At 69.6% G+C, this 107,127-nt stretch carries 87 protein-coding genes and 3 pseudogenes; 40 read left to right on the top strand and 50 right to left on the bottom strand.

What is annotated here, in order from left to right:
• Positions 1 to 101 precede the first annotated feature (101 nt).
• From ABID77_RS21030 to ABID77_RS20985, 10 genes are all read right to left on the bottom strand, one after another.
• Complete coding sequence (locus tag ABID77_RS21030) at positions 102 to 1,106, bottom strand: Bug family tripartite tricarboxylate transporter substrate binding protein (protein WP_429600149.1); 1,005 nt, start codon at positions 1,104 to 1,106, stop codon at positions 102 to 104.
• A gap of 32 nt (positions 1,107 to 1,138) precedes the next feature.
• Entirely contained in the window at positions 1,139 to 2,086 is a 948-nt protein-coding gene (locus ABID77_RS21025; RefSeq protein WP_429600146.1) for a dihydrodipicolinate synthase family protein, read from the bottom strand.
• Between the two features lie 69 nt (positions 2,087 to 2,155).
• A complete protein-coding gene (locus ABID77_RS21020) occupies positions 2,156 to 3,895 on the bottom strand; it encodes an IlvD/Edd family dehydratase (protein WP_429600144.1) in 1,740 nt (579 codons plus the stop codon).
• A 139-nt stretch (positions 3,896 to 4,034) separates the two neighbouring features.
• The gene (yjfF, locus tag ABID77_RS21015; RefSeq protein WP_429600163.1) at positions 4,035 to 5,036 is read right to left on the bottom strand and encodes a galactofuranose ABC transporter, permease protein YjfF; all 1,002 of its coding nucleotides are present in this window, start codon (positions 5,034 to 5,036) and stop codon (positions 4,035 to 4,037) included.
• A gap of 80 nt (positions 5,037 to 5,116) precedes the next feature.
• Positions 5,117 to 6,160, bottom strand: a complete 1,044-nt coding sequence (locus ABID77_RS21010; protein ID WP_429600142.1) for an ABC transporter permease — start codon at positions 6,158 to 6,160, stop codon at positions 5,117 to 5,119.
• A 33-nt stretch (positions 6,161 to 6,193) separates the two neighbouring features.
• Complete coding sequence (locus ABID77_RS21005) at positions 6,194 to 7,801, bottom strand: sugar ABC transporter ATP-binding protein (RefSeq protein WP_429600139.1); 1,608 nt, start codon at positions 7,799 to 7,801, stop codon at positions 6,194 to 6,196.
• A gap of 4 nt (positions 7,802 to 7,805) precedes the next feature.
• On the bottom strand, positions 7,806 to 9,014 hold the full coding sequence (gene mmsB, locus ABID77_RS21000) for a multiple monosaccharide ABC transporter permease (RefSeq protein WP_429600136.1): 1,209 nt from the start codon (positions 9,012 to 9,014) through the stop codon (positions 7,806 to 7,808).
• Positions 9,011 to 10,573: a multiple monosaccharide ABC transporter ATP-binding protein gene (gene mmsA, locus ABID77_RS20995; protein WP_429600134.1), complete on the bottom strand. Its 1,563-nt coding sequence runs from the start codon at positions 10,571 to 10,573 to the stop codon at positions 9,011 to 9,013. The genes mmsB and mmsA overlap by 4 nt, the downstream gene beginning before the upstream one ends.
• 40 nt (positions 10,574 to 10,613) lie before the next feature.
• Positions 10,614 to 11,687 carry a multiple monosaccharide ABC transporter substrate-binding protein gene (gene chvE / locus ABID77_RS20990; RefSeq protein WP_429600131.1) on the bottom strand — a complete coding sequence of 358 codons (1,074 nt, stop codon included), beginning with the start codon at positions 11,685 to 11,687 and terminating at the stop codon, positions 10,614 to 10,616.
• Positions 11,688 to 11,869: 182 nt separating this feature from the next.
• Positions 11,870 to 12,838 carry an ABC transporter substrate-binding protein gene (locus ABID77_RS20985; RefSeq protein WP_429600128.1) on the bottom strand — a complete coding sequence of 323 codons (969 nt, stop codon included), beginning with the start codon at positions 12,836 to 12,838 and terminating at the stop codon, positions 11,870 to 11,872.
• A 136-nt stretch (positions 12,839 to 12,974) separates the two neighbouring features.
• Here ABID77_RS20985 and ABID77_RS20980 point away from each other — a divergent pair, with 136 nt between their 5' ends.
• Positions 12,975 to 13,943: a LysR family transcriptional regulator gene (locus ABID77_RS20980; RefSeq protein ID WP_429600126.1), complete on the top strand. Its 969-nt coding sequence runs from the start codon at positions 12,975 to 12,977 to the stop codon at positions 13,941 to 13,943.
• A 54-nt stretch (positions 13,944 to 13,997) separates the two neighbouring features.
• Here ABID77_RS20980 and ABID77_RS20975 read toward each other — a convergent pair whose 3' ends face one another.
• Positions 13,998 to 14,780 (bottom strand): SDR family NAD(P)-dependent oxidoreductase, encoded by a 783-nt coding sequence (locus ABID77_RS20975; RefSeq protein ID WP_429600123.1) that lies wholly within the window; start codon positions 14,778 to 14,780, stop codon positions 13,998 to 14,000.
• 149 nt (positions 14,781 to 14,929) lie between these two features.
• Between ABID77_RS20975 and ABID77_RS20970 the strand changes: the two genes are divergently transcribed.
• Positions 14,930 to 15,886, top strand: a complete 957-nt coding sequence (locus ABID77_RS20970) for an SMP-30/gluconolactonase/LRE family protein (protein ID WP_429600120.1) — start codon at positions 14,930 to 14,932, stop codon at positions 15,884 to 15,886.
• On the top strand, positions 15,883 to 16,794 hold the full coding sequence (locus ABID77_RS20965) for an aldose 1-epimerase (RefSeq protein WP_429600118.1): 912 nt from the start codon (positions 15,883 to 15,885) through the stop codon (positions 16,792 to 16,794). The genes ABID77_RS20970 and ABID77_RS20965 overlap by 4 nt, the downstream gene beginning before the upstream one ends.
• A gap of 150 nt (positions 16,795 to 16,944) precedes the next feature.
• Here the strand turns inward: ABID77_RS20965 and ABID77_RS20960 are convergent, their stop codons facing one another.
• The 9 genes and pseudogenes from ABID77_RS20960 to ABID77_RS20920 all read right to left on the bottom strand — a co-directional run bounded on the left by ABID77_RS20960 (position 16,945) and on the right by ABID77_RS20920 (position 25,749).
• Positions 16,945 to 18,321 carry a carbohydrate porin gene (locus ABID77_RS20960; protein ID WP_429600115.1) on the bottom strand — a complete coding sequence of 459 codons (1,377 nt, stop codon included), beginning with the start codon at positions 18,319 to 18,321 and terminating at the stop codon, positions 16,945 to 16,947.
• Positions 18,322 to 18,981: 660 nt separating this feature from the next.
• Positions 18,982 to 19,131 (bottom strand): annotated as a pseudogene (locus tag ABID77_RS20955) (sugar ABC transporter ATP-binding protein); the annotation flags it as partial.
• A gap of 82 nt (positions 19,132 to 19,213) precedes the next feature.
• Positions 19,214 to 19,453 (bottom strand): hypothetical protein, encoded by a 240-nt coding sequence (locus tag ABID77_RS20950; RefSeq protein WP_429600112.1) that lies wholly within the window; start codon positions 19,451 to 19,453, stop codon positions 19,214 to 19,216.
• Between the two features lie 529 nt (positions 19,454 to 19,982).
• A complete protein-coding gene (locus ABID77_RS20945) occupies positions 19,983 to 20,867 on the bottom strand; it encodes an alpha/beta hydrolase (protein WP_429600109.1) in 885 nt (294 codons plus the stop codon).
• 158 nt (positions 20,868 to 21,025) lie between these two features.
• The gene (locus tag ABID77_RS20940) at positions 21,026 to 21,811 is read right to left on the bottom strand and encodes an ABC transporter ATP-binding protein (RefSeq protein WP_429600106.1); all 786 of its coding nucleotides are present in this window, start codon (positions 21,809 to 21,811) and stop codon (positions 21,026 to 21,028) included.
• Entirely contained in the window at positions 21,808 to 22,611 is an 804-nt protein-coding gene (locus ABID77_RS20935) for an ABC transporter ATP-binding protein (protein ID WP_429600161.1), read from the bottom strand. Before ABID77_RS20935 ends, ABID77_RS20940 begins: the two co-directional genes overlap by 4 nt.
• Positions 22,612 to 22,622: 11 nt before the next feature.
• Positions 22,623 to 23,612, bottom strand: coding sequence for a branched-chain amino acid ABC transporter permease (locus ABID77_RS20930; protein ID WP_429600103.1), 990 nt, complete (start codon positions 23,610 to 23,612; stop codon positions 22,623 to 22,625).
• A 5-nt stretch (positions 23,613 to 23,617) separates the two neighbouring features.
• The gene (locus ABID77_RS20925) at positions 23,618 to 24,544 is read right to left on the bottom strand and encodes a branched-chain amino acid ABC transporter permease (protein ID WP_429600100.1); all 927 of its coding nucleotides are present in this window, start codon (positions 24,542 to 24,544) and stop codon (positions 23,618 to 23,620) included.
• Positions 24,541 to 25,749 (bottom strand): ABC transporter substrate-binding protein, encoded by a 1,209-nt coding sequence (locus ABID77_RS20920; RefSeq protein ID WP_429600090.1) that lies wholly within the window; start codon positions 25,747 to 25,749, stop codon positions 24,541 to 24,543. Before ABID77_RS20920 ends, ABID77_RS20925 begins: the two co-directional genes overlap by 4 nt.
• Positions 25,750 to 26,033: 284 nt before the next feature.
• Between ABID77_RS20920 and ABID77_RS20915 the strand changes: the two genes are divergently transcribed.
• The 7 genes from ABID77_RS20915 to ABID77_RS20885 all read left to right on the top strand — a co-directional run bounded on the left by ABID77_RS20915 (position 26,034) and on the right by ABID77_RS20885 (position 36,091).
• Positions 26,034 to 28,139 carry a TonB-dependent siderophore receptor gene (locus ABID77_RS20915; RefSeq protein WP_429600085.1) on the top strand — a complete coding sequence of 702 codons (2,106 nt, stop codon included), beginning with the start codon at positions 26,034 to 26,036 and terminating at the stop codon, positions 28,137 to 28,139.
• A gap of 266 nt (positions 28,140 to 28,405) precedes the next feature.
• Complete coding sequence (bamA, locus tag ABID77_RS20910) at positions 28,406 to 30,772, top strand: outer membrane protein assembly factor BamA (RefSeq protein ID WP_429600158.1); 2,367 nt, start codon at positions 28,406 to 28,408, stop codon at positions 30,770 to 30,772.
• Positions 30,773 to 30,835: 63 nt separating this feature from the next.
• On the top strand, positions 30,836 to 31,936 hold the full coding sequence (gene bamC, locus ABID77_RS20905) for an outer membrane protein assembly factor BamC (RefSeq protein ID WP_429600082.1): 1,101 nt from the start codon (positions 30,836 to 30,838) through the stop codon (positions 31,934 to 31,936).
• Positions 31,933 to 32,358, top strand: coding sequence for an outer membrane protein assembly factor BamE (locus ABID77_RS20900; RefSeq protein ID WP_429600079.1), 426 nt, complete (start codon positions 31,933 to 31,935; stop codon positions 32,356 to 32,358). Before bamC ends, ABID77_RS20900 begins: the two co-directional genes overlap by 4 nt.
• Before the next feature lie 95 nt (positions 32,359 to 32,453).
• Complete coding sequence (locus ABID77_RS20895; RefSeq protein ID WP_429600077.1) at positions 32,454 to 33,578, top strand: PQQ-binding-like beta-propeller repeat protein; 1,125 nt, start codon at positions 32,454 to 32,456, stop codon at positions 33,576 to 33,578.
• The gene (locus tag ABID77_RS20890) at positions 33,579 to 34,373 is read left to right on the top strand and encodes an outer membrane protein assembly factor BamD (protein ID WP_429600074.1); all 795 of its coding nucleotides are present in this window, start codon (positions 33,579 to 33,581) and stop codon (positions 34,371 to 34,373) included.
• A complete protein-coding gene (locus ABID77_RS20885; protein WP_429600072.1) occupies positions 34,355 to 36,091 on the top strand; it encodes a Na+/H+ antiporter in 1,737 nt (578 codons plus the stop codon). Before ABID77_RS20890 ends, ABID77_RS20885 begins: the two co-directional genes overlap by 19 nt.
• Positions 36,092 to 36,151: 60 nt before the next feature.
• On the opposite strand, the gene ABID77_RS20880 is transcribed toward ABID77_RS20885, so the two are convergent.
• The 5 genes from ABID77_RS20880 to ABID77_RS20860 all read right to left on the bottom strand — a co-directional run bounded on the left by ABID77_RS20880 (position 36,152) and on the right by ABID77_RS20860 (position 41,127).
• Complete coding sequence (locus ABID77_RS20880) at positions 36,152 to 38,146, bottom strand: family 2A encapsulin nanocompartment cargo protein cysteine desulfurase (RefSeq protein ID WP_429600156.1); 1,995 nt, start codon at positions 38,144 to 38,146, stop codon at positions 36,152 to 36,154.
• Between the two features lie 97 nt (positions 38,147 to 38,243).
• Positions 38,244 to 39,176 carry a family 2A encapsulin nanocompartment shell protein gene (locus tag ABID77_RS20875; protein ID WP_429600069.1) on the bottom strand — a complete coding sequence of 311 codons (933 nt, stop codon included), beginning with the start codon at positions 39,174 to 39,176 and terminating at the stop codon, positions 38,244 to 38,246.
• A gap of 73 nt (positions 39,177 to 39,249) precedes the next feature.
• The gene (locus ABID77_RS20870) at positions 39,250 to 39,519 is read right to left on the bottom strand and encodes a helix-turn-helix domain-containing protein (protein WP_429600066.1); all 270 of its coding nucleotides are present in this window, start codon (positions 39,517 to 39,519) and stop codon (positions 39,250 to 39,252) included.
• Positions 39,516 to 40,460 (bottom strand): serine O-acetyltransferase EpsC, encoded by a 945-nt coding sequence (epsC, locus tag ABID77_RS20865; RefSeq protein WP_429600063.1) that lies wholly within the window; start codon positions 40,458 to 40,460, stop codon positions 39,516 to 39,518. Before epsC ends, ABID77_RS20870 begins: the two co-directional genes overlap by 4 nt.
• A 187-nt stretch (positions 40,461 to 40,647) precedes the next feature.
• Positions 40,648 to 41,127, bottom strand: a complete 480-nt coding sequence (locus ABID77_RS20860) for a rhodanese-like domain-containing protein (RefSeq protein ID WP_429600061.1) — start codon at positions 41,125 to 41,127, stop codon at positions 40,648 to 40,650.
• A gap of 169 nt (positions 41,128 to 41,296) precedes the next feature.
• Here ABID77_RS20860 and ABID77_RS20855 point away from each other — a divergent pair, with 169 nt between their 5' ends.
• Positions 41,297 to 43,774 (top strand): PQQ-binding-like beta-propeller repeat protein, encoded by a 2,478-nt coding sequence (locus ABID77_RS20855; RefSeq protein ID WP_429600059.1) that lies wholly within the window; start codon positions 41,297 to 41,299, stop codon positions 43,772 to 43,774.
• Between the two features lie 188 nt (positions 43,775 to 43,962).
• Positions 43,963 to 44,514: a phosphatase PAP2 family protein gene (locus tag ABID77_RS20850; RefSeq protein ID WP_429600057.1), complete on the top strand. Its 552-nt coding sequence runs from the start codon at positions 43,963 to 43,965 to the stop codon at positions 44,512 to 44,514.
• A gap of 607 nt (positions 44,515 to 45,121) precedes the next feature.
• On the opposite strand, the gene ABID77_RS20845 is transcribed toward ABID77_RS20850, so the two are convergent.
• Together ABID77_RS20845 and ABID77_RS20840 are read right to left on the bottom strand one after the other, a co-directional pair.
• A complete protein-coding gene (locus ABID77_RS20845) occupies positions 45,122 to 46,183 on the bottom strand; it encodes a ParB/RepB/Spo0J family partition protein (RefSeq protein ID WP_429600055.1) in 1,062 nt (353 codons plus the stop codon).
• Complete coding sequence (locus ABID77_RS20840; protein WP_429600052.1) at positions 46,183 to 47,361, bottom strand: AAA family ATPase; 1,179 nt, start codon at positions 47,359 to 47,361, stop codon at positions 46,183 to 46,185. Before ABID77_RS20840 ends, ABID77_RS20845 begins: the two co-directional genes overlap by 1 nt.
• Positions 47,362 to 47,996: 635 nt before the next feature.
• Here ABID77_RS20840 and ABID77_RS20835 point away from each other — a divergent pair.
• The 4 genes from ABID77_RS20835 (at position 47,997) to ABID77_RS20820 (ending at position 52,138) form a co-directional block, all read left to right on the top strand.
• Positions 47,997 to 49,388, top strand: a complete 1,392-nt coding sequence (locus ABID77_RS20835) for a RepB family plasmid replication initiator protein (protein ID WP_429600050.1) — start codon at positions 47,997 to 47,999, stop codon at positions 49,386 to 49,388.
• Between the two features lie 345 nt (positions 49,389 to 49,733).
• Positions 49,734 to 50,024, top strand: a complete 291-nt coding sequence (locus ABID77_RS20830) for a hypothetical protein (protein ID WP_429600047.1) — start codon at positions 49,734 to 49,736, stop codon at positions 50,022 to 50,024.
• Between the two features lie 48 nt (positions 50,025 to 50,072).
• Positions 50,073 to 50,732 carry a response regulator gene (locus ABID77_RS20825; protein ID WP_429600044.1) on the top strand — a complete coding sequence of 220 codons (660 nt, stop codon included), beginning with the start codon at positions 50,073 to 50,075 and terminating at the stop codon, positions 50,730 to 50,732.
• A complete protein-coding gene (locus tag ABID77_RS20820; protein ID WP_429600041.1) occupies positions 50,729 to 52,138 on the top strand; it encodes an ATP-binding protein in 1,410 nt (469 codons plus the stop codon). The genes ABID77_RS20825 and ABID77_RS20820 overlap by 4 nt, the downstream gene beginning before the upstream one ends.
• Before the next feature lie 105 nt (positions 52,139 to 52,243).
• Here ABID77_RS20820 and pyk read toward each other — a convergent pair whose 3' ends face one another.
• The 4 genes from pyk to ABID77_RS20800 all read right to left on the bottom strand — a co-directional run bounded on the left by pyk (position 52,244) and on the right by ABID77_RS20800 (position 56,690).
• Complete coding sequence (gene pyk / locus ABID77_RS20815) at positions 52,244 to 53,662, bottom strand: pyruvate kinase (RefSeq protein ID WP_429600038.1); 1,419 nt, start codon at positions 53,660 to 53,662, stop codon at positions 52,244 to 52,246.
• Between the two features lie 71 nt (positions 53,663 to 53,733).
• Complete coding sequence (locus ABID77_RS20810) at positions 53,734 to 54,648, bottom strand: amidohydrolase family protein (protein WP_429600035.1); 915 nt, start codon at positions 54,646 to 54,648, stop codon at positions 53,734 to 53,736.
• Positions 54,645 to 55,625, bottom strand: a complete 981-nt coding sequence (locus tag ABID77_RS20805; RefSeq protein ID WP_429600033.1) for a Bug family tripartite tricarboxylate transporter substrate binding protein — start codon at positions 55,623 to 55,625, stop codon at positions 54,645 to 54,647. The genes ABID77_RS20810 and ABID77_RS20805 overlap by 4 nt, the downstream gene beginning before the upstream one ends.
• Positions 55,626 to 55,688: 63 nt before the next feature.
• The gene (locus ABID77_RS20800; protein WP_429600031.1) at positions 55,689 to 56,690 is read right to left on the bottom strand and encodes a Bug family tripartite tricarboxylate transporter substrate binding protein; all 1,002 of its coding nucleotides are present in this window, start codon (positions 56,688 to 56,690) and stop codon (positions 55,689 to 55,691) included.
• A gap of 211 nt (positions 56,691 to 56,901) precedes the next feature.
• Here ABID77_RS20800 and ABID77_RS20795 point away from each other — a divergent pair, with 211 nt between their 5' ends.
• The 8 genes from ABID77_RS20795 (at position 56,902) to rraA (ending at position 63,989) form a co-directional block, all read left to right on the top strand.
• Positions 56,902 to 57,483: an aspartate/glutamate racemase family protein gene (locus tag ABID77_RS20795; protein ID WP_429600028.1), complete on the top strand. Its 582-nt coding sequence runs from the start codon at positions 56,902 to 56,904 to the stop codon at positions 57,481 to 57,483.
• 65 nt (positions 57,484 to 57,548) lie between these two features.
• A complete protein-coding gene (locus ABID77_RS20790; protein WP_429600025.1) occupies positions 57,549 to 58,622 on the top strand; it encodes an isocitrate/isopropylmalate dehydrogenase family protein in 1,074 nt (357 codons plus the stop codon).
• 20 nt (positions 58,623 to 58,642) lie between these two features.
• Positions 58,643 to 59,914: a 3-oxo-tetronate kinase gene (gene otnK / locus ABID77_RS20785; RefSeq protein WP_429600022.1), complete on the top strand. Its 1,272-nt coding sequence runs from the start codon at positions 58,643 to 58,645 to the stop codon at positions 59,912 to 59,914.
• Positions 59,915 to 59,959: 45 nt separating this feature from the next.
• Complete coding sequence (locus tag ABID77_RS20780; RefSeq protein WP_429600019.1) at positions 59,960 to 60,886, top strand: GntR family transcriptional regulator; 927 nt, start codon at positions 59,960 to 59,962, stop codon at positions 60,884 to 60,886.
• On the top strand, positions 60,864 to 61,541 hold the full coding sequence (locus ABID77_RS20775; RefSeq protein WP_429600017.1) for an aldolase: 678 nt from the start codon (positions 60,864 to 60,866) through the stop codon (positions 61,539 to 61,541). Before ABID77_RS20780 ends, ABID77_RS20775 begins: the two co-directional genes overlap by 23 nt.
• Positions 61,541 to 62,407 carry a methylglyoxal synthase gene (locus ABID77_RS20770; RefSeq protein WP_429600154.1) on the top strand — a complete coding sequence of 289 codons (867 nt, stop codon included), beginning with the start codon at positions 61,541 to 61,543 and terminating at the stop codon, positions 62,405 to 62,407. The genes ABID77_RS20775 and ABID77_RS20770 overlap by 1 nt, the downstream gene beginning before the upstream one ends.
• A gap of 17 nt (positions 62,408 to 62,424) precedes the next feature.
• On the top strand, positions 62,425 to 63,480 hold the full coding sequence (locus tag ABID77_RS20765; RefSeq protein WP_429600015.1) for a lactonase family protein: 1,056 nt from the start codon (positions 62,425 to 62,427) through the stop codon (positions 63,478 to 63,480).
• 41 nt (positions 63,481 to 63,521) lie between these two features.
• Positions 63,522 to 63,989, top strand: coding sequence for a ribonuclease E activity regulator RraA (gene rraA / locus ABID77_RS20760; protein ID WP_429600012.1), 468 nt, complete (start codon positions 63,522 to 63,524; stop codon positions 63,987 to 63,989).
• Between the two features lie 129 nt (positions 63,990 to 64,118).
• Here rraA and ABID77_RS20755 read toward each other — a convergent pair.
• The 7 genes and pseudogenes from ABID77_RS20755 to ABID77_RS20725 form a co-directional block, all read right to left on the bottom strand.
• Positions 64,119 to 64,526 (bottom strand): annotated as a pseudogene (locus tag ABID77_RS20755) (pyruvate kinase); the annotation flags it as partial.
• A 55-nt stretch (positions 64,527 to 64,581) separates the two neighbouring features.
• The gene (locus tag ABID77_RS20750) at positions 64,582 to 65,862 is read right to left on the bottom strand and encodes a TRAP transporter large permease subunit (protein ID WP_429600010.1); all 1,281 of its coding nucleotides are present in this window, start codon (positions 65,860 to 65,862) and stop codon (positions 64,582 to 64,584) included.
• Entirely contained in the window at positions 65,859 to 66,458 is a 600-nt protein-coding gene (locus ABID77_RS20745) for a TRAP transporter small permease (protein WP_429600007.1), read from the bottom strand. The genes ABID77_RS20750 and ABID77_RS20745 overlap by 4 nt, the downstream gene beginning before the upstream one ends.
• 45 nt (positions 66,459 to 66,503) lie before the next feature.
• Entirely contained in the window at positions 66,504 to 67,514 is a 1,011-nt protein-coding gene (locus ABID77_RS20740) for a TRAP transporter substrate-binding protein (RefSeq protein WP_429600005.1), read from the bottom strand.
• Between the two features lie 25 nt (positions 67,515 to 67,539).
• On the bottom strand, positions 67,540 to 68,313 hold the full coding sequence (locus ABID77_RS20735; protein ID WP_429600002.1) for an SDR family NAD(P)-dependent oxidoreductase: 774 nt from the start codon (positions 68,311 to 68,313) through the stop codon (positions 67,540 to 67,542).
• 39 nt (positions 68,314 to 68,352) lie between these two features.
• Complete coding sequence (locus ABID77_RS20730) at positions 68,353 to 69,774, bottom strand: four-carbon acid sugar kinase family protein (protein ID WP_429600000.1); 1,422 nt, start codon at positions 69,772 to 69,774, stop codon at positions 68,353 to 68,355.
• Positions 69,771 to 71,045, bottom strand: coding sequence for a ribulose-bisphosphate carboxylase large subunit family protein (locus ABID77_RS20725; protein WP_429599998.1), 1,275 nt, complete (start codon positions 71,043 to 71,045; stop codon positions 69,771 to 69,773). The genes ABID77_RS20730 and ABID77_RS20725 overlap by 4 nt, the downstream gene beginning before the upstream one ends.
• A 160-nt stretch (positions 71,046 to 71,205) precedes the next feature.
• Here ABID77_RS20725 and ABID77_RS20720 point away from each other — a divergent pair, with 160 nt between their 5' ends.
• Positions 71,206 to 72,123: a LysR substrate-binding domain-containing protein gene (locus tag ABID77_RS20720; protein ID WP_429599995.1), complete on the top strand. Its 918-nt coding sequence runs from the start codon at positions 71,206 to 71,208 to the stop codon at positions 72,121 to 72,123.
• 561 nt (positions 72,124 to 72,684) lie between these two features.
• Here ABID77_RS20720 and ABID77_RS20715 read toward each other — a convergent pair.
• A pseudogene (locus ABID77_RS20715) lies at positions 72,685 to 73,010 on the bottom strand (SAM-dependent methyltransferase); the annotation flags it as partial.
• An 18-nt stretch (positions 73,011 to 73,028) separates the two neighbouring features.
• Between ABID77_RS20715 and ABID77_RS20710 the strand changes: the two are divergent.
• A complete protein-coding gene (locus ABID77_RS20710) occupies positions 73,029 to 73,421 on the top strand; it encodes an FCD domain-containing protein (RefSeq protein WP_429599993.1) in 393 nt (130 codons plus the stop codon).
• Here the strand turns inward: ABID77_RS20710 and ABID77_RS20705 are convergent.
• A complete protein-coding gene (locus tag ABID77_RS20705; RefSeq protein WP_429599991.1) occupies positions 73,399 to 74,382 on the bottom strand; it encodes a Bug family tripartite tricarboxylate transporter substrate binding protein in 984 nt (327 codons plus the stop codon). The genes ABID77_RS20710 and ABID77_RS20705 overlap by 23 nt on opposite strands.
• Entirely contained in the window at positions 74,379 to 75,605 is a 1,227-nt protein-coding gene (locus ABID77_RS20700) for a helix-turn-helix domain-containing protein (RefSeq protein WP_429599989.1), read from the bottom strand. Before ABID77_RS20700 ends, ABID77_RS20705 begins: the two co-directional genes overlap by 4 nt.
• A 168-nt stretch (positions 75,606 to 75,773) precedes the next feature.
• Here ABID77_RS20700 and ABID77_RS20695 point away from each other — a divergent pair, with 168 nt between their 5' ends.
• The 12 genes from ABID77_RS20695 to ABID77_RS20640 all read left to right on the top strand — a co-directional run bounded on the left by ABID77_RS20695 (position 75,774) and on the right by ABID77_RS20640 (position 93,949).
• Positions 75,774 to 77,477: a hypothetical protein gene (locus ABID77_RS20695; protein WP_429599987.1), complete on the top strand. Its 1,704-nt coding sequence runs from the start codon at positions 75,774 to 75,776 to the stop codon at positions 77,475 to 77,477.
• Positions 77,474 to 78,895 carry a pentapeptide repeat-containing protein gene (locus ABID77_RS20690; RefSeq protein WP_429599983.1) on the top strand — a complete coding sequence of 474 codons (1,422 nt, stop codon included), beginning with the start codon at positions 77,474 to 77,476 and terminating at the stop codon, positions 78,893 to 78,895. Before ABID77_RS20695 ends, ABID77_RS20690 begins: the two co-directional genes overlap by 4 nt.
• Positions 78,896 to 79,230: 335 nt before the next feature.
• Complete coding sequence (locus ABID77_RS20685) at positions 79,231 to 82,182, top strand: hypothetical protein (protein WP_429599980.1); 2,952 nt, start codon at positions 79,231 to 79,233, stop codon at positions 82,180 to 82,182.
• Between the two features lie 83 nt (positions 82,183 to 82,265).
• Positions 82,266 to 83,300, top strand: coding sequence for a serine hydrolase (locus ABID77_RS20680; protein WP_429599978.1), 1,035 nt, complete (start codon positions 82,266 to 82,268; stop codon positions 83,298 to 83,300).
• Between the two features lie 38 nt (positions 83,301 to 83,338).
• On the top strand, positions 83,339 to 85,030 hold the full coding sequence (locus ABID77_RS20675) for a serine hydrolase (protein WP_429599976.1): 1,692 nt from the start codon (positions 83,339 to 83,341) through the stop codon (positions 85,028 to 85,030).
• A gap of 35 nt (positions 85,031 to 85,065) precedes the next feature.
• Entirely contained in the window at positions 85,066 to 85,356 is a 291-nt protein-coding gene (locus ABID77_RS20670) for a DUF6691 family protein (RefSeq protein ID WP_429599973.1), read from the top strand.
• A gap of 271 nt (positions 85,357 to 85,627) precedes the next feature.
• Complete coding sequence (locus ABID77_RS20665) at positions 85,628 to 86,032, top strand: transcriptional repressor (RefSeq protein WP_429599971.1); 405 nt, start codon at positions 85,628 to 85,630, stop codon at positions 86,030 to 86,032.
• Positions 86,033 to 86,344: 312 nt separating this feature from the next.
• Positions 86,345 to 87,403, top strand: a complete 1,059-nt coding sequence (locus ABID77_RS20660) for a patatin-like phospholipase family protein (RefSeq protein ID WP_429599968.1) — start codon at positions 86,345 to 86,347, stop codon at positions 87,401 to 87,403.
• Between the two features lie 163 nt (positions 87,404 to 87,566).
• Positions 87,567 to 88,889, top strand: a complete 1,323-nt coding sequence (locus ABID77_RS20655; protein ID WP_429599966.1) for an MFS transporter — start codon at positions 87,567 to 87,569, stop codon at positions 88,887 to 88,889.
• A 226-nt stretch (positions 88,890 to 89,115) separates the two neighbouring features.
• A complete protein-coding gene (locus tag ABID77_RS20650; RefSeq protein ID WP_429599964.1) occupies positions 89,116 to 90,420 on the top strand; it encodes a cation:proton antiporter in 1,305 nt (434 codons plus the stop codon).
• Positions 90,421 to 90,563: 143 nt separating this feature from the next.
• Positions 90,564 to 92,465 carry a DUF1800 domain-containing protein gene (locus tag ABID77_RS20645; protein WP_429599961.1) on the top strand — a complete coding sequence of 634 codons (1,902 nt, stop codon included), beginning with the start codon at positions 90,564 to 90,566 and terminating at the stop codon, positions 92,463 to 92,465.
• Positions 92,466 to 92,527: 62 nt separating this feature from the next.
• Positions 92,528 to 93,949, top strand: coding sequence for a DUF1501 domain-containing protein (locus ABID77_RS20640; protein ID WP_429600151.1), 1,422 nt, complete (start codon positions 92,528 to 92,530; stop codon positions 93,947 to 93,949).
• 16 nt (positions 93,950 to 93,965) lie between these two features.
• Here the strand turns inward: ABID77_RS20640 and ABID77_RS20635 are convergent, their stop codons facing one another.
• From ABID77_RS20635 to ABID77_RS20605, 7 genes are all read right to left on the bottom strand, one after another.
• Positions 93,966 to 95,777: a glycoside hydrolase family 15 protein gene (locus tag ABID77_RS20635; RefSeq protein ID WP_429599959.1), complete on the bottom strand. Its 1,812-nt coding sequence runs from the start codon at positions 95,775 to 95,777 to the stop codon at positions 93,966 to 93,968.
• Between the two features lie 186 nt (positions 95,778 to 95,963).
• Positions 95,964 to 97,118 carry an epoxide hydrolase family protein gene (locus tag ABID77_RS20630; RefSeq protein WP_429599957.1) on the bottom strand — a complete coding sequence of 385 codons (1,155 nt, stop codon included), beginning with the start codon at positions 97,116 to 97,118 and terminating at the stop codon, positions 95,964 to 95,966.
• Positions 97,119 to 97,234: 116 nt separating this feature from the next.
• Positions 97,235 to 97,585, bottom strand: coding sequence for a hypothetical protein (locus ABID77_RS20625; RefSeq protein ID WP_429599954.1), 351 nt, complete (start codon positions 97,583 to 97,585; stop codon positions 97,235 to 97,237).
• 82 nt (positions 97,586 to 97,667) lie between these two features.
• A complete protein-coding gene (locus tag ABID77_RS20620) occupies positions 97,668 to 99,164 on the bottom strand; it encodes a PAS domain S-box protein (protein ID WP_429599951.1) in 1,497 nt (498 codons plus the stop codon).
• 170 nt (positions 99,165 to 99,334) lie between these two features.
• Positions 99,335 to 99,583, bottom strand: coding sequence for a CsbD family protein (locus tag ABID77_RS20615; RefSeq protein WP_429599949.1), 249 nt, complete (start codon positions 99,581 to 99,583; stop codon positions 99,335 to 99,337).
• 84 nt (positions 99,584 to 99,667) lie between these two features.
• A complete protein-coding gene (locus ABID77_RS20610; RefSeq protein WP_429599947.1) occupies positions 99,668 to 99,859 on the bottom strand; it encodes a CsbD family protein in 192 nt (63 codons plus the stop codon).
• A 279-nt stretch (positions 99,860 to 100,138) separates the two neighbouring features.
• Entirely contained in the window at positions 100,139 to 101,842 is a 1,704-nt protein-coding gene (locus ABID77_RS20605) for a rhodanese-like domain-containing protein (protein ID WP_429599945.1), read from the bottom strand.
• Between the two features lie 161 nt (positions 101,843 to 102,003).
• Between ABID77_RS20605 and ABID77_RS20600 the strand changes: the two genes are divergently transcribed.
• On the top strand, positions 102,004 to 102,939 hold the full coding sequence (locus ABID77_RS20600; protein WP_429599942.1) for a fatty acid desaturase: 936 nt from the start codon (positions 102,004 to 102,006) through the stop codon (positions 102,937 to 102,939).
• Between the two features lie 16 nt (positions 102,940 to 102,955).
• On the opposite strand, the gene ABID77_RS20595 is transcribed toward ABID77_RS20600, so the two are convergent.
• Both ABID77_RS20595 and ABID77_RS20590 read right to left on the bottom strand, forming a co-directional pair.
• A complete protein-coding gene (locus ABID77_RS20595; protein WP_429599939.1) occupies positions 102,956 to 104,716 on the bottom strand; it encodes an ATP-binding cassette domain-containing protein in 1,761 nt (586 codons plus the stop codon).
• A 124-nt stretch (positions 104,717 to 104,840) separates the two neighbouring features.
• Positions 104,841 to 105,821: an AraC family transcriptional regulator gene (locus ABID77_RS20590; RefSeq protein WP_429599936.1), complete on the bottom strand. Its 981-nt coding sequence runs from the start codon at positions 105,819 to 105,821 to the stop codon at positions 104,841 to 104,843.
• 551 nt (positions 105,822 to 106,372) lie between these two features.
• Between ABID77_RS20590 and ABID77_RS20585 the strand changes: the two genes are divergently transcribed.
• On the top strand, positions 106,373 to 107,127 hold a 755-nt coding region (locus ABID77_RS20585; protein WP_429599934.1), incomplete at its 3' end, for an MCP four helix bundle domain-containing protein.

Here is a 107,127-nt window from a genome sequence, read left to right as displayed (position 1 = left end):
GATCGTGTCGCCCAGGTTCGACGGGTTCAGGTTCGGGCTGTAGCTCGCCCCGGGGGTCCACTCGCCGCCGATGAGGTTGTCGTGTCTTTGCATGGTGTGCTTCAGGTCGCCTTGATGTGGTTCTTGCGGACGATCTCGCCCCACAAGGTGTGGTTGTCGGAAGTGATCTTGGCGAGCCGCTCCGGCGTTCCGCCGCCCACGAGGTCGCCGTTCTTGGTGATCGAGCCGCTCACGCCGGGCGCGGCGAGCGTGGTGTTCAGCGCCGCGTTCAGCTTCCCGACGATGGCCGGGTCGAGCTTCGGCGGGCCGTAGAGGCCGACGAAGACGGTGACGTCGAAATCCTTCACGCCCAGTTCGGCGGCGGTCGGCACGTCGGGCAGGGCCGGCAGGCGTCGCGCGCCGGTGACGACGATCGGCCGGACCTTGCCGCTCTGGATGAAGGGGATCAGCAGCGAGGCCGCGTCCATGATGCAGGGCACCTGGTTGCCCACCACGTCCTGGATCGCCGGCGCGCTGCCCCGGTAGGGCACCTGGTTCATGGCCGGCAGGCCGGTGCGCTCGCGGAAGTGCTCCATCGCCAGGTGCGTGTTGCCGCCGCTGCCGCCGGTGGCGTAGCTGAAGCCGCCGGCCTTGTCCTCGGCCTTCACCCAGGCGACGAATTCCTTGAGGTTCTTCGCCGGCGAGGACGGATTGACGCACAGCACCAGCTGCGACTCCAGGATCATGCCGATGGGCGTGAAGTCGTTCGGGTTGGGCGGCGACGGCGAGGTGAAGGTGTGCGGGTTGATCGTGAAGCTGGTGTTGGCGACCAGCAGCTTGTAGGGATCGTGGGCCCGCATCACCTCGGCGGCCGCCAGGTTGCCCGAGGCGCCCGGGCGGTTGTCGACCAGGAAGGTCTGCCCCAGCGCGCTCGCCAGGCCCTGGGTGACGAAGCGCGCGCCCATGTCGGTCAGTCCGCCCGGCGGGTAGCCGACGATCAGCGAGACCGGCTTGACCGTCGGCCAGGCGGGGTCGGCCCAGGCGGTGGTGGCGGGAGCGAGCGCCGCGAGGCCGGCGCCGGCGGCGGCCGCGCGGAGGAATTCGCGGCGTGGGATCGGTGGGTTCATGTCGTGCATCCGTGTCGGTCGACGGGCGGCGCTCAACGGCCCCAGCGCAGGACCAGGGGGTCGAGCCGCCGGGCCGCGTCCAGCAGGCCGGCGCGGACCTCGGGGCGCAGGGCGGGCCACGGCGCACGCGGCAGGTCGCAGGCGATCACGCCGCCCTCCTTCATCAGCGCCTTGGCGGTCAGGAAGCCGGCCTGCCGGTTCTCGTAGTTGATCAGGGGCAGCCAGCGCCCGTACTGCGCGACGGCCGCCTCGCGGTCGCCGGCGGCGTAGGCGTCCATGATCTTGCGGATGCCGTCCGGAAAGCCGCCGCCGGTCATGGCGCCGGTCGCGCCGGCGTCCAGGTCGGCCAGCAGCGTGATGGCCTCCTCGCCGTCCCACGGGCCCTCGATGGCCTCGCCGCCCTGCTCGATCAGGTCGCGCAGCTTGGAGGCCGCGCCCGCCGTCTCGATCTTGAAATAGCTCACCTGCTCGATCTCGCGCGCCATGCGGGCGAGGAAGGGCGCCGACAGCGGCGTGCCGGCGGCCGGCGCGTCCTGCACCATCACCGGGATGTCGATGGCGTCGGAGACGCCGGCGTAGAACTCGAAGACCTTGGATTCCGGCACCCGGAAGGTGGCGCCGTGGTAGGGCGGCATCACCATGACCATGGCCGCGCCCATGTCCTGCGCCCGGCGGCTGCGCTCGGCGCACACCCGGGTGCTGAAGTGGGTGGTGGTGACGATCACCGGCACGCGCCCGGCCACGTGCTCCAGGGACACGCGGGTCAGCACCTCGCGGTCCTCGTCCGACAGCAGGAACTGCTCGGAGAAGTTCGCCAGGATGCACAGGCCGGTCGAGCCGGCGTCGATCATGAAGTCGAGGCACCGCTTCTGGCTCTCCAGGTCGAGCGCGCCGGACTCGTCGAAGGTGGTCGGTACGACCGGGAACACGCCCCGAAAGCGGGGCTGGCTGCGCGAGGGCGACGGGCGGGGGGACGGCATGGGCAGGTTCTTTCTCTCGTTCGATGGTCGGTGTTCGATGGGTCGGGATCGGCGGCGCGATCGTCCCGGTCAGTGCGAATGGCGCGGCACGTCGTTGCCGCGGCAGCCGACCAGGAAGTCGAGGTCGCAGCCCTCGTCGGCCTGCAGCACGTGGTCGACGTAGAGGCGGCGGTAGCCGCCGTCGGCCGGCGCGGGTTCGAGCGCGATGGCCGCCAGGCGCTCGGCCAGTTCGGCATCGGGGATGTCCAGGTGCAGGCGGCCGCCGGCGCAGTCGAGCTCGATCCAGTCGCCGTCGCGCACCGCCGCCAGCGGGCCGCCGGCGGCCGCCTCGGGCGCGACGTGCAGCACCACCGTGCCGTAGGCAGTGCCGCTCATGCGGGCGTCGGAGATGCGCACCATGTCCTTGATGCCGGCACGCAGCAGCTTGGGCGGCAGGCCCATGTTGCCGACCTCGGCCATGCCGGGATAGCCGCGCGGGCCGCAGTTCTTCAGCACCATCACGGAGTCGGCGTCGATGTCGAGCGACTCGTCGACGATGCGCTCCTTGTAGTGCTCCAGGTTCTCGAACACCACCGCGCGGCCGCGATGCTGCAGCAGCGCCGGCGTGGCGGCCGAGGGCTTGAGCACCGCGCCGCGCGGGGCCAGGTTGCCGCGCAGCACGCAGATGCCGCCATCGGCGAGCAGCGGCTTGTCCAGCGGCCGGATCACCTCGTCGTTGGTCAGCGGCGCTTCCCTGACGTTCTCCCACAGGCTGCGGCCGTTGACCGTGAGCGCGTCGGGGTGCGGCAGCAGGCCGGCCTCGCCCATGCGCCGCAGCACCGCCGGCAGGCCGCCGGCGTAGTAGAACTCCTCCATCAGGAAGCGGCCCGAGGGCATCAGGTCGACCAGCGTCGGCGTGCCGCGGCCGATGCGCGTCCAGTCCTCCAGCTCCAGCGGCACGCCCATGCGCCCGGCGATGGCCTTGAGGTGGATCACGGCGTTGGTCGAGCCGCCGATGGCGGCGTTGGTGCGGATGGCGTTCTCGAAGGCCTCGCGCGTGAGGATCTTCGACAGCGTCAGGCCCTCGCGCGCCATCTCGACGATGCGGATGCCCGACATGTGCGCCAGCACGTAGCGCCGCGCGTCGACCGCCGGGATCGCCGCGTTGTGCGGCAGCGAGGTGCCCAGCGCCTCGGCCATGCAGGCCATGGTCGAGGCGGTGCCCATCGTGTTGCAGGTGCCGGCCGAGCGCGACATGCCGCCCTCGGCCGAGAGGAACTGGTGCAGGTTGATCTCGCCGGCCTTGAGCGACTCGTGCAGCTGCCACACCGCCGTGCCCGAGCCGATGTCGCGCCCGTTCAACTTGCCGTTGAGCATCGGCCCGCCCGTGACGACGATGGCCGGCACGTCGCAGCTCGCCGCGCCCATCAGCAAGGCGGGCGTGGTCTTGTCGCAGCCGGTGAGCAGTACCACGGCGTCGATCGGGTTGCCGCGGATGGCCTCCTCGACGTCCATGCTCGCCAGGTTGCGCGTGAGCATGGCGGTGGGCCGCAGGTTCGACTCGCCACTGGAGAACACCGGGAACTCGACCGGGAAGCCGCCGGCCTCGTAGACGCCGCGCTTGACGTGCTCGGCGATCTTGCGGAAGTGGGCGTTGCAGGGCGTCAGCTCCGACCAGGTGTTGCAGATGCCGATCACGGGCCGGCCGTCGAACTCGTGGTCGGGGAAGCCCTGGTTCTTCATCCAGCTGCGGTACATGAAGCCGTTCTTGTCGGCGCTCCCGAACCATTCGGTGGAACGCAGTTTCTTGGGGGTGGGACGATCGGACATGGTGCGGACGAGGCCTCTGGAGATGGATGGGGGAGCGTCGGAGCACGCGGCAGCGACGGCAGCGGGCGCCGGAAGAAAACGGGGAGCGGCGAAGGACGAACTCGAAGGCGGATGCGGATGCAGATGCGGACCGGCGCCGTCAGCGCCGTCGTCGCCCGGCGGTGAAGAAGCGCTGCAGCAGGCAGAACACGAACAGCAGCGCGCCGACCACGATGCGCGTCCACCAGGAACTGAGCGTGCCGTCGAAGGCGATGAGCGTCTGGATGATCCCCAGCATCAGCACGCCGAACAGCGTGCCCGCCACGTAGCCGACGCCGCCGCTGAGCAGCGTGCCGCCGATGACCACCGCCGCGATGGCGTCGAGTTCCAGCCCGACCGCGTGCAGCCCGTAGCCCGAGAGCATGTAGAACGTGAACAGCACGCCCGCGAGCGCCGAGCACAGGCCCGAGAGCGCGTAGACGCCGATCAGCGTGCGGCGCACCGGCAGGCCCATCAGCCGCGCCGAGGCCTCGCTGCCGCCGATGGCGTAGACCGCGCGGCCGAAGGGCGTGCCGTGGGCGACGAACACCGCCACCGCCAGCACGGCGACGGCGATTACCGCGCCCAGCGAGAGCGAGGCGCCGCCGCCCAGCGGGATGCGCAGCTGCGCCAGCCCGGCATAGGCCTCGCTGGTGATGCTGATCGAGTCGATGCTGATGAGGTAGCACAGGCCGCGCGCCAGGAACATGCCCGCGAGCGTGACGATGAAGGGCTGCAGCCGGAAGCGCTCGATCAGGAAGCCCATGGCGCCGCCGAAGACGGTGCCCATCGCCAGCACCAGCGGGATGGTCGCCGCCGGACTCCAGCCGTGGTGCTCCACCAGCGAGGCCGACACCATCGTCGTCAGCGCCACCACCGAGCCGACCGACAGGTCGATGCCGCCGGTGAGGATGACGAAGGTCATGCCCACCGCCACGACCACCAGGAAGGCGTTGTCGATCAGCAGGTTGAGGAACACCTGGGCCGAGAAGAAGCCGTCGTAGCGCAGCGAGCCGAGCAGCGCCATCAGGGCGAACAGCGACACGGTCGCCGTCAGCGGCAGGTACTTGGGGTCGAGGCGGCGCGACGCGGCCGGCGCTGGCGCGGCCCGCGCCGGCGACATGACGGCCGGCGCGGCGGCGGCGTCGAGCCCGCGCAGGTCCGGGTGGGGGTCGATGGAAACCGGGAGGTTGGCGATCGTGTTCATTGCGCGGCTCCTTGCTGGGGACGCACCGCCAGCACGCGCAGCGCGTCGCGGAATTCCGCCGACTGCAGCAGCATCACGGCGAACACCACCACCGCCTTGACCACCAGGTTGATCTCCGGCGGCACGCCCAGCGAGTAGATGGCGTAGGTCAGCGTCTGGATGATGAGCGCCCCGATCACGCTGCCCACCAAGCTGAAGCGCCCGCCGGTCAGCAGCGTGCCGCCCAGGGTCACGGCCAGGATGGCATCGAGCTCGAGCAGTGCGCCGGCGTTGTTGCCGTCGGCGCTCTTGACGTTGGAACTGATCAGCAGTCCGGCCAGCCCCGCGCACAGGCCGCACACCGCGTAGGCGCCGACGATCAGGCGCCGGGCGTTGACCCCGGCCACGCGCGCGGCCGTCGGGTTGATGCCCACGGCCTGCAGGAACAGGCCCAGCGCGCTGCGCGTGGCGGCCAGGTAGAGCGCCGCGAAGACCCCGGCCACGACGAAGATCGAGAACGGCAGGCCCAGCAGGTAGCCCCCGCCGATGAAGAAGAACGGCGGGTGGTAGATGGTCAGGATCTGGCCGTCGGTGATGAGCTGCGCGATGCCGCGGCCGGCCACCATCAGGATCAGCGTGGCGATGATGGGCTGCATGCCCGCGCCGGCCACCAGCGCGCCGTTCCACAGCCCGCACGCCAGCGCCACGGCCAGCGCCGCGCCTATGGCCAGCGGCAGGCCGAAGCGGGCGCTGCCGTCGGCCGCGCCGCCGATCGTCCAGGCCGCCACCGCCGCCGAGATCGCCACCACCGCGCCGACCGAGATGTCGATGCCGCGCGTGGCGATGACCAGCGTCATGCCCAGCGACACCAGCACCAGCGGCGCGGCCCGGTTCAGGATGTCGATCAGGCTGCCGTAGAAATGGCCGTCGCGCCACTCGACGTGCAGGAAGCTCGGGTTGAAGGCCGCGTTGACGGCCAGCAGCAGCGCCAGCGTGACCAGCGGCCAGGCCAGGCGGTGGCGCATCGCGCGCGCGGGGAGGGAGGAGGACGGATCGGACATGGGAATGGGGAATGGCGGGAGTTGGCGTGTAAGTCAGGCCGGCTGGGCCGCGATGAGTTCGTAGACCTCGTCCTCGGTGCAGCCGCCGGGCAGCTCGCCGACCTTCACGCGGTCGCGCAGCACCACGATGCGGTGCGCCACGCGCACCACCTCGGCGATCTCCGACGAGATGAAGAGCACCGCCATGCCGGCCTCGGCCAGCTTCAGGATCCGATCCATGATGTCCTGCTTGGCGGCGACGTCGATGCCGCGCGTGGGCTCGTCGAGGATCAGCAGGCGCGGACCCGTGGCCAGCCAGCGCCCGATCACGGCCTTCTGCTGGTTGCCGCCCGACAGCAGGCCGATCGGCGTCTCGATGCTGGCGGTCTTGATGCCCAGCAGGGCGACGAAGCGCTCGGCCAGCTTCGTCTGCTCGGCGTGCGAGAGGAACTTGCCGACGCCCATGCGTGCCTGCAGGGCCAGTGCGATGTTCTCGCGCACCGACAGCTCGGCGACGATGCCATCGGTCTTGCGCTCCTCCGGGCACAGCGCCAGGCCGGCGGCGATGGCGTCGGCCGGGCTGGCGAAGCGCACCTCGCGCCCGTCGATGCGCAGCACGCCGGCGTCGGGCGTCTCCAGGCCGAAGAGCAGGCGCGCGAGTTCGGTGCGCCCGGCGCCCAGCAGGCCGGCCAGGCCGACCACCTCGCCGGCGCGCAGCTTCAGGTCGATCGGCTGGAGCTGCCCGGCCTGGGCCAGGGCACGCGTCTCCAGCAGCGCGGCGCCGTCGTCGCCGACCACCTCGGGCGGCGCCTGCCGCGCCTGCTGGGCCGCGAGTTCGCGTCCGAGCATCGCGGCGATCAGCGCCGGCGCGGGCAGTTCGGCCACCGGCCACTCGCCGACCCAGGCGCCGTTGCGCAGCACGGTGATGCGGTCGGACACCGCGTAGACCTGGTTCATGAAGTGCGTGACGAAGACGATCGCCAGGCCCTCGCCGCGCAGCCGGCGCAGCACGGCGAAGAGCTTCTGCACCTCGTCGTCGTCGAGGCTGGAGGTCGGCTCGTCGAGGATCAGCACCTTCGAGCGCAGGCCCAGCGCGCGCGCGATCGCCACCATCTGCTGCACCGCCACCGGGTAGCTCGACAGCAGCCGCGTGACGTCGATGTCCAGCCCGATGCGCGCGAGCAGCTGTCGCGCGCGCTCCTCGACCACGGCCCAGTCGATGCGGCGGCCCTGCGCCCAACCGTGGCGCGGGTAGCGTCCGGCGAAGACGTTCTCGGCCACCGAGAGGTTCGGGCACAGGTTCACTTCCTGGTAGACGGTGCTGATGCCCAGGCGCTGCGCGTCGACCGGCGTGGCCGGACGGATCGCCCGGCCGTCGAGCCGGACCTCGCCGGCGCTGGCCGGGAACACGCCCGTGAGCACCTTGATGAGGGTCGACTTGCCCGCGCCGTTCTGCCCCATCAAGGCGTGGATCTCGCCGGGATAGAGGCGCAGCCGCACGTCGCGCAGCACCTCGACGGGACCGAAACGCTTGCCGATGCCGGCGAGTTCGAGCACGGGCGCGGGCCGGCCGGCGGCGTCGGCCGACGTGTCGATCGTGACGAAGGTGTCGTCGCGCCGACCGGTCACGGCGTCGGCCTCGGATGGAATGACGGCGTTCATCGGTTCAGCGGTTCTTGTGGTAGACGTCGATGAACACGGCCGCGAGCAGCACGAGGCCCTTGATCACCTGCTGGTAGTCGATACCGATGCCCATGATCGACATGCCGTTGTTCATCACCCCCATGACGAAGGCGCCGATCACCGCGCCCATCACCTTGCCCACGCCGCCCGAGGCCGACGCGCCGCCGATGAAGCAGGCCGCGATCACGTCCAGCTCGAAGCCCAGGCCGGCCTTGGGCGTGGCGGTGTTCAGGCGCGCGGCGAACACCAGCCCGGCCAGCGCCGCCAGCACGCCCATGTTGACGAAGGCGTAGAAGCTCAGGCGCCGGGTGTCGATGCCCGACAGGCGCGCCGCCTTCTCGTTGCCGCCCAGGGCGTACACGCGCCGGCCGATGGTGGTGCGGCGGGTGACGAAGTCGAACAGCCCGATCAGCAGGGCCATCACCACCAGCACGTTGGGCAGGCCGCGGTAGGAGGCCAGCATCCAGGCGAAGCCGATCAGCAACGCCGAGAAGACCACCGTCTTGCCGACGAAGAAGCCCGCCGGCTCGCCCGCGATGCCGTGGGCGCGCTGGCGCTGGCGGGTGCGCCAGCCGGCGGCCGCGAACGCCGCCGCCAACGCCACGCCCAGCAGCAGCGAAGTCATCCTCGTGCCCTGGACGTCGAACGCATCGGGGATGAAGCCCGAACTCAGGCGCTGGAACACCTCCGGAAAGGGGCCGATCGACTGACCCGCCAGCAGGGCCAGCGCCAGTCCCTTGAAGACCAGCATGCCCGCGAGCGTGACGATGAACGACGGGATGCGGAAGTACGCGACGAACCAGCCCTGCGCCGCGCCGACCAGCGCGCCGCAGGCCAGGCAGGCGAGCGTCGCGGGCAGCACCGGCCAGTCGTGATTGACCATCAGCACCGCCGCCAGCGCGCCGACGAAACCGCTGACCGAGCCCACCGACAGGTCGATGTGTCCAGCCACGATGACCAGCAGCATGCCCAGCGCCATGATGACGATGTAGCTGTTCTGCAGCACCAGGTTGGTCAGGTTGAGCGGCTGCATCAGCGTGCCGTCGGTCATGACCTGGAAGAAGATCATGATCGCGATCAGGCACAGCAGCATTCCGTACTCGCGGAAGTTGCGGCGCAGGAAGGCGGCCGTCGACGCGGTGTCGGCGGGGGCGGCGACCGGTCGGGCCAGGGCGGAGGTTTCTTGGGTCATGCAATCGTTCTCGTGGTGGCGTCCGCCGCCCGGGGCGCATGCCCCCGGAGGATGGCGCCCATGATCTTTTCCTGCGAGGCCTCGGCCGTCGGCATCTCGGCGACGAAGCGGCCCTCGTTCATCACGTAGATGCGGTCGGAGATGCCCAGCAGCTCGGGCATCTCGGAGGAGATGACGATCACGCAGCGCCCCTGCGCCGCCAGTTCGGCAATGAGCGCGTAGATCTCGTACTTGGCGCCGACGTCGATGCCGCGCGTGGGCTCGTCGAGGATCAGCACCTTGGGGCTGGTGAACAGCCACTTGCCCAGCACCACCTTCTGCTGGTTGCCGCCGGAGAGGTTGACGGTCTTCTGCTCCACGTCCGGCGTGCGGATGCGCATGGCGCGGCGATAGCCCTCGGCGATCTCGTTGTCGCGCAGGTCGTCGATGACGCCCGCGCGCGCCACGCCGGCCAGGTTGGCCAGCGAGGTGTTGAAGCGGATGCTCTCCTCCAGCACCAGGCCGGCGCCCTTGCGGTCCTCGGTGACGTAGGCGAGCCCCTGCGCGATGGCCTTGCCCACCGTGCCGACGTCGACCTCGCGGCCGTCGACCAGCACCCGGCCCTCGATCTGCCGGCCCCAGCTGCGGCCGAACACGCTCATGGCGAACTCGGTGCGGCCCGACCCCATCAGCCCGGCGATGCCCACGACCTCGCCGTGGCGCACGTTCAGGTCCAGGTCCCGCAGGAAGGCGCGGTCGTGGCGCTGCGGATGCCGCGCCGACCAGCCGCGCACCTCGAAGCCGACCTCGCCGATGACCGGCGCGCGCGGCGGGTAGCGGTCGGCCATCGCGCGCCCGACCATGCCGCGGATCACGCGGTCCTCGCTCACCGGACCGGCGGCGCAGTCGATGGTCTCGACCGTGCTGCCGTCGCGCAGGATCGTGACCGCGTCGGCCACGCGCGCGATCTCGTTGAGCTTGTGCGAGATCAGGATGCAGGTGATGCCCTCGGCACGCAGCCCGATCAGCAGGTCGAGCAGGGCCTGGCTGTCGTTCTCGTTCAGGCTGGCGGTGGGCTCGTCGAGGATCAGCAGGCGCACGCGCTTGGACAGCGCCTTGGCGATCTCCACCATCTGCTGCTGGCCCACGCCCAGGTCGCCCACCGGCGTCTCGGGCGACAGCCGCAGGCCGACCTTCTCGAGCAGCCCGCGCGTGCGACGGTGCGTCTCCAGCCCATCGATCACGCCGCGCCGGGCGATCTCGTTGCCCAGGAACAGGTTCTCGGCGATGGAGAGCATCGGCACCAGGGCGAGTTCCTGGTGGATGATGATGACGCCGGCGCGCTCGCTGTCGTGGATGCCGCCGAACCGGCGCACCTCGCCGTCGTAGACGATGTCGCCGGCGTACTCGCCGTGCGGATAGACGCCGCTCAGCACCTTCATCAGCGTCGACTTGCCCGCGCCGTTCTCGCCCACCAGCGCGTGGATCTCGCCCGCGCGGATGCGCAGGTCGACGCGGTCGAGCGCGACCACGCCGGGAAAGGTCTTGCGGATGTTCCGCATCTCCAGCAGTACCGTCATCGAGATTGCCTTCCGTGCGCCACGCCGTGGCGCACCGGGTTCACTTGACCTGCGAGGCCTTGTAGTAGCCGCTGCCCACCAGGACCGACTCCCAGTTGGACTTGTCCACGCTCACCGGCTTGAGCAGGTAGGCGGGCACCACCTTCACGCCGTTGTTGTAGGTCTTGGTGTCGTTGACCTCGGGCGTCTTGCCCGAGACCACCGCGTCCACCATGTTGGCCGTCACCTTGGCGAGTTCGCGCGTGTCCTTGAACACCGTCGAGGACTGCTCGCCGCGGAGGATCGACTTGACCGAGGGCACTTCGGCGTCCTGGCCGCTGACCACCGGGCACGGCTGCTGCGCGCTGCAGTAGCCCACGCCCTTGAGCGAGGACAGGATGCCGATCGACAGGCCGTCGTAGGGCGAGAGCACGGCGTCGACGCGGGCGTTGCCGTAGTAGGCCGACAGCAGGTTGTCCATGCGCGCCTGCGCCACCGCGCCGTCCCAGCGCAGCGTGCCGACCTTGTCCATGCCCGTCTGCTTGCTGCGCACCACCAGCTTGCCGCCGTCGATGTAGGGCTTGAGCACGCTCATCGCGCCGTCGTAGAAGAAGAACGCGTTGTTGTCGTCGGGCGAGCCGCCGAAGAGTTCGATGTTGAACGGGCCCTTGCCCTGCTTCAGGCCGAGCTTGTCGACGATCGAGGTCGCCTGCAGCACGCCGACCTGGAAGTTGTCGAAGGTGGCGTAGTAGTCGACGTTCTTCGAGCCCTTGATCAGGCGGTCGTAGGCGATGACCTTGATGCCGCGATCGGCCGCGTTCTGCAGCACCTTCGACAGCGTGGTGCCGTCGATGGAGGCCACCACCAGCACCTTGGCGCCGCGCGTGACCATGTTCTCGATCTGCGCGAGCTGGTTGGGGATGTCGTCGTCGGCGTACTGCAGGTCGGTCTTGTAGCCGCGCTCCTTGAGCACCTTGACCATGTTGTCGCCGTCGCCGATCCAGCGCGCCGACGACTTCGTCGGCATGGAGATCCCGACCAGCCCCTTGTCCTGGGCCTGCGCCAGCGGCGCGAGCGCCGCGACGGCGGCGAGGGTCGCCGTGGCGACGAGCGTCTTGAGGAATGTGCGTTTCATGGAAGCGATCTTTCGAGGGGAGTCTCAGTTGTTATGGGTGCTTGTGGATGCCGCATGCATCCGTCGAAACCGGCACGTCCCAAGCCCGGGGATACCGCGGAACCGGCTCCGCCGGGCCGCCGGTATCGCCCCCTTCCAGGGGGTTGGCGAAGCGACAAGAAGTGCGCGAAGACTGGGGGTGGTCAATATTTGCGCTTCGGGAATTCGGCGGCGGCCGTCTCCATCGGGAAGATGCCCTCCTCCGTCACGATGCGCTTGGGCACCGGCTTGCCCGCCAGGACGTCCTTGACCGCCGTCATCAGCTGCGGGCCGAGCAGCGGGCTGCACTCCACCGACACGTTGAGCTTGCCGGCCATCATGGCCTGGAAGGCGCCCTTGACGCCGTCGATCGAGATGATCGTGATGTCCTGGGCCGGCTTGAGCCCGGCCTCCTCGATGGCCTGGATGGCGCCGATGGCCATGTCGTCGTTGTGCGCGTAGAGCACGTTGATGTTCTTGCCCTCGGCCTTCAGGAAGGCCTCCATCACTTCCTTGCCCTTGGCGCGCGTGAAATCCCCGGTCTGCGATCGCACGATCTTGAACTTGGGATCGGCCTTGACGATTTCCTCGAAGCCCTTCTTGCGGTCGATGGCCGGGGCCGAGCCGACCGTGCCCTGCAGTTCGACGATGCGCACCTCGCCGGTCTTGCCCTTCATGCGCTCGACCAGCCAGCGCCCGGCCTTGCGGCCTTCCTCGACGAAGTCCGAGCCCATGAACGTCACGTAGAGCGAGGTGTCCTTGGCGTTGACGGCGCGGTCGGTCAGGATCACCGGGATCTTGGCGGCCTGCGCCTCGCGCAGCACGTTGTCCCAGCCCGACTCCACCACCGGCGAGAAGGCGATCACGTCGACCTTCTGCGCGATGAAGGCGCGCAGGGCCTTGATCTGGTTCTCCTGCTTCTGCTGCGCGTCGGAGAACTTGAGTTCGATGCCGGCATCCTTGGCGGCGGACTTGATCGATTCCGTATTGGCGGTGCGCCATTCGCTTTCGGCACCGACTTGGCTGAAGCCCAGCACGATCTTCTTCTGCGCGAAGGCGAAGCCCGGCATCAGGGCGGCAGCGCCCAGCGTCGTGGCTGCGGCTGCGATGAGTTGTCTGCGATTGGTCGTCATGGTCCGTCTCCTGTTGGCCGCCTCGGCGGCGATGTTGTTGTCGAAACTCGATGCGAAGTGTAAGAATGGAATTTGTATTGATCAAATACTTTTTTGATCAAAATTGATATCGATAAACACATTCAGGCAAACCCCCATGTCCGTATCGACCGACAGCATTCATTGGTTCCTTCGCGCCCGTCTGAAGACGCGCCAGCTGCTGCTGCTCTCGGCGCTGGCCGACGAGGGCAACATCCACGGCGCGGCCCGCGTGCTCCACATGACGCAGCCGGCCGCCTCCAAGCTGCTCAAGGACCTGGAGGACGCGCTGGAGGTGCCGCTGTTCGAGCGCCTGCCGCGCGGCATGCGGCCGACCTGGTACGGCGAGACCATGATCCGCCACGCGCGCGAGGCGCTCGCCAGCCTCAACATGGCCCACGAGGAGCTGACGGCGCTCAAGGCCGGCCGCTTCGGGCAGGTCGGGGTGGGCGCCATCACCTCGCCGGCGCTGGCCCTGCTGCCGCCGGCCATCGCGATGGTCAAGCGCGAGCAGCCGAGCCTGCGCGTGGTGCTGGAGATCGAGACCAGCCCGGTGCTGATCGAGCGGCTGCGCCAGGGACGGCTCGACATCCTGGTCGCGCGCTTCCTGGGCGAGGAGGACAAGGCGAACCTGCGCTACGAACCCCTGACGGGCGAGCCCGTGTGCGCCGTGGCGCGCCCCGGCCATCCGCTCGCGGGCCACGGCAGCCTCGCGCTGCGCGACGTCGTCGGCGCGAGCTGGATCGTGCCGCCGGCGGGCAGCGTGCTGCGCCACCGCTTCGACCTGATGTTCCAGGAAGCCGGCCTCACGCCCCCCTTCAACGTGATCGAGACCGCCGCGATCCTGTTCATCACGCGCATGCTCCAGCAGAGCGACACGCTGTGCGTGATGGCCGCCGAGGTGGCGCGCTACTACGCCTCGCACGGCATCCTGGAGATCCTGCCGCTGGACATGCCCTGCCACATGGACGACTTCGGCTTCATCACGCGCACCGACCGGCTGCTCTCGCCCGGCGCGACGCTGCTGCTGCAGTCGCTCAAGACCGCCAGCCTGCCGGTCTACGGCCGACGACCCGAGCCGGCCTGAGCGCGGACCGCGGACGACGGCGAGGCCGGGTCTCCCCCGCCCTCGCCGGGGTCGTCACACCCAGCCGGCGTCGACCGTGAACTCCTGCGCCGTGCACATCGCCGCGTCGTCGGAGGCCAGGAACAGCACCATGCGCGCGATGTCGTGCGGCTGCAGCTTGTCGGGCAGGCACTGGTTGCGCTGGAGTTCGCGCTCCCCTTCCTCGTCGAGCCACAGCGCGATCTGACGTTCGGTCATGACCCAGCCGGGCGAGACCGTGTTGATGCGGATGCGGTCCTGCCCCAGCGTGCGCGCCAGCCCGCGCGTGAGGCCGTTGACCGACGACTTGGCGATGGCGTAGCACGGGTAGCCCGCGCCCTTGCCCTGCCAGCCGGTCGATCCCAGGTTGATCACCGAGCCCGCGCCCAGCCGGCGCATGCCCGGCACCACCGCCTGGATGGCGAAGAAGGCCGGCCGCTCGTTGATCGCCATGCGGTCGTCGTAGTAGTCGGGCGTGACCGACTCGAGCGTGTGGCGGTCGTCGCTCGCCACGTTGTTGACCAGCACGGAGAAGTCGCCGAGCGCCAGGGCCGCCTCGGCGATGGCCGACTGCAGCGCCGCGACGTCGCGCACGTCGCAGGTCCGCCACCAGGGCGCGGGATCGCCGGCCGCCTCGATCGACTGCGCGAGCGCGCGGCTCGGCCCCTGGGCGATGTCGACGAAGGCCACCCGCGCGCCCTGCGCCGCCAGCGCCCGCACGATGGCCGCGCCGATGCCGCTGCCGCCTCCCGTGACGAAGACGTTGCGGCCGTGCAGGCTGGGATAGATGGAAAAGGCGTCGGCGGGGATGGCGCTCATGTCGGAGTCTCCGGATGGTGTTTTTTCTATCATTGCAAAAATCGTATTGATAAATATTCTAATAACTTCTTTTCATTATCAATATGCCTTGATACGATCCGGCGCGTCAAGAGCCTTTTCGGGACGCCGTCGCCGCGCCCCTTCCGACCATGCCGCACGCGCCGCTTTCCCCTCCCCGTCCATCCGGCCCGCCTCGCTGCGTCTGGGACGCCGGCGCCCTGCTCGGCGAGGGCGCCCTGTGGTCGCCCCGGCTGCAGGCGCTGTGGTGGGTCGACATCCTCGGGCGGCGACTGCATCGCCTGCGCCCGTCGGACGGCGAGCGACGCAGCTGGGCCTTCGACGAGGAGATCTCGGCCGTGGCCGAGATCGCGGAAGGCGCGGACATCTCCGATTCGGCCGACATCACGGCCTCGCCCGACCTGCTGCTGATCACGCTGCGGCGCGGCTTCGCCACCTTCGACCCGGCGACCGGCGAGGTGCATTACCGCCACCGCCCGGACGAGCCCGCGACCAACCGCTTCAACGACGGCAAGTGCGACGCGCGCGGGCGCTTCTGGGGCGGCACCATGGACTTCGCCTGCGAGGCGCCCACGGGCGCGCTCTACCGCCACGACCCCGACGGCGGCACCGCCCGCCACGACGCCGGCTTCGCCGTCACCAACGGCCCGACGTGGTCGGCCGACGGCGCCACGATGTACTTCAACGACACGGTGCGCGGCACCGTGCTGGCCTACGACGTCGACGCCGCCACCGGCACCCTGTCGAACCGTCGCGTCTGGCTGCAGCTCGAGCGCGGCGACGGCGTGCCCGACGGCATGACCACCGATGCCGCCGGCCGCGTCTGGATCGCGCACTGGGGCGCCGGCTGCGTGAGCTGCCACGACCCGGTCACGGCCGCCGAGCTGGGCCGCATCGAGCTGCCGGCCCGCCAGATCACCAGCTGCGCCTTCGGCGGCCCCGACCTGCGCACCCTCTACGTCACCAGCGCCGCCACCGGCCTGGACGACGCCCGGCGCGCGGCCCAGCCGCTCGCAGGCGCCCTCTTCGCCGTCGAGCTCGACAGCCCCGGCGTGCCCTCCCACCGTTTCGGACAAGGTCCTCGATGACGCATCCCATCGTCTGGCTCCGGCACGCCGGCCAGCAGCTCGGCCTCGTGCCCTCCCTCGGCGGCAGCGTCGCCGCCTGGCGCCGCGACGCCACCGACGGCGGCACGCCGCTCGACCTCTGGCGGCCCTGGGACGGCGTCACGCCCGACCTCTACAAGCTCGCCTCGTTCGCGATGGTGCCGTGGTCCAACCGCATCAGCGGCGGCGGCTTCGAGCACGAAGGCCGCTTCCATCCGATGCGCCCGAACCGCGCCGGCGAGCCCTACCCGATCCACGGCGACGGCTGGCTGCAGCCCTGGACGCTGTCCCGGCCGGCCGACGACACGGTGGTCATGACGCTGGCCTCGCGCCATTTCGACGGCAACCCCTACGACTACGAGGCCGTGCAGACCTTCCGGCTGGTCGACGGCGGACTCGACCAGCGCGTCGAGGTCACGCACCGGGGCGCCGATCCCCTGCCCTACGGCCTGGGCCTGCACCCGTGGTTCCCGCGCCCGGCGGGCACCCGCGTGCAGGCGCCGGTCGACGGCGTCTGGCTGTGCGGCGCCGACCCGATCCCGACCGGCCACACGGCCGAACTGCCCGAGGGCTGGGACCTGGACGGCGGCATGTCCGCATGGGGGGCGCTGATCGACAACGGCTTCAGCGGCTGGGGCGGCCACGGCCGGATCGACTGGCCCGAGCACGGCCTGCGCCTCACGGTGGCGCAGCGCGAGCCGCACCTCGACGGCGACGACGCGAAGGGCTTCTGCCTGGTCTACCGGCCGCCGGAGGGACCGGGCTTCTGCTTCGAGCCGATCACGCACCCGATCGACGCCTTCCACATGCCGGGCCGGCCGGGCCTGCGCGTGCTGGCGCATGGCGAGTCGATGCGGCTGGACGTGGCCTGGCGCTTCGAGGACCTGTAGGGCGCACCGGGGGCGGCATCGCCGCCGCCCGCCGGCCCCCTGCGCCGGAGATCGGCCGGGCGCCGGGCGATGGCCGCGGTCCGACCGTCCTGCCTCGGGCAACGGAGCCGGTCGCTGCCCGGCCCCGCTCGCTTCACGCGGGCCTTCCGCTCACTTCCACCAGACTTCCATCTGCGCGCCGAAGACGGTGGCGCTGCGACGGCCGTCGGCGCCGAAGCCCGACGCGTTGGCCACGGCGGCGGCCTGGTTCCAGTTGGCGCGGGTGGCGTAGAGCCGGAACTCGGGCCGGGTCCAGAAATCGGTGTCCGGCGAGAAGGCGACCGCGAGCGTGCCCTTGTTCAGGGTCTGGCGCGCCTGGCCGTCGACGGCGCGGCGCGTGACGCCGACCTCCGCCAGCAGCTTGGTGTACTTCGCGATGCCGTAGGACACGCGACCGCCCACCGAGAGGTCCTTGGTCTCCGGTCCGCTGTCCGGGCTGGTGGTCTGGTAGCCGATCAGGGTCTGGCCACCGAAGCGGCCGATCTGGAAGTCCAGCGAGTCCAGGATGCGCCGCTGCTGCGCACCGGGCTGCGGCGTGGTCACCGTGCGGGTCACGAGCGGCGCGAAGGTGGTGTTGGGGTCGAAGCCGACGCCCGTCAGCAGGCCGGTGGTGGTGGTGCTGTTGTCCAGGTTGTAGAACTTGCCGTTGATCGCCGCGTGGCCGCTCGACGCCTGCACGATCGCCGTGTTGTTCAGGCCGGCGACCAGGAAGTTCTTCTGCACGTGCATCAGGCCCGCGGCACCGCCGTCCTTGCCCTGGGCAAAGGCGCCGGACACGAGACCGCCGGTGATCGTCAGCGCGCCGCCCGGATTGGTCGGGATGTCGCGCCACTGCGCATTGACGCGGCGGGCGTTGTTGGGCGTGCCGCCGCGGTTGTCGAAGGAGTCGGAGGTGTGCGCCGAGACGTTCAGCCGGCCCAGTCCGCCCAGCGGGATGTCGTCGATGCCGGCGCCGTAGTTGTCGCCGTCCTCCAGGATGAACTTGTCGACGATGTGCACGTCCACGATGCGGTGGTAGCGCTGGCCGGCCCACAGCGTCGAGGGATTGCCGAAGATGCCGCCGAGGGTGAAATACGCCTGCGCCGTGCCGGTGGTGCCGTTGTAGACCTTGGGCATGTAGTACACGCCGAAGTTCGCGCCGTTGCCGAGGTCGAAGCGCTTGCCCAGGCCGAACTCGAGGTAGTTGTCGCCTTCGTTGCCCAGGCGGTACTTCTGCAGGTCGCCGCCGAGGGCGTAGCCGCCCTTGGGCGCGCCGTTGCCGCCGCCGTAGAAGCCGCCTCGGCCGTAGCCCCAGAACTCCAGGCCGGTCGCCTGGTTGACCTTGGCGACGAAATCCCTCGTCGGGTCGGCCTTGACCTGCGCGTCCGGCGGCACCGAGTCCATGGGCACCGCCTCGACGGTCTGCGCCTGCGCCTGCCCGTGGAGGACCGTCAGGAGCACGGTGATCGCGGCAGCGATGGCATTGAATGAATGGGATTTGAATTGCATGGAAAGTCTCCTCGTGTTGTCGCGGTTTTTGGAGTGACGGAATTGCCTGGCTTTTTGCGGGCGCAGGTCTGCCCGGCGCCAGCGACGCAGGTCGCTGGACGGTTCTGTGATTCGGAGAAAAGGAGACGGCCCGCGCGATGGGGCCGGAATCTAGATCGGTGGCGCGGCCGGCTGCTGCATCAGGCGATGCCGGACGGGGAATGGCTCGGCGCGCGGCACGACGTACGGGTCGTGCGGCACCGGTCCTTTCGTCACCCGAGGTGACGGGACAGAAGAGTCAATGAAATCCATCGAATTTCTTGTAGTTATGTTTTTCGACCTGTTCGAGCAACGCTGACTCGAGTGAGACGGAGAACTCTAATTGACTGCCTTTTGAGTCGATTTCGGTGCAAACCCTGAAATAACTCGTATTAATTCGGCACTATCGATACTCATCCAAATATCAATTGGGCTGAGCCACCGGCATGTGCGATCGCATCGTTTCGCGCAGTGCGGCGAGTCGGCGATCGCACCGCCGAATCCGTCAATGCCAATGCCACGCCATCGACGCGGAACAGGTGAGAGCCCTCGGCGTCGACCCGCGGGGCGATGGCGATGTGCGCCGGACGCACGCCCAGGACCAGGGCGCCGGTCTGCGCGGCCGGGAGCGCGCGCGAGATGCATCGTCGTGCCGAGTTCGCGGTGCAGCCTGGCGGGCGCGATGCGCATCGTCGCGCGCAGCGACGCGTCCAGATTTGACAGTGGCTCGTCGAACGGGAACACCTTCGGCCTGCGTGCGACGGAGCGGCCGATGGCGCAAAGGCGCCGCTGTCGCCGACCTCTGCCGATCCCCGACCGCACCTCGATCGACATCGCGGCGTCGCGATGCGGCGTTCCGCGCTCCGCGCTCCGCTCAGTCCTCCAGGTCGTAGCGCATCTGCAGTTCGCGGATGATGCGACCGATGTCGTTGCGATGCCGCTCGCGGTCGCTCGCGACGCGCACGGTCCAGTTCGGTCCGCCCTCCTCCGCCTCGATGCCGACGACGCCGCCGGTGTGAACGTCGGTGCGTCGACCGTGCAATTCGGGAATGGCCTCGATGCGCTCGATCAGCAGGGCATGGAGTTCGGCGGCGGTGCGGGTGGGTCGGGTCATGTGGACGAGGCCTCGGAAAACCAGGGCACCAGGCGATGGCCCACGCGGTCTCCGAGAGCAACGCACGAGCAGCACACCGGAAGCAGGCCGAACGCCGCTGCCCTTCGGATGCGAATCCTCCACTGTATAGAGGCAATGCCTTCGATGCGGTGGATGAGTCGGCACCAGCGTCGACACCCACTCATCGAGCATGCTGAGATGGTACCGACTCGTCCGGCAACGACTCAGCGCGAGCCATCGGACTTCCCTCCGATCGACTCTGACGTGGCCTGCTCGACGAGGTCGGTCGTGCGTCGCGCTCACCCCGTGCGACGGACGGCCTGCGTCGTCGGCCTTTCGACTCGCGAAAAAGGGAAGGATGGAATTTCTTGGATCACTGCCGACGGACGGGCCGCCTTCCGTCACCGGTTTTGCGAGTGGTTCGATCGCTGTCGAGACCCTCGCGTCCGCCGACCAGGCCGCTGCGTCTTGCGCATCGGCGAGCGAGGTGCGGAGGACGGGATCGGTCGACGCCGGGGCGGCCGTCGATTCATCGAGTGTCGACGTCCGGTGCCGACAGCACCCGCGCCAGCCAGTCGCACAACGCACTGTCCGGGTCCTCGAAGCCGTGGATGGCGGTGAAGTGCTGCGCCTCGGGCTGGTCCAGCAACTCGACCCGGTTGCCGGCGGCCCGCCACGCGTCGCGCCAGGCGAGCGACTGGCGGGCGAACTCGGCCTGCTCGACGCCGCCCCAGGTCAGCAGCACGGGCGTGGCGCAGGGCCGCATCGGCAGCAAGGCCGGCGAGCAGCGCCGCACCAGTTCCTCGGTCAGCTGGATCTTCGGCTGCAGATAGCTGAAGCGCAGCGGCGCCAGGTCGTACAGGCCGCTGGCGAGCACCGCGCCGGCGAACGGATCGGCCGGCAGGCCGTAGTCGCGCGCCCACTCGGTCTGCAGGCACATCGCCGCCAGGTGGCCGCCGGCCGAGCTGCCGCCCACCGCCACCCGCGTCGGGTCGCCGCCGTGCGCGTCGATGTGACGCAGCACCCAGGCGCAGGCGGCGCGCGCCTGCCGGACGATCTCGTCGAGCGTCACCGCCGGACACAGCGCGTAGTCGGGCACCACCACCGTGACGCCGCGCCGCTGCAGGCCCAGCGCGACGCAGCTGAAATCGCCCGCCGACAGCGCCCGCCAGTAGCCGCCGTGGATGAAGACGAACACCGGCGCGCCGGGCCGTCCGGCCGGGAAGATGTCGAGCGTCTCGGCGCGCGTCGGACCGTAGGGCACGCCGAGCCGGCAATCCATCGTCGCGCGGGCGTGCGCGCTGCGCTCGGCGTAGTGGCGCATCTCCGCCGCCCGGTCGACCACAGGCAATGCGGGGTCGTAATGGGCGTCGATCTGTTCCTGGGTCTCGAAGTCGCGGTAGAGGCGGGGCATGAACGAACTCCTGATTCCGAATGTTTTTCAAACGCAGCAGCGTGACGATCGTGGAGCCTATTCCAAGACACCGCGGAACCGGCTTTGCCGGGCCGCCGGTGTTGCCCCCGAAGGGGGTTGGCGAAGCGACACGAAGTGCGCGAAGACTGGGGGCGAGCTCAAACTCCGATGTACGTCTGCCACAACGCCGGCTGCGCCGCCAGCGCGGCCGAATCGCCCTGCCAGACGACGCGCCCGCGCTGCACGATGGTGTGCGTGTCGGCCAGCGCGACGAGCCGCTGCACGTACTTGTCGATCACCAGGATGCTCTGGCCGCCGGCGCGCAGCCGGGCCAGGCAGCGCCAGATCTCCTCGCGCACCAGGGGCGCCAGGCCTTCGGTGGCCTCGTCGAGCACCAGCAGGTGCGGGTTGGTCATCAGCGCCCGGCCGATGGCCAGCATCTGCTGCTCGCCGCCGGAGAGCTGGTCGCCCCGGTTGCGCGAGCGCTCGGCCAGTCGCGGGAACAGGTCGCAGACGCGCTCCAGCGTCCACGGGTCGGCCGAGCGGTTGCGGTTGGCGGCGAAGGCGCGCAGGTTCTCGGACACCGACAGGTTGGGGAAGATCTGCCGCCCCTCGGGCACCACCGCCAGCCCCATGCGGGCGATGCGGTCGGGCTCCAGGCCCTCGATGCGCTCGCCGAGGAAGCGCACCGTGCCGCCGGACGGGCGCAGCAGGCCGAGCACCGCGCGCACCGTCGTCGTCTTGCCCATGCCGTTGCGGCCCAGCAGCGTGGCGACGTCGCCCGCGCCGATGCGCAGGCCGACGCCGAACAGCACCTGGCTGCTGCCGTAGGCGGCGCGCAGGTCGTCGACCTCGAGCAGCGCCGGCCGCGCGGCAGCGTCGGCCGCGACGCCGGCACCGGTGCCGCCCCGGCCGCCGACATTCGATCCCTGCATCGTGCTCACGCCCCGGCCTCCGTCGGCAGTTCGTCGCCCAGGTAGGCGCGCCGCACCTCCGGGTGGTTGCGGATGTGCCCGGGCGCGCCGCACGCGATCACGCGGCCGGCCACCAGCACCGAGATGCGGTCGGCCATCCGGAACACCGCGTCCATGTCGTGCTCGACCAGCAGCATCGTGGTCGCCCCGCGCAGCGACTGCAGCAGGGCCAGCATGCGCTCGGACTCGTCCGGTCCCATGCCGGCCATCGGCTCGTCGAGCAGCAGCAGGCGCGGCGACGTCGCCAGCGCCAGGCCGACCTCCAGCTGCCGCTGCTCGCCGTGCGCCAGCGCGCCGGCCAGCGCGTGCAGGCGCGCCGCCAGGCCGACGCGCTCGGCGACCGCGTCGGCCTCGGCGTAGCGGGCGGTTTCCGCGCGCGCCGGGCGCCAGAAGCGCAGGCTCGATCCCTGGCGCGCCTGCACCGCCAGCGCCAGGTTGTCGCGCACCGACAGGCGAGCGAAGACGCTGGTGATCTGGTAGGACCGGACCAGCCCGCGCAGCACGCGGCGCGGCATCGGCACGCGCGTGACGTCCTCGCCGCCGAAGACGATGCGGCCGGCGTCGGGCGCCAGCGCGCCGGAGATCTGGTGGATCAGCGTCGTCTTGCCCGCGCCGTTGGGGCCGATGAGCGCGTGCAACTCGCCCGGCAGCACGTGCAGCGCGGCACGGTCGGTGGCGACCAGGCCACCGAAACGCTTGACCAGGCCGTCGACGTGCAGCAGCGGCGCCGCAGCGTCGGCAACCGGGTGCGCGTTCGTCGTCGTGCGCATGCCGGTGCCGCTCACGACCGCGCTCCACGGCGCGACAGACCGGCCAGCCCGCGCGGCGCCGCCAGCACCACCGCCAGCAGCACGGCGCCGAGCGCGAACTGCCAGTGGATCGTGTAGGCCGACAGGACCTCCTCCAGCAGCAGGAACACCGCCGCGCCGACGAAGCCGCCCCACAGGTGGCCGACGCCGCCCAGGATCACCATCACCAGCAGCAGGCCCGACTGGTTCCACTGCAGCAAGGCCGGACTGACGAAGCCCGACTGGTTGGCCAATAGCGCGCCGGCCAGCCCGGCGAGCCCGCCCGCCAGCGTGAAGGCGACGAGCTGGTAGCGGTAGACCGGAAAGCCGATGGCGCCCATGCGCGTCTCGTTCTCGCGAAGCGCCTGCAGCACGTGGCCGAAGCGCGCGTCGAGCAGGCGCTGGACGCCGACGAACACCAGCGCGAACAGCCCCAGCACCACGTAGTAGAAGCGGGTGTCGCTGGCCAGATCGACGCCCGCGCCCAGCACGGAGCGGCCGGGCAGGGTCAGCCCGTCGTCGCCGCCCCAGGTCTTCCAGGACACCATCAGGTAGTACAGCATCTGCGCGAAGGCCAGCGTGATCATGATGAAGTAGACGCCCCGCGTGCGCAGGCTGACGGCGCCCACGGCCAGGGCGAACAGCGCGCCGGCCGCGACCGCCGCCGGCCAGGCGATCCAGGCCGACGTCACGCCCTCCTGCATCAGGATGCCCACCACGTAGGCCCCCAGGCCGACGAAGGCCGCGTGGCCGAAGCTGACCATGCCGCCGAAGCCGAGGATCAGGTTGAGGCTGGTGGCGGCCAGCGCGAAGATCAGGATGCGGGTCGCCAGGCCGACGTAGAAGTCCTCGCCGAGCGCCGAGGCGACGGGCGGCAGCGCGGCCAGGAGCAGCAGCACGGCGAGGCTGCGCCATGGGTGCAGCGGGTGGTCGAGCAGGCCGGAGGGCGCGGTCGTCGTCGAAGCGGAAGGAACGGGTTGCATCGGATTCAGCCGTGCGCCGGGAACAGCCCGCGCGGCTTCCAGAAGAGCACGGCCGCCATCAGCAGGTAGATGAGGATCGAGGCCAGGGCCGGTCCGGCGCCGGCCGCCGCGTCGGCGCCCAGCCACCGGTCGAAGGCCAGCGGGATCAGGGCGCGCCCGGCGGTGTCGACCACGCCGACCAGCAGCGCGCCGAAGAGGGCGCCGCGGATCGAGCCGATGCCGCCGATCACGATCACCACGAAGGCCAGGATCAGGATGCTCTCGCCCATGCCGACCTGCACCGCCAGCAGCGGCCCCAGCATGCCGCCGGCGACCGCGCACAGCGCCGCGCCGAGGCCGAAGACGGCGGTGAAGAGGCGCCGCACGTCGACGCCCATGGCACGCGCCATCTCGCGGTTCGACGCCCCGGCGCGCACCTGCATGCCCAGCCGCGTGCGCGTGACGAGCACGTAGAGCAGGGCCGCCACCGCCAGCCCGACGCCGATGATCAGCAGCCGGTAGGCCGGGTACGAGAAGCCCGGCAGCAGCTCGACCGGCCCCGCCAGGCTCGCCGGCGGGTTCAGCGCGACCGGCTGCGAGCCCCAGAGCATGCGCACGCCCTCGTTGGCCATCAGCAGGATGGCGAAGGTGCCCAGCACCTGCGAGAGGTGGTCGCGCCGGTAGAGCCGGCGCAGCACCGTCACCTCCAGCAGCATGCCGACGAGCGCCGTGCCGGCCACGCCGGCGAGGAGGCCGATCCAGAACGAGCCGCTGGCCGCCGCCGCCGTGGCGATCAGGTAGGCGCCCACCATGTAGAGCGAGCCGTGCGCCAGGTTGATCATGTCCATGATGCCGAAGACCAGCGTCAGCCCGGCGGCCAGCAGGAACAGCATCAGCCCGAACTGCAGCCCGTTGAGCGACTGCTCCAGGACCAGCACCCCCGCGCCCGTCATGCCGCGGGCATCTTGCAGGCGCCGACGTAGGCGTCGGCGTGGTTCTTGAAGACGGTGCTCAGGGTGCGGTTGGTCACGCGGCCCTGGGCGTCCTTGGTGACCACGCGCAAGTGGTAGTCCTGGACGGGGAAGTGGTTGGTGTTGAACCTGAAGGCCCCGCGCACCGATTCGAAGCGCGCCGCCTCCAGCGCCTTGCGCACGGCGGCCTTGTCGTCGAGCCGGCCCTTGACGTCGCGCACCGCGCCGTCGATGAGGCGGGCGGCGTCGTAGCCCTGCGCCGCGTAGAGCGTGGGCAGGCGGCCGTATTCCTTCTGGAAGTCGGCGACGAAGCGCCGGTTGGCGGCGTTGTCGAGGTCGTGCGCCCACAGCGAGCTGTTGAACATGCCCAGCATCGGCTCGCCGACCGCCTTGATCACGTCCTCGTCGGCCGAGAAGCCGGGACCGAAGAGCGTCATGTCCTTGGACAGGCCGGCGCCCACGAACTGCTTGATGAAGTTGATGCCCAGGCCGCCGGGCAGGAAGATGTAGACCGCGTCGGGCCTGGCCGCGCGCATCTTGGCGATCTCGGCGCCGTAGTCGAGCTGGTTGAGCGGGGTGTAGCTCTCCAGCGCGATCTCGCCCTTGTAGAAGCGCTTGAAGCCGGCCAGGGCGTCCTTGCCGGCGGGGTAGTTGGGCGCCAGCAGGGCCACGCGCTTGAAGCCCTTGTCGGCCACCGTCTTGCCCACCGCCTCGTGCAGGTTGTCGTTCTGGTAGCTGGCGCTGAAGAAGTAGGGGTTGCACTGCTCGCCGGCGTACTGCGACGGCCCGGCGTTGGCGCTGACGTAGAAGGTCTTGGACTGGAAGGTCGGCGCGCCCACCGCCAGCATCACGTTGGAGAACACGATGCCGGTCATGAAGTCGACCTTGTCGCGCTTGATCAGGCGATCGGCGGTCTGGCGCGCCACGTCGGGGCTCTGCTGGTCGTCGGCCACCACCACCTCGGCCGGCAGGCCGCCGAGCCTTCCGCCGCCCTGCTTGACCGCCAGCTGGAAGCCGTCGCGGATGTCCACGCCCAGCCCGGCGCCGGGGCCCGACAGGGTGCTGAGCAGGCCGATCCTGACGGCGTCGGCGGCGTGGGAGACGGGGGCCGCGCAGGCCAGCGCGGCGAGCGCGGCCAGCGCCAGCGGACGGAACGGGGAAGCGGAGGCGGACACGGTCTTTTTCATGCGGATGGCCTTTCGGGGTCGTCGGTGGAGCCGGGGAACGGGCGGCGCAGCGTAGCAGTTCCGGCGCGCTCCGCACCGCCCGCGATCCGGTCAAGGGTCCACGAGTGACTCCAATTGAAAACGATTCTCATCGGGCCCTAGAATCGCGAGCCCCGCCACCCGCCGGCACGCGGGCATCGCGTCCCGTCCTCCGGACGGCCGCCCACCTTCCCTCCCTGTCCCCCGCTCGTCGTCGCGCTCCCGCGCGCGATCCGTCGTCCTTTCACCGTCCCGTGCCGATGTCCATGCCTTCCTCTCCCTTTCCTCCACGCGCTTTCCCGCTGCGCGCCGCCGTCCTCGCGCTGTGCGCCGCCACCGCGCAGGCCCAGACCGCTGCCACGCTCGACGAGGTCGAGGTCCGCGACAGCACCGGCGCCACCGGCTACGACGGCGCCCGGCGCAACACCGCCGCGACCCGCACCGACACGCCGCTGATCGAGACCCCGCAGTCGGTGCGCGTGGTGCCCCGGCAGCTCATGGACGACCTGGGCGCCACGCGCCTGTCCGACACGATCGACCACGTCAGCGGCATCGCCCGCCTCAACGACTTCGGCGGCACCTGGGACAACTACGCCATCCGCGGCTTCAGCAACACCGACGGCGGCTCGCTGCTCAACGGCTTCGCCTCGGGGCGCGGCTACGGGCCGCAGCGCGACGTCGCCAGCGTCGAGCGCATCGAGTTCCTCAAGGGCCCGACCGCGGCGCTCTACGGCAGCGGCGAGCCCGGCGGCACGCTCAACGTCGTCACCAAGAAGCCGCAGTTCACGCCCTCGCACACGGCCGGCCTGCAGATCGGCGGCCTGGGCTTCCGGCGCGCGACGCTCGACACCACCGGCGCCCTGGGCCCGAACGTGGCCTATCGCCTGAACGTCGCGGCCGAGGACGGCGCGAGCCGCACCGGTTGGGTGGACAGCCGCAAGGCCGTGGTCGCCCCGGCCCTGACCTGGGTCGTCGACGCCGACACCGTGCTGCACTACGAGGCCGAGTTCATCCGCATCCGCACGCCGCTCGACCGCGGCCTGGTGCAGGTCGGCGGCAACGCCCTGGCGCTGCCGCGCGACCGCTACCTGGGCGAGCCCGCGCGCGACGACCTGCGCGTGGCCGGCGACACCCACCAGCTGGCGCTGGACCGCGACCTGGGCGACGGCTGGCGCGCGCGCGTGGGCGCCTCCTACCGAGAGACCGAGCTCGAGGGCGACGCCGTCGACCTCAACGGCACCCTGCGCGCCGACGGCCGCACGCTGACGCGGCGCGACAGCTGGCGCACCCTGCCCGCGCGCGACGTCTCGCTGCAGGCCGAGGTGGAGGGCAGGTTCCGCACCGCCGGCCTGGGCCATACGCTGCTGGCCGGCGTCGAGTCGTGGCGGCTGGCGATGGGACAGGGCATCGCCTACTCCACCCTGGCGACGCAGCCCTTCGCCATCGACATCTTCGACCCCGTCTACGGCCAGCCGCGCGGCATCCTGCGGCCCGGCTTCGCGACCGACGACCGCCAGCGCGCGACCGGCGTCTTCGTGCAGGACCAGATCGACCTGAGCGCGCGCTGGAAGCTGCTCGCCGGCGTGCGCTTCGACCGCTTCCACCAGGACTTCAAGGACTTCCTGGCCGGCACGCGGCAGGTGCAGGACCACTCGGCCGCCACGCCGCGCCTCGGCCTGACCTACCTGCCGACGCCCGACACCTCGCTGTACGTCTCGGCCGGCCGCTCGTTCCGCCCCAACGCGGGCGCCGACGAGACCGGCACCGCCTTCGCGCCGCAGAAGGGCCAGGCCTTCGAGGTCGGCGCCAAGTGGCAGTCGCGCGACCAGCGCATGAACGCGTCGCTGGCGGCCTTCGACATCCGCAAGACCAACGTGCTCACGCGCAGTCCGACCAACGTCGACTTCAACATCGCCGCCGGCGAGGTGCGCAGCCGCGGCGTGGAGGCCGACGTGGCCGGCCAGCTCGACGCGAACTGGCGCCTGACGGCCAACGTCGCCTTCACCGACGCCGAGGTCACGCGCGACAACAACCCCGCCCTGCTCGGCAAGCGCCTGGCGAACATCCCGCGCGCGAGCGCCGGCCTGTTCGCCATCCGCGAGGACCGTCTGCCCGGCGGCGGGCGCTACGGCGTGGGCGGCGGGCTGGTGCACGTGGGCGAGCGCACCGGCACGGCCACCGACACCTACCGCCTGCCGGCCTACACCACCGTGCGCCTGACGAGCTACTGGCAGGTCGACCCCCGCACGCGCGTGGGCCTGGAGCTGCACAACGCCTTCGACAAGCACTACGCGCTGGCCTCCTGGGGCGCGCTGACGGTGATCCCCGGACTCGGCCGCCAGCTGGTGGCGAGCGTGCAGGTGAGGTTCTGAGCCCGGCGAACATCTGCTGACACGCCGGGGGCTCGGCTTTACGAGACGGGCATGCCTCTTTACGGAACGGCCCACATTCATCCGTACTTGGTCGCGACGATCGAGGCATGTCTCCCGCCGCCTGCCGTGATTCCGGCCTTTCCCGCCCGTCCTTTCCTTCCGCTTCCCGCCCCTCCGACCCACCGCCGCCCCGTCCGTTTTCCCGCCGTCCTCCCCGCCGTCTCTCCCACGATCGACGCTTCCCCTGGTCCCGCGTCGCAGCCACGATCGCCGCCACCCTGGCCGCCACGGCGGCGTGGGCCGTGGAGCCCTTCACGGTGCGCGACATCCGCGTGGAGGGCCTGCAGCGGGTGGAGCCCGGCACCATCTTCGCCTCGCTGCCCCTGCGCGTGGGCGACACCTACAGCGACGAGACGGGCTCCGCGGCGATCCGCGCGCTGTTCGAGCTGGGTCTGTTCAAGGACGTGCGCCTGGACGTGAACAACGGCGTGCTGGTGGTCATCGTCGAGGAGCGCCCGACGGTGGCCGACGTGGACTTCGTGGGCACCAAGGAGTTCGACAAGACGGCGCTGCAGAAGTCGCTGCGCGAGGTGGGTCTGGCCGACGGCCGGCCCTACGACAAGGCGCTGACCGACCGCGCCGAGCAGGAGCTCAAGCGCCAGTACGTGAGCAAGAGCCTGTACAACGCCCAGGTCGTGACCACCGTCACGCCCATCGAGCGCAACCGCGTGAACCTGACCTTCACGGTCACCGAGGGCGAGCCCGCGCGCATCCGCGAGGTCCACATCGTGGGGGCCAAGGCCTTCGGCGAATCCACGCTGCTGAACCTGTTCGACCAGGACGCGGGCGGCTGGATGAGCTGGTACACCAAGTCCAACCAGTATTCGCGCGCCAAGCTCAACGCCGACCTGGAGACCCTGCGGTCGTACTACCTCTCGCGCGGCTACCTGGAGTTCCGCATCGACTCGACCCAGGTGGCGCTGTCGCCCGACCGGGAGGACCTGGCGGTGACGGTGAACATCACCGAGGGGGAGAAGTTCACGGTCGCGGGGGTGAAGCTCGACGGCAACTACCTCGGTCGCGACGACGAGTTCAAGTCGCTGGTGACCATCCGCGCGGGGCAGCCCTACAACGGCGAGCAGGTGGCCGAGACGACCAAGGCGTTCACGGACTACTTCGGCACCTTCGGCTACGCCTTCGCGCGGGTGGAGGCACGCCCGGAGATCGACCGCGCGACCAACCGCGTGACGCTCGCGCTGGTGGCCGAGCCGGCGCGCCGGGTGTACGTGCGGCGCCTGAGCGTGGGGGGCAACAACAAGACGCGCGACGAGGTGGTGCGGCGGGAGTTCCGCCAGTACGAGGCCTCGTGGTACGACGGCGACAAGATCAAGCTCTCGCGCGACCGGGTGGACCGCCTGGGCTTCTTCACGGAGGTCAGCGTCGATACCCAGGAGGTGCCGGGCTCGCCCGACCAGGTCGACCTCACGGTCAACGTGGTGGAGAAGCCCACCGGCTCATTGCAGCTGGGCGCCGGCTACTCGAGCACGGAGAAGGTCTCGCTCACCTTCGGCATCACGCAGGAGAACGTCTTCGGCTCCGGCAATTACCTGGGATTGAGCGTCAACACCAGCAAGTACAACCGCACCATCTCGCTGACCGCCACCGACCCCTACTTCACCTCCGGCGGCATCACGCGCACGATCAACGTCTTCCACACCACGACCCGGCCCTACTACCAGGCCGACGGCAACTACAAGCTGGCGAGCGACGGCGGATCGATCAAGTTCGGCGTGCCCTTCAGCGAGATCGACACGGTCTTCTTCGGCGTCGGACTCGAACGCTACCGCTTCACGCCCGGCACCAACGGCGACTACACGGTGGTCGACGGCACGTCGATCTACACCGCCACGCCGCAGGCCTACCTCGACTACTTCCAGTGCGCGGGCACGGTGCCGAGCGTGACCTGCGCCAACGCGAGCCGCGTCGGCGTGCCCCTGACCATCGGCTGGGGCCGCGACGACCGCGACAGCGCCCTGGTGCCCTCGCGCGGCCGGCTGCAGAACGCCAACGTCGAACTCGGCATCGTCTCCGACCTGCGCTATCTCAAGAGCAGCTACCAGTACCAGCAGTACTTCCCGATCGACAAGCAGTACACCTTCGCCATCAACGGCCAGCTGGGCTACGCGCGCGCGATCGGCGACGCGACCTACCCGATCTTCAAGAACTTCTACGCCGGCGGCCTGGGCTCCATCCGCGGCTTCGAGCAGAACTCGCTCGGCCCGCGCGACGCCGTGACGGCGGCCGCGCTGGGCGGCACCCGGAAGGCGATCTTCAACGCCGAACTGAGCACGCCCTTCCCCGGCGCGGGCAACGACCGCACGCTGCGGCTCTACGGCTTCTTCGATGCCGGCAACGTCTTCAGCGACCGCACGCCGAGCATGACCGACGCGCAATGGAAGGCGCAGCAGCGCCTGCGCGCTTCCGTCGGTCTGGGCATCGGCTGGATCTCGCCGCTGGGCCCGCTGCGGCTGGCCTACGCGGTGCCGGTGAAGTCGCAGAAGGCCGACACCGCCAACGGCATCGCGGCCGACCGCACGCAGCGCTTCCAGTTCCAGATCGGCACGTCGTTCTGAGCGACGCCCGCCCTCCCACTCTTTCCACCCTTTCCGCTCTCCCGCTTTTCCAAGGACCTCCCCGTGATCCGACCTTTCCGATGGGCGCTGCCGGCGCTCCTGTGCGGCCTCGCCGCGTGCACGACCGCGCCGACCGACCCGATCCGGTACAAGAGCGCGGCACCGCGCCCGGTCGCGACGCTCGACCTGCCGCCCGACGTCGCGCAACTCGCGCGCGGCAACGAGTACGTCGTCCAGCGTGGCGGGGTCTCGGCCAACGGCTTGCGGGCGGCGGCGCCGGACACCCCCCGTGCGCCGGCGACCGCGCAGACGCGCATCGGCGACGTCCGGCTGGAGGTCGCCGGCACGCAGCGCTGGCTGGTGGTCGGCCGCACGCCCGAGAGCCTCTGGACGCCGGTGCGCGACTTCTGGCAAGAGAGCGGCTTCCTCATCGACACCGACCGCCAGGAGGCGGGCGTGATGGAGACCGACTGGGCCGAAACGCATGCCCAGCTGCCGCAGGGCTTCGTGCGCGGCATGCTGGGCAAGGTGATGGATTCGAGCCACGTCACCGGCGAGCTCGACCGCTTCCGCACCCGCATGGAACGCACGCCCGAGGGCACCGAGATCTTCGTCAGCCATCGCGGCATGGTCGAGACCTACGGTGCTCCAGGCAAGGACGCCACGGGATGGCGGGCCCGGCCGACCGACCCCGGGCTCGAAGCCGAGTACCTGCGCCGCCTGATGGCCCGGCTCGGCGGCGCCGAGGCGGCCGCGACGCAACGCACGGTGGCCGCCGCGAACGCGATTCCCGCGGCGCCGCGCACCGCCGTCGTCGACGGCCGGACCGTGCTGCGCATCGACGCCGACTTCGCCCGCGCCTGGAGCCAGGTCGGCGCGGCCCTGGACCGCACCGGCTTCACGGTCGAGGAGCGCGACCGCGCCGCCGGCTTCTACCGGGTGCGCTACGTCACGCCGCGCAGCGACAGGGACGAGCCCGGCCTGTTCGCCAAGCTGGTCGGTCTGGGCAGGGCGCCGGCCACGCCCGCGCCGCTGCGCTTCCGCATCGCGGTGCGCGGCGAGGGCGACGCCACGCTGGTGTCGGTGCTCGACGCCGCCGGCGCGGCCGACGCGGGCGAGGACGCGCGGCGCATCGCGGCCGTGATAGCGGACGACCTTCGATGAAACCCCGGTCCGGACACGCGCTTTGCGCGATCGCGGCCGTCGCGATCCTGGCCTCGGGATGCGGCGCCGTCTCGCCGCGCACGCGGGACGTACTGACGTCGCTGACGCCGTACGAGGTCGAGGTCGTCCAGGGCAACGTCGTCACCGCCGAGCAGGTGGCGATGCTGCGGCCGGGACTGTCGCGCGAGCAGGTGCGCGAGCTGCTGGGCACGCCGCTGCTGACCGACATGTTCCATGCCGGGCGCTGGGACTACGTCTTCACGGTGCACCGCCAGGGCATCGCCGACCAGCGGCGGCGCCTCGCGGTGTTCTTCAGCGACGGCCGGCTCGACCGCTTCGAGGGCGACGAGATGCCCGGCGAGGCCGACGTCGTCGCCCGGCTCGATCCACGCGCGCGCGGGGACGTGGGCGCCCGGCCGTGACGCCGGGCCATGACCTTCCACGTCCCGCCTCCCGCACCCGGTCCTGCAGGCCCGGCTCTTCTTCCGCCCTTCGACTTTTCCAGCCTTCGCTTCCCATGCTCACCACCGTCTCCTTCAGGACCCGCGCGACCGCCGCGTCGGTGCTGCTGCTGTCCGCCTGCGCGGGCGGCCGCGCCCCGGCGCTGCCGGAACTGCCGCCCTTCTCCACCACCCTGGCCGTGCAGCAGATCTGGACCGTGCGCCTGCCGGCCGGCACCGCCCTCCTCCCGCCGAGCGCGAGCGGCGACACCGTCGCGGTGGCCGCCGCCGACGGCACCGTGCTCGCGATCGACGCGCTGTCGGGCCGGGAGCGCTGGCGCGCGCGCGTCGGCGCCGCGCTGCTCGCGGGCGCGGGCAGCGACGGCGACACCGTCGCGGTGGTGTCGGCCGGCAACGAGCTCATCGCGCTGGCGGACGGGCAGGTGCGCTGGCGCCAGCGCCTGGGCGCGCGGGCGTACACCGCGCCGCTGGTGGCGGACGGACGCGTCTTCGTGCAGACGGGCGACCGCACCGTCGGCGCCTGGGACGTCGGCGACGGCCACCGACTGTGGTCGAAGGCACGCACGCCCGATCCGCTCATGCTCGGCCGGCCCGGCGTGCTGGCCATGGCCGGGGACACGCTGGTCGCCGGCGCGGGCGGCCGGCTCATCGGCCTGATGCCGGCCGACGGCGGCGTGCGCTGGGAGGCGCCGATCGCCACGCCGCGCGGCACCGACGATGTCGACCGGCTGGTCGACCTGACGGGCGGCGTCAGCCGGCAGGACCACGTCGTCTGCGCACGGGCCTACGACGCGGCGGTCGGCTGCGTGGACACGCGCACCGGCCTGCGCCGCTGGGCCCGCAGCGCCTCCGGCTCGGAAGGACTGGACGGCACGCCGGACCTGGTGGTCGGCAGCGAATCGGGCGGCAGCGTGGTCGCCTGGCGGCGCGACGACGGCACGCCCGCCTGGCGCTCGGAACGCTTCAGGGACCGCGGCATGACCGCGCCGCTGGTGGTCGGCCGCGCACTGGCCGTGGCCGAGCGCAGCGGCACCGTGCATTTCCTCTCCGGCACCGACGGCGCCCCGCTCGCCCGCGTGACGCCCGACGGTTCGGCCATCGCCGCCGCGCCCGTGCTCGCCGGCGGCACGGTCGTCGTGGCCACGCGCGACGGCGGCGTCTTCGGCTACCGGGTGCGATAGATGACGACCATCCATCGCGGGCTGGCGTTCATGGTGGCCGGCGCCCTGCTGGCGGGCTGCGGCACGGCCAAGGTCGACGAGACCGCCAAGTGGAGCCCCAACCGCATCTACAGCGAGGCCAAGGACGAGGCCGGCTCCGGCGCCTACGACAAGGCCATCCCGCTGTTCGAGAAGCTCGAGGGCCGCGCCGCCGGCACCCCCCTGGCCCAGCAGGCCCAGCTCGACAAGGCCTACGCCCAGTACAAGGCCGGCGAGCGCCCCGGCGCCGTCGCCACCCTGGAGCGCTTCATCAAGCTCCACCCGGCCAGCCCCGCCCTGGACTACGCGCTCTACTTGAAGGGCATCGTCAACTTCAACGACGACCTCGGCCTGTTCGCCTCGCTCACCCGCCAGGACCTCTCCGAGCGCGACCAGAAGGCCGCCAAGGAGTCCTTCCAGTCCTTCAAGGACCTCGTCACGCGCTTTCCCGACTCGCGCTACACGCCCGATGCGCGGCAGCGCATGAGCTACATCGTCAACTCGCTGGCGCAGTACGAGGTGCACGTCGCGCGCTACTACTACAACCGCGGCGCCTACCTCGCGGCGATCAACCGCTCGCAGCTCGCGCTGGCCGACTATCGCGAAGTGCCGGCACTCGAGGAAGCGCTCTACATCATGGTGCGGTCGTACGATGCGCTCGGGTTGACCGACCTGCGCGACGACGCCAAGCGCGTTCTCACGACTAACTACCCGAAGAGCGAGTACCTCACGCGCGGCTTCCGCGCCAAGGACGACCCGTGGTGGAAGGTCTGGTGAGCCCCGTGCCGGCGCTGCTCCCCGCCCTGTGCATGCTGGCCCTCGTCGCCGGCTCCGGCCTGCTGGCGCGCGCATTGCCGCGCGTGCCGCTGCCGCTGCTGCAGATCGCCCTGGGCGCGGCGGCGGGCTGGCCGGCGTTCGGACTGCACGTGGTGCTGGACCCGCGACTCTTCATGCTGCTGTTCGTCCCCCCGATGCTCTTCGTCGACGGCTGGCGGATGCCCAAGCGCGAACTGGGCGCCTACAAGTGGCCCATCGCCGGCCTCTCCACCGCGATGGTGCTGTTCACGGTGTGGGCGCTGGGCCACCTGATCCAGTGGCTGCTGCCGGCCGTGCCCAGGGCGGCCGCCTTCCTGCTCGCCGCCGTGCTCTCGCCGACCGACGCGGTGGCGGTCTCGGCCATCCTGCAGCGCCAGCGTCTGCCCGCGTCGCTGCGCCACGTGATCGAGGGCGAATCGCTGATGAACGACGCCGCCGCGCTGGTGGCGGTGAAGTTCGGCATCGCGGCGGTGCTCGCGCACGACTTCTCGCTGCCGCGCCTGCTGGGCGACCTGGCGTGGGTAGCGGGCGGCGGCGTGGCGGTGGGCACGGGCTTCAGCGTCGCCTTCGGCTGGATCTACCGCCGCGCGCTGACCTGCCGCGACGCCCGGCCCGCGCCCGCCAGCGTGCTGCTGCTGATGCTGATGCCCTTCGCGCCCTGGCTGATCGCCGAGCACTTCGCGCTCTCCGGCGTGATGGCGGCGGTGAGCGCGGGCATGGCCGCCAGCGTGCTGGCGGTGCGCCACAGCCGCTTCGACGCCCTGCACCAGCAGACCGAGCAGGGCTGGAACCTCGTGCTGTTCGCCTTCCGTGGCCTGATCTTCACGCTGGTCGGGCTGCAGTTGCCGGACCTGCTGCGGCATCCGCCCGTGCCGCTGCAGGCGCTCGCGCCCGGCATCGGCGGCGGCGGCGACGGCGGCTTTCCGGTGGCGCTGCTGGGCATCGCGGCGGTCCTCACGCTCGGCCTGCTCGCCATCCGCTTCGCCGGGCTGGCGTCGGCGCTGTGGATCGCGCGCCGGCTGCGGCCCGCGCGGGAGGCGCGGCGCCCCGTGCTGTCGCTGTGGACCTGGTCGGGCCTCGCCGCCCTGGGCGGCACCCGCGGCGGGCTCACGCTGGCCGCCGTGCTGGGGGTGCCGCTGGCGCTGGCCGACGGCACGGCCTTTCCGGCGCGCGACCTGCTGGTGTGCCAGGCGGCGTTGGTGATCGTGCTGTCGATGTGCGTGGCGGCCGTCGGACTGCCCTGGCTGCTGCGTCGCGTGAACATGCCCGACGTCGACCCGCAGGCGCGCGAGACCGACCGGGCGCGGCTGCGCATCACGCGCGCGGCGCTGCGCAGCATCCAGGCGCCGTCGATGGCCGGCACGGACACCCGCCACGTCCCGTCCACGGGCGCGCGCACGGCAAGGGTCGCGCCGGACGGCGACGCGGTCGCGCGCGACGTGCGTTCACGCATCGGCCGCGACTACGGCCGGCGGCTGGCGATGGTCACCGGCCGCCGGGGCGCGACCGGACCGCCTTGCGAAGGCACGCTCGAACGCACCCTGCGCCTGGCGGCCCTGCAGGTCGAGCGCGACGAACTGCGCCGCCTGCGCCTGACCCACCGCATCAACGACGAGACCGTGCATGCGCTGATGCAGGAGCTCGACGCGGTGGAGTGGGCGATCCGGCGGCGGTTCTAGCGGGAATCCGGGAGCGGTGCGACGGCATCGATCGCCGCACCGGCCTTCGGGCGCCCGGTCTCAGCCGCCGCGCCGCTGTCCCGACAGCCGCCGCACCACCGCCACCAGCCGATCGATCTCGTCGAAGGTGTTGTAGAACGCCAGCGACGGCCGCACGGTCGTCTCGACGCCGAAGCGGCGCAGGATCGGCTGCGCGCAGTGGTGGCCGGTGCGCACCGCGATGCCCTCGTCGTTGAGCGCGTGGCCGACCTCCTCGGTCGTGTAGCCCCTGAGCACGAACGACATCACACTGGCCTTGTCGTCGGCCGTGCCGATGAGCCGCACGCCGGGAACGGCGCCCAGCTCCCGCATGCCGTGGACCAGCAGCGCGTGCTCGTAGCGCGCGATGTTCTCGATGCCCACGCGCCCGACGTAGTCGATGGCGGCACCGAGTCCGACCGCGTCGGCGATGTTGCCGGTGCCGGCCTCGAACTTGTTGGGGATCGGCTGGAACACCGTCTTCTCGAAGGTGACGTCGGCGATCATGTTGCCGCCGCCCTGCCACGGCGGCATGTCCTCGAGCACTTCGCGTTTGCCCCAGACCACGCCGATGCCGGTCGGGCCGAACACCTTGTGGCCGGAGAAGACGAAGAAGTCGGCGCCGATGTCCTGCACGTCCACGCGCATGTGCGAGACCGACTGCGCGCCGTCGACCAGCGCCCTGGCGCCGGCGCGGTGGGCCAGTTCGACGATCTCCTTGACCGGCACCACCGTGCCCAGCGCGTTGGAGACCTGCGTGACGGCGACGATCTTCGTGCGGTCGTTGAGCAGCTTGCGGTACTCGTCGAGCAGCACCTGGCCGGAGTCGTCGACCGGGATCACGCGCAACTTCGCGCCCTTGGCCGAAGCGAGCTGCTGCCACGGCACGATGTTCGCGTGGTGCTCCAGGTTGCTGACGATGATCTCGTCGCCCTCGCCGACGTGCTGCGCGCCCCAGCTCTTGGCCACCAGGTTGATGGCCTCGGTGGTGCCGCGCACGAAGATGACCTCGTTCACGTCCGGCGCGTTGATGAAGCGGCGCACGCGCTCGCGGGCGCCTTCGTAGGCATCGGTGGCGCGCGCGGCGAGTTCGTGCGCGGCGCGGTGGATGTTCGAGTTCTCGTGGGCGTAGAAGTGCGCGATGCGGTCGATCACCGACTGCGGCTTGTGCGTGGTGGCGGCGTTGTCGAACCAGACCAGCTGGCGGCCGTTGACGCGCTCCTGCAGCACGGGGAAGTCGCGCCGGACCGCGTGGACGTCGAAGGCCGGATGCCGCCCCGGGTCGGCCGGCGGCGCCGAGCGGCCGGGGCCGTGCGGATGCGGCGTGGCCGGGGTGACGTGGCCGCTGGCGAGGCGCACCGAATCGACGAAGTAGAACGTCGGGTCGGAGGCCGAGGCCGCCGCCGGCGACGGGGCCGAAGCTTGGGGCGCATGGGACGCAGGCGCCGCCGGGCCGCCGAGCAGCGCCTGCACGTCGCGGCCGCCCGGCCGGGCGAACGGGAGGTCGGCCAGCGCGTCATGGATCGGAAACGGGACGCTGTCGATGCCGCGGCCGCCGGGCGACGGCACGCCGTGGGTATCGCCCAGGAAGTAGAACGGCGACGCGCCGGCGGCCGGGTGCGAGGCCGCCTGCCCCGGCGCCGCGGCCTGGGCCTCCGGTACGCCGGCCGTGGTGTGGCCGAAGCGCGGCTCGTAGGCCGGTACGGCGGTGTAGACGTTGTCGGGTACGCCGTTGCCCGCCACCGCGTGCGGCAGCAGGGCCGGCGCGCGGTTGGCCAGCGTGGGCAGCTGCGTCGGCGAGGCCGGCAGCAGGTTGGCGCCGGGCACGTGGCCCTGCGGGATCGGCGTGCCGGGCACGCCGGGGCCGAAGCCGGCTGGACTCGCCAGCGGCGAACCCGCCGGCGCGAGCTGCGCCGGCGCCTGCACGCCCGCGGGCACGCCGCCGGGGTGCCGCAGCGTCGCGGGCAGCGCGCCGTGCCGGTCGTCCACCGGCTGCAGGTCGGCGAGGTTCGCCTGGCCCGGCAGGGCGGCGAACATCTGCGTCGCCAGCCGCGCCAGCACGGCCGGGTCGAACGGTGCCTCGGTGCTCCGGCGCAGGTCGGGCGGGGAAAGGGAGGTGATCACCGCGCGCCCTTCACTTGTAGGTGTCGGCGTAGTCGTGGTACTTGCCGATCTCGACGTCGTCGAGCACGGCCAGCGCGTCGTTCGTCAGCACGGCGACCGAGCAGTACAGCGAGATCAGGTAGGACGAGATGGCGTGGTTGTTGATGCCCATGAAGCGCACCGACAGGCCCGGGCTCTGCTCGCCGGAGAGCCCCGGCTGGAACAGGCCGATCACGCCCTGGCGCTTGTCGCCCACGCGCAGCAGCAGGATCTTGCTCTTGCCGTCGGCCACCGGCACCTTGTTCGACGGGATCAGCGGGATGCCGCGCCAGGTGATGAACTGCGAGCCGAACAGGCTCACGGTGGGCGGCGGCGTGCCGCGGCGCGTGGCTTCGCGGCCGAAGGCGGCGATGGCCAGCGGGTGGGCCAGGAAGAAGGCCGGCTCCTTCCAGACCTTGGTCAGCAGCTCGTCGAGGTCGTCGGGCGTGGGCGCGCCGGTCAGCGGGAAGATGCGCTGCTCGTCGGTGACCTGGGCCAGCAGGCCGTAGTCGGGGTTGTTGATGAGCTCGCTCTCCTGGTTCTCCTTGATCGTCTCGATCGTCAGGCGCAGCTGTTCCTTGATCTGGTCGTGCGGGCTGCTGTACAGGTCGGAGATGCGGGTGTGCACGTCGAGCACGGTGCTCACGGCGTTGAGGTTGTACTCGCGCGGGTGGTCCTCGTAGTCGACCCAGGTGCGCGGCAGCTGGTTCTCGCTCTCCTTGGCGGTGCAGACGACCTTGATCGACTCCGGGTTGCGCACCTTGTTCAGGCGGTAGACGCCCGCCTCGACCGGCACCCACTGCAGCAGGTGCGTGAGCCAGCGCGGCGTGATGGTCTCGAGCTGCGGGGCGCTCTTGGTGGCGTTGGCGAGCTGGCGGGCTGCGTTGTCGCCCAGGGCGGTGGTACCACCGACGGTTGCGGTCATGCTTGAAGACTCCGGTATTCAGGGGAAGGGAAAGGCGGGTTGCGCCGGAGTGTCCCGACCTCAGGGTTTCCCCTCAACGGGCTATAGCCGACAAACGATCGAGCTGCGCCGCACGCTGTTCCTTGACGCGCTCGCAGTGCGCGAGCAGCACCGTCATCTCCAGCTGCAGCGCGGCGGCGAGCTTCTCGACCGTCACGATGGAAGGCACCGCGCCGCCGCGCTCGACCTCGCCGACGTAGGAGCGGTCCAGCCCGGAGCGCCAGGCCAGCTCGTCCTGCGTCCAGCCATGGCCCATGCGCAACTGCCGCACGGTGATGCCGAAGCGCTTGACCAGCGCCGTCATCGCGCCACCGCCGCCGATGCGGGCGCTTCCCCGCGCGTGGCCGAGGCGTGGTTCTGCACGCCGGCCTGCGTCACGCTGGCTCCGGGGGGCACGTCGTCGGTCAGCCAGACGTTGCCGCCGACGACGGCGCCGCGCCCGATCGTCACGCGTCCGAGGATGGTCGCGCCGGCGTAGATCACCACCTCGTCCTCCACCACCGGATGACGCGGCAGGCCCTTCTGCAGCAGGCCGTGGGCGTCGACCGGGAAGCGCTTGGCCCCGAGCGTGACGGCCTGGTAGATGCGCACGCGCGCCCCGATGACCGCCGTCTCGCCGATCACGACACCGGTGCCGTGGTCGATGAAGAAACCGTCGCCGATGACCGCGCCGGGATGGATGTCGATGCCGGTCTGCGCATGGGCCAGCTCGGCCACGATGCGGGCGATCAGCGGCAGCCCCAGCGCGTAGAGCCGGTGCGCCAGACGGTGATGGATCATGACCAGCACGCCCGGATAGCACAGCAGCACCTCGTCGACGCTGTGCGCGGCCGGGTCGCCCTGGTAGGCCGCCACCACGTCGGTGTCGAGCCGCTCGCGGATGCCGGGCAGCGCGGCACCGAATGCGAGGATGGCCGCGCGCGCCTGCGCGTCGATGTCCTCGGCCGTGCGCGGGGCGTGGCGCCCGACGTAGCGCAGTTCCAGCCGCGCCTGGTCGCACAGCACGTGCAGCACCGCGTCCAGCGTGCGGGCGACGTAGAAGTCCTCGCCGTCGTGGCGCAGATCCGCCGGTCCCAGGCGCATCGGGAAGAGCGCCCCCTTCAATTGCTCGATCACCGCCGCGAGCACGTCGCGCGACGGGAACTCGCGCCCCGCCGGCTCGCGCGAACGCTGCTGCGACGCGCGCCAGCCCTGCCGCACCTCGCGCAGCGCCCCGACCAGCCGGTCGACCTCGAATCCGGACATCTTTTTTTCCTTCTCGTTGTTGTATGTGCGATGCGGTCGACACCGACCTTCCCGGATCTTCGGGAGACGTCGTGAAGCCATCGTGTCCAGCGGGTCCGACGGCGCCGCGGGCACCGGGGCCGTGTCCACGCACGGCGCGGACCGCGGACGCGGCATCGGGCCGCGCGGAGGATGGATCCGCGGCGTCTCAGTCTTGGATCCAGGGAAGACGACGGAACCGCCAGCCGTCGGCGCCGCCGCGTTGCCGCGCGGCGTCGATCTCGCCCTCGAAGCCTTCGAGCACGTTGAAGACGTGGCGGAAGCCCGCCTTCGTCGCGGCCTCGGCCGCCAGCGCCGAACGCTTGCCGCTGCGGCACAGCAGCAGCACGACCGCGTCCTTGCCGCCGTCGCGCGCCAGCTTCGCTTCCAGTTCGCGCACGAAGCGCGGGTTGCGCGTCAGGGCGGTGCCGGTGGCCCAGGGCACGTGCAGGCTCTCGGGCACGTGGCCGACGAAATGACGTTCCTCGCTCGAACGCACGTCGACGAGCACCGCTTCGCCCGCCTGCACCAGCGCCCAGGCGACGGGGGGCGTCACGCCACCGGCGAAGGACAGGTTCTGCTGTTCGGCGGCGAGCCGGGCTCGTTCCAGGGCTTCGGGCAGCGCGAGGGTTTCGACATCGGATGACATGGACAGAAAGGCTCCGTGAGGGAAGATGGTCCGTCGGACCGTTGCACACCCAACAATCTAAGAGCAACCCGTCCCGGCACCAACGACGGAATCGTCGTTTCCTCAGAACCAATCCATCTATGCCGCCCGTGCGCCCGCACGCCGTGGCGGCCCCGCGAAGGCTTGCACCATGAAGACACCTCCCGCCCCTCCGCCCCGCTTCGCCGTCCGTCAGACCGGCGCCTGGCGCATCGTGGGGCTGGGCGCGCAGCTGCTGGCCGGCCTGCTCGGACTGGCGATGCTGGGACTGGGGATCTGGCTGGTGACGCTGGGCGGCAGCGCCTACTACGCGCTGTGCGGCGCAGTGCTGGCGGGTGGTGCGCTCGCGGCCTGGCGCGACCGGCCTGCGGCGGGCGTGGGGATGCTCGCCGGTGCGCTGGCGCTCAGCATCGCCTGGGCCTTCTGGGAGATCGATGGCAAGGGATGGCAGCCGGTCTGGGCGATCGATCTGGCGGCGCGCGTGGGCGTGATCGCCGCCCTGTTCGCGGTGGCCCTGGTGGCGTGGCTGCTGGGCCGGCCGTTGCCATCGGCGCGCCGCCGGCTCGTGCATGCCGGCATGTGGACGACCGTCGCGGTACTGGCCGGCGGCGTGGGGCTCGCCTGGGAGCGGCCGGTGGCGCCCGACCGCGCACCGCATGCCGTCATGCCGGCCAGGGCGGCATCCGCCCCGCCCTCACCGTCGGCATCGCCCGCCGACACCGACTGGACCGCGTTCGGCGGCGACAACGCGGGCCGTCGCTACGCCAGCGCCGCGCAGATCACACCGGCCAACGTCGCGCGCCTGGGCGAGGCGTGGCGCTTCGCAACCGGCGACACCGCGCCCAACGACCGCGTCTCCTACGCCGCGCAGAACACGCCCCTGAAGGTCGGCGACATGCTGTTCATGTGTTCCCCGGGCAATCGGGTCTTCGCGCTCGATCCGGCCTCCGGCGCGGAACGCTGGCGCTTCGATCCGAAGGTCGCGCCGCGTGCGATGGAGTCGATGTTCAGCGCCGCCTGCCGCGCCGTGGGTTACCACGCGCGGCCCGACGCCGCCACCCTGACGCCGCCGCTGGCGTGCGCCAAACGCGTCTTCGTCGCGACCGCCGACGGGCGGCTGATCGCGCTCGACGCGGCGCGCGGCACCCAGTGCGCGGGATTCGGCCAAGGCGGCACGGTCGACCTGACCGCCGGCATGGGTCTGACCGAACCCGGTCATGCATCGAGCAATTCGGGACCGGCGGTGATCGGCGATCTGGTGCTGGTCGGCCAGCAGGTCAGCGACAACCAGCGCCGCGACGCGCCTTCGGGCGTGGTGCGGGCCTACGACGCGACGACCGGCGCGCTGCGCTGGGCCTGGGACGCCCGGCGCGTCGACCGTCCCGGCACGCCCCTGGCCCCGGGCGAGACCTGGCCCGCCGGCACGCCCAACGTCTGGAACGTGATCTCCGCCGACGAGCGTCTGGGCCTGGTGCTGCTGGGCACGGGCAATGCCGGCAACGACCACTTCGGCGGCGACCGCGCGCCGGCCGACGACGACTTCAGCGCCGCCGTGGTCGCGGTCGACCTGGCCAGCGGCACGACGCGCTGGGTCTTCCGCACGGTCGAGCACGACCGCTTCGACTACGACATCGGCGCGCAGCCGGTGATCACCGACCTCGACATCGACGGCCGCGTGCGGCGCGTGGTGATCCAGGGCACCAAGACCGGCTCGCTGTTCGTGCTCGATGCCGAGACCGGCCAGCCGGTGCGCCCGGTGAAGCGCGTCACGGCGCCGCAGGGCGGCATGGAGGGCGAGACGCTGTCGGCGACGCAGCCGCAGTCGGTCTTCTATCCGAACTTCGCCGGCCTGCCGGGGCGCGATCCGGAGCGCATCGACGCGCGCCATGCCTTCGGCCTGACGCCGATCGACGCGGCGCTGTGCCGCATCCAGTTCCACCGCATGCGCTACGAAGGGATCTACACGCCGCCGACCTACCAGGGCCTGGGCACCCTGCTCTATCCGGGCACCATCGGCGGACTCAACTGGGGCGGGCTGGCGATCGATCCGGCACGCGGCCTGGTCGTGACCAACCACAGCCGCCTGGCCAACCAGGTGCGGCTGGTCCCGCGCGCGGAAGTGACCGACCCGGCGATCGGCGACGGCGGCCGCCGGCCCGACCAGACGGTGGCGCCGCAGAAGGGCGCTCCCTGGGGCGTGGACCGGCCGATCTGGTTGTCGGTGCTGGGCGTGCCCTGCAACACGCCGCCCTGGGGCTTCCTGGCGGCGACCAGCCTGGCGACGGGCGAGCTGGTCTGGAGCCAGCCGCTGGGCACCGGATTCGACGCCGGCCCGCTGGAGATTCCGATGCGCCTGCGCATTCCGCTGGGCACGCCCAACCTCGGCGGCGCGGTGACCACCGCATCCGGCCTGACCTTCATCGCCGCGGCGCAGGACGACTACCTGCGCGCGTTCGAGACCGCGAGCGGACGGCTGCTGTGGTCGGGCCGACTGCCCGCGGGCGGGCAGGCGTCGGCCATGACGTACATGCACCAGGGCCGGCAGTACGTGGCCATCGGCGCCACCGGGCACAAGCAACTCAAGACGCGCGCCGGCGACGCCCTGGTGGTCTACGCGCTGCCGCGCTGAGCGCACCGACCGGGCACTCGGGCGCGGGACGATCGCGCGCCAAGCGTCAGGCCGCTCGCGACGCCCGGTGTCATGACGGCGACGCGCGGCGTCGGCATGGTCGGGGCCTCGCGGCCCCGCCCTCCCCTGCTTCCGAACCTGGCGCGCGGACGCCGGATAGCGGGACCACCCCTTTCGAAGCACGCCCCGTGGATGCATTCAACCTCACCCTGTTCCAGGCCATCGCCGCCGGCACCGATCCCCACCCGCTGCACCTCGCCATCACGAGCGCCATGTCGAGCCTGTCGGGCAGCGCCTGTCTCGCCCTCCTCGCCTGGATGGCGTGGCGACGGCCCGGGCGGATCGGCCCCCTGCTGGGGGCACTGGCCGTCTGCGGCGTGGTGTCGCTGGTCGCGCGCGACCTGGCCCTGATGCTGGATGTGGCACGCCCGGTCATGCGCGGCCTGTCGCCGCAGCACGTGCCGCATGGCTGGCATTCCGGCCTGCCGAGCACGCATGCTTCGGCCATGTTCGCACTCGCCTTCATGGTGGTGGCACGGCGCGGGCTGCGGCACGCCGGCGCGGCCCTGCTGGCGATCGCCGCGCTGACGGCTTGGTCGCGTGTCTACCTCGGCCTTCATTTCCCGGCCGACATCGCGGCCGGCGTGCTGCTGGGAGCGGTCGCCACCCTGGCCAGCCTCGTGCCGGCCCGGATGATCTGGCGACGGGCTGCGCGCTTCCAGCTACAGCCGGTCCGGTGATCGGCGGAGCGGTGACGCAATCGATGAAGACGGGCGGGACGGGGCCGGGCCAGGCCAAGCCGTCGGTGCCGGCACTGGCCGCGCGACGTCGTGGCTCGGCGAGCATGTGCCGCCGACGGCCACTTTTATCGTCGACCCTGCTTGCTGCGGACTTGCAGGGGACGGATCGGTATCAGTACACATGTTTGTATTCACTGACATACGACTAGATCGCAGTGATGCCGCAGAACGCCATTGTTTGCATGTGACCGCCGTGGCCGCTGATACGTCCACTTGAACCGTGGCCAGACAAACAACGATGTGGTAGAGGCAAGTCGCATAGCTTGCATGTCCAACGGTATGCCTCGCGACGGAACGTTGGATGACGATAAGAACAGCGTCGTGATCCTTTATCGAAGCTCGGCCGCATGTGGGAAGAAGAGATTGCCCATCTTGCATCCCGCCACAGACAGTCCCGACTAAAGGTGTTGGGCAGGCCGAACGCGGCAGGGCGGCAGACACTGCCGTGGGAGGCGGGAGCTGGTCTTCGAGACGGCAGTGAGAGGCCTGAGGCGTCAAAAAAAAGTGGGGGGTAGGACCGTCCTACCCCCCACGCTCTCGTCGGCGACTAATCAAGCAATTGCTTGATCAGCGCAGCCAGCTTCCGTTTCCGGGTCTCGTCGAGCTTCTGGTTGAACTTGACATTCACCTGGCCGATGGCCGATGTCGAGATCGTGGCGACGACGACGCCGCCACGCTCGACGTCGATACGATCCTGGGGGGAGTAGGACCGTCCTACCCCCTGGCCCGTGCCCGTCAGCACCCCGAGGACCTCCTTGGCGCTCAGTCCCTTGCCGGCGATCGACTTCGCCCGCTTGAGCAGACCCTCGGGATCACCCTGCTGGACGTCGTTCAGCGGCTTGGCCCACCGGAACTGCAGATCCAGGGGCGAATGGAAGGCGTCGATGACCGCTTGAGGCAGCCTGGCCAGCGAAATCGCCTTGCCGACGTCGGCCACATCGCGACCGATGGCGGCAGCCAGTTGCCGGTTGGACGCATAGAGTCCATGGTCGATCGCCCGCGTATACATCACGCCCTGCTCCCAAGCGGAAAGATCGGCGCGATTGCGGTTCTCCCGCTCCATCTGCACGAACAATTCCTGCTCCGTCGCATGTTCGATCAGTGCCAAGACGGGCAGCCCGAGTTCCAGGCAGGCACGGTGCCGGCGATGCCCGAACACGATCTCGTAGGCGAACTCGCCAGGGGGGTAGGACGGTCCTACCCCCCCGGTGGAGCCCCCCGCGATGGGTCTCACCTTGATGGGCTGGACGTTGCCGCCGGCCCGGCCGATCTCTTCCTTCAACGCCGCGAAGTCGGCTGAATCGAAGGACGAGACATGGCGATTGGCCCAGCGCGATGGCGTGATCCTGGCTGCATCGATCAGCCGCGTCGGCTCCGCACCCTCGAAACGCGCCGCCTGCGTGCGCAGGAGTTCGTTCTCCTTCATGGCTTCCGACTGATTCGCCATGAACCCCATCAAGGTGCCCGGTGCCGTCTTGGGCTTGATCGCGACGCTGCCTCGGGCCGGCGCCGGCGGACCGCCCGGATGAGGCACCGTCTCCGCGACCGTCTCGCTCTTGACCGGAGGAACCTGTACCCGGCCTGCCTTGGCCAACAGATTTCGCGCCATCACTTGGCTCCTTTCTTGCCGCTCACCCGCACGGATTCGTCGAGCTGCCGAGCCCACACCGTGCGGATGGAACCCTCGACCAGCGACACGAATTGATCATAGGCATCACGGGCGCGCTTGAACGTCCTGGCATTGCCGTCGTAGCGCGAAACGTCGTACACGGTGCCGAACTCGGCGCTGGCGGTCGCGGTCACCGCCGTCTTGGGAATCTCGATGGGCAGCACCTTCTCCGCATAGGTCGAACCGATCCACTGGCGGACCACGCCGCTCGCCGCATCCGACGAATCCACGCGCGACAGCAGGACGTTGATGAAATCGAACTCCTTCGTCAGGCCGCGCTCAGTCAGCAACGAATTGGTCAGCTCGGAGAACATGCTCCAGAACTGGGCAGCCGAAGCGAAATCCAGCGCGCTCGGCGGAAGCGGCATGACGATGCCGTTCGACGCCATGAACGCGTTGATGGTGACGTAGGAGAGCGATGGGGGCGTGTCGATCACGATCACGTCGTACTCCGAACGGACATCGTCGATTCCCAGGTCCAGCACACGCCAGAACTCGAAGCCCGGCTCCTGGGACTGCCGGGCGGGGAGGGCGAACTCGGCACCGAACAGCAGCGGCGCCGCTGCCACCAGATCGATGCCATCCCAGTAGGTCGACCGGATGGCATAGCGGATCGACGTCTCGGAACCCATCGCCAGGGGCAGGATGGTCTCCTCCTCGTTGACCTCGGTGTCCGGAAGGATGCCGAACAGGGTGGTCAGGGATCCCTGCGGGTCGGTGTCGATGACCAGCACGCGGTGGCCGAGCAGCGACAGGCCCTGCGCCAAGGTCACCGCGGTCGTGGTCTTGGAGACGCCGCCCTTGAAGTTGCCGATGCTGATAGTGACGGCCTCGGCGCCCATCGGACGCAGGAATTCCTTGCGGTACTCCTTGACCCACTCCCGCGATTCCCGCAGCGTGAATTCCCGGCGGCTGCCGGCACTGTTGAGCTGGCCGGCCGGGAGGTCGCCCTTGGCGATGCGATGGCTGATGGACCCCTTCTCCGCCGAGCACATGGCCGCGAGCTGGCTCAGGTTGAAGATCGGCGGCGCCTTGCGCGCCGATGGCGCCAGCATGGCCACCCTGATCTCTCCCATCATCGCGATGGCCCGTTCGGCCTGGTCCGCGATGTTCGCCAACGTGATCTTCCGGGGTCGGGTCAAATTCAATTTGTTCAACACAATGCTCCTCGTGAAACAGATGCTGGCCCTTTTACGAAAAGCCGCGCTTCGGCCCGCATTGTGTCAAGCAATGCCGCTCTTGCGATGAAAAGTCACGGCAAAACGCCGGCAGCGCGGTGTTTTTGTGCCATGACGACAAGCCCGATCTGGTTTATCAAATATCAGACCTTCAATACCTTTAATACCTTTAGCGTTAAAAATATCCAATTGAATCAATGACTTGATCCAACTTGTGCATGTGGATACGGGAGTGTCCGGCGAACTTTCAGGAGCGGGACGCAGGGGTTTCAGGAGCCTTCATGCAGGTCGACGGGACCTCATGTGAGAGTCTTCGGGACGCGGTCCCGAGACCGCACGTGCAGGCCATGAGTGCCCGCCAAACAGGCGATCGAGACCGATTCCGTGGGTCAGAGGCTCTCCAAACGGCCTCTGACGAGGTGATCGACCGGTCTGATGTGAGAACTTACAGGAGTCCCAAGCAGAGGAAACGGGAGTGTCGAGTGAGACTTTTCAGGAGTCGGACGCCGTGCCGCGGCCATTCGACTGAGGTGAAAGCCCGACTCTCATCAAGACACGCTGCGTTAGAGTGGGACATGGCCCTCCAGATCGATGTCCCATCCCGTTCCCGTCCTCGACGGCGAAGCCTGCCGCCGGCGGGCTCGTCGCCCTCGGTGGTCCGGCCGCTGCTCAAGCCGGTCAACACACTGGGCTGGACCCCGAAGGAAAAGAAGATCACGATCCTGGCCCGCAAGAGCTGGAACGTGCTGCTGCACCTGGCGCAGGACCAGGGGCTGGACAAAGAAGTCTTCTCGACCACGCTGTCGCAGGTCGTCCGCGGCATCGACTACGGTTCCAACGACCTGGAGCTGATCAAGAAGCACCTGCGCGGCATGGTCTCGACCACCGTCGAATGGCAGTCGCCCACGGCAGGGGAGGGCGGCTACTGGACCGTCTGCGGCCTGCTCTCGCATGCCAAGCTGACCAAGGTCCGCGGCGAGATCTGGGTCGAATGGTCGTACGCCGTGAACATGCGCCAGGAGCTGCTGGAGCCCCGGGTGTTCGCCCGCCTGCAGCTGCCCATCCTGTCCCAGCTGCGAACCCACGCCGGACTGGCGCTCTACGAGATCTGCACCCGCTACAAGGACATCGGCCGCACGGCGCGCCAGTCCTGGCACTGGTGGCGTCCCGTCCTGACGGGGCGGCCGGAGAACGAGAAGACCGCGCGCATGGAGTACCGCGTCTTCAAGCGCGACTGCCTGCGCCTGGCCATCGCGGAGGTGTCGGCGGTCACCGACATCGAGGTCGAACTGGTCGAATACAAGGCCGGTCGCTTCATCTCCGACCTGCAGTTTCTGGTCAGGGCCAAGTCGCAGGACGACCTGCCCGAGATCGCCGTGCCCCGGCCCGTCGACGTCGCGTCGATCGAGCGCGCCATCGGGCTGGGTATCGACGGCGACCGCGCCGAAGCCCTGCTGGAGGAGTTCGGCGAGCCGGCGCTCGTCGCGGGCCTGGACGCGCTGGAGCGGCGCATCGCCTCGGGATTCCCGGAGCCGTTGCGGGACCTCTACCGCTATCTCAAGTCGCTCATGCCCGGCGAGGCCCGGCGCGTGCAGATGGAGCAGGCCACCCAGGTGGCGAAGGCCGATCCGCACAGCGCCGTCAGCCGCAACCTGCAGGCCACGCGGCATGCCAAGTGGAACGAGCAATGGCTGCGGGAGCGCCGCGGCCAGGTGATCGAGGAGATCCAGGCCCTGTCCGTCGAAGCGCAGAACGACCTCGAGGCCGCGCTCCTGGAGGACATGGAACGTCGTAACGTCCATCCATCGATCCGCAAAAGGCTCCAGACCAGCGGCTGGGAACACCAGATCGTCATCCAGGACATGGTCCGTTACTACGCACAGGCCACCCACGGCCCGCAGTGGGACCAGCCGACCGATCGCGAGCTGCTGGAGGTGGCGGCCCGCTTGGGCGGCACTGTCGACTGACAGCGCCAGCCCTTCGATGGTCGAATCTTGGCGCCGTTTCGAATGTGGATATTCAATGGTTGATTATGTGATTTATCAACTGGGATAACTGTGATCTGTGAGGCACGAGCTGCTTCATGTGCTGTTCCAAAAAGACAGTGTTCGCCTGCGAAGTTCGCCTCTGCCGTCATCGCGGATATGGCCTTCTGCCTTGACCTCATTGCCAGTCGCCTTCGTCGAGCTTGATCCGCACGTCAAGTCGGTGATGCAGCAGGCATCAGAAAGCCTTCATCTAGGGTGATTCCAATGAGTTCCTCGCCGCAACGCAACCCGCGCTGCGAAGGTGTCGAACCCATAGGAACCCTCATGAAACTCACTCTTTTCGCCTGCGGTCTGGTCATCGTTCTGCTCAGCAAGGGCGCGCTGGCCCAGTCGGTCTTCGAAACAACCGCTGCCGGCATGAGGTCGCCTGTCGCGGTGACTCCGACGCTCGAGTTGGCCTCGTCCCACAACCCCTGCGTCGTCGACCTGTCCGGCAACCCCGCGCCATTCCGAGCGATGCAAAATCGCGTCGTCGTGGTCAATCCGCAAGCTCTGGACGCAGCAGCCGTCGTCCCGGCTGGCAACGCGGCCGCGTTGCGCGACCGAGCGACCTGACCACCTGCCGCCGCATCCTTTCCCATCCTTCATTCCTCACGTGCATCGATGCGCCTCCTCCTCGTCGAAGACGATGACTCCCTGGGCCGCACGATCCAAACCTGGCTGCAGCTCGACGGCTATGCCGTGGATTGGTTGCGAGCCGGCGATCTGGCGGACATCGCGCTGCGCACCCATGCCTACGACTGCGTCCTGCTCGACCGCGGGCTGCCCGGCTTGCTCGGCGACGAGGTGCTCACGGCGCTGAGGGCACGTCGCGAAACCCTGCCGGTGCTGGTCATCACCGCACGCGACACCTTGAAGGACCGCGTCGAAGGCCTGGACCTGGGAGCCGACGACTACCTGGTCAAGCCCTTCGACCTGGAAGAGCTGTCCGCGCGCCTGCGCGCGGCGCTGCGACGCCGCGCCGGCAATCCCAATCCCATCCTGCGTCATGGCGATGTCGAACTCGACCCCGCCGGCAAGCGCGTCACCTTGAAGGGACAGGCGGTGGTGGTCACGGCGCGGGAATTCGCCGTGCTCCAGGCACTGATGCGCCGCAGCACCCAGGTGCTCAGTCGCGCCCAGCTGGAAGAGGCCCTGTATGGCTGGGGGGAGGAAGTCGAGAGCAACGCCATCGAGGTGCATGTCTACAACCTGCGCAAGAAGCTCGGCAGCAAGTTCATCACGACCGTCCGTCACCACGGCTACGGCCTGAGCGTGCCGTGATCGAGGCCCTGGTCGCGTGCGCCCGCAGGCTGCGCCGCGCCGATCCGCATGCCTATTCCCTGCGTCGCCGCCTGATCAGCGCGATCCTGGGCGCCAGCGTGCTGCTGTGGACCATCAGCACGGGCGTCGTCGTGTACGTGGCATGGAAACAGACCAGCGATGTCTTCGATGATGCGCTCAAGGACACCGCCCGGCTCACGTTGGCGCTGGGTTCGCCATCGAGCAGCCAGAGGTCGACGGCCGCCCGGACGCAGGAGGACCGGGAACTTCCGGAGCTGCACGTGTACTTCCAGATCATCGACCGAGCGGGCCGGGTGGTGCAGCGCGCCGACGACGCGCCGTCCCAGCCGTTCTCGCCCGAGCTCGACAAGCGCAGCGGGTTTCGCGACGTGTGGATCGACGGTCAGGCGTGGCATGTCTACCTGCTGCGCGGCAAGGACTCGGCGTTCCAGGTCCAGGTGGGCCAGCCGTGGAAGAAGCGCATCGCGCTACTGCGCGACGTGGCCCAGACACTGTTGTGGCCGGCCTTGGTCCTGCTCGTGCTGCTGACCGGCTTCTGCGCCTGGATCATCCATCGGCTGCTGCTGCCGATCGAGCAGACCGCCCGGCGGATCTCGACCAAGTCGCCCGACGACCTGGCACCGGTGCCCACCGCCTCCGAGCCGCTGGAACTGCAGCCGATCGTGCGCTCGTTCAACGTCGTCCTGTCGCGGCTGGGCCAGGCGATCGAGCAGGAGCGAAGCTTCACGGCCGATGCCGCGCATCAGCTTCGCACGCCGCTGGCGGGCCTGCGCATGCGCATCCAGCTCATGCAGCGCCAGCAGGCTGCCGAAGGCATGGCGGGGACGGCGTCGGGCCACGGGGAGGGCCTGCAGTCCCTGCGCGACAGCGTGGACCGATGCACGACGCTGACCGAGAGCCTGCTGACCCTGGCCCGGCTCGACCCGGCGCAACCCGAGACCCTCGAAAAGGACGTGGTGGACCTGCCCAGGCTCCTGGCGCAGATCCAGCGCGATCTGATGCCGGCCCAGACGGCGGCGCTGCACGTGGACTGCGGCGTGCCAACGCTCCACGCCCATGCGTCGCTGCTCCAGAGCGCGTTGCGCAACATCGTCGACAACGCCCTGCGCTACGGGCCGCCGCAAGGGCCGGTGCACATCGAGGCGGTCGCGCAGCGCGGCCGATGCCGGATCACGGTGCGCGATCGGGGGCCGGGCGTCACGGCGTCGGACCGGGCGCGACTGGGGCAGCGGTTCTTCCGCGTCCTTGGCAGCGGTCAAGGCGGTAGCGGTCTCGGGCTGTCGATCGTGGCGCGCATCGCCGCTTTGCATCGTGCCACCTTGTCCTTCCAGCCGGGACCCGACGGTCAGGGTTTGGCGGTCACGTTGGACCTTCCCTTGTCGTGATCGCACATGCGGCCTTGGCCGATGTGCCGGCTGCGCACCAGGTCAGACCGCGGTGCAGAACGGCGCAGCCAGGTCGTGCATCCGGGCGAAGCACGACCTTCGACGTCAGTCGATCTGCGCGATGCGCAGCAGGTCGGTGGTGCCGGCCGTGCCGAAGGGCATGCCGGCGGCGATGACGATGGATTCGCCGGACTTGGCATAACCCAGCCTGGCGACGGTCTGCACCGCGACCTCGGTCATCTCGGTGACGTCCATGACGTCGTGGCACAGCACGGGATTGACCCCCCACACCAGGGCCAGCCGGCGCGCCGTGGCGCGCTGGGGCGTCATGCCGAAGATCGGCGCGCGCGGCCGCTCGCGTGCCATGCGCAGGGCCGAGGCACCCGAGCTGGTGTAGGCCACCATGGCCGCGACGTCCAACAGGCCGGCGACCGAGCGCGCCGCCCAGCCGATCGCGTCGGGTACGTTCTTGCCCGAAGGCGTGTGGCCCGCGTCGATCGCATCCCGGTAGTAGGGGTCGGCCTCGGTCTGCGCGATGATCGCGTCCATCATGGCGACCGCCTCCACCGGGTACCTGCCCGAGGCGGACTCGGCCGACAGCATCACCGCGTCGGCGCCGTCGTAGATGGCCGTGGCCACGTCCGAGGCCTCCGCCCGGGTTGGCACCGGCGCGCCGACCATCGACTCCAGCATCTGCGTGGCCACGATCACCGGCTTGCCCAGGCGCCGGCAGGCCCGCACGATGCGCTTCTGGATGGCAGGGACCTGCTCGGCGGGCATCTCCACGCCGAGGTCGCCGCGCGCCACCATGACGGCGTCGGTCTCGGCCAGGATGGCGTCCAGGCTCTCGATCGCGGCGGGCTTCTCCAGCTTGGCGACGATGCCGGCGCGACCCCGCACGAGGGCCTTGATCTCGGTGATGTCGACCGCGCGCTGCACGAAGGACAGGGCGATCCAGTCGATGCCCAGGGTCAGGCCGTAGTCCAGGTCGGCGCGGTCCTTGGCGGTGAGCGCGGACAGCGGCAGCACGACGCCGGGAACGTTCACGCCCTTGCGATCGGACAGCGGGCCGCCGTTGACGACGACGGTCTCGGCCGACTCAGGGCCGGAGGTCACCACCCGCAGGCGCAGGCGGCCGTCGTCGAGCAGCAGCTCGGCGCCGGGCGTCAGCGCCGCGAAGATCTCCGGGTGCGGCAACGGCGCGCGGGTGGCGTCGCCGGGCTGGTCGCGTGCCAGGTCCAGGCGGAACGCCGCGCCCTCGACCAGCTGGACCGGCCCGTCGGCGAAGGTGCCCACGCGCAGCTTGGGTCCCTGCAGGTCGAGCAGCACGCCGATCGGGCGGCCCAGGTCGGCCTCGACGGCGCGGATGGTGTCCAGGCGCGCCTTGTGATCGGCGTGCGTGCCGTGGCTGAAGTTCAGCCGGAACACGTCGGCGCCGGCGCGCACCAGGGCCTCGATGGTGGCGCGGTCGGCGCTGGCCGGACCGAGGGTGGCGACGATCTTGGCGTTGCAGGGACGTTTCATTGAGAGCATGTCGGAAAGAAGAAGGGCCGACGTCGCGCGCGACGAGGGCGAGGAAAAAGTTGCGGCTGCGTTCAGTCGCGATCCCAGCCGAACAGGTTGGCCGGGTTGTCCACCAGGAGGGATTGCCGGACCGCGGGGTCGGGCGCCCACTGCCGCAGGAGTTCGAAATTGCGGACGTCGTCTTCCTGTCGGAACGGTTCCAGGTCGGTCGGCCGGTAGGTGGCCGGACGATGGGTGCCGCCGGTGTGCGGCCAGTCGCTGCCCCAGACCACGCGGGAAGGTGCGGCTTCGAGCAGCGCCCGTGCCACGGGTTCGATGTCGGGGTACGCAGGACCGAGGTCGGAGATCTGGTACGGACCGGACAACTTCATCCAGACCCGGGGGAGGGCGATCAGGTCGAGCAGGGCGTCGAAGCCTTCCTGTTCTGGTCCCCGGGCGGCCTTGGCCAAGCCGAAATGATCGATCAGCACCTGCTGGCGCAGCGTGGCGATGATCGATCCACAGGCCGCGAGCACCGGCAGCGCCGCATAGAGCTGGATGATCAGCGGGGAGTCGTCCAGCGTCTCTGCGGTGGTCCGCAGACGCCGCACGGCCAGGGACACGTCGACCTGCTTGGACGCCTCCAGGTTGATGCGCACGCCCCGCACGCCCGCCGTGTGGAGGTCGGCGAGCTGCTGGCGGCTGAATGTCTCGTCGATCACCGCGATGCCGCGTGCCTGCGCGCCGAAGTGCGCCAAGGCATCCAGCAGACAGGCGTTGTCGGTGCCGTACACGCTGGGCTGAACCAGGACAACGCGGCTCACACTGAGCCGGGCATGCAGGGCGCGCAGGTCGGCCACCCGCGCCGGCGGCGGCGTGTAGCGCCGTGCCGCCGCATACGGAAAACGCAGCGGGTCGAAGATGTGCGCATGGCAGTCCGTGGCCTGCGGCGGCACCCACGCCATGGCAGGCGGCACGGCCCGCGGTCGGTCGTCGGGCGTGGTCACTGGCTCTGGATGTTGGCCGACTTCACCACCTGCTGCCACTTGGTCAGTTCCTCGCCGATGAACTTCTGGAACTGCTCGGGCGTGCCGGGCACGGGCTTGGCACCGATGTCGGCGAACTTTTGCGCCACCTCGGGTTTCTGCAGTGCCTTCACGATCGCGGCATTCAAGGCAGCGACCACGGCGGGAGGCGTCTTGCCTGGCGCCACCACGCCCACCCAGTGGGTGACCGAGAAGTTCTTGATGCCGGCTTCCTCCAGCGTCGGCACGTTGGGCAGCTTCGCGAGCCGCGTCGACTGGCCGATGGCCAGCGGACGGACCCGGCCGGAGGACAGCGGCGTCGCCGTGCTCGTCACGCTGTCGATCAGCATGTCGACCTCGCCGCCCATGAGCGCGCGGATCGACTCGCCGCCGCCCTTGTAGGGCACGTGCAGGAATTTGGCACCGGTGACCGAGCCGAGCAGTTCGGTCGTCAGGTGCGGCGTGCTGCCCGTGCCGCCTGAGCCGTAGGTCAGCTTGCCCGGATTCTTCTTGGCGAAATCGATCAGTTCGCCTGCGGTCTTGTGGGGGGACGTGGCGGGCACCATCAGCAGCATGGGCGACTCGGCCACCTTCGCTACCGCGGCCAGGTCGTGGGCGGTGTCGTAGGGCATCTTGGCCTGCAGCGCCGGCGCCATCGTGAAGGGCGCGCTGACGAAGCCGATCGTGTAGCCGTCCGGTGCGGCCTTGGCGACGGCGTCGGTGCCGATCACGCCGCCCGCGCCGGCCCGGTTGTCGATGACGACGGGCTGCCCGGTGTCCTGGCTGAGCTGCTGGCCCAGCACGCGTGCCATCACGTCGTTGGGTCCGCCGACGGCGAAGGGCACCACCATCCGGATGGGCTTGGTCGGATAGGACGGAGCCTGCGCCATCGCAGGCAGGGCGGAGGTGCCGGCGATGGCCAGCGCCAGCGTGAAACGCGCGAAGAGATGAGAGGTCATGGTGGAGGTTCTCTGGAGAAAACGCTGCCCGGGTCGCCGTGCTCGAGGGCGACCGCTGGCGAATTACTCGGGTTTGATGTTGTGGGCCTTGACCAGCGTCGACCAGCGGTCGGACTCGGCGCGGATGAAGGTGCCGAAGGCCTCGGGCGTGCCCCCGGCGACCACGTTGCCCTGCGAGGTGATCTTCTCGGTCACGTCGGGCTCGCGGATGGCCTTGTTGATGGCTTCGTTGAGCTTGGCGACGATGGCCGGTGGCGTGCCCTTGGGCGCGACGACGCCGAACCAGTTCGACATCTCCATGCCGGCGATGCCCAGTTCCTTGAACGTCGGCACCTCGGGCAGCAGCGGCGAGCGCTTGTCGTCGGTGATGGCCAGCGGCTTGAGCTTCGCGTCGGCACCCTTGAGGTAGGGCATCACGGCGTAGATCCACTCGAACATGATGTCGACGTTGCCGGCGATCAGGTCGTTGGTCGCCGGCGCGCCGCCCTTGTAGGCCACATGCACCATGTCGACCTTGGCGTTCTGTTCGAACAACTCGGCCGCCAGATGGTGCGAGCCGCCCAGGCCGCCCGAAGCGAAGCTCATCGCGCCCGGTTTGGCCTGCGCACGCGCGATGACGTCCTTGACGGACTTGTCGGGCGAGTTCTTGCTGACCGACAGCACCAGCGGGCCGCGCTCGATCAGGGCGATCGGCACCAGATCCTTCGGGTCGAACGGCAGCTTGGCGAACAGTGCCTTGTTCACCGCCAGCGGTGCGAAGTTGCCCAGACCGATCACATAGCCGTCGGGCTGGGCCTTGGCGATGTAGTCGGTACCGATGTTGCCGCCCGCGCCCGGACGGTTGTCCACGATCACCGGTTTGCCGAAATAGACCGAGAGCTTCTGCGCGATCTGGCGTGCCCGGATGTCCGAACTGCCGCCTGCGGCATAGGGCACCACGAAGGTGATGGTCTTCTGGGGGTAGTCGCCGGCCTGTGCCCAGGCCGGGCTGGTCAGCAACAACGCCGCACCTGCCGCGGCAGTGCCTCGAAGCAGATGGCGACGCAGTGAAAAGAAGGAAGTCATGAGGTCTCCTGTGGGAAAAAAGCACTGTCGAGTGCTGCGCTTGGGTTTTCCCTGATTGTACTTATGACTATTCAAGTACAATCAGCGCAAACCCTGACACATGAAACCCATGACGGAATTTGCACAAAGAGTTGCTTTGATACACGCAACGCCTGTGGCGGTGCAGCCAGTGGCAGAAGCGTTCGGTCGGCTCTGGCCGCAGGCGTCCCTGATGAACCTGCTCGACGACAGCCTGTCGGGCGACCTGGCTGCCAAGGGGCAACTCGACGCCGGAATGACGCAGCGTTTCGTCGATCTGGCCGAGTACGCCGTGCGCACGGGTGCCCAGGGGGTGCTGTTCACGTGTTCCGCCTTCGGACCGGCCATCGAGGCGGCGGCGCGAGCGGTGAACGTGCCGACCTACAAGCCCAACGAGGCCATGTTTTTGGAAGCGCTCGACGTGTTGCGCACCACGGGGGGCCGACGCATCGGACTGCTGTCGACCTTCGAGCCCTCGATCGCACCGATGCGCGAGGAGATGCAATCGCTGGCATCGAAGGCCGGCGTCGATCTGGAACTGGTCACGGTGTGCGCCACCGGCGCGCTGGCGGCGTTGAACGCGGGCGATGCTGCGACGCACGATCGCCTGGTGGTCGAGCGATCCTCCGATCTGGAGCATTGCGACGTCGTGATGCTCGGCCAGTTTTCCATGGCGCGTGCGCAGGCCCTGGTCGCCCGGCACCTGGGCAAGTCCGTCCTCACGAGTCCCGACAGCGCCGTGCGCCTGCTTCAGAAGAACCTGCTGAACGCCTGACCGTCACCGTCCCGATTTCTTTTTTCCTTCCCTCTCACCCCTCACTCGAACCACCGGAGAACACCATGAAATTCATCGTCCTGCCCTGCGACGGCATCGGCCCCGAAATCGTTGCCGCCTCGGTCGACGTCCTGAAAGCCGCCGACGAGCGCTTTGGCCTCGGCATCACGTACGACTACGAGGACGCCGGCTTCACCAGCCTGGAGAAGCACGGCACCACGCTGCGCCAGGAGACCCTGGACAAGGCCAAGACCTATGACGGCATCATCCTGGGCACGCAGTCGCATGCCGACTACCCGGCGCCGGAGAAGGGCGGCCGCAACGTCTCGGCGGGCTTCCGCATCGGTCTCGACCTGTATGCCAACGTGCGCCCGGCGCGCACGCGGCCGTTCCTGCAGTCCAACATGCGCGAAGGCCGCACGATGGATCTGGTCATCATGCGCGAGGCCACCGAGGGCTTCTACCCCGACCGTAACATGGCGCGTGGCTGGGGTGAGGTGATGCCCGACCCGGACATGGCCCTGTCGATCCGCAAGATCACCCGCCGTGGCAGCGAGCGCATCGCGCGCCGCGCCTTCGAGCTGGCCATGACGCGCCGCAAGAAGGTCACGGCCATCCACAAGGCCAACAGCTTCCACATGACCGACGGCCTGTTCCTCGAGGCCGTGCGCCACGTGGCCAAGGACTTCCCCGAAGTCGCGCTGGACGACCTGCTGGTCGACGCCTCGACCGCCCACCTGGTGAAGGAGCCCGAGCGTTTCGACGTGCTGGTGGCGACCAACTTCTACGGCGACATCATCTCCGACCTCGCCAGCGAGCTGTCGGGCAGCCTGGGCTTGGCCGGTTCGGTCATGGCCAGCGACGACATCTGCTGCGCGCAGGCTCAGCATGGCTCGGCGCCGACCATTGCCGGCAAGGACCTGGCCAACCCGGTCTCGATGATCCTGTCGGTGGCGATGATGGTGCGTTGGGTCGGCGACAAGCAGAATAACAAGGCCATGCAGGATGCCGGCGACGCCATGGTGCGTGCGGTGGACAAGGCCCTGGAAGACCCGACCACGCGCACCCGCGACATCGGCGGCACGATGGGCTGCAAGGACTTCACCGCCGCGGTGGTGAAGGCCATGGCTTCGGCCTGAACGCCGGAGGTCGTCATTCCATGACCCGACTGTTCCTCGGCTGCATCGCCGATGACTTCACCGGCGCCACCGACCTCGCCAACAACCTCGTGCGCGCCGGCATGCGGGTGGTGCAGACCATCGGCGTGCCCGAGGGACCGCTCGACGGCGAGGCCGATGCGGTGGTGGTGGCGCTCAAGTCGCGCACCATCCCCGCGTCCGAGGCAGTGGCCGAGTCGTTGGTTGCGCTCGCCTGGTTGCAGGCGCAGGGCGCCGAGCAGATCTACTTCAAGTACTGCTCGACCTTCGACTCCACGGCCGAGGGCAACATCGGTCCGGTGACCGAGGCGCTGATGGACGCGCTGGGCACCGACTTCACGATCGCCTGCCCGGCCTTCCCGGAGAACGGCCGCACCGTGTTCAAGGGCTACCTGTTCGTCGGCGACGAGTTGCTGCACGAGTCGGGCATGCGCAACCACCCGCTCACGCCGATGAAGGATTCGAACCTGGTGCGCGTGCTGCAGTCGCAGACCGACCGCAAGGTCGGGCTGATCGATTACCGGACGCTGGCACAGGGCACCGACGCGGTGGCGGCGCGCATCGCGCAACTGCGTGCCGACGGCATCGCCATGGCGGTGCTCGACGCCACCAGCAACGCGGACCTGATGATGGTGGGTCCGGCCCTGAAGTCGCTGCCACTGGTCACGGCGGGTTCGGGCATTGCCATCGGATTGCCGCAGAACTTCGGCATCCACATGACAGCGGAAGCCTCGGCGTTGCCGCCTGCCAAAGGCTTGAAGGCCATCGTGTCGGGCAGCTGTTCGACCGCGACCAATGCCCAGGTGGCCAACTTCATCGAGCGCGGCGGCAAGGCATTCGCGATCGATCCGCTGCGTCTGGCCGATGGCGAGGATTTGATCAACGAGGCCTTGCGCTGGGCGCGCCAGCACCTGTATTCGGGTTCCATCCTGATCTATGCGACGGCGCCGCCCGATTCGGTGCGCGCCGTGCAGGCCCGCCTGGGCGTGGCCCAGGCCGGCGAGATGGTGGAGCACGCGCTGGCGTCCATCGCGCGCGGTCTGGCGCAGGCCGGGGTGTCGCAGTTGGTGGTGGCCGGTGGCGAGACCTCGGGCGCCTGTGTGCAGGCCCTGGACATCCACAGCATGCGCATCGGCCCGCAGATCGCACCGGGGGTGCCATGGTGTTATGCGACGACGGGCGACGCGGCAGAAGGTGCACTGCACATCGCGCTCAAGTCGGGCAATTTCGGCGCGGTCGACTTCTTCACCAGCGCCTTCGGCGTGCTGGCCTGAGCCGTAAAGTCGAGGGCCGTCCACGCCATGCCTGATCCCATCGCCATGTCCACGCCCACCGCGTCGCCCAATGTCAGCGCCCTCATTCCCACCCTGGCACGCCGCATCGTCGAGATGATCCGGCGCGAGGGCTACCCCGTCGGCCACCGGCTGACGGAGCAGGCCCTGTGCGACGAACTCGACGTCTCGCGCTCGCCCGTGCGCAAGGCGTTGCAGTACCTGCAGGAGTCCGGCGCGGTGACCTCGGAGCCCAACCGCGGCTTCCAGGTCGCCAAGATGCCCGCCGAGCTGGGCGAACTGGACTTCGCGCCCAACCCGGCGTCGGAGGAGGTGATGTACATGCGCATTGCCAACGACCGCATCAACGGCCTGATCGCCGACGAGATCGTCGAGAACGACCTGATGGAACGCTACGGGCTGGCGCGCCTGCAGGTGCAGCGCATCCTCAACCGGATGGCGCGCGAGAGCATGATCGACCGCAAGCCCGGTCGCGGCTGGATCTTCCGTCCGCTGCTCAACAACGTCACCTCGCACCGCGAGAGCTACCGCTTCCGCATGATCATCGAGCCCGCCGCCATCCTGGAGCCGGGCTACCAGGTCGACGTGGCGGAGCTGGAGAAATGCCGGCGCGAGCAGCAGGAGCTGCTCCAGGGCGGCATCGAGCGCTGCACGCCGACCGAACTCTTCCGCGCCGGCGTGCACTTCCACGAGACCGTGGTCGCCGGCGCCCACAACCGCTTCCTGCTCGACTCGCTGCGCACACTGAACCAGATGCGCCGGGTCGTCGAATACGGCACGCGGCTCGACCGCGCCCGGCTGCATCGCCAGTGCGAGGAGCACCTGGTGATGATCGATCTGCTCGTGGCCGGCGAGCGCATGGAAGCTTCCCAATACCTGCGCCAGCACCTGAACACGGCGCGCATCACCAAAATCGGAGACGCCAGTGGCGATGAACGAGAACAAGGCACGTGAGGAAATCTGCCGTGTCGGGCGCAGCCTGTTCGAGCGCGGCTATGTGCACGCGACCGCGGGCAACATCAGCGTGCGGCTCGACGAGGAGGAGGGTGGCGGCTTCCTGATCACGCCCACCGACGCCTGCCTGGGTTTCCTGGCGCCGGAGCGCCTGGCGAAGCTCGACGCCGAGGGCCGGCAGGTCAGCGGCGACCGCGGCAGCAAGACGATCGCGCTGCACCGACGCATCTACGCGGCCAGTGCGAAGACCGACGCGCCGGGCCGGTGCGTGATCCACACCCACAGCACCCATTGCGTGGCCCTGACGCTGCGCACCCGCGCTGCGAACGAACTGCTCTCGGCCCTCACGCCGTATTTCGTCATGAAGGTCGGCCACGTTCCTTTGATCGACTATGCGCGGCCGGGCGACACCCTGGCGGCCGAACGCGTCGAGCGCGCCATCGCGCACTACGCCGCGCTGGGCACACCGATCCGTGCCGTCATGCTCGAGCGCCTGGGTCCCAACGTCTGGCACGACTCGCCCGCCGCCGCGATGGCGACGCTGGAAGAACTCGAGGAAACCGCCCGGCTGGCCCTGCTGGTCGGCGTGGACACCGCGCCGCTGGCCTCGGCGCAGATCGAGGAATTGCGCACCACCTTCGGCGCGGCCTGGTGATGCGCTTCGGTCTGGTGGCCAACCGGCTGCACCGGCAGCAGGCCGGGGGTGCGCTGGGATGGTGGGCCGGGCAATGCGAATCCGGCATCCGGGCCCTGAATCTGGGTCTGGAAGCCGTCGGCGGCACCTACGACGCCCTGGCCCGCCAGCGGCTCCTGAGGAACTACCCGCCGCTCGTGGCGCTGCCTCATGGCGGACAGGGCGGCTTGATGCGGGTGGTCTCGCGCATCTCCGGCGGGCTGGACCGTTCGGCGGCGCTCGATGGCGCGATCTACCTGATCGATCCGGCCGATCCGTCGTCGCTGTATCCGGAGGCCCTGGCGCTGAAGCGCCAGTGCGTGACGCACGGCAAGCCGTTCATCGCGACCGCCGCCGGCGCGGTCGAGTGGATCGCCATCGAGCTGGCCCTGGCCGGCCATCCGACCGACACGACCGATCCCGCCTGGCACGACCTCGCCGGCAAGACCGTGGCCCTGATCGCCCACGACGCCCACAAGCCGCGCATGGTCGAGTTCGCGGCGCGGCACTTCGATCTGCTCTCGCGGTTCGCGTGCCGCGTCGGCACCGGGACCACGGGCGGGCTCCTCAACGAGATGGCCTGGTCGCGCGGCTGGCCGGCGGACCGGCCCTGGGTCACGCGCTACCTCAGCGGCCCGTTGGGCGGTGACGCCCAGATCGCCGAACTGGTCCTCGACCGCCGCTGCCAGAAGGTCATCTTCTTCGAGGACCCGCACGTTGCCCGGCAGCACGAGGCCGACATCCAGCTGCTCGAGCGCGCGGTGGGCAGCGCGACCCACGAAACCACCTGCTTCAATTCCCCGGTCATGGCCGAGCGCTGGGCCCGCGCCATGGCACTGACCCACTGAACTTCCCCAGACTTGCCATGTTTGCCTATGTCGGATCTCGAACCACGCGCGAGCGCAATGCCCGCGGCGAAGGCATCAGCGTCTATCGCCTGGATCCCGCACAACGCGCGCTGGAACGCGTGCAGCTCGTCGCCGACCTGGTCAACCCGTCGTTCCTGGCCCTGAACGCGGCAGGCACCCGGCTCTACACCCTCCACGGCGACGGCCACGAGGTGTCGTCGTTCCGGGTCGATTCCCGAGAGGGCGGCTTGACGCTGCTGAACCGGCAGGACTGCCAGGGCAGGAACCCGGTCCATCTGGCCCTGGATGCGACCGAGCGATTCCTGATCGTCTCGAACCACCTGTCGGGCACGGTGGCGGTGATGCCGATCGCCGAAGACGGCTCGGTGGAGCCGGTGTGCCAGCTGGCCGAATGCACCGGCACGCCCGGCCCGCATCGGGTGGAGCAGCCCTTTGCCAAGCCGCACTTCAATGTCTTCGATCCGAGCGGGCGCTGGATCGCGGTGCCGGACAAGGGTCTGGACCGCATCTTCATGTTCGGGTTCGAGGACGGGCGCTTGATACCGGCTCAACCCGAAGCCGCGATCGCGCGCGAGACGTCCGGACCGCGGCATCTGGCGTTCCATCCCCTGCGGCCCTGGGCCTATGCCGTGAACGAACTCGATTCGACGGTGACCGCCTATGACTTCGATGCCAAACGCGGCACGTTGGAAGCTTGGCAGATCCTCTCCACATTGCCAGACACCTTCACCGGCAACAGCCGGGCCTCCGAGATCGCGATCGATGCACGAGGCCGACACCTCTACGCCTCCAATCGCGGTTTCGACAGCATCGCCGTCTTCGCCATCGATCGCGACAGCGGGCGACTGACGTTCGTCGAAGCGGTCGACACCCAGGGCCGGACGCCGCGCTTCTTTGCCCTGTCTCCCAACGGGCAGACGCTTTTCGCGCTGAACGAGGACAGCGACTCGATCGTCGCCATGGACGTCTCGCCCGACACCGGACGGCTCACGGCGACCGATGCGGTCGTGGCCTGCGGCAGTCCGGTGTGCATGGTCTTCTCGCCGTCTTGAGGCATCTCGCCATTTCCCCATCGACACCTGGAACACATCCCATGGAAAAAACCACCGACCTGAGCGACGCCCAACCCGATGCCCGCGTGCTGCCGCCGATCTTCCGAGACTTCGGCGGTCGTCTGCAGTTCGAAGGACCGGCCCTGACGGTCTCGTGTTTCGAGGACAACTCGCGCATCAAGGAACTCAGCCAGACGCCGGGCAACGGCCGCGTGCTGGTGGTCGACGGCGGTGGCAGCCTGCGCTGCGCACTGCTGGGCGACATCATCGCCATGGACCTGGTGAAGAACGGATGGGCGGGCGCCATCATCGACGGCTGCGTGCGCGATGCGGCCATTCTGGGCACGCTCGCATTGGGGGTGAAAGCACTGGCCGCCCATCCGCGCAAATCGCTCAAGCGCAATGAAGGCTCCGTGGGCCAGCCTATCGTGGTGGGCGGCATCCGCATCGTGACCGGAGATCGGATCTGCGCCGATGAGGATGGCGTGATCGTCCTGGTCCAGAGCTAAAACCTGCCGTTGTCGTGATGGGGGTGTCGCCAATCAGTTTGCGAGTGGCGACGACATGCGCGTCGGTCGGGGAACGCCGACGCACGCTGACCCTGGCCCTGATCCAAACCGACAGGTTGCGGACCGGATCATGCGCAGGCGACCGTCGTCGAGCAGCAGTTCGGCGCCGGGCGTCAGCGCCGCGAAGATCTCCGGGTGCGGCAGCGGCGCGCGGGTGGCGTCGCCGGGCTGGTCGCGCGCCAGGTCCAGGCGGAACGCCGCGCCCTCGACCAGCTGGACCGGCCCGTCGGCGAAGGTGCCCACGCGCAGCTTGGGTCCCTGCAGGTCGAGCAGCACGCCGATCGGGCGGCCCAGGTCGGCCTCGACGGCGCGGATGGTGTCCAGGCGCGCCTTGTGATCGGCGTGCGTGCCGTGGCTGAAGTTCAGCCGGAACACGTCGGCGCCGGTGCGCACCAGGGCCTCGATGGTGGCGCGGTCGGCGCTGGCCGGACCGAGGGTGGCGACGATCTTGGCGTTGCAGGGGCGGTGTTGCGTCATGCTCGTTCTCCAGTGGCGCCATCGACGACGATGACGCGAAACTCGTCGTCCGCGGTCAGCCGCCGAACCACTTGGCCGGCACGGTCACCAACCACGGGAACAGCACCATCAGGAACAGGATCGCGAACTCGGCCAGCATGAACGGAAGCACGCCCTTGGTGACCTCGTCCATCTTCATGCGCCCGACCCCGGCCACCACGTTGAGCACCGTGCCGACCGGTGGCGTCACCAGGCCGATCGAGTTGTTGATGATGAACAGGACGCCAAAGTAGATCGGATCGATGCCGGCTTCCTTGATCACCGGCATCAGCACCGGCGTGAGGATCAGGATGGTCGGCGTCATGTCCATCGCGGTGCCCACCAGCATGCAAAGCACCATGATCGCGATCAGCAGCAGCGTCTGGTTGCCCATGAACGGCCTGAGAAGGTCGATCACCTTGCTCGGCAGGTCGGCCACCGTGATCAGCCAGGCCGAGACCAGCGCCGCGGCCACCAGGAACATGATCACCGCCGTGGTCTTGGCCGCGCTCACGAACACCGCGTAGAGCTGGCCGAGCTTGAGTTCGCGATAGACCACCGTGGCGACGAAGAAGGCGTACACCGCCGCCACCACCGCTGCCTCGGTCGGCGTGAACACGCCGAAACGCAGGCCCACCAGGATGATCACCGGCAGCATCAGCGCCCAGGTGGCACTGCGCAGCGCGGCCCAGATCTCGGCGGCGGACTTGCGCGGCGGCGGCACGATGTCCTCCTTGCGCACCAGCCACATCCAAGTGAGCCAGAGCGACGCGCCGATCAGGATGCCCGGGAAGATGCCCGCGAGGAACAGCTTGGAGATCGACACGTTCGCTGCCACGCCGAAGATCACGAAGCCGATCGACGGCGGGATCACCGGCCCGATCACGCCCGAGGCGGCGATCAAACCGCCCGACCGTGCCTTGTCATGACCCGCCGCCACCATCATCGGCAGCAGCAGCGCGGTCAGCGCCGCCGCGTCGGCCACGGCCGAGCCCGACAGCGCCGACAGCAGGATCGCCGCGACGATCGCCACGTAACCGAGGCCCCCCTTGATGTGGCCGACCAGGGCGAGCGCGAAGTCGACGATGCGCTTGCTGAGCCCACCGACGTTCATGATCTCGCCGGCCAGCATGAAGAAGGGCACCGCCAGCAGCGGAAAGGAATCGGCCCCGTTGATCACGTTCTGCGCCAGGATCTGCGCGTCGAACAAGTCCAGGTGCCACATCAGCGCGACGCCGGTGGCGAGCAATGCGTAGGCGATCGGAATGCCCAGCGCCATGGCTCCGATCAGCGCGCCCAGAAAAATCGCAATCGTCATGGCTTGCTCTTCGGATGGTTGTCGAGGGGCTCGGGGGTGCGAGCGTTCTCTTCGGCGAGCTGGTGCTGCAACGCTTCCAGTTCCGCTGCTTCTTCGGATTCCGTGACCATCACCAGCTCGTCGTCGCGCACCTGGCCCGACAACACACGCCAGAGTTGTCGCAGCAGCAGGAATCCGGCCGACACGGCAAACACCACGCCGGCGGCGTAGAAGATGCCGACCGAGGCCCCCGTGACGGGCGCCTCCACGTCCATGTTGATCTTCACCTGCGCCAGCGCGCCGGAGAACAGCAGCCAGGTGATGTAGAGCATCAGCACCAGGCCCAGCACCATGCATGTCTTCTTGCCGCCTCGCGACAGGCGCGACACCAGCATGTCCGTGCCCAGGTGCGCGCCTTCCTTGAGCGCGACGATCGCGCCCAGGAACACCAGCCACACGAACAGCCAGCGCGAGACCTCCTCGCTCATCGTGATGCCGGTGTTGAAGGCATAGCGCAACACCACGTTGCCGAACACCAGCACCACCATGATGGCGAGCGCCAGGGCGCTCAGGGCGTCGAGCAGCTTGCAGTAGCCATCGACCAGTTTGTCTACCATTTCTTGTTCCTCACGCCGTTGTCGCCTCGCACCTGGGGATGCTCGTTACCTGCGAGCCTTCTCGATCTCGGCGTAGAGGTCGTTCACCAGGGTGCCGCCGACCTGCTTGCTGTACTTCTCCACGACCGGCTGCACCTTGGTCCGGATGCGATCCATCTCCGCCGGGGCGATGTTCGTCACCTGCATCCCGGCCGCCTTCAGGGCTTGCAGCGATTTCTCGTTGAACTCGCGATTGACCCTGCGCTGATAGACGGCCGCTTCGAGCGCGGCATCCTTCAGGATCCTGGCTTCGTCGGGCGACAACGTGTCCCAGAATTTCTTGCTCGCCAGCAGGATGAGCGGCGTGTAGTTGTGCTTGGTGACGCTCACGTACTTCTGCACTTCGAAGAACTTCGCCGTCTCGATCGAGCTGAACGGGTTCTCCTGGCCATCGACCGCCTTCTGCTCGAGCGCGGAATAGAGCTCGGTGAAGGACATCGGAACGGCGTTCGCGCCCAGGGCGTTGAACGTATCGATCGCTACGGCGTTCTGCTGCACCCGAAGCTTCAGGCCCTGGATGTCTTCCAGCTTCGTCACGGGCCGCTTGCTGTTGGTGAGGTTGCGAAATCCATGCTCGAACCAGCTCAGGCCCACGAGGCCTTTCGCCGGCAGGCGGTCCAGATACTGTTTGCCGACGGGGCCGTCCACGACCACGTCGACTTCCTTTTCGTTGTTGAACAGGAACGGCAGATCGAGTGCGGCGAATTCCTTGATGTTGCCGACGAGCTGCGGCGTCGCCATCGCCGACATCTCGATCGTTCCGCCTTGCAGGGAAGAGACGACCTGCACCTCGCCACCGAGCTGGCCGCTGGGGTAGAGCTTCACCTTGATCTTGTTGCCGCTGCGCTGGCCCACCAGTTCAGCGAACTTTTCCGCGCCCAGGCCTTGCGGGTGCTTGAGGTCGTAGATCACGGCGTACTTGATCGTCCGCTCCTTGATGTCGGCCGCGAGTGCACCGCCGGCGCCGGTGATGATCAGGGTGCCGAGCAGGCACGCGAAAAGGTTCTTCAGCTTCATGGGATGTCTCCTTGGTTGTTGGTCGTTACAGGCCCCGGGCGCCCGAGGCGAGGAAGCCCCCGTCCACCGGCAGCGTCACGCCGCTGGTGAATCCGGCGTCCTCGGAGACCAGATACATCACGGCGGCGGCGATCTCGCCCGTCGTGCCATAGCGGTTCATGGGGATCGCCTTGCAGTACTCGCTGCGGAACTGATCGGTGTGCAGCACCTGCGTCATCGGTGTGTCGACGGGGCCTGGTGCCACGGCATTCGCGGTGATGCCGTGCTCGGCCAGCTCGACGGCCATCTGACGCGTCAGCGCGATCACCGCCCCCTTCGACGTGCCATAGGCCGTTCGGCCGCTGCCGACGGCGCGCATCCCCGCCACCGAAGCGACGTTCACGATCCGGCCCCACTTGTGGCGTTGCATCAGGCGAGCCGCGTGCTGCGCACAGAGGAAGGCACCGGTGACATTGACGTTCATGGTCGCCACGAAGTTGTCCAGGGGAAATTCGAGGAAAGGGAACACCTTGGCGATGCCGGCGCTGTTGACCAGCACGTCGCAGCGCCCATGGCGCCGCTCCGTCTCCGCAAAGGCCAGCTCGACCGACCGTGAGTCGCTCACGTCGATGGCCTGGGCATGTGCCTGAAGGCCCGACGATCGCTGTCGGGCCGCGGTCTGCTCGGCCGCGTCCAGGTTCCGGTCGGCCACGATCACCACCATGCCGGCGGCGGCAAGCCGCTGGCAGACGTCCGCGCCGATGCCCATGGCGCCGCCCGTGACGAAGGCCACGCGTTGTTCGGTAGGTTTTTTTTCCATGTCGGTTGCTCCAGTTCCAAATCGGGTTGCTGTTCGCACTCAGGCCGTGAAGCCACTTCCTCTGAGCGCCTTCACGAAGTAGTCGGCGCCGCCCATCTGGCCGCCCTTCAACGCGAGTTCCAGGTCTTGCAAATGCGGTTCGCTGGACAGCAGCCGGCACAGCGGCGCCCCCGGTGCCAGCCGCGCACGGATTTCCAGGGCGGTCGGCGCCAGTACCTCCGTGATGCGACTGGAGGTGTCGCCGCCCGAGAGCACGAGCCGTCGCAGCGGATGGGCGCGCACGATCGCTTCCACCACCTTGCCGAGCCGATCGCTGACGAGGCGACCGCCGTGGTGCTTCGCCTCTTCCGCGCTGTGGCCTTGCGATCGAAGCGACTGGATCAAGCCGCCGATGCGAGGGTCGCGCGGACCTCGTGCCGTGTGCATGACCACGCTCGCGCCCGTCGCCAGGGCTTCGACGACGTGTCGAACCAGCCCATCGGCCGCCGCGTCGGACTGCGACGGCTCGCTCAGTGCTTGCACATCGACCGCGATTTCGCGGAAGCCGTGCTCCACCGCCTTCTCGATCTGCGTCGCGCTCAGGGGGGAGGCGCTGCCGGATACCACCAGCACCTGGTCGACCGGATCGAAACGAGCGTAACGGTCGACATCCGGGTCAGGAGCTCGACGCTCGTCCTGGCGCCAGTGGCGTGTCAGTCCGTATTCGACGCCCGAGCCGCCGATCACGAAGAGCGGCGTGTCTGCGGACGACGCCATGTGCTGCACGCACGCCCCGGCCTTGGCGAGGTGTTCGTCGTCCCACCCGTCGAAAACCACGGCCTGGCAGACGGGCGCCATCGCGGTCACTCGCGCTGCAAGGACATCGGCCGGGGCGTCGAATGCCGTCAGGGGCAGGGAGCCGATGGTCAGCGCCGTCTGGCGGCCCAGGTGCTGGATCAGGTCCGATTCGTCCATCGGCGTGACCGGATGCACGCTCATGATGGGATGCCGATCGATGCGATACACCTGCCCGTCGGTGCCGGAGCGGGCGAAGAGATGCCCGAAGAAGCAGTAGCGGCCCAGCGCCGGCGTCGCTGCCACGATCGGAACCAACGGCTGCCCGAAGACTTCGCGAGCCAGGTCCAGCACGCGGCCGATGCTGCCGGTCGTCGGTGCGCTGTCGAAGGTCGAGCAGACCTTGTAATGCACCAGGGATGTCGGCAAGGCGGCCAGGTCGGCCAGGACGGCCGGCATGTGCGAATCGAGCTCGGTCGACGTCATGGCGCGGGTGTTGCCGGCGATGCCGATCGCGTCGAAGCGTCCCAGCGCATCCATCTGTGCCTGCGTCGGAACCCGCAGGAACAGCGCGCAGCGCAAGCCGCCGAACGCCAGCACCTCCAGCGCGTCGGTGGAGCCGGTGAAGTCGTCACCGTAGAACGCCAGGCGCAGCCGGGCGGTCGGCGACCCATGCGGCGTGCTCATAGGACGCCGAACTGCACCATCGCCTTTTGCAGCGCCGGATGGCTCGAGGCGTACTGCTTCAGGTCGATGCCCTGGGAGGCCGCTTGCCATCCTTCGCGCATGCTGGCGACGCCCGCGGCGATGCCGTCGGGATGGCCGATGATTCCGCCACCGGCCAGATGCATCAGGTCGGTGGATTGCAGCTGGTCGAAGAGGTCGGGTGCCTGGCCGGCCCATTGACCGGAAGAGAACACCGGCATGACCGGCGCGACACCGGCGAAGGTCGAGAGGCAGGACTTGGCCGAGGCGATGACCGACTCGTCCGACTCCCAGAACTTGCTGCGAATGCCATTGACGTGCAGCTGATCGATGCCGGCCAGGCGCCAGATCTTCTGATACGCGGCGAAGGAGAAGCCCAACTGCGGATCGCGCGTCATGGCGCCCCATCCGTTGCGGTGGGCATGGATCGGCAATCGGCTGTGTCTGCGCAGATGCTCGACGCCCGAGAAGCCGACCCAATTGACGCTCACCATGACGCAGGTGCCACCGGCTTCCAGCACCTCGTCATGGCGGCGCAGCATCTCGTCGATGCTGCCCGAGATGTTGATGGCGTACATCGGCTTGCGCCCCATGCGGTCCGCATGCCGCTGGATGACCGGCATGACGGCCGCGAGGCGTTTCGAGAACGGCGCATAGGGTGGGTCGGCCAGCAGCTCGTCGTCCTTGATGAAGTCGATGTCCGCTGCGCAGAGCGAATCCACGATCTCTGCGGTCTGCTCGGGCGTGAGACCGATGCTCGGCTTGATGATGGTGCCGATGATCGGGCGCCCATGAACGCCGGTCAGCTCGCGCGTTCCGGGGATGCCGAACTGCGGTCCCACGAACTGGCGGGCATAGGACTCGGGCAGGTCGATGTCGAGCAGGCGCATGCCGGTGACTTCGCCCAGTTCGAACAGATTGCCCGCAGCCGTCGCCAGCAGCGACGAAAGGTTCGGCCCGACGTTGTCGATGGGAAAGGCGATCTCGATTTCCGCCCGGCTGAAGACGCTCCTGTGCTGACGGCGCTCGACGAAAGCACTGGTCAGCGACGGTTCGAGCACCGGCGGCAGCGGGTCGATGCGCACGACGCGGGCGCGCGAGCGCTGCTTGAGTTCGTCGGTCTCGCCCGGCAAGGACATGAATGTGCCGCTGGACTGCTCGCCGGCAATGGTTTCTGCAGCCTTCTCGATCGGTACCGAGGTTTCGACGAAGTACTTGGCCGTGAATTCGGGTCTGGGCGGGTGCGAGGACATTGGTGAAGGTACCGCGTTGTGTGAGTTTTCTTCAGCTCGGGCTGGCAATCGGAATCTCGATTGAAGCGAAGGTCTGAATGCTTGAGAGCGAAGTTATCGCGTCGACACGGCTCGCACAAACGATATGATTTCTGTCACTTGTGAGAAAAGTGAACAGCTCATGCAGGAAAACCCGCAGTGGAGAAACGCCATGCGAACACCACGTCCCTCGCTCAATGCATTGCGGGCCTTCGAAGCCACGGCACGGTTGAGGAGCTTCAGCGCAGCGGCCGACGAGCTGTCCGTCACGCACGGCGCGATCAGCCGGCACGTGCGCGCGCTGGAGGAAAGTCTGGGAATGCCACTCTTGAAGCGCGACACCCGATCGACCGAGGCCACGATGGAAGGCGCACGACTGGCCGACAGCCTGACGTCGGCCTTCAATCTCATTCAAGCCAGCATCGAACAGTTCAGGCCGGGCCCTCTGACGCTGTCATGCTCAGAATCGATCATGATGTATTGGCTGATCCCCCGGATCGCGCGGTTCCATGAACGGCATCCGGCGGTCGAGCTGCGATTCAACATGAGTCATGGACCGATCGACTTCATGCGCGACAACATCGCACTGGCGCTTCGTCTCTCGACGATCGAGCCACCGCGGGACGCACTGGTCAGCGATGTCGTCGCCGAATGGATCGGTCCCGTGTGTTCGGCGGAATACATGCAGACTCACCGGCTGACATCACTGCGTGACCTCGGCCGCGTGCGGCTGCTCACGTCCAAGACGCGGCCTGCTTCCTGGGCCCAGTGGTTCACAGCCATGGACCTGAAGGGCATCGATTCGACGACGGAGGACTTGTTCGACCACTTCTACCTGTTGATTCAGGCGGCGAAATGCGGACTGGGCGTGGCGAACGTTCCCAGGATGCTGGTGCGCGACGATCTGAGCAATGGTACGTTGGTCGCTCCGTTCGGCTTCGTTCCCGGACCTCACAAACTCGTCCTGTGGACAGCGCCGCACATGGCTTCGAGGTCGGAAATGGTTGCCTTGGAGGACTGGATCAAGGGTGAACTCAGAAGATCCGAGAAGGATGGTTAGTCGTGCTTCCTCGATCATGTCGTCACCGTTGCGTATTCCTGAATTGAATGCGGTGGCTTTGACTCAGACGAACGCGCACCCCGCACGATGTTTCGGCTGTGCCCGGCTGGGCGAACTCGATGATGCTCGACACCCGGACTTGCGGTTCGAGCGTGCGGCCACGAGCGTGAGGTGACCCTGACATGCCACGCAGGCAGAACCGTGATCTGAAAGTTCCTGCTGATGGAGGCTTGCTTCGATGGATGGAACGATGTGCTGGATCGCTTGGTTCTCGGTGACCGGGCACTTTTCGTGGAAGTTTGCTGGAAGCTTAAAAAGCACGGTGCCGATTCGGTCGCTGGTTCACCGAGCCGCGGGTGTGCGTCGCGATCCTCGATAGGTTGACCCCGTTGGGCACACCTGGGACCGTGCGAGTGGCGTGACTCCGTCGGGGGTACGAGGCACTGCGGCCCGACCCAGGCTGATGTAACAGTGCCGGTGCGCAGTACGACTTCGTGAGGGGATGAAGCACTGCAGCTTGCTGGATGAGACCATGACGCCTGTCTCTCCGGCGGATGCCTTTCAGCGCTCTGGATCGCGGGCCATGACGATCCACGCCGCACCGTCGATCAGCAACGATCGCTCGCCGGGGCAACTCGCGAAGGTGGCACGAAGCGTGGTTCAGGCGCGCGGACTTCGTCGGGCTGGACAGCCAGGGCGCGCGCCAGCGGACCGTTCTCGATCGCAATCTTCACCGCGTCGTCGATCGCCGCATCCCGCGTCTGGCCCGTGCCGAAAGGGACGGAAGCGTCAAAAGGCGTGATGGCGATCGCGGTGAAGCCGGCCGCCGTCAGGACGCGCGCCATCCGCTCGCGGTCGCCGAACGAGAACGGACCGGGCGCGTCAGGAGCAAGTCGGTGTCGGCCATGATCGCCGCCGACCGCGATTTCCACGCCTTCGTCTACGCCCTGTCCGAGAACGCGCTGATCGCTCCGAGCATGGAGGCGCAGTGGACCTCCACGCAGCGCGTGGTGGGCGAGGTGCTCATGCGCGTCGAGAAGCCGCGCGACATCTGGAACCAGCACGAGGCCATGCTGGCCGAGGTCGCGCGCGGCCAGGGCGCGGTCGTGGAGGAACTGGCGCGCCAGCATGTGCTGCAGGCCGCCCACTTCATGATCACGCGCCTGCGCAGCCTCGCGCACGAAAGAGGCGCGGCTGGGCAGAGGAAAACGATCTGCGCTTTCCGCAATACAGAGGGAGATGACACCGTCGGTGCGCTCAGTTCCGATGGGTCGATCAGCTCGGCGGGTCGAGCCTGAGTCCGGCGGACCTCACGACCGGCGGCCACCGCGCCAGTTCGACGGCGACCCGCCTGCGCAGGTCGTCTGGACTGCCGCCCAGAGGCATGCCGCCGAGTTGGCCGATGCGGTGCCGCACGTCCGCGTCGGCCAGGACCCTGTTGGTGCCCTGGTTGACCCATTCGACGAAGTCCCGGGAGACGCCGTGCGGCGCGAAGAAGGCCGCCCAGGCCGTGACCGCGCAATCGGGATAGCCCTCCTCAGCGATCGTCGGCACGTCCGGAAGGGCCGATTCCCTCTGCGCCGCCGTCACGGCCAGCGGCCGGACTTGACCGCTGCGAACGAAGGGCAGGGCCGAGGCCAGAGGCTCGAAGCTGTAGTCCAGCCGACCGGCGACCACATCGATGATGGCGCCGCTCTTGGCGGGCACGTGCGTCGTCTCGATTCCGGCCGCGCGGTTGAACAGCACGCCCGAAAGGTGCGCCGTCGTTCCCACGCCTTCCGAACCCATGTTCAGCGCGCCGGGGCGCGTCCTGGCGAGCGCGACGAAATCCGCCAGCGAGCGAACCCCCAGCGCGGGATTGGTCACCATGACGTTCGACGAGGACGCGACACCGACGACCGGCTCGAAATTCCCGACGGGGTCGTAGCCGGGCCGGCTGTAGATCGCGGGATTGATGCCGTGCGTGCCCGCAGTGCCACAAAAGAGGTGGGTGCCATCGGGCGTCTCGTGCGACGCGCTCGCCGCTCCGACGCAACCGCCCGCGCCGGGACGATTGTCGATCACGACGGGGGTCGCCAGATGCTGGGAAAGGCGCGCGCAGACCAGCCGGGCCAAGGCATCGACGGAGCTGCCCGCGCTGAAGGGAACGACCATCCGGATGGGGCGGTGGTCCGCGGCACGGGTCATCGTCAACGGCATGGTGAGCGTCAGCCCCAGGCCTGCGGTGAACGCGCGCCGGTGGATGTCGGGGCTCTTCACGAGCCCTCGGCTTCCCGACGGTGCGCGATGGCCGGCGGCACACCGAAGCGGCGCACATAGGCGGCCTTGAAGCGCCCGGGATGGGTGAAGCCGTGGAGGCGCGCGACGTCCATCGGTTGGAGCGTCCCGATCCCCGCTTCGAGCATGGTGCGTACCGCTTCCAGCCGAATGCCGTGCAGGGCCGCCAGGGGCGTCGTAGCGCGGAACCGCCGGAAAGCGGCATGGAGGGTGCGCAGGCTGCATCCAGCCGCGGCGGCGACATCGGTCAGGCACACGGGTCGGGCGACGTTCTCGCGCATGAACTCCTCGGCGCGCTTGATGTGGCGTGGCACGGCGGTGCCATGGTGGCGTCGGCCCATGGCCGCGGTGAGGCTGTGCGGCACACCGTGGAGCAAGGCATGCACCCACATGTCGGTGAAGCTGTCCAGGGCCAGCGGGTTGGACGCGAGGCCGTCGGGCTGGGCCAGTTCGTCGGCGAGCCATCGCATCAGGCGCAGCAGACTGGCGCCCGTCCCGATCGAGAGGTCCAGGCCGGGCTGGAACGCCAGCGGACGGACCCGTGGCGTATCGAGGAAGGCAGCCAGCGTCCGCTCGACGCGGGTGGCATCGACCCACACGTTGAAACGCGCGTTGCCGTCACTGCTGTGAAAACGGGTTCCGGGATCGCCGCGCAGCACCAAGCCATGGTTTCCGATCGCCTGGAAGGACCGGCCGTCCATCGTTCGCAATTCCAGCGATCCGGCGAGCATCGTGCTCACGCAGATCCGGTCGACACCAGGCTGCACGATCTCGACCTCCGTCGCATGGCGGTCGGCGACGTAGGCCGGCATCAGGTCGCCCGCCATCCGCATCGCCAGTCGGGTCAGCACGTCCGTCGTTCGACCGGGCAGCCTGTGACGCAGCCGGTAGCGGTGCGCGTTGTTGCTGCGGGGAAAACGCCGGCTCACGCTGGAATCCCGGCCCAGCTCGTCGGGATCGTGCACGTCGATGACGAGGAAGCTTGCCAGCAGACCGGGGGACAGATGCAGCATGTTGTCGTAGGCGGGCGATGGGTCGCCGACGCTGAGTTCTGGTCGAATTCTGCAGTGAAAAGTACAAATCCTGCTGACTTTGCTCGCCCCCGGCGCGGCAAGCTTGTGACGCGCATCGACCTTGCGCACGATCGCCTCATGCGCCACTTCCAACTCGCCCACGCCCGCATGCGTCACGACGCGGCACGGCATCGGGCAGGGCGGCTCGTGGCAACGACGGCGCTCCGTGATGCGGTCGAGCTCGAATGAAAAATGGATCGCGCGGGCGCGATGGCGTCGTGGAAGCCGAATCCGACACGATGCCCGACGTCGACGCCGTAGCGAGATGGCGCCTGCCTTTGTCGAGATGATTCGAAAGTCATGGGTCCGATGCGTTGCCTGTGGCGCCTGATCAGGTTCGGCTGTTGCAGCGGGCTGTTCGTCATGCTGTGGGCGTGTGGCGGCGGCAGCAGTGGCAGTGGCAGTGACGGTGCAAGGTCGCTGAGCGGGGCCGAGACGCCACCTTGCGACGCGGACACCTCGGCGCTGGTGTCGCGCATCTACGTCGACAGCCGCTCCGACCTGACCCAGGGCTGCGGTCTGAGCATGGTGACGGCCTGCCAAACCATCCAGCAAGGCATCGCGGCCTGCGGCGACACGGGTTGCGGCGTGCTGGTGCGACACGGCCTGTATCCGACATCGGCAACGATCGAACTGCGCCAGGGCGTGAACGTGTACGGCGGCTGCCGTTTCAACGGCGAGGCCGACCTCGGCTATCGGACCATGATCCAGGCCGCTCCGCCGCCGGGCTCGCCCGCGCTGCGGGCCAGCGGCATCGACGCACCGACCGGGGTGCACGGCCTGGCCGTGTTCGGCAAGAACGAGACGGCAGCCGGCAGTCCCAGCATCGCGTTGCTCGTGTCCGACAGCAAGGGGTTGGTGCTGACCGACTCCACCTTGGTGGGCGGGCGCGGTGGCGATGGCGGCACGGCCAGCGAATCGCCCGTCGGGGGCCATGGCGGCGACGGCAGCCCGGCGCCGGCCCGCTACACCGGCGGTGCGGGCGGCCTGGCCTGTCCGTCCCAGCCACCGGCAGACGGTGCCGGCACAGGCGGACGCGGGGCCGACAGCAACCTGCTCTATACCGAGCATCGTGGCTTGCTCAACGCCTATTGCCGGAGTGTCAACCAAGGCGGCATCGGGCCCGACGGGCAAACAGGCGCGCCCAGCGGACGCGCCCTGGGTGGACCCGGTGGCCCGCCCGGCACCCCAGGGTGCATCTGCGTCGGTGCGCCGATCAATGTCGCAGGCATCGCGCCACAGGCTGGCAGCGGCGATCCGGGACGTTGCGGCGCCACGGCGCCCTCGCTTGCCGATCCATGGGGCACCTTGTCGCGTGCCGGATGGTCGCCGAATCGCGGCAGCAAGGGCTTGCCCGGAGACGTCGGCGCGGGTGGTGGCGGCGGCGGCGGTGGCGGCTACTCGGCGGGCGCGACCAACGAAACCGACCTGAGCGGCTATGCCGGTGGCGGTGGCGGCGGTGGGGGCTGCGGTGGCCCGGGTGGCGTCGGAGGCCTTCAGGGAGGGGCCTCGATCGTCGTGGTGCTCGCGGGTGCGAGCGCCATCGACCTCGGCCAGCGCAATCGATTCATCGGCGGCCCGGGTGGTCTGGGTGGGCAGGGAGCCCTGGGTGGGCAAGGTGGACCGGGCGGTTCCGGCCAGGCGGGCCGGGCGGGTTTCGATCAGTTCCAGCCGTACTGCAACGAGAAGACCGCTGCGCCCGGGACCGGCGGCCGTGGCGGCGACGGCGGCCCCGGCGGCTCGGGCAGCGGCGGCTCGGGAGGCAACGGTGGACCCTCCATCGGCATCGCGCGGGTAGCGGGTGCGGCGGTTACAGCGAGCGTGCCGGACCTCTATCCCGGCATGCCCGGCGATCCCGGCCACGGCGGCACCGTCGCCAAGCTCAGCGCGTGCCCATCCGGCACGGGCACCGGCAGCGACGGCCGTCCGGGCGGCGTGGCAACGATCGTTGACTTCGATGCCTTGCCGGTGGGAGGCGCCAACCACCTGCGGAGCACGCCATGACGCGGCCGCGCGCCAGGCACGCGAGGTGGCCGTACCGCGGCGGTTTCGCGCTGGCGTGGGGGCTCGTTGTCGCGAGCAGCTTCATCGGTGTCTCGGTGCCGTCGCAGCAGAGCCCGCCGTCCCCCTGCCCGGCGAGCCAGTCGGCGGGAGGCCACGACTATCACGGCCTCACGCTCACCAAATGCAACTTCAATGGCCGAGACCTGCGGCATGCCGACTTCACCGGCGCGACGCTCGACGCGGTGGTCTTCATGCACGCCGACCTCTCCGATGCCGACTTCAGCGGTGCAACGCTCAAGGACAGCGGCAAGGCGCTGCCCACCGACTTCAGCTACGCGAACCTGACCCGCGCCAAGTTCATCGGCGCCAAGTTCGAAGGCCGCACCTACCTGACCCAGGCGACGCTGGACTGCACCGATTTCTCGAAGACCGACATCAGCCAGGGCCACGCGATCTTCGGCGACCACGCCCTGACCCTGGGCGATCCGCAGGTCTGCCGCACCCGCTTCCAGCACGCGGTCATGAATTGCGAGTTCGTCGCTCAATGGAATCGACTCGATCTCACCAGCGCCGATCTGTCGCAATGCCTTCCCAAGGCCATGCTGATGGGCCTCGATCTCAGCTACGCGATGCTCGACAACGTCAATCTGTACCAGGCGAACCTGGAGGGCACGACGCTCAACGGCGCCCAGCTGCACGGCGCCACGCTCAGCCAGGTCAACTTGAAGAATGCGAAGCTCATCGGCGCCCAACTCGGCATACCGCCCGGCGGTCAGCCCAGCGGTCAGCGGCCGGCCACCTTGATCGGCGCCTATGCACCCGGCGTGGACTTCACCAATGCCGACCTGCGTTCGGTCGATCTCACCGGCGCCCATCTCTATCGCAGCGCGACACGCAGGGTGGATTTCACCGGGGCCCGCCTGGACTCCGCCGACTTCTCCCAGGCGCTGCTGCCCGAGGCGGTGTTCACGGGCAGCCTGACGAGCGCGGTCTTCAACCAGGCCGTGCTGGTCAACGCGGTGTTCCCGGGTGCCGATCTGACCAACGCGAAATTCGTCGGTGCCTATCTGCAAGGCACGGACTTCTCCGGCACGGCGCGCATCGTCGGCTCGTCGCTCGGCGATTCGGCGCTGTCGGACCGCGCGGGCGCCTGGTCCTATACCGACAAGGACGGGACCCCCACGGTCTATGGCTACAAAACCAGCGTGCTGGGCGCCTTCGCGACCCTGGAGGGGGCGACCTGCCCCAGTGCCACCCCCAGTCCCTGCACCGGTACCAAGCTGACACCGTCGGGCACCGGGCCTTATCCCGCGCAGCCGGCGTGCACGCCATTGCCTCCCGACTACGACAACTGCCTGCCGCCAGCGCAGTCGACCCAACGCGGGACCGCCGATTTCCCGTCACGAGGGCTTCGATGAAACAGCCGACATTCCGTCCGGGCCGACGCCGGTTCCTGCGTGCTTCCAGTGCCTTGGGGCTGGCCGGCACCGCGCCACTGCTGGTGGGTTCCTGCGGTGGAGGAAGCAACGACGACGCCGGCCGGACACCGGGCAACGGCACGCCACCGCCCACGGCCGAAGGCCGGGAACGACGCACGCTGCATTTCGATTTGTCTCACGCCGCGATGGTCGAACCTCGATTGCAGGTGCACCGCAGCGCCCACCATCGGGCGCTGTTGACAGCGCACACCGCCGCCTCCCGAACCCTGGCAAGAGCCGCGGATCCAGGCCTCGGCCCGGTCCCCGACGCGGCGTTGACCCATTACGTCGTCGATGTCGACCTGCCGGCCGACGCACTGCAAACCGTCTGGGTGACGGGCCGCCACCCGACGACGGACGAACCGGTGCTCGGCGGCGCCTTCATCGCCGTGCCGCGTTCGGCCCAGGCCATGGTCAGGCAGCGCGCGCTGGCCGCAGGGCGGGCAGGGGGTGTTCCCGAGGTCCCGCTCGATCCCCACATCAGGCCGGTCGATGCCGCGACGCTGCTCGTCTTCCATCACCCGGACCTGATGAACCTCAAGCCCGACCTGGGGGGCGACATCCTGCAGCGCATCCAGCAGCTGCCCTGCACCGATGCCGGAGGCGGCTGCCTGCCCTACCTGAGCACGCTGTCGGAGCAGATCGCGCTTCGGATCGGCATGCACGGCTACCCGAGCACCACGCCAGGGAGCTGGTGCACGCTGATCCCGATGACCGACGCGGACGGCCGGCCGTCCATCGACGCCCAGGGCCAGCCGCGTTACCGGTTCGAACTCCAGGAGGACATCGCCGCGGCCGTCGGCGAAGTGGCCAGGAACATCCTGCTGAACGTGTTCGACGACCCGCTTTTCGAGGGCACCAACTGGCACGACACCGAAGGTCTCGCCAACGTGGACGTACCGGCTCGCACGGCCATCGCCGCGGCCGCCGCCGAGGTCTTCGATGTCGCGGCGTCGCAGCCCGTGGGCAGCAGCTTCGACGGCATCCGGGTGATCGACCTGCGGGTGTCGGATCCGGCCGAACGCATCGTCGAGATGACGGTCAAGAACGACTACCTGCGATTCCTGTCCATCTACGTGCAGTACCTGGACGGCCAGCAGAAGCCCCTGCCGGTCCTCGCCCCGGACGCCACCGACACCGGACGGGCCAAGTTCGTCCGCATGCTGTTGGCCAACAACCAGCTCATGGGCATTCCATTCCAGGGCAACGACGTCCCGAGCAACAAGTTCAGCTTCAAGATGCCCGCGGCGGCGGCATCGGCGGTCGTGATGTTCGGCGGCGCCGGCGTCGGCGGCGACGCCTTCGCGCCCGAGGCCGTGACCGGATCGTGCCTGACGCTCGCCTTGAACATCGGCCTGCCGACCCTGCTGCTGGCCGAAAGGGTCTATGCCAACGTCAGTGTCGGACTGAAGGCGATCTTCGAGGACAAGGAACTCATCGAGAAGCTGCTGACTGGTTTCCTGAAGCTGATCGCCAAGTCGACGCCGAAGTTCGCCACCGGCATTTACGGCGGCTTGAGTTCGGACAGCTGCAAGCCGATGTTCCTGGCGTTCGCGCCCCTGGCCCTGTCGATGCTGCTGAGCAGCATGCCGGCGCTCGTCAAGCTCCTGGCGACGACCGTCACGGTGGAAGAGATGCTAGAAGCCGTGCCCTTCGTTGGCATCGCGGTGCGGGTGCTGGCGACGCTGGCCGATCTCGCCGCCATCGCCGTCAGCGTCGGCGAGGTCTGCGCCAGCGCGGCGATCAGCAAGAACACCGTCTCGCTGAAGATGGCATCGACCGTCCGGGTGTCGCGCGACATTCGCGATTTCCAGTTTCCCGCGTCGGCCCGTCGCTACGTGGTGGAGGCCGTGTACGACGGCGGCGCGATTCCGCTGCGCGCCGAAGGCACGATGGACGCCGGCACGGCCGGTCCGATCGACGTCGTCCTGCCGCAGGTGGCTTCGGGCGGCCAGGTGGTCGTCACGGTGTCGATGTACTCGGCGACCGATTGCCTGGTGGGCTACGTCAAGAGTCAGCCGATCGTCAACCTGCCGGCGACGGCCGGCCTGATTGCACTGTCGATCGTGGAGACCCTGGCGCCGCTGAACGCCCAGACTCAATACCAGCACGCGCAGATCCTCGGCCATGTGGCCGGTAGACGGAGCTGGCAGGCGGGCCCGGCGCCGACCCAGACCGCGGCCTCCCTGTGCGCGGGCGCGGATGGCGCGATCTGCTCGCTCGACGGCATCACGGTGCACACGCCCACCGGCATGGTCGGCTATGGCTACTTCGCCGGTGGCCAGCCGCTGCCCCCATGCGGCGGCGCGACCGGCACCGGTGCCCTGCACGTGATCCAGAACGAATCGGTCGCCGCCGATCCCGACGGCGCGTTCAAGCTGTCGCCCTGCGGCGGGACGCAGCCCCTGGGCATCGTCTACGACGCGCAGGGTCCGGCGGTCGGGGGCCATCACTTCTTCGTCCAGCCGGGGGCCGACGGGTTCTATCTGAAGACGGTCGAGCTGGCTGCGGATGCGCCGTTCGACTTCGACCAGCCCCTGGCCTGGGGACGCTTCAAGTTCGCCCAGGACTCGCTCGCGGTGCTGCCCTCGGGCTATGTGGTCGGCGTCAATCGCCGCACGCACAAGATGGAGGTGCTGACATTGCCGACGGCGCCCGTCGACAGCGCCCGAGCCCCGGATGCGGTGCGCTTTGCCCACATGCGTTGCGGCAAGGGCCGCCAGCACGGCCGTCTCGACACGCCCGTCGCCGTCGCGACCTCGCGCGGCGCGGTGCTGGTGCTCGAACAGGGCAACGCACGCATCCAGGCGCTCAACCCATCGGGCCACTCGGTCAGGCTGTTCGCCGGCAAGACGACTTCGATCGTCCGACTGCGCGCCGAGACCGACGTGACCTACCTCGACCTGGCCGTCGAGGGCGCAGGCTACATGTACGTGCTCTCCCATGTCGGCCAGGGTGGCGGCGTGTCGGACTACCGGCTCGACGTCTATACGCCCGACGGTGCCTTCCTGAATCGCACCACGGGGCTGGCCGCCGCGCGGATCACGGTCGACATGTTCCGCGTGCTCTACACGCTCAATTACGCACCGATCCCGGGATCACCGAGGGTCGAGCCCTCGCTGTCCAAGTGGAATCCGTCCGCCGACGCCACCTGCGCGAAAACGCCGTCGTTCGCCGTCTCGGACATCGCCGCGCACCGCGAGTGCGGCTCGATGTCGCCGGTTTGAGGGCGCCGCGTCGCCAGCGCTCCATCCTCCCTTCGAATGCCCCTCCACCACGTCCCCTGACCTCAGTGAGAAAGAGCCGCTCCATGACCACGCCCCCGATCCACAGAAGAACGGCGCTGCGCGCCTTCGCCAGCACCATCGCCGCCCCGGCCATCGTCGCGTGCGGCGGGGGCGGCAGCGGCAGCACCTTCGCGCAAAGTGCGCCAGCCAGCGTCAACCAGGCCATCGCGGAGTACGCCCGCATGGCGCCGCAGACGTCCTCGGCGCTCGTGCGCGTCGAGGCGCCGACGGGCACCTGGTCGGCAGGCCACAACGTCGACGCCAGGCTGTTCATCGCCAGCAGCGTCAAGACCTTCATCCTCGCGCAGTTCCTGCGCGACGTGGAAGCCGGGCGCGATGGCGTCACCGAGAACACGCCCTGTGAGGTCAGCGACCGTTTCCGGACCCTGGGGTCGCCGGTCCTCGACGATCTCGATGGCACGTTCGCCTACCGCTACGCGCTCGAGGCCATGATCGCGCACAGCGACAACATGGCGACCGACATCGTCCTCGCGAAAGTCGACGCCGCCCGCGTGCGAACGCTCATCGCACAGGCGGGACTCACGCAAACGCAGATTCCCGCTTCGACGCGGCGGCTGTTCTCCTACCTCGCCGGAGCGCCCATCGGCACCGACCTCGGCTGGGACGGCATCCGGCGCATCGCCAGTGGCGAGTCGCTGGGACTGACGTCGCGCACCGACGTCATCAACGCGAACGAGTCGATGGTGAGCACGGCCAGCGAGATGGTCGCCTGGTACCAGAGGGCCCTGGCCGGACAGTTCTTCCAGAACGCCGCGACGACGCGCGAGTTCAAGCGCATCTCGGCGATGGCCAACGCGCTGCCCCTGGTGGTGCCTGATGACACGCCTGCCTACGGCAAGGGCGGAAGCATCGACTGGGAGGACTTCCACGTGATCAGTCTGGCCGGTCAGATGCGCGTGCGCGACATCCCGGTCAGCTTCAACTTCACCTTGAATTGGACCGGAGGCTCATTGACCAGCGTATCCCGCGTACCCGAATTCGGCAACGCGGTGAGCCAGGTGCTGGCACAGGTCGACAAGGCGCTGCGGGCCGGCTGAGCCTTCACCGGCCGGCAAGGTCGACCGAGGCGCCTGCGATGCCGATCCCGGATGCACCGCCTCTTTTGCTCCCCCACCCCCGACGACTGGACGCCATCGTGAACATCTCGACGATCACCCACAAGCGCATGCGGACCCTGTCGATGGCCGGCACGCTGATGCTGACGGCCTGCGGCGGCGGCGGCGGCGGCAGTGACGATGCGAGCGTCACGCCGGGCGGCACCGGCGAACCCTCGCCCGCCGCGGCGGTGGCACTGCCGATTCCTCCCGGTCAGATCGACGCCGCCGTGGCCCGGCTCGACGGCCTGAGCGCCGAGGTGATGCAGCGCTTCCAGATCCCGGGCATGGCGGTGGCCGTGGTGAAGGATGGCCGCACCGTGTACGCCAAGGGATTCGGCGTGCGCCGCGTCGGCGGTGCGGAGCCGGTCGACGCCGACACCGTGTTCCAGCTGGCGTCGATGTCCAAGCCCATCGCCGCCACGGTCGTGGCGGGGCTGGTCGGCCAGAAGAGGTTGTCGTGGGACACCCCGGCCAAGGACCTGCTCCCCTGGTTCAGCCTGTCGAACGACGGGGTCACGCAACAGGTGACGGTGGGTGACCTCTTCTCGCACCGATCCGGACTCCGGAACGGCGTCGGCGACCAGCTCGAGGACCTGGGCTACGACCGTCGGCAAGTGCTCGAGCGCCTGCGCTACGCGCCGCTCGATCGCTTCCGCATCACGTACCACTACGCCAACTTCGGCCTGACCGCCGGCGCCGAGGCGGCCGCGGCATCGAGCGGGCTGGAGTGGGCGACGCTGTCCGAGCGCACCCTCTACCAGCCGCTCGGCATGGCCGTCACCAGCTCCCGTTTCGCGGACTTCGTCCAGCGACCGAACCGGGCCACGCCCCACGTGAAGCGCGACGGCCGCTACCAGGCCCTGTTCCAGCGCCAACCCGATGCTCAATCGCCGGCCGGCGGCGTGAGTTCCAGCGCCAACGACGTCGCGCGGTGGATGTCGATGGTCCTGCAGGATGGCAAGTACGCGGGCGGCACGTTGATACCGCCGAGCGCCTTGTTGCCCGCCGTCAGCCCGCAGAGCGTCTCGGCGCCGGCCTCGACGCCTTCGGAACGCACGGGCTTCTATGGCTATGGCTTCAACGTCGGCACGACCAGCGCGGGACGCGTGAAGCTGTCGCATTCGGGTGCCTTCATCTTGGGGACGGGAACGGCATTCACGGCCATTCCACAGGCCGGTATCGCGATCGTCACGCTGACCAACGCGGCGCCCACGGGTGCGGCCGAAACGGTCAACGCGATGTTCGAGGAAATGGTCGAGACCGGGGGCGTCAGCCGCGACTGGCATGGCTTCTTCGACAACATCTTCGCGAACTTCTACGTCCCGGAGGGCTCCCTGGCCGGCAAGACAGCACCGCCGTCGCCCGTATCGCCGCTTGGCGGCAATGCCTATGTCGGCACTTACGCGAGCGACTACTACGGCGATGCCGTGGTCGAAGCGGCCGGCAACGGGCTGCAGCTCAGGATGGGTGCGGGAGGGCAGGTCGTGTATCCGCTGCGGCATTGGAACGGCAACACCTTCGTCTTCGACCTGGAGGGCGAAAACGCGCCGCCTGGTTCGGTTTCGCGCATCGACTTCCAGGTCGGCGCGACGGGATCGGCCGACCGCATGCAGATGGAGTACTACGCCCAGGACCTCGCACGCGGCGCATTCGATCGGAAGACGCGATAGTCGGAGGCGGTCTTCCGTTCGGCATCGGGTGGGGCATGGCCGGCTTCTCTCCTGGGCCCGCGCGCGTCGCGCTCGGCGCGGGGGAGAGGAAGGCGGTCGTGCTTGCTCTTGCCATGCCGATCGGCATGGGCGTGTTCGAACTGCTCGAACGCCGTCGGCGTGCTGGCCAACCGAGCCACGAGCGAACGGATGGATTTCGCTCGGACTTCGTTCGCCGCGTTCCCGATGTTCGCGGTACCGATCTCATGCCAAACGCAAACGTCGTCGGCGGTGGCACAGTCCGGTTTCACGGCATCGGAGCACTTCCTCGGCTTTTGGAGCGATGACCATTCGAGTGAAAAAAGCCATCAAAAAAAACGAGAATGGTTCTCATTCATGGTAAGATTCTCGACATCGCAGCATCGGGATCACGTCCGACGGCGGCGCCCGGCAACGGCAGAAGACGCGCCCGGGCAGGCCGATGATCCTGATCTCGCAGTTTCCAGTTTCATCGTGGGGCGACCGAGGGAGCCATGCTCCCGGAGTCGTTTTTTGCTAGCCAACGGTTCGCCGGCAGCCATGCTTTTTTTCCCCGATGACCCGTTTCTCCATCGACGAATGACGCATACCGACCAGCTCAAGCACACGGGCCTGAAGGCCACGCTGCCGCGTGTGAAGGTCCTGGAGCTTTTCTCGCGCAGCGCGCAGCGCCATCTGACGGCCGACGAGGTCTATCTGCAGCTCGTCGGCCTGGGTTTCGACCTGGGCTTGGCGACGGTCTACCGCGTGCTGGCGCAGTTCGAGCAGGCCGGACTGCTGAAGAAGAGCCAGCTCGGCACGGCCCGCGCGGTCTTCGAACTCAACGACAACGAGCCGCACCACGGTCATCTGGTGTCGCTCAACGACGGCACGGTGCACGAGTTCTTCGATCCGCAGATCGAGGAACGGCTCAGGGCCATCGCCACCGAGCAGGGTTTCGAGATGACCGACTACGTGGTGACCGTCTTCGGCCGGTCGCGTTGAACGCCGTCCGGCGCCGCGGGTCCCGCCGGCGGCAGCGAAACCATGCGGCGCGAACCGCGCTCGTCCGGCATCCATGGTGGCGTTGACCAGCGTTCGAAGGCGCGCCCGCTCCCGTCGCCGACGAACGTCGTGAACGACGCGCACGCCGGTTTTCGGCTTGGTTTATCCCGGCATCGAGGCGCCCATGGCGCACGTCGCCTCCCGCCGATCACCTACTGTCGCGCGGGCGACAGCATCTAGAGTCGTCGTCATCGAGGCAGTCGGCATCCGGCCGGTGCCGCTTCACCGCTTTCAATCCAGAGGAATCCACACATGCCCAAAGGCAACGCCACCAAGACGGAAAACCGCCCTGAACGACCCCGCGTCGCCCTCGCGCTGCAGGGCGGTGGCGCGCACGGCGCCTATGGCTGGGGCGTGATGGAGCGCCTGATGGAGGAGGACATCGACGTCGTCGCCGTCAGCGGCGCGAGCGCGGGCGCGCTCAACGGGGCGGCGTTCGTCGCCGGGCTGGCCGCCGGCGGGCGCGAGGGTGCGCTCGCGGGCCTGGAGCGCCTGTGGCGCGCGGTCTCGGACGGGTCGCCGCTCAAGGCCTTCGACCACCAGGTGTGGGACGGCCCGATGTTCGAGCCCCTGCTGCGCCGCTCGATGGAAGCCAGCAAGCTGATGAGCCGCTACATCGCGCCGTTCGTACCGCACCTGCGCGACATGCGCACGCTGCGCCGGGTGGTGGAGCGCAGCATCGACCTGTCGGCGCTCACCGGGCCGGACGCCATCCCGCTGCACATCTCCGCCACGCGCGTGGCCAACGGGGCGGCCCGGCTGTTCGAGGGCGACGAGATCACGCTCGACGCCCTCATGGCCTCGGCCTGCCTCCCCGACATGTTCGCCGCCGTGGAGATCGAGGGCGAGGACTACTGGGACGGCGGCTTCTCCGCCAACCCGGCCCTGGAGCCGCTGATCTTCGGCGAGGCCGGCGCCACCGACGTGCTGATCGTGCAGATCACGCCCTTCATGGACGAGGACGTCTCGTCCTCGATCACCGGGATCATGGCGCGCATGAGCGACATCGGCTTCAACGCCTGCCTGCTGCGCGACCTCAAGGCGCTGACCGAGGTCCAGGCCATCGCGCGCGAGGCGAAGTCGACCGCGCCGGCGATGCGGGCCCTGGCGGCGACCAACCTCCACCTGATGGAAGCCGCGCCGGAACTGGCGCGGCGCGGGCCGGTCAGCAAGGTCGATACCCGCTGGTCGCAGATCGAGGCGCTGCGCGCCCTGGGCCGCGAGACGGCGCAGGCCTGGCTGACGGAGCACCGCCGTGCCTTCGGCCGCCGCTCGACGCTGACCGAACTGCCCGAAGCCGTGGCGGGCTGAACCGGCGCCGGAACGCGATCCGTGCGCGGGCGGATCGCGTCGGCGCCTGTTCGGATCGAACAAGTTGCATATGCAACGGTTGTAGCTACAATGATCGGCGCCGCAGCGGTCCGTCGTCCCGACGGTCTCCGGTCATCGCGGCGAACTTCATCCGGCCACGCCCATGCTCGCCTCCCGACTCTCCGCCCGGCTCCAGCGGCACGGCATCCACTACGGCTGGGTCGTCGCCGCCGTCACCTTCCTCACCATGCTGACGATGTCGGCCGCGCTCGGCCTGCCCGGCGCGATGATGCAGCCGCTCGGCCGGGAGTTCGGCTGGAGCACCGAACAGGTGTCGTCCGCGCTGGCGCTGCGCTTCGCGCTGTTCGGCCTGATGGGGCCGTTCGCGGCGGTGCTGATGGAGCGCTACGGCCTGCGCGCGGTGATGTGCGCCGGGCTCGCGCTGGTGGGCGGCGGCATGGCGCTGGTGACGCTGGCCTCGCAGCTCTGGCAGCTGTTCGTCGTCTGGAGCCTGATGCTGGGCATCGGCACCGGCATGACCGCCCTGGTGCTCGGCGCGGTGGTGGCCAACCGGTGGTTCGTCGCCCGGCGCGGCCTGGTCGTCGGCGCGCTGGCGGCCAGCTCGGCGACGGGGCAGCTCGCGTTCCTGCCCGTCGCCGCCTGGATGATGGAGCACTGGGGCTGGCGCTCGGCCGTTGTGCCCGTCTTCGTCGGCGCGGCGCTGGTGGGGCTGCTGGCGCTGGCGCTGGTGCGCGACCGGCCGGCCGACGTCGGACTGCGGCCCTTCGGCCAGACGCCCGAGGAAGCGGCCGCGGCGGCCGCCGTGCCGGCCACCGCCATGAACTGGCGCACGCCCTTCGTCGTGCTGCGCGAGGCGGCGTCGAACCGCACCTTCTGGATCCTGGCGGGCACCTTCTTCATCTGCGGCCTGAGCACCAACGGGCTGGTGCAGACGCACTTCATCTCGCTGTGCGGCGACAACGGCATGGGCGCGGTGCCGGCCGCCTCGGTGCTGGCGATGATGGGCGCCTTCGACTTCGTGGGCACCATCCTGTCGGGCTGGCTGTCGGACCGCTACGACAACCGCAAGCTGCTGTTCTGGTACTACGGCCTGCGCGGGCTGTCGCTGTTCTGGCTGCCGCACTCGGACTTCACGATCTACGGACTCGGCCTGTTCGCGATGTTCTACGGCCTCGACTGGATCGCCACCGTGCCCCCGACGGTCAAGCTCGCCGGCGCCGCCTTCGGACCGCAGAAGGCCGGGCTGGTGTTCGGCTGGATCTTCGCGGCCCACCAGCTCGGCGCGGCCACGGCGGCCTACGGCGCCGGCTTCGCCCGCACGCTGCTGCTGACGTACACGCCGGCGCTGTACGCGGCGGGCGCGGCCTGCCTGCTGGCGGCCGCACTGGTGCTGGTCGTGCGCCGTCCGGCGCGGCCGGGCGGCGTCCGTGCGTCGGTGCCGGCGCCCACCGGCGGCCGTGCCTGAGGCCGGCCGTCGATCCGCGACGGCGCGCGCAAGGTCTGCACGGCCGCGCGCGACCCGGCCGGCGTCACGCTCGCCGGCGTGGTGCCGATCGCGCTCGACGCCGGCCTGCGCGACGTCCTGAGCGACCCGCCCGCGCATCCCGGGCGGCACGGGATGGCCTTGCGCGCCGGAGGTCGGACCGGATCGCCTACCCTGCGGGCCGCTGTCCAACGGGTCACCCGCTTCCATGAATTTCGCCAACTGGTGCCTGTTCCTCGGCCTGCTGCTGCTGCTGATGTCGATCTCCGACAGCCTGCTGCGGGCGATCCCCTTCAGCTCGGCCGCCATCTACATGCTCCTGGGCATCGCGGCCGGTCCCCACGGCTTCGATCTCATCGACCTGAGCATGGCCGTCGAGGACGACGCCCACCTGCTGGAGGTGCTGACGGAGATCGTGGTGCTGGTCTCGCTGTTCGCCGTCGGGCTGAAGCTGCCCGTGCGCTCGTCCTCCGCGCCGTGGCGGGTGCCGCTCCTGCTGGCGACGGTGGCGATGGTGGTCACCATCGGACTCACCGCGGCGCTGGGGGCCGCGCTCGGCTGGTCGCTGGCCGCGTCGGTGCTGATCGGCGCGGTGCTCGCGCCGACCGATCCGGTGCTGGCCTCGGAGGTCCAGGTCAGCCACGGCGAGGACCGCGACGCGCTGCGTTTCGGCCTGACGGCCGAGGGCGGGCTCAACGACGGCACGGCGTTCCCGTTCGTCATGCTGGCGCTGGGCCTGCTGGGCTACCGCGACCTCGGGCCCTACGGACTGGGCTGGTTCGGCCTGGACGTGGTCTGGGCGGTGGCCGGCGGCATCGGCATCGGCTGGCTGTGCGGCGCCGGCTTCACGCGCGCCGTCATCGTCCTGCGGCTGCGCAAGGGATCGGCGATCGGCATGGAGAGCTTCCTGGCGCTCGGCCTCATCGCCATGACCTATGGCCTGGCCATCCACGCCGGGGTCTACGGCTTCCTGGCCGTCTTCGTGGCGGGACTGGGCATGCGCGGCGTCGAGCACGGGGTCGTGCGGCAGCGCGACGCGGCCGATGCCGCCGCCCCCGTCGCCCCCGGGGCGGAGGATTCGGACAAGGAGACGCCCACCGAGGTCACCCGCATCGCGCTGGACTTCGTCGAGGACCTGGAGAAGTTCGCCGAGATGGCGGCGATGCTGGTCATCGGCAGCCTGCTGACCTGGGACATGTTCACCTGGCACAACGCCGCGCTGGCCGCCGGGCTGCTGTTCGTGATCCGTCCGCTGGCCGTGTTCCTGGTCACCTGGCGCAGCGACTGGACGCTCCCCCAGCGGCGCATCGGCGCCTGGATGGGGGTGCGCGGCGTCGGCTCGATGTACTACCTGGCCTATGTGCTGACGCACGAGTTCGGCTTCGATCCGGTGTCCGATCGATTCACCGGGCTGGTGCTGTTCACCGTCGCCGCCTCCGTCGTGCTGCACGGGATCTCGGCGACGCCGATCATGGCCCTGTACGAGCGGCACCGGCGCTGGCGGAGGCGCTGAGGGGGAGACTGCGCAACGCAGCGGTCGCGGCGTCGCGAGCACCGGTCGAAGCGGGTTTCTGGGGCGGCTTTCCGATTCTTTTTCGGGCATTCGCCGGGGTCGTCGCGGCCAAGAATCCGGGGTCCTCACACGATGCCCCGACCATGTCCCCAGACGATTGCCGCGCGGACGCGGCCGAGCGCCCGAGCCGCGCGACGCGCGTCGCCGCGCCCGCGGCGCCCGGCGCCGCCACCCCTTGCCCGAAGTTCGCTCGCCTCGCCCCGGTGCCGGCCTCGCTGGCGGCCGCCGTGCTGCAGGCCTGCGGCGGCGGTGGCGGCGATGGCACGGGCGGCACGGGCGGCACCGGCGGCACCGCTCCCCTCGCGGCCGGCGGCGGCGCCGTGGCGGGCCCCGGCGCCGCCATCCCCGCCGGCAGCGCCAAGCCGGCCACCGACGCCGAGGCGGCGCGCTTCCTGCTGCAGGCCCAGTTCTCGGCCAGCCCCGAGGACATCGCGTCGGTGCGCGCCCTGGGCTACGCCGGCTGGCTGTCCGCGCGATTCGCCGCCGCGCCGGGGCAGACGGGCTGGGACTGGCTCGACGAGCGCGGCTACGCGTCGAACTCGCCGACGACCGCCTACTACGACAATACCTACCCGGCGCACTTCATGATCTGGAAGCAGCTCGTGACGGCGCCGGACGCCCTGCGCCAGCGCATCGCCTTCGCGCTGTCGGAGATCTTCGTCGTCGCCATCAACGGCCTCGACGCCCGCTGGCGCAGCCATCTGGTCGCCAGCTGGTGGGACATGCTGGCGGGCAACGCGCTGGGCAACTTCCGCAAGCTGCTCGAGGACGTCACCCTGCACCCCGCGATGGGCGTCTACCTCAACGTGCGCGGCAGCCAGAAGGAGAACCCCGCGACCGGCCGCCAGCCCGACGAGAACTACGCGCGCGAGGTCATGCAGCTCATGACCATCGGCCTCGCGCAGCTGGATCCGGACGGCACGCCCCGGCGCGGCGCCGACGGCGCGCCGCTGGAGAGCTACACCCCGGCCGACGTGAGCAACCTGGCGCGCGTCTTCACCGGCTACGACTTCGACCTGGGCGGCGGCGGCACCGATTCGATCCTGGGCAGCCCGGCCCACGCGCGCCGTCCGATGGCGTTCAAGGCCGCCCTGCATTCGACGCTCGACGCCACCTTCCTCGGCACCACGGTCGCGGGCGGCGGCAACGGCGTGGATTCGAGGACCCGGGCGCTCGACGTCCTGTTCCAGCACCCGAACGTCGGCCCCTTCATCGCCCGGCAACTGATCCAGCGCCTGGTGACCAGCAACCCGAGCCCGGCCTACGTCGCGCGCGTCGCCGCGTTCTTCGCCGACGACGGGCGCGGCGTGCGCGGCAGCCTGTCGGCCACCGTCGCGGCCGTCCTGCTCGACGCCGAGGCGCGCGACGCGCCCGTTCCGGGGACCGCCGGCCAGGGCCGCCTGCGCGAGCCGGTACTGCGCTTCGTGCAGTGGGCGCGCACCTTCGGTCTGCGCTCGGCGCAGGGCTCCTGGAAGATCAACGACCTGTCCAACCCGGCCACCCAGCTCGGCCAGAGCCCGCTGAATCCGGCCTCGGTCTTCAACTTCTTCCGCCCCGGCTACGTGCCGCCGAACACCGCGATCGCCACCGCTGGCGACGTCGCGCCGGAGTTCCAGCTCGTCAACGAGACCTCGGTGAGCGGCTACCTGAACTTCATGCAGGGCGTGATCCGCAACGGCATCTACGTCAACGGCGCCGACGTCCCGCAGGCGGGCGGAGGCACCGTCAACGGCTTCGACCTGACGGCGTCCTACGCCAGGGAACGCGAACTGGTCACCGACGCCGCCGCGCTGGTGGCGCACCTGAACCTGCTGCTGGCCGCCGGCCAGATCGCCGAGGGCACGGTGCGCGAGATGGTCGCGGCGCTCGACGCGACACCGCTGACCGCCGCGAGCGCCGCGAGCGCCGAGGGCGCCCGGCTCGACCGCATCGCCGCGGCCGTCCTGATGGTGATGGCCTCCCCCGAATACCTGGTCCAGAAATGAAACGCGCCGCGCCGACTCCCGCCGCCCACCACGCCGCCTGCCCCGACGCCTACCCGGCCGACATGACGAGCGACCCGTCGCGGCGCGCCTTCCTGCGCCGCTCCGGCCAGCTCGCGCTGACCGGCACGGCGCTGCCCTTCGCCCTGAACCTGGCGGCCATGGGCGAGGCCGCCGCCGCCGACGCGGGCGACTTCAAGGCCCTGGTGTGCGTCTTCCTCTACGGCGGCAACGACCAGGCGAACACCGTCGTGAACTACGACGAGGCCAGCCACGCGCTCTACGCGCGCATCCGCGGCTCGATCGCGCTGCCCCGGGCCGCGCTGGCGGCGACCGAACTGGTGCCCACGACCCCGCTGCCCGACGGCCTCCGATACGCCCTGCACCCCGCGATGACCGGCCTGGCCGGCCTGTTCGACCACGGTCGGGCGGCGGTCCAGTTCAACGTGGGGCCGCTCGTCGTGCCGCTCACGCGCGCCCAGTACGCCAGCGCCGACCGCACGCGCTACCCGCTGCCGCCGAAGCTGTTCTCGCACAACGACCAGCAGTCGGTCTGGCAGTCGTCGTCGCCCGAAGGCGCCACGACGGGGTGGGGCGGGCGCATCGGCGACCTCGCGCTGGGCGGCAACGGCAACTCGCTGTTCACCTGCATCTCGGCCACGGGCAATGCCGTGTTCCTGTCGGGGCAGCGCGCGCTGCAGTACCAGGTCAGCACCGGCGGGGCGGTCGCGATCAACGGTGCCAAGGCCGGTGTCTACGGCTCTGGCGCGGTCAGGAACCAGATCGCCGCCATGGTCCAGCGCGGCAGCGCCAACCGGCTGGAGAACGAATACGCCCGGGTCACGGGCCGCGCCATCGGCGCCGAGCAGCAGGTCACTGCCGCGCTGGCCGGCGTCGGTCTGTCGACGCCTTTCGCGGCCGGCAACCCGCTGGCCACGCAGATGAGGATCGTGGCCCGGCTGATCGCCGCGCGCGCCGCGCTGGGAGCGCGCCGCCAGGTCTTCTTCGTGTCGCTGGGGGGCTTCGACCTGCACGACAACCTGCTGGCGCAGCATCCGACGGTGCTCGGCCGCGTGAGCGAGGCCATGACCTCGTTCCACGACGCGACGGTCGAACTGGGCGTCGCCGACCGGGTGACGGCGTTCACCGCCTCCGACTTCGGCCGCACCCTGGTGTCCAACGGCGACGGCTCCGACCACGGGTGGGGCGGCCATCACCTGGTGGTCGGCGGCGCCGTCAGGGGCCGGGCCTTCTACGGCACGCCGCCGCCCGTGAGCAGCGGCAACACCGCCGCGGCGGCCGATCAGTGGCACGTGGGGCAGGGCCGGTTGCTGCCGAGCACCTCGGTCGACCAGTACGCCGCGACGCTGGCACGGTGGTTCGGCGTTCCGGCGTCCGAGCTCGACGCGATCCTGCCGAACCTGCGCCACTTCGGGACGGCCGGCGGGCGCCCGGACTATCCGGTCGACCTGGGCTTCATGGCCTGAGCCGTCCCCCGCCGACCTACGGCTGCCAGAGCGGCCGCGCGCCCGGGTCCAGCCGGCGATCGATGAAGTAGGCCGCGCTGATGAAGGCCAGGTGCGTCAGCGCCTGCGGGAAGTTGCCCAGCTGCAGCCCCCGCCGGTCGAGTTCCTCGGCGAACAGGCCCAGCGTGCTGCCATAGCGGATGCCCTTCTCCAACTGCAGCTGCGCCGCGTCGAGGCGGCCGGCCCGCGCCAGGCATTCCGCGTACCAGAAGGTGCAGGTCGTGAAGGCGCCTTCCTCGCCGTCGAGCCCGTCGTCGTTGCGGTAGCGGTGCACCAGGCCGTCGTCGCACAGCTCCTCGCCGATGGCGTCGAGCGTGCGCAGCCAGACGGGGTCGGTGGCGGAGACGAAGCGCACCAGCGGCATCAGCAGCAGGGAGCCGTCGAGCGCGGTGCCGCCGCGCTCCTGCACGAAATGGCCGTGCTCCGGATGCCGGAAGTGGGCCCAGACGTCGTCCGTGATCGCATCGCGGCAGGTGATCCATTCGGCCAGGGGCGCCGGCAGCGAGCGCTGCGTCGCCAGGCGGACGGCCCGGTCCAGCGCCACCCAGCACATGACGCGCGAATGCAGGAAGTGCCGCGGTTCCGAGCGCATCTCCCAGATGCCCGCGTCGGCGTCCTGCCAGTGCGCCACGACGTGCGAGATCAGGTCGCGCACGTGCGCCCAGCCCTGCCGGCTGATCGCGTGGCCGTACTTGTTCGAGAGGTACACGCTGTCCATCAGCTCGCCGAAGATGTCGAGCTGGTTCTGCGCGTGGGCGGCGTTGCCGATGCGCACCGGGCGGCTGCCGGCATGGCCCGCGAGGTGCGGCAGTTCCTGCTCGTCCGGGGTGCGCGAGCCGTCGATGGCGTACATGATCCGCAGCGGCGTGGCGTCGCAGGACTCGTTGATGCGCGCGCTGGTCCAGGCGTGGAACCGGTCGGCCTCCTCCACGAAGCCCAGGCGCATGAAGGCGTAGACGGTGAAGGAGGCGTCGCGGATCCAGGTCGCGCGGTAGTCCCAGTTGCGGCCGGCCCCGATGGCCTCGGGCAGCGAGAAGGTGGCCGCCGCGGCGATCGAGCCGTGGCGCGCGGAGGTCAGCAGCTTGAGCGCCAGCGCCGAGCGCAGCACCTGCTCGCGCCAGCGGCCCTGGTAGTGGCTGCGGCCGAGCCATGCGCGCCAGGCGCCCACCGTGGCCTCGATGTTGGCGTCGACCGTGGCGTCGTCGGGCGGCGTCAGGTGGTCCTCGCCGAGGACGAACCAGACGCTCTCGCCGGCGTCCAGCCGGAACCGCGCCGTCGCGGTGCCGTCGGCGCCGGCGAGCGGCACCGAGGCGTGCAGCCGCATCGCCAGGTCGCGCCCCGCGAAGCGCACCCCGCCCGCCACGGCCTCCACCGCCGGCACCTCGCGCGCGTAGTCGAAGCGCGGCGCGCACTCGACCGTGAAGTCGATCGTCCCGCGCGTGGCCTTGACGCGGCGGACGATGCTGCGCGCGCTCAGGCGGAAGTGGTCGCGCAGGTCCGGATGCGGCATCAGGTCGAGCACCTCGGCGCTGCCGTCCTCGGCCATCCAGCGCGTCATCAGCACGTTGGTCTCGGGCACGTAGAGCTGCAGCATGCGCGGCGCGGTCAGGGCCGGCGCGATCGAGAAGGCGCCGCCGTCGCCGGGCGAGAGCAGGTCGGCGAAGACCGACGGGCTGTCCAGCGAGGGCCAGCAGAGGTAGTCCAGGGTGGCGTCGCCGGCGACGAGCGCGGCCGTCTCCATGTCGCCGATGACGCCGTGGTCGCCGATGCCGCGAAGCGGCTCAACCATCGATGCGCTCCATGCACCGTCCCCGTGGCGTTCTTGTTGCGGTTGCGGTTGCGGTCGTCATGGCGCCTGGTCCTTTGGAGTCGAAACACGCAGTGAACCGCGTGCCGCGCAGCCCCGGCCGTCCTGCAGCTTTGACATCACCGTAGGCCGACGCCCCGAAGGACGTCTCCCGACCCAGGCTCGGACTCAGGCCTCGCGCAGCGGGCGATAGAAGGCCCGGACCTCCTCGGCGAGCGCGGCGGGCTGCTCCATCGCCGCGAAATGGCCGCCGCGCGGCATCGCGCGCCAGCGCCGGATGTCGGTGAAGGTGCGCTCGGCCAGCGAACGGGGCGGCCGCACGATCTCGCACGGGAATTCGCAGTACCCCACGGGCACGTCGACGGTCGCGCCCTCGGGGATCGGCCACGGGCCGTGCTGCCGGGCGTAGTAGGGCCAGAACGACGAGCCGATCGCGCCCGTGAACCAGTAGAGCGAGACGTTGGCCAGGATCTCGTCCTTGGTGAACACCGACTCGACGTCGCCGCCGCAGTCCGACCAGGCGCGCATCTTCTCGGCGATCCAGGCCGCCAGGCCGGCGGGCGAGTCGGTCAGGCCGTAGGCCAGCGTCTGCGGCCGGGTGCCCTGCTGGGTGGCGTAGCCGGTCTCCTCGGCGAGCCAGTGTCCGAGTTCGCCGATGTACTTGCGCTCGGCCTCGGTGGCGTCGGCCGGCAGGGTGGGGTCGCGCCGGATCGGCAGCATGTTCAGGTGGACGCCGATGGTCTTGTCGGGATGCGCGAGACCCAGCCGCGCCGAGATCGAGGCACCCCAATCGCCGCCCTGGGTGGCGAAGCGCGGATGGCCCAGCACGTCGCTCATCAGCACGGCGAAGGCGTCGGCGATCTGCTCGACCGACAGGCGCGGCTGCCCCGGAGCGAAGGAGAAGCCGTAGCCCGGCAGGCTGGGTGCGACCACCGTGAAGGCATCGGCCGGATCGCCGCCGAAGCGGCTCGGGTGCGTCAGGCGCGGAATGAGGTCGAGGAACTCGAACACCGAGCCCGGCCAGCCGTGCGAGAGCAGCAGCGGCATCGGCGCCGGGCCTTCGCCCCGGGCGTGGATGAAGTGCAGGTCGATGCCCGCGACCGGCACCTTGAACTGCGCGAAGGCGTTGAGGCGCGCCTCGCGCGCGCGCCAGTCGAAGTGCGTGCGCCAGTGCTCGACCAGCTCCCGCATCCAGGCCAGGTCGGTGCCGGTGGCCCAGGGCGCGCCGGGGGCCTGGTCGGGGAAGCGGGTGAGGGCGAGGCGGGACTTCAGGTCGTCGATGGCGGCGTCGTCGACGTGGGCTCGGAAGGGATGGATCGTCATCGCCACAATCTAGCCGATCCGACCGCCGGGGAAGCGTCGGGACGGATCGCGACCCGTCATCGGGCCGTGCCGTGGACCGGCGTCGGCGTCGGCTTCGGCGCCGATGCGCTCCGGCCTCAGCGCGACAGGCCGAGCATCGCGCTCGACGGCAGCACGGCGCACTTGACGCCCGCGCGCACGATCTCCAGCGGAATGACGGGGTCGCGGACCTCGGCGGCCACGCGGGCGAGGTCGAGCAAGGTCAGCGGCACGCTGCTGCGGTCGACCTCGCGGTAGGCGGTGGCGGCGCGGTTGAGCGCCTGCAGCTGGGAGAAGGACAGCCGGTCCGACAGGCTGTCGCCGACGCACGATGCCTTCTCCGGTGGAACGCCGTAGCGTTCGAGCGCGCCGGCGATGCGCTGCGAGGCGCATCCCGCGCCGAGGGCCAGGACGAGGGCGGTGCATGCGATGGCGAGGGTCTTGGGCATGGGTGTCGATCGTGGGGTCGGTGGTTCGGGTTGGAATGGGGGCCGCGGGACGGCGAAGGGGCGTCGTCGATCGATCGCGACGTCAGTCGTCGCGGCCGCCGGCGCCGCGCGTCCGGGTCGGGAAGTGCCCCCGGTCGCGCGCCCAGAGGAGCGCCGCGTTGCGGCTGTGGACGCCGATCTTGGTGTAGATCCTGGCGACGTGATTGCGCACCGTGCCGAGCGCCACGTCCAGCCGCTTGGCGATCTCCTTGTCGGAATGGCCCTGGCTCAGGGCTTCGAGCACCTGCTGCTCGCGCGCGGTCAAGTCGTCGATCCCGATCCGGCTGGCGATGGCGCCGCTGCGCCTGACGTTGGCCAGCTTCTCGACCAGCGACCGGCTGAACCAGGAGGTGTCCTGCAGCACCAGTTCGATGGCGTCGACCAGCTCCATCTCCGATCGCCTGCGCTCGGTGATGTCGAGCCAGGTCAGCAGGAGGCAGGCCTGCCCGTCGATGGTCACGCGTTCGGCGGACACCAGGCAGTTCAGCGGCTCGCCGTTGCCGAAGTCGATGCGCAGGTCGACGTTGCGCATGCTCGCGTGGCGGGCCAGGTGTTGGACCACCGCCTGCACGAACGGGTCCAGCCAGGCCGACACCCGGGCGCCGCGCGGACCGACGAGGTCTTCGGCGCGGCAGTCCGTGGCGACGCAGAAGGCCTCGTTGACGTCCAGGATCTCCAGATCGTCCGCGCGCAGGACCGCGCTCGGAACCGGCAGCATGCGGAAGGCCTTGCGGAAACGGTCCTCGCTCAGCCGCAGCGAGGCTTCGGCCCGGCGCCGGGGTTCCAGGTCGACGAAGGTGAACAGCATGCAGGGTTCCTCGCCGATCTCGATGGGCTGGCCCGCGACGACGACGGGCTTGCGGGCGTCGCCGGGCAGGCGCAGTTCGGCCTCCATCTGGGGGATCGTGAGGCCGTCGCGCAGCTGCTCGATCGCGGCGTCGCGCCGATCGGCCCGCTCGAGGACGTCGAATTCGTAGGCCGTCCGACCGATCAGGTCCTCGCTCGCGTAGCCGGTCATGTCCAGGAAGCCGAGGTTGACTTTGATGTAGCGCTGGTCGCTCAGTCGGCAGATGATGGCCGGTGCCGGGTTGGCGTTGAAGGTGCGTTCGAAGCGCCGCTCGGCATCCGCCCACTCGCTCGCGTCGTGCAGGATGAGCACCAGGACGTCGGGGTGGCCGTCGTCGTCCGTGAGCACCAAGCTGCGCACACGGTGCACCCAGCTCGCGTCGTGATCGGTCGCGAGAAAGACCTCGACGACCACGTCCGTGAACTTCTCGCCGGAGATCACGCGCTCGATGGGATAGCGGCCGTCCTCAAGCGCGTGGTTGTTGCGGTAGCGCAGTCGGAACCGCTCGCGGTAGTCGGTGACGTCGCGGCCCAGGTCGCCGAGCGTCGTCACGCCGTGCATGCGCAAGGCCGCCTCGTTGGCCCAGACGATCGTCTGATCGGGCTCGATGAGGATCACGCCCTCCGTCAGGCCGGCGATGATCTGCTGCAACTGCCGTCGGTCGGTGTTGCGCTGCAGGACGGTATCGGTCATTGAAGGATCGCCGCGGGTCGAGGGATGGCCGGTGCGGGAGGCGTGGACAATCCGCCCCGGTCCCGGTCGGAGCGGTCGGGGGCGGGTGGATCGGATGCCGGTCAGGCGAGCCGGAGAGCGGCGACGGCGGCGCGGGTCGATGCGATCATGGAATCAACGCCTCCGGTCGATCAGCGCTTGGACCAGATCGCGCCGACGACGAAGAACACGCCGGCCACGATCGCCACCGTGCCGATGGGATTCTTCACGGCCGATTCGCGCAGCTCGTCGACGATGCGGCCATAGCCGTATTGCGCGCCACCGGCGACGCGGCGGGCCTTGCCTTCGTAGCGCGTGCCGGTGTCGCCGGTGGCGGCACCGAATGCCTCCTGGACGCGGCCGGCGATGTTTTGGAATGCGCCTTCGGTCTTGTTGAACATGTCTTTTTCCTTCAAGTGGGTTGGGTTGAAGTTGAATCGGATGCGAGCGATTCCAATGAAGTCGCCGCGAGGGCGACGGCGTGCCTATCCGGTCGTCTTCCGGGCGGCGTCCTCGGCCGCTTTACGGGCTTGGCCGAGGTCCTTCCGGGCCCGGCCCACGGCCTTCTCGCTGGCGCCTTCGGCTTCGAGGTTCTCGTTGCCGATGACCTTGCCCAGGGCTTCCTTGACGGAGCCCTTGACCTGCTCGACGTCGCCGTCGGTCGTGTCCTTGTTCATTGGAACCGTTCCTGCTGATCGCCCGCGACGACAGTGCCACGGGCATTCGCATCGTTGGCGAACGGGACGATCGTAAGCAGCCGGCGTCGGTGCCGACGCGTTGCAGATGCACTAGGCGATGTAGTGCATTTGAACCATTTTTTGTAGTTCCGACCACGCTTTGTAGGCCTCGATCCTGAGGTCGGGTAAGTCCCTTCGCAGGGGCGCGCCGCAGCCCGGACGTCGGATCGACGAGGACGTCGCCATGACGCCGCGACGCGATGCGACACCGCGACCGGATCAGTCGGTTCCGGCGTCGGATTCCCGTCGATCGGGCGATGCGCGCGGTGTCGTCGGCGCGATGTCGAACAGCCGGAACCCCACGGTCTCGTCGCGCGCCACGCGGTCGGCGAGGGCGCGCTCCCAGGCCAGGTAGTCGCTCCAGGCGCCTTCGCGCCGCGATGCCGGCACGCGCATGACGGAGCCCCAGTCGTCCTCGAAGGCCGTCAGCAACTGGCGCGGCGTCCAGTCGCTCTCGGTCGGCAGGCCCGCGTCCCGCCAGGCCCGCGTGCCGCCCGCGAGCCAGCCGACGTCGCCGTCCGGCCAGCGTTCGAGCGCGTCGCGCGCCGCGAGGCGGGCGGCGCGGCCGTCGGGCGAGGTGAAGACGATGCGCCGCCCCGGCCGTTGCAGGTCGGCCAGCGGCTCCCAGGTGAAGGGCAGCAGGAAATGCGCGCCCGGCAGGTGCTGCCGCTCGTAGTCGGCGCTCGGGCCGACGTCGACCACCCGGACGTCGGCGGCCCCGTCGCGCAGCAGGGCCGCCAGCCGCGCCGGCGCGATCGCCTCGCCCGCCGCGGTCCCCGGGTCGCGTCCGGGCGCCGGATCGCGACGCGGCAGCGGCAGCGGCGGCGGGTCGCCGTCGAGGATGAGGACCTCCGCCTGGTCGAGCTGCGTCAGCCAGAAGGACGTCACCGCCGCGCGCAGGCGGTGGGGATCGTCGATCAGCACGATGCGGGCGTGGCGGGTGCCGACCAGGTGCTCGAAGTGCATCAGCAACTGCCCCCCGGCGACGGCGCGCACGATGTCGCCGGCCGCGCCGTCGGTCGCCCCGGGGCGCAGGTCGAAGACGAAGAGCGTCCGGTCGGTCTCGGCGTGGCGTCGCGCCAGGTCGTCGGGTGTCACCCGCGGCAGGCCGTGGCCGTCGATGAGCCCGTCGGCGCGCCGACGCAGTTCATGGACCGGCGCGACCGGCAGATCGAAGGCGGGATGCGCATCCTCCACGGCGGGTCCGCCGTCCAGCGTCCAGCGCATGACGCCGTCCTCCAGGAACCGGACGTCGGGATGGCCGAGCACGCGCAGCGTGGTGGCGCCGATGATCCCGCGCGTGCGGCTGAAGCAGTTGACGACCCAGGTCGCGGCGGGTGGCGCGTCGGCCCCCGGCGCGGCATCGGGCCAGGCGCGCAGCGCGAGTTCGGTGCCGGCGTGGTTTCCGCCGCCGGGCAATGTCAGGTAGGCGTACTCGTCGGCCGGCCGGACGTCGATCAGGGCCGTCGCCGCGCCGGCCGCGCGCCGCGCCCGCAGGGCGGCACCGCTCAGGGTGGGCGTCGCGTGGTGGCGGCGCACCCGGTCGCCGAAGGCCTTGACCAGGCTGCCGTAGCCGTCGGTCACGGGCAGCCCCGCCGCGCGCCAGCCGGCCAGGCCGCCGTCGAGCACGCGCACGTCGAGGTAGCCCAGGCGCTCCAGCAGCGCCCGGGCGCGCGATGCGGGGCCGTCCGGCGCGGCGTCCGCGTCCATCACGACGACCGGCGTGCCCGCGCGCGGCACCATCGCCGCCACGTCGAGTTCCAGGGACGACAGCGGCGTCATGCGCGCCAGCGTGAGGTGGGCGCCGACATAGGCCCGGGCCTCGCGCACGTCGAGCAGGGCGAGTTCGCTGCGCTCCCGCAGCGACGCGAACAGCCGCTGCGGCGCGACGGGGAGCGGGGGAGGGGGAGCGGAGGCGGTCATGGCGCGGTGCGCCGGCGTGTCGGCGCGGCCCTGCGGACTGTAGACCGCACGGCCACCCGGGCCCAAGCAGGGTTTTCGCATGTGCTCATGCGCAATGGGCGCAAGCGCGCACGAGGGGCGGGGGCACCATGGCCCGCCGTCTCCCGTCCTCGCGCATCCGAATGAGCCCACACGACCGCCCCTCCACGCCGGACCGTCCGGCACCGTTGTCCGCCTGGCATCGCTACGAGGTGCCGACCCTGCTGCTCGCCGCGGGGACGTACGTCGCCTGGGCGGCCCTGGTGCACTGGCATCGCGTCGTCCCGGGTCCCGTGCTGTTCCTGCTCGGCGGCTATGTCGTGCAATTGCACTGCTCGCTCCAGCACGAGGCCATCCACGCCATGCGGCGGGTGCCGCGGGCGCTCCGGCTCGCGGCGGTGTGGCCGCCGCTCGACCTGTGGCTGCCCTACGCGCTGTTCCAGCGCAGCCACAGCGCCCACCACGTCAACTTCCACCTCACCCACCCGGGCAAGGACACCGAGAGCGCCTACCACTCGTCCACCGCCTGGCAGGGCTACGGCCGCCTGCGGCGCGCGATCGCCCGGGCCGACCAGACGCTCGCCTTCCGCATGGGCGTCGGCCCCGCGCTGCGCCTGGTCGGTTTCGCGCACGAGGAAATCGGCCGGCTGGCGAAGGGCGATTTCTCGCACCTGGGCATCTGGGCCGTCCATGCGCTCGGCGTCGCGCCGATCCTCTGGTGGGTGACGCAGGTCGCCGACCTGCCCCTGTGGAAGTACCTGCTGTGCTTCGTCTATCCGAGCATGATGCTCGGCGCCCTGCGCTCCTTCGCCGAGCACCGCTGGGAGGCGTCGCCGCACGGACGCGTCGCCATCGTCGAGTCGAACGCGCTGTTCGGGCTGCTCTACCTCAACAACAACTTCCACCACGTCCACCATCGCTCGCCGACCATGCCGTGGTACCGCATCCCGGCGCACTTCCGCGCCCACCGCGCGGCCATCCTGGCGGCCAACGGCCACTTCTACTACCGGGGCTACGGGCAGATCGCGCGGCGCTACCTGATCCGGCCGGTGTTCGAGCCCGTGCATCCGCAGTGGTAGGGCGGCCGGGCCGGGCTCAGCGGCCCTCGGCGTCGCCGCGCCGCGCCAGCACCTCGGCGCGCGGGCCGGCATCGACCACGCGGCCGGCTTCCACCACGACCACCGTGTCGAAGCGCGCCAGCAGGCTCGGCCGATGCACCGAGGCGACGATGCAGGCCGACGGGAAGGCGGCGTCCATGCGGTCGAAGACCCGGCCCTCGGCCAGCGGATCGAGCGCGCTGGTCGGCTCGTCGAGCAGCAGCAGCGAGCTCCCGTGCGCGGCCAGCGCCCCGCGCGCCAGCGCCAGCCGCTGCCGCTGGCCGCCCGAGAGGTTGCCGCCGCGCTCGTTGAGCGGGCTGGCCAGGCCGGCGGGGAGGCGTTCCAGCACCTCGTCGAACACGCCCGCGCGCACGGCCTCCCGCAGCCGCTGCGCGTCGGCCGGCTCGCCGAAGGTCAGGTTCTCCTCCACGCTGGCCTCGAACACCTCGGCCTCCTGCGGGATCAGGGTGGCCAGCGTGCGCAGTTCGGCCCAGTCCACCGCGATGCCGTCGCGCCGCAACTCGCCCTGCTGCGGGCGGTACAGGCCGGCGAGCGTGCGCAGCAGGGTGCTCTTGCCGCCGCCGCTGGGCCCCACGAGCGCCACGCGCGCGCCGCGCCGCAGGACCAGGTCGACGCCCTGCAGCCCGCCGCGCGCGTCGTCGGCGTAGCGCCAGGTGGCGCCGTGCAATGCCAGCGTCCGCCACGGCGCGTCGGACACCACGGCCGGCACGGCGGCGTCCGGGTCGCCCGGCGCGGCCCAGATTGGCTCGGCGCTGCCGTAGTCGGTGTGCATGCGCGCGAACCCTTGGAAGTTCGACGCCATGGCGCCGACCACCGACGCCGCCTGCTGCGCGTACTGGTAGATCATGAAGACGGTGCCCAGCAGCACGGCCTGCCCCGGCTGGCGCGTCTGCAGCACGTAGACCACCACCAGGATCCAGGTCAGCCCCATGCCCAGCAGGTCGACGGCGAACCACTTGCCCTCGCCGACCATGACCGCGCGCTTCAAGGGCGCGATCACCGCGTCCATGCGCCGGCCCAGCAGCCGGCGCGAGGCCGCCTGCAGCCGCAGCCCGATCACGGTGCCGGCGTTGCCGACGAAGTCCAGCAGCGCGGCGGCGTAACGGCGCTCGGCGTCGTTCTCGGCGCGGGCGAGCTGCATCAGGACGCGGTCGAAGCGCAGCAGGATGACGGCGATGAGCACGTAGCCGGTCACCGCGATGGCGCCGCTGGTGCGCGAGAGCAGCACCAGCGCGACGATCGGGCCGACGAAGCCGAAGGCGCTCTGCAGGTAGCCGAACTGGCTCTGCGCGAATTCCGCCAACGCCCGGCTGGCCTGCGTCACGCGGTGCTGCAGTTCGCCCGAGTGCCGGCCGTCGCGCCAGGCCAGCGGCGCCGCGGCGATGCGCGCGTAGAGCAGGTCGGACAGCCGCTCGCGCACCCGCACCGCCACGTTGCGCTCCAGCACCCGGCCCGGCCCGTGCAGCAGCCACGACAACAGGTAGATGCCGATCAGCCCGGCGATCCAGCGGCCGGCCTGCGCCAGGTCGCCGCGCTGCAAGGCGTTGATCGCCTGCGCGGCCAGCCAGGGCATGGTCAGCCGCATCAGCTGCGCGCCCGACAGCAGGCCGGCGGCGCCGAGCAGCTGGGACCGCGCGCCCCGCGCGTGGCGCCAGAGGGCGCGGTAGAGGTCGCGCGCCGCGCCGCCGAGGCCGGTGGCGGGGGCAGGGAGTCGAACGGGCGTGTCGGAGGCGGTCATGCGCGATGCGGCGACGGCTGCCGGAGCCGTGCGGCGCCGCGGCCGCCTGTCGCCGGGGAGAAAAGCCCGCATTGTGGGCGCCCGGCCGCGCCGGGGCGATCCATGGCGCCTCGCCCGGGATCGCCTAGCCTGTGCGGTGCCGTCGCAGTGTCGCCGACGGCGACTCGCCGAAGAGCTTCGCGTAGCGGCTGGCGAACATGCCGTGATGGGCGAAGCCCCATCGGTAGGCCACGTCGGCCACGCTGGTGCCCGGCGGGCAATGGATCAGTTCGTTGCGCGCGCCGTCCAGGCGCAGCCGCCGCAGGTAGTCCATCGGCGTCGTGTTGCGGAACTGCCGGAACGCCATCTGCAGCGAACGCGCGCTGGTCTGCGACGCCAGTGCGATGTCTTCCAGCCGCAGGGGCCGCAGCAGGTTGGCGTGCATGAACTCGATGGCGCGCCGGACGTGCTTCGGTGCGGGCAACGCGGTCCGGCGTCCGAGGTATTCCGAGTGGTCGTGGGGCATCGCCTCGACGAACAGGGACAGCACGGCCTCCTTGAGACTGACGATCGCCATGGGCGCGGACATCAGCGGGGCCTGGTCGCGCATCCCATCGATGATGGCCTGGCCGATCTCGAACATCAGGCGGGAGGCACCCCCGTCCATGCGGAAGTGGGGCGCGAAACGCACCCGGCGGTGGACGGGACGGTCCGTCAGCAGGGTCACGTGGCGATGCAGTTCCCCGCTGTCCAGGGCGATGCGCTGCCACGCGCTGCCGGGCGAGAACGTGGCCGAATCGGCGGTCAGGGAGTCCAGGATCAGCCCGCCGTTGGGCTGCGAGTGGGTCGGCTCCCGCGCGCCCGTGTCCACCGACAGCGAGCCGGACGACGGAAAGGACATGCCGTAGCCGTCCATCGGTTCGTCGATGAGCAGCTGCATGCCCGAACACGACGTCGACGTCGAGAACTTCACACCTTCGCACCGCACGGCCGTCGTCTGGAAGTCGAAGGGGTCCTGGCCCCGTGTCGCCATCCGCAACGGCATGTAGTTGTCCGAGAGGAAGGACCGGGCTTGCTCGATGTCGTCGAAGCGCGCCGAAACGGCATGCACACGCTCGTTGGACATGAGCCGGTTCGTTGTCGACGGGTCTTCTTTCATCTTGGATCGCGGTGATGGAGAGGGGTGTTCCGATGGGAGGACGTCGTCGAGCGGCATCGATCGAGCGTCCGGAAAAAGGCATTCTCGAGCGCTCCTGCGGAATCCGAGCATGGATCGTCGAGGCATCGGAGCCGGTCGGCGAAAGCCCGTGGAGGTCGTCCTTCCCTCGCGACGAGGGATTGCAATCCGCTCTTCGAAAGATGCACTTTCTGGCATGAGGGAAGGGCCGTGCGGAGAGCGAGTCTTTGGCACGCCGAGATCGTCGAGGAATACTTTCTTATGAGTTCTTCAAAGATTAATGCTTATTAATTAATTGAAATTGCAGGTCCTTAATCGATTTGAACTAAGTTGCGTGAAAAGGATAATTATTTCGCGTTCTCGACAGGAAGATCGAAAAACGGATTTAAGCCGGTCGATGGAGCACCGAAGTAAATGCACGGAGATCGATCGACGCGTTCTCGCTCAGTGAAATTGAGCAGTTCTCCGGTGCCAGATCCCGACCCACCTTGAATCCCATCATGAAAAAGTTCTCCACCCGGCAGCTTCTCATCTGCACCTTCATCGCATTGGCGATGCTGGTCCTGCTGGTGAGTCTTCTCGCCATGCGCGCGCTGAGCGATTCGAACGAGCGTTTTTCCGGCTACGTCCATGGCGTCGCGGAGCGGCAGAGCGTCATCTCCAACATGAGGAAGGCCGCCAATCAACGCGCCATCGGCGTGCGGGACATGGCCCTGGTCTCCACGCCCGCCGAGCGCGATGTCGCCAAGGCCCTGGCCATCAACTCGAACGAGGAACTCCAGGCGGGATTCAAGAAGATGCGGGCCGCGCTCGACGGCGGTGTGGACATCCCGGAGCGCGAGCGGCTGCTGTTCGCCAAGCTGGAGAAGCTGGAGGCCCAGTACGAGCCGGTCGCGCTCTCCATCGTCGAGCTGTCGTCCTCGGGCAAGGCCGAACTGGCCAGGGAGAAGATCAACAACGTCTGCCGCCCGCTGCTGGCCGAGCTGATGGGCGTGATCCGCGACTACGTGGAGGTCAGCAGGGAGCAGTCCAGGATCGACCTCGAGGCTTCGGCGTCGAGCTATGCGAGCCAGCGCAACCTCCTGCTGGCGCTCAGCTGCTTCGCGGTCTTCGCGGCGGCGGCGCTGGGTCTGTTCATCACGCGCAGGATCCTGGGCTCGCTGGGTGCGGAGCCGGCCGAGCTGAGCGTGGCGGCGCAGCGCGTGGCGCGCGGCGACCTGGGCGAGATCGCCGGGGCGAGGCAGGCGGCCCCGGG

Origin of the sequence: Variovorax sp. PvP013 (assembly GCF_050435945.1) — a bacterium.
GTDB lineage: Bacteria > Pseudomonadota > Gammaproteobacteria > Burkholderiales > Burkholderiaceae_C > Variovorax.
This window is presented reverse-complemented; position numbering and strand designations above follow the sequence as displayed.

Excerpts from the sequence above, each read along its gene's own strand:
- ABID77_RS20805 (WP_429600033.1), bottom strand. The coding sequence starts at position 55,625 with ATGACCTCTCATCTCTTCGCGCGTTTCACGCTGGCGCTGGCCATCGCC.
- ABID77_RS20900 (WP_429600079.1), top strand. The coding sequence starts at position 31,933 with ATGAAACCCCGGTCCGGACACGCGCTTTGCGCGATCGCGGCCGTCGCG.
- rraA (WP_429600012.1), top strand. The coding sequence starts at position 63,522 with ATGGAAAAAACCACCGACCTGAGCGACGCCCAACCCGATGCCCGCGTG.
- ABID77_RS20985 (WP_429600128.1), bottom strand. The coding sequence starts at position 12,838 with ATGACGACCAATCGCAGACAACTCATCGCAGCCGCAGCCACGACGCTG.
- ABID77_RS21010 (WP_429600142.1), bottom strand. The coding sequence starts at position 6,160 with ATGTCCGATCCGTCCTCCTCCCTCCCCGCGCGCGCGATGCGCCACCGC.
- ABID77_RS20590 (WP_429599936.1), bottom strand. The coding sequence starts at position 105,821 with ATGTCCAACGAGCGTGTGCATGCCGTTTCGGCGCGCTTCGACGACATC.
- ABID77_RS20975 (WP_429600123.1), bottom strand. The coding sequence starts at position 14,780 with ATGAGCGCCATCCCCGCCGACGCCTTTTCCATCTATCCCAGCCTGCAC.
- ABID77_RS20645 (WP_429599961.1), top strand. The coding sequence starts at position 90,564 with ATGTCCCCAGACGATTGCCGCGCGGACGCGGCCGAGCGCCCGAGCCGC.
- ABID77_RS20950 (WP_429600112.1), bottom strand. The coding sequence starts at position 19,453 with ATGACCCGACCCACCCGCACCGCCGCCGAACTCCATGCCCTGCTGATC.
- ABID77_RS20710 (WP_429599993.1), top strand. The coding sequence starts at position 73,029 with ATGATCGCCGCCGACCGCGATTTCCACGCCTTCGTCTACGCCCTGTCC.
- ABID77_RS20970 (WP_429600120.1), top strand. The coding sequence starts at position 14,930 with ATGCCGCACGCGCCGCTTTCCCCTCCCCGTCCATCCGGCCCGCCTCGC.
- ABID77_RS20790 (WP_429600025.1), top strand. The coding sequence starts at position 57,549 with ATGAAATTCATCGTCCTGCCCTGCGACGGCATCGGCCCCGAAATCGTT.
- ABID77_RS20960 (WP_429600115.1), bottom strand. The coding sequence starts at position 18,321 with ATGCAATTCAAATCCCATTCATTCAATGCCATCGCTGCCGCGATCACC.
- ABID77_RS20925 (WP_429600100.1), bottom strand. The coding sequence starts at position 24,544 with ATGACGGGCGCGGGGGTGCTGGTCCTGGAGCAGTCGCTCAACGGGCTG.
- ABID77_RS20880 (WP_429600156.1), bottom strand. The coding sequence starts at position 38,146 with ATGTTCGCCGCCCTGCCGGGCCAGGCGAACCTCGCCGACCTGCAGCCG.
- ABID77_RS20595 (WP_429599939.1), bottom strand. The coding sequence starts at position 104,716 with ATGACCGCCTCCGACACGCCCGTTCGACTCCCTGCCCCCGCCACCGGC.
- ABID77_RS20640 (WP_429600151.1), top strand. The coding sequence starts at position 92,528 with ATGACGAGCGACCCGTCGCGGCGCGCCTTCCTGCGCCGCTCCGGCCAG.
- ABID77_RS20620 (WP_429599951.1), bottom strand. The coding sequence starts at position 99,164 with ATGACCGATACCGTCCTGCAGCGCAACACCGACCGACGGCAGTTGCAG.
- pyk (WP_429600038.1), bottom strand. The coding sequence starts at position 53,662 with ATGAAACGTCCCTGCAACGCCAAGATCGTCGCCACCCTCGGTCCGGCC.
- ABID77_RS20610 (WP_429599947.1), bottom strand. The coding sequence starts at position 99,859 with ATGAACAAGGACACGACCGACGGCGACGTCGAGCAGGTCAAGGGCTCC.
- ABID77_RS20895 (WP_429600077.1), top strand. The coding sequence starts at position 32,454 with ATGCTCACCACCGTCTCCTTCAGGACCCGCGCGACCGCCGCGTCGGTG.
- ABID77_RS20765 (WP_429600015.1), top strand. The coding sequence starts at position 62,425 with ATGTTTGCCTATGTCGGATCTCGAACCACGCGCGAGCGCAATGCCCGC.
- ABID77_RS20920 (WP_429600090.1), bottom strand. The coding sequence starts at position 25,749 with ATGAAAAAGACCGTGTCCGCCTCCGCTTCCCCGTTCCGTCCGCTGGCG.
- ABID77_RS20800 (WP_429600031.1), bottom strand. The coding sequence starts at position 56,690 with ATGACTTCCTTCTTTTCACTGCGTCGCCATCTGCTTCGAGGCACTGCC.
- epsC (WP_429600063.1), bottom strand. The coding sequence starts at position 40,460 with ATGTCCGGATTCGAGGTCGACCGGCTGGTCGGGGCGCTGCGCGAGGTG.
- ABID77_RS20890 (WP_429600074.1), top strand. The coding sequence starts at position 33,579 with ATGACGACCATCCATCGCGGGCTGGCGTTCATGGTGGCCGGCGCCCTG.
- ABID77_RS20665 (WP_429599971.1), top strand. The coding sequence starts at position 85,628 with ATGACGCATACCGACCAGCTCAAGCACACGGGCCTGAAGGCCACGCTG.
- ABID77_RS20730 (WP_429600000.1), bottom strand. The coding sequence starts at position 69,774 with ATGAGCACGCCGCATGGGTCGCCGACCGCCCGGCTGCGCCTGGCGTTC.
- ABID77_RS20655 (WP_429599966.1), top strand. The coding sequence starts at position 87,567 with ATGCTCGCCTCCCGACTCTCCGCCCGGCTCCAGCGGCACGGCATCCAC.
- ABID77_RS20770 (WP_429600154.1), top strand. The coding sequence starts at position 61,541 with ATGCGCTTCGGTCTGGTGGCCAACCGGCTGCACCGGCAGCAGGCCGGG.
- ABID77_RS20625 (WP_429599954.1), bottom strand. The coding sequence starts at position 97,585 with ATGCCCAAGACCCTCGCCATCGCATGCACCGCCCTCGTCCTGGCCCTC.
- ABID77_RS20965 (WP_429600118.1), top strand. The coding sequence starts at position 15,883 with ATGACGCATCCCATCGTCTGGCTCCGGCACGCCGGCCAGCAGCTCGGC.
- ABID77_RS20670 (WP_429599973.1), top strand. The coding sequence starts at position 85,066 with ATGGCCGGCTTCTCTCCTGGGCCCGCGCGCGTCGCGCTCGGCGCGGGG.
- mmsA (WP_429600134.1), bottom strand. The coding sequence starts at position 10,573 with ATGACGGTACTGCTGGAGATGCGGAACATCCGCAAGACCTTTCCCGGC.
- otnK (WP_429600022.1), top strand. The coding sequence starts at position 58,643 with ATGACCCGACTGTTCCTCGGCTGCATCGCCGATGACTTCACCGGCGCC.
- ABID77_RS20735 (WP_429600002.1), bottom strand. The coding sequence starts at position 68,313 with ATGGAAAAAAAACCTACCGAACAACGCGTGGCCTTCGTCACGGGCGGC.
- ABID77_RS20945 (WP_429600109.1), bottom strand. The coding sequence starts at position 20,867 with ATGCCCCGCCTCTACCGCGACTTCGAGACCCAGGAACAGATCGACGCC.
- ABID77_RS20695 (WP_429599987.1), top strand. The coding sequence starts at position 75,774 with ATGGGTCCGATGCGTTGCCTGTGGCGCCTGATCAGGTTCGGCTGTTGC.
- ABID77_RS20725 (WP_429599998.1), bottom strand. The coding sequence starts at position 71,045 with ATGTCCTCGCACCCGCCCAGACCCGAATTCACGGCCAAGTACTTCGTC.
- ABID77_RS20775 (WP_429600017.1), top strand. The coding sequence starts at position 60,864 with ATGAACGAGAACAAGGCACGTGAGGAAATCTGCCGTGTCGGGCGCAGC.
- ABID77_RS21025 (WP_429600146.1), bottom strand. The coding sequence starts at position 2,086 with ATGCCGTCCCCCCGCCCGTCGCCCTCGCGCAGCCAGCCCCGCTTTCGG.
- ABID77_RS20845 (WP_429600055.1), bottom strand. The coding sequence starts at position 46,183 with ATGGCGCGAAATCTGTTGGCCAAGGCAGGCCGGGTACAGGTTCCTCCG.
- ABID77_RS20600 (WP_429599942.1), top strand. The coding sequence starts at position 102,004 with ATGAGCCCACACGACCGCCCCTCCACGCCGGACCGTCCGGCACCGTTG.
- ABID77_RS20700 (WP_429599989.1), bottom strand. The coding sequence starts at position 75,605 with ATGCCGTGCCGCGTCGTGACGCATGCGGGCGTGGGCGAGTTGGAAGTG.
- ABID77_RS20980 (WP_429600126.1), top strand. The coding sequence starts at position 12,975 with ATGTCCGTATCGACCGACAGCATTCATTGGTTCCTTCGCGCCCGTCTG.
- ABID77_RS20635 (WP_429599959.1), bottom strand. The coding sequence starts at position 95,777 with ATGGTTGAGCCGCTTCGCGGCATCGGCGACCACGGCGTCATCGGCGAC.
- ABID77_RS20860 (WP_429600061.1), bottom strand. The coding sequence starts at position 41,127 with ATGTCATCCGATGTCGAAACCCTCGCGCTGCCCGAAGCCCTGGAACGA.
- yjfF (WP_429600163.1), bottom strand. The coding sequence starts at position 5,036 with ATGTCGCCGGCGCGGGCCGCGCCAGCGCCGGCCGCGTCGCGCCGCCTC.
- ABID77_RS21030 (WP_429600149.1), bottom strand. The coding sequence starts at position 1,106 with ATGAACCCACCGATCCCACGCCGCGAATTCCTCCGCGCGGCCGCCGCC.
- ABID77_RS20825 (WP_429600044.1), top strand. The coding sequence starts at position 50,073 with ATGCGCCTCCTCCTCGTCGAAGACGATGACTCCCTGGGCCGCACGATC.
- ABID77_RS20740 (WP_429600005.1), bottom strand. The coding sequence starts at position 67,514 with ATGAAGCTGAAGAACCTTTTCGCGTGCCTGCTCGGCACCCTGATCATC.
- ABID77_RS20935 (WP_429600161.1), bottom strand. The coding sequence starts at position 22,611 with ATGCGCACGACGACGAACGCGCACCCGGTTGCCGACGCTGCGGCGCCG.
- ABID77_RS20930 (WP_429600103.1), bottom strand. The coding sequence starts at position 23,612 with ATGCAACCCGTTCCTTCCGCTTCGACGACGACCGCGCCCTCCGGCCTG.
- ABID77_RS20690 (WP_429599983.1), top strand. The coding sequence starts at position 77,474 with ATGACGCGGCCGCGCGCCAGGCACGCGAGGTGGCCGTACCGCGGCGGT.
- ABID77_RS20795 (WP_429600028.1), top strand. The coding sequence starts at position 56,902 with ATGAACCTGCTCGACGACAGCCTGTCGGGCGACCTGGCTGCCAAGGGG.
- ABID77_RS20870 (WP_429600066.1), bottom strand. The coding sequence starts at position 39,519 with ATGACGGCGCTGGTCAAGCGCTTCGGCATCACCGTGCGGCAGTTGCGC.
- ABID77_RS20830 (WP_429600047.1), top strand. The coding sequence starts at position 49,734 with ATGAAACTCACTCTTTTCGCCTGCGGTCTGGTCATCGTTCTGCTCAGC.
- ABID77_RS21005 (WP_429600139.1), bottom strand. The coding sequence starts at position 7,801 with ATGAACGCCGTCATTCCATCCGAGGCCGACGCCGTGACCGGTCGGCGC.
- mmsB (WP_429600136.1), bottom strand. The coding sequence starts at position 9,014 with ATGACCCAAGAAACCTCCGCCCTGGCCCGACCGGTCGCCGCCCCCGCC.
- ABID77_RS20875 (WP_429600069.1), bottom strand. The coding sequence starts at position 39,176 with ATGACCGCAACCGTCGGTGGTACCACCGCCCTGGGCGACAACGCAGCC.
- ABID77_RS20615 (WP_429599949.1), bottom strand. The coding sequence starts at position 99,583 with ATGTTCAACAAGACCGAAGGCGCATTCCAAAACATCGCCGGCCGCGTC.
- ABID77_RS20780 (WP_429600019.1), top strand. The coding sequence starts at position 59,960 with ATGTCCACGCCCACCGCGTCGCCCAATGTCAGCGCCCTCATTCCCACC.
- ABID77_RS20650 (WP_429599964.1), top strand. The coding sequence starts at position 89,116 with ATGAATTTCGCCAACTGGTGCCTGTTCCTCGGCCTGCTGCTGCTGCTG.
- ABID77_RS20915 (WP_429600085.1), top strand. The coding sequence starts at position 26,034 with ATGCCTTCCTCTCCCTTTCCTCCACGCGCTTTCCCGCTGCGCGCCGCC.
- chvE (WP_429600131.1), bottom strand. The coding sequence starts at position 11,687 with ATGAAACGCACATTCCTCAAGACGCTCGTCGCCACGGCGACCCTCGCC.
- ABID77_RS20720 (WP_429599995.1), top strand. The coding sequence starts at position 71,206 with ATGCAGGAAAACCCGCAGTGGAGAAACGCCATGCGAACACCACGTCCC.
- ABID77_RS20660 (WP_429599968.1), top strand. The coding sequence starts at position 86,345 with ATGCCCAAAGGCAACGCCACCAAGACGGAAAACCGCCCTGAACGACCC.
- ABID77_RS20855 (WP_429600059.1), top strand. The coding sequence starts at position 41,297 with ATGAAGACACCTCCCGCCCCTCCGCCCCGCTTCGCCGTCCGTCAGACC.
- ABID77_RS20605 (WP_429599945.1), bottom strand. The coding sequence starts at position 101,842 with ATGACCGCCTCCGCTCCCCCTCCCCCGCTCCCCGTCGCGCCGCAGCGG.
- ABID77_RS20750 (WP_429600010.1), bottom strand. The coding sequence starts at position 65,862 with ATGACGATTGCGATTTTTCTGGGCGCGCTGATCGGAGCCATGGCGCTG.
- ABID77_RS20680 (WP_429599978.1), top strand. The coding sequence starts at position 82,266 with ATGACCACGCCCCCGATCCACAGAAGAACGGCGCTGCGCGCCTTCGCC.
- ABID77_RS20630 (WP_429599957.1), bottom strand. The coding sequence starts at position 97,118 with ATGACGATCCATCCCTTCCGAGCCCACGTCGACGACGCCGCCATCGAC.
- ABID77_RS20835 (WP_429600050.1), top strand. The coding sequence starts at position 47,997 with ATGGCCCTCCAGATCGATGTCCCATCCCGTTCCCGTCCTCGACGGCGA.
- ABID77_RS20675 (WP_429599976.1), top strand. The coding sequence starts at position 83,339 with ATGCCGATCCCGGATGCACCGCCTCTTTTGCTCCCCCACCCCCGACGA.
- ABID77_RS21020 (WP_429600144.1), bottom strand. The coding sequence starts at position 3,895 with ATGTCCGATCGTCCCACCCCCAAGAAACTGCGTTCCACCGAATGGTTC.
- ABID77_RS20745 (WP_429600007.1), bottom strand. The coding sequence starts at position 66,458 with ATGGTAGACAAACTGGTCGATGGCTACTGCAAGCTGCTCGACGCCCTG.